Origin of the sequence: Stenotrophomonas sp. G106K1 (assembly GCF_037969685.1) — a bacterium.
In the GTDB taxonomy this organism is placed as follows: domain Bacteria; phylum Pseudomonadota; class Gammaproteobacteria; order Xanthomonadales; family Xanthomonadaceae; genus Stenotrophomonas; species Stenotrophomonas lactitubi.
Map to the genome: position 1 here is coordinate 1 of NZ_JBBPFR010000013.1, position 115,343 is coordinate 115,343.

General features: G+C 67.3%; 97 protein-coding genes, 2 pseudogenes and 1 riboswitch (1 of these 100 running past the window's edge). Of the genes and pseudogenes, 69 read left to right on the forward strand and 30 right to left on the reverse strand.

Features of this window, described 5'->3' with window-relative positions; all coding sequences use genetic code 11:
• Positions 1-274: 274 nt before the first annotated feature.
• From WKB25_RS12630 to hemH, 4 genes are all read right to left on the reverse strand, one after another.
• Positions 275-2,371 carry a methyl-accepting chemotaxis protein gene (locus WKB25_RS12630; RefSeq protein ID WP_340571044.1) on the reverse strand — a complete coding sequence of 699 codons (2,097 nt, stop codon included), beginning with the start codon at positions 2,369-2,371 and terminating at the stop codon, positions 275-277.
• Between the two features lie 14 nt (positions 2,372-2,385).
• Complete coding sequence (locus WKB25_RS12635; protein ID WP_340571045.1) at positions 2,386-2,535, reverse strand: hypothetical protein; 150 nt, start codon at positions 2,533-2,535, stop codon at positions 2,386-2,388.
• Positions 2,536-2,662: 127 nt separating this feature from the next.
• On the reverse strand, positions 2,663-3,520 hold the full coding sequence (locus tag WKB25_RS12640; RefSeq protein ID WP_340571046.1) for an alpha/beta hydrolase: 858 nt from the start codon (positions 3,518-3,520) through the stop codon (positions 2,663-2,665).
• Complete coding sequence (gene hemH / locus WKB25_RS12645; protein WP_340571140.1) at positions 3,517-4,479, reverse strand: ferrochelatase; 963 nt, start codon at positions 4,477-4,479, stop codon at positions 3,517-3,519. Before hemH ends, WKB25_RS12640 begins: the two co-directional genes overlap by 4 nt.
• A gap of 166 nt (positions 4,480-4,645) precedes the next feature.
• Between hemH and WKB25_RS12650 the strand changes: the two genes are divergently transcribed.
• From WKB25_RS12650 to tatC, 4 genes are all read left to right on the forward strand, one after another.
• Positions 4,646-5,536 (forward strand): YSC84-related protein, encoded by an 891-nt coding sequence (locus WKB25_RS12650; protein WP_340571047.1) that lies wholly within the window; start codon positions 4,646-4,648, stop codon positions 5,534-5,536.
• Between the two features lie 74 nt (positions 5,537-5,610).
• Positions 5,611-5,838, forward strand: coding sequence for a Sec-independent protein translocase subunit TatA (gene tatA / locus WKB25_RS12655; RefSeq protein WP_099819944.1), 228 nt, complete (start codon positions 5,611-5,613; stop codon positions 5,836-5,838).
• A gap of 15 nt (positions 5,839-5,853) precedes the next feature.
• A complete protein-coding gene (tatB, locus tag WKB25_RS12660) occupies positions 5,854-6,327 on the forward strand; it encodes a Sec-independent protein translocase protein TatB (protein ID WP_340571048.1) in 474 nt (157 codons plus the stop codon).
• Entirely contained in the window at positions 6,324-7,073 is a 750-nt protein-coding gene (gene tatC, locus WKB25_RS12665; RefSeq protein ID WP_340571049.1) for a twin-arginine translocase subunit TatC, read from the forward strand. Before tatB ends, tatC begins: the two co-directional genes overlap by 4 nt.
• 90 nt (positions 7,074-7,163) lie before the next feature.
• Here tatC and WKB25_RS12670 read toward each other — a convergent pair whose 3' ends face one another.
• The 3 genes from WKB25_RS12670 to WKB25_RS12680 are packed head-to-tail and all read right to left on the reverse strand — an operon-like array spanning position 7,164 to position 10,680.
• On the reverse strand, positions 7,164-8,075 hold the full coding sequence (locus tag WKB25_RS12670; RefSeq protein ID WP_340571050.1) for a BPSS1780 family membrane protein: 912 nt from the start codon (positions 8,073-8,075) through the stop codon (positions 7,164-7,166).
• A 51-nt stretch (positions 8,076-8,126) separates the two neighbouring features.
• Positions 8,127-8,873, reverse strand: a complete 747-nt coding sequence (locus WKB25_RS12675) for a glutamine amidotransferase (protein WP_100461962.1) — start codon at positions 8,871-8,873, stop codon at positions 8,127-8,129.
• Positions 8,845-10,680 (reverse strand): GspE/PulE family protein, encoded by a 1,836-nt coding sequence (locus WKB25_RS12680; RefSeq protein ID WP_340571051.1) that lies wholly within the window; start codon positions 10,678-10,680, stop codon positions 8,845-8,847. Before WKB25_RS12680 ends, WKB25_RS12675 begins: the two co-directional genes overlap by 29 nt.
• Before the next feature lie 83 nt (positions 10,681-10,763).
• On the opposite strand from WKB25_RS12680, the gene glyQ reads away from it, so the two are divergent.
• The 8 genes from glyQ (at position 10,764) to WKB25_RS12720 (ending at position 27,075) form a co-directional block, all read left to right on the forward strand.
• A complete protein-coding gene (gene glyQ, locus WKB25_RS12685) occupies positions 10,764-11,675 on the forward strand; it encodes a glycine--tRNA ligase subunit alpha (protein WP_025878768.1) in 912 nt (303 codons plus the stop codon).
• Positions 11,676-11,779: 104 nt separating this feature from the next.
• Complete coding sequence (gene glyS, locus WKB25_RS12690) at positions 11,780-13,858, forward strand: glycine--tRNA ligase subunit beta (RefSeq protein WP_340571052.1); 2,079 nt, start codon at positions 11,780-11,782, stop codon at positions 13,856-13,858.
• 185 nt (positions 13,859-14,043) lie between these two features.
• Positions 14,044-15,840 carry an autotransporter assembly complex family protein gene (locus WKB25_RS12695; RefSeq protein ID WP_340571141.1) on the forward strand — a complete coding sequence of 599 codons (1,797 nt, stop codon included), beginning with the start codon at positions 14,044-14,046 and terminating at the stop codon, positions 15,838-15,840.
• Positions 15,837-19,703 carry a translocation/assembly module TamB domain-containing protein gene (locus WKB25_RS12700; RefSeq protein ID WP_340571053.1) on the forward strand — a complete coding sequence of 1,289 codons (3,867 nt, stop codon included), beginning with the start codon at positions 15,837-15,839 and terminating at the stop codon, positions 19,701-19,703. Before WKB25_RS12695 ends, WKB25_RS12700 begins: the two co-directional genes overlap by 4 nt.
• 136 nt (positions 19,704-19,839) lie before the next feature.
• Positions 19,840-21,987 (forward strand): S46 family peptidase, encoded by a 2,148-nt coding sequence (locus WKB25_RS12705; RefSeq protein WP_340571054.1) that lies wholly within the window; start codon positions 19,840-19,842, stop codon positions 21,985-21,987.
• Between the two features lie 135 nt (positions 21,988-22,122).
• Positions 22,123-25,578, forward strand: coding sequence for a PAS domain-containing hybrid sensor histidine kinase/response regulator (locus tag WKB25_RS12710; protein WP_340571055.1), 3,456 nt, complete (start codon positions 22,123-22,125; stop codon positions 25,576-25,578).
• A gap of 140 nt (positions 25,579-25,718) precedes the next feature.
• A riboswitch (yybP-ykoY riboswitch) is annotated at positions 25,719-25,808 on the forward strand.
• 88 nt (positions 25,809-25,896) lie between these two features.
• Positions 25,897-26,472, forward strand: coding sequence for a manganese efflux pump MntP family protein (locus WKB25_RS12715; RefSeq protein ID WP_340571056.1), 576 nt, complete (start codon positions 25,897-25,899; stop codon positions 26,470-26,472).
• A 147-nt stretch (positions 26,473-26,619) separates the two neighbouring features.
• A complete protein-coding gene (locus tag WKB25_RS12720; protein ID WP_340571057.1) occupies positions 26,620-27,075 on the forward strand; it encodes a transposase in 456 nt (151 codons plus the stop codon).
• Positions 27,076-27,178: 103 nt separating this feature from the next.
• Here the strand turns inward: WKB25_RS12720 and WKB25_RS12725 are convergent, their stop codons facing one another.
• Positions 27,179-27,844 (reverse strand): response regulator transcription factor, encoded by a 666-nt coding sequence (locus tag WKB25_RS12725; protein WP_006477308.1) that lies wholly within the window; start codon positions 27,842-27,844, stop codon positions 27,179-27,181.
• Positions 27,845-27,965: 121 nt separating this feature from the next.
• Positions 27,966-29,909: an acetate--CoA ligase gene (gene acs, locus WKB25_RS12730; protein ID WP_340571058.1), complete on the reverse strand. Its 1,944-nt coding sequence runs from the start codon at positions 29,907-29,909 to the stop codon at positions 27,966-27,968.
• A 245-nt stretch (positions 29,910-30,154) separates the two neighbouring features.
• On the opposite strand from acs, the gene WKB25_RS12735 reads away from it, so the two are divergent.
• From WKB25_RS12735 to xth, 4 genes are all read left to right on the forward strand, one after another.
• Positions 30,155-31,576, forward strand: a complete 1,422-nt coding sequence (locus WKB25_RS12735) for a DcaP family trimeric outer membrane transporter (protein ID WP_340571059.1) — start codon at positions 30,155-30,157, stop codon at positions 31,574-31,576.
• Between the two features lie 111 nt (positions 31,577-31,687).
• Entirely contained in the window at positions 31,688-33,349 is a 1,662-nt protein-coding gene (locus tag WKB25_RS12740; RefSeq protein ID WP_340571060.1) for an MFS transporter, read from the forward strand.
• Positions 33,350-33,645: 296 nt separating this feature from the next.
• A complete protein-coding gene (locus tag WKB25_RS12745; RefSeq protein WP_340571061.1) occupies positions 33,646-35,052 on the forward strand; it encodes a coniferyl aldehyde dehydrogenase in 1,407 nt (468 codons plus the stop codon).
• A 129-nt stretch (positions 35,053-35,181) separates the two neighbouring features.
• Positions 35,182-35,949, forward strand: coding sequence for an exodeoxyribonuclease III (gene xth / locus WKB25_RS12750; protein ID WP_340571063.1), 768 nt, complete (start codon positions 35,182-35,184; stop codon positions 35,947-35,949).
• A 72-nt stretch (positions 35,950-36,021) separates the two neighbouring features.
• Here xth and WKB25_RS12755 read toward each other — a convergent pair whose 3' ends face one another.
• Complete coding sequence (locus tag WKB25_RS12755) at positions 36,022-36,273, reverse strand: GlsB/YeaQ/YmgE family stress response membrane protein (RefSeq protein WP_025878785.1); 252 nt, start codon at positions 36,271-36,273, stop codon at positions 36,022-36,024.
• Positions 36,274-36,357: 84 nt separating this feature from the next.
• Here WKB25_RS12755 and WKB25_RS12760 point away from each other — a divergent pair, with 84 nt between their 5' ends.
• The 9 genes from WKB25_RS12760 to WKB25_RS12800 all read left to right on the forward strand — a co-directional run bounded on the left by WKB25_RS12760 (position 36,358) and on the right by WKB25_RS12800 (position 44,570).
• Positions 36,358-36,957: a 4'-phosphopantetheinyl transferase superfamily protein gene (locus WKB25_RS12760; RefSeq protein ID WP_340571064.1), complete on the forward strand. Its 600-nt coding sequence runs from the start codon at positions 36,358-36,360 to the stop codon at positions 36,955-36,957.
• Positions 36,958-36,996: 39 nt separating this feature from the next.
• Positions 36,997-37,635: a 16S rRNA (guanine(527)-N(7))-methyltransferase RsmG gene (gene rsmG, locus WKB25_RS12765; protein ID WP_340571065.1), complete on the forward strand. Its 639-nt coding sequence runs from the start codon at positions 36,997-36,999 to the stop codon at positions 37,633-37,635.
• A 112-nt stretch (positions 37,636-37,747) separates the two neighbouring features.
• The gene (locus WKB25_RS12770) at positions 37,748-38,545 is read left to right on the forward strand and encodes a ParA family protein (protein ID WP_032976776.1); all 798 of its coding nucleotides are present in this window, start codon (positions 37,748-37,750) and stop codon (positions 38,543-38,545) included.
• Positions 38,545-39,468, forward strand: a complete 924-nt coding sequence (locus tag WKB25_RS12775; RefSeq protein WP_025878789.1) for a ParB/RepB/Spo0J family partition protein — start codon at positions 38,545-38,547, stop codon at positions 39,466-39,468. Before WKB25_RS12770 ends, WKB25_RS12775 begins: the two co-directional genes overlap by 1 nt.
• Before the next feature lie 144 nt (positions 39,469-39,612).
• Positions 39,613-40,338: a suppressor of fused domain protein gene (locus WKB25_RS12780; RefSeq protein WP_340571066.1), complete on the forward strand. Its 726-nt coding sequence runs from the start codon at positions 39,613-39,615 to the stop codon at positions 40,336-40,338.
• 64 nt (positions 40,339-40,402) lie between these two features.
• Positions 40,403-41,368 carry an NAD-dependent epimerase/dehydratase family protein gene (locus tag WKB25_RS12785; RefSeq protein ID WP_340571067.1) on the forward strand — a complete coding sequence of 322 codons (966 nt, stop codon included), beginning with the start codon at positions 40,403-40,405 and terminating at the stop codon, positions 41,366-41,368.
• A gap of 90 nt (positions 41,369-41,458) precedes the next feature.
• A complete protein-coding gene (locus WKB25_RS12790; RefSeq protein ID WP_340571068.1) occupies positions 41,459-42,181 on the forward strand; it encodes a glycosyltransferase family 2 protein in 723 nt (240 codons plus the stop codon).
• Positions 42,181-42,528 (forward strand): lipid-A-disaccharide synthase N-terminal domain-containing protein, encoded by a 348-nt coding sequence (locus WKB25_RS12795; protein ID WP_025878793.1) that lies wholly within the window; start codon positions 42,181-42,183, stop codon positions 42,526-42,528. The genes WKB25_RS12790 and WKB25_RS12795 overlap by 1 nt, the downstream gene beginning before the upstream one ends.
• A gap of 269 nt (positions 42,529-42,797) precedes the next feature.
• On the forward strand, positions 42,798-44,570 hold the full coding sequence (locus tag WKB25_RS12800) for a DUF885 family protein (protein ID WP_340571070.1): 1,773 nt from the start codon (positions 42,798-42,800) through the stop codon (positions 44,568-44,570).
• Positions 44,571-44,626: 56 nt separating this feature from the next.
• On the opposite strand, the gene WKB25_RS12805 is transcribed toward WKB25_RS12800, so the two are convergent.
• The 5 genes from WKB25_RS12805 to WKB25_RS12825 all read right to left on the reverse strand — a co-directional run bounded on the left by WKB25_RS12805 (position 44,627) and on the right by WKB25_RS12825 (position 51,328).
• On the reverse strand, positions 44,627-47,836 hold the full coding sequence (locus WKB25_RS12805; protein ID WP_340571072.1) for a CusA/CzcA family heavy metal efflux RND transporter: 3,210 nt from the start codon (positions 47,834-47,836) through the stop codon (positions 44,627-44,629).
• Between the two features lie 9 nt (positions 47,837-47,845).
• Complete coding sequence (locus tag WKB25_RS12810; RefSeq protein ID WP_340571073.1) at positions 47,846-49,045, reverse strand: efflux RND transporter periplasmic adaptor subunit; 1,200 nt, start codon at positions 49,043-49,045, stop codon at positions 47,846-47,848.
• Positions 49,042-50,295, reverse strand: coding sequence for a TolC family protein (locus WKB25_RS12815; protein ID WP_340571074.1), 1,254 nt, complete (start codon positions 50,293-50,295; stop codon positions 49,042-49,044). The genes WKB25_RS12810 and WKB25_RS12815 overlap by 4 nt, the downstream gene beginning before the upstream one ends.
• Positions 50,296-50,351: 56 nt before the next feature.
• Positions 50,352-50,696 carry a hypothetical protein gene (locus WKB25_RS12820; RefSeq protein ID WP_265951007.1) on the reverse strand — a complete coding sequence of 115 codons (345 nt, stop codon included), beginning with the start codon at positions 50,694-50,696 and terminating at the stop codon, positions 50,352-50,354.
• Positions 50,697-50,938: 242 nt separating this feature from the next.
• Entirely contained in the window at positions 50,939-51,328 is a 390-nt protein-coding gene (locus WKB25_RS12825) for a RidA family protein (protein WP_340571076.1), read from the reverse strand.
• A gap of 110 nt (positions 51,329-51,438) precedes the next feature.
• On the opposite strand from WKB25_RS12825, the gene WKB25_RS12830 reads away from it, so the two are divergent.
• Positions 51,439-52,332 carry a LysR family transcriptional regulator gene (locus WKB25_RS12830; protein ID WP_340571077.1) on the forward strand — a complete coding sequence of 298 codons (894 nt, stop codon included), beginning with the start codon at positions 51,439-51,441 and terminating at the stop codon, positions 52,330-52,332.
• Here the strand turns inward: WKB25_RS12830 and WKB25_RS12835 are convergent.
• Positions 52,301-53,533, reverse strand: a complete 1,233-nt coding sequence (locus WKB25_RS12835; protein ID WP_340571078.1) for a glycosyltransferase — start codon at positions 53,531-53,533, stop codon at positions 52,301-52,303. The genes WKB25_RS12830 and WKB25_RS12835 overlap by 32 nt on opposite strands.
• Before the next feature lie 203 nt (positions 53,534-53,736).
• On the opposite strand from WKB25_RS12835, the gene dnaQ reads away from it, so the two are divergent.
• The 8 genes from dnaQ to WKB25_RS12875 all read left to right on the forward strand — a co-directional run bounded on the left by dnaQ (position 53,737) and on the right by WKB25_RS12875 (position 61,413).
• Entirely contained in the window at positions 53,737-54,246 is a 510-nt protein-coding gene (dnaQ, locus tag WKB25_RS12840) for a DNA polymerase III subunit epsilon (RefSeq protein ID WP_340571079.1), read from the forward strand.
• A 395-nt stretch (positions 54,247-54,641) separates the two neighbouring features.
• Complete coding sequence (gene rpmB, locus WKB25_RS12845; RefSeq protein WP_005411638.1) at positions 54,642-54,878, forward strand: 50S ribosomal protein L28; 237 nt, start codon at positions 54,642-54,644, stop codon at positions 54,876-54,878.
• Between the two features lie 10 nt (positions 54,879-54,888).
• Positions 54,889-55,056 carry a 50S ribosomal protein L33 gene (rpmG, locus tag WKB25_RS12850; protein WP_170272460.1) on the forward strand — a complete coding sequence of 56 codons (168 nt, stop codon included), beginning with the start codon at positions 54,889-54,891 and terminating at the stop codon, positions 55,054-55,056.
• Between the two features lie 205 nt (positions 55,057-55,261).
• Entirely contained in the window at positions 55,262-56,680 is a 1,419-nt protein-coding gene (gene cls / locus WKB25_RS12855) for a cardiolipin synthase (RefSeq protein ID WP_340571080.1), read from the forward strand.
• 24 nt (positions 56,681-56,704) lie between these two features.
• On the forward strand, positions 56,705-58,126 hold the full coding sequence (locus WKB25_RS12860) for an FAD/NAD(P)-binding protein (protein ID WP_340571081.1): 1,422 nt from the start codon (positions 56,705-56,707) through the stop codon (positions 58,124-58,126).
• Positions 58,127-58,135: 9 nt separating this feature from the next.
• Entirely contained in the window at positions 58,136-60,328 is a 2,193-nt protein-coding gene (uvrD, locus tag WKB25_RS12865; protein ID WP_099819910.1) for a DNA helicase II, read from the forward strand.
• 98 nt (positions 60,329-60,426) lie between these two features.
• A complete protein-coding gene (locus tag WKB25_RS12870; RefSeq protein WP_340571082.1) occupies positions 60,427-60,753 on the forward strand; it encodes a low molecular weight protein tyrosine phosphatase family protein in 327 nt (108 codons plus the stop codon).
• 105 nt (positions 60,754-60,858) lie between these two features.
• Positions 60,859-61,413, forward strand: a complete 555-nt coding sequence (locus WKB25_RS12875) for a hypothetical protein (RefSeq protein WP_165378453.1) — start codon at positions 60,859-60,861, stop codon at positions 61,411-61,413.
• Positions 61,414-61,507: 94 nt separating this feature from the next.
• On the opposite strand, the gene WKB25_RS12880 is transcribed toward WKB25_RS12875, so the two are convergent.
• Both WKB25_RS12880 and rtcR read right to left on the reverse strand, forming a co-directional pair.
• The gene (locus tag WKB25_RS12880) at positions 61,508-61,654 is read right to left on the reverse strand and encodes a hypothetical protein (RefSeq protein WP_340571085.1); all 147 of its coding nucleotides are present in this window, start codon (positions 61,652-61,654) and stop codon (positions 61,508-61,510) included.
• Positions 61,655-61,729: 75 nt separating this feature from the next.
• Positions 61,730-63,325 carry an RNA repair transcriptional activator RtcR gene (gene rtcR, locus WKB25_RS12885; protein WP_340571086.1) on the reverse strand — a complete coding sequence of 532 codons (1,596 nt, stop codon included), beginning with the start codon at positions 63,323-63,325 and terminating at the stop codon, positions 61,730-61,732.
• Between the two features lie 187 nt (positions 63,326-63,512).
• Between rtcR and WKB25_RS12890 the strand changes: the two genes are divergently transcribed.
• The 4 genes from WKB25_RS12890 to WKB25_RS12905 all read left to right on the forward strand — a co-directional run bounded on the left by WKB25_RS12890 (position 63,513) and on the right by WKB25_RS12905 (position 68,583).
• Positions 63,513-65,060 carry a VWA domain-containing protein gene (locus tag WKB25_RS12890; RefSeq protein ID WP_340571088.1) on the forward strand — a complete coding sequence of 516 codons (1,548 nt, stop codon included), beginning with the start codon at positions 63,513-63,515 and terminating at the stop codon, positions 65,058-65,060.
• 531 nt (positions 65,061-65,591) lie between these two features.
• Complete coding sequence (locus WKB25_RS12895) at positions 65,592-66,818, forward strand: RtcB family protein (protein WP_340571089.1); 1,227 nt, start codon at positions 65,592-65,594, stop codon at positions 66,816-66,818.
• Positions 66,819-66,900: 82 nt separating this feature from the next.
• Positions 66,901-67,917: an RNA 3'-terminal phosphate cyclase gene (gene rtcA / locus WKB25_RS12900; protein ID WP_340571090.1), complete on the forward strand. Its 1,017-nt coding sequence runs from the start codon at positions 66,901-66,903 to the stop codon at positions 67,915-67,917.
• Between the two features lie 219 nt (positions 67,918-68,136).
• A complete protein-coding gene (locus tag WKB25_RS12905; RefSeq protein WP_025878044.1) occupies positions 68,137-68,583 on the forward strand; it encodes a universal stress protein in 447 nt (148 codons plus the stop codon).
• Positions 68,584-68,881: 298 nt separating this feature from the next.
• Here WKB25_RS12905 and WKB25_RS12910 read toward each other — a convergent pair whose 3' ends face one another.
• Entirely contained in the window at positions 68,882-69,166 is a 285-nt protein-coding gene (locus WKB25_RS12910) for a DUF2782 domain-containing protein (protein ID WP_099819903.1), read from the reverse strand.
• A gap of 97 nt (positions 69,167-69,263) precedes the next feature.
• On the opposite strand from WKB25_RS12910, the gene polA reads away from it, so the two are divergent.
• Positions 69,264-72,038, forward strand: a complete 2,775-nt coding sequence (gene polA, locus WKB25_RS12915) for a DNA polymerase I (RefSeq protein ID WP_340571092.1) — start codon at positions 69,264-69,266, stop codon at positions 72,036-72,038.
• A 316-nt stretch (positions 72,039-72,354) separates the two neighbouring features.
• Positions 72,355-72,815: pseudogene (locus WKB25_RS12920) on the forward strand (YetF domain-containing protein); the annotation flags it as partial.
• A 49-nt stretch (positions 72,816-72,864) separates the two neighbouring features.
• Here the strand turns inward: WKB25_RS12920 and WKB25_RS12925 are convergent.
• From WKB25_RS12925 to WKB25_RS12955, 7 genes are all read right to left on the reverse strand, one after another.
• Positions 72,865-74,385 (reverse strand): hypothetical protein, encoded by a 1,521-nt coding sequence (locus WKB25_RS12925; RefSeq protein ID WP_340571093.1) that lies wholly within the window; start codon positions 74,383-74,385, stop codon positions 72,865-72,867.
• Positions 74,386-74,526: 141 nt separating this feature from the next.
• On the reverse strand, positions 74,527-75,423 hold the full coding sequence (gene hemF / locus WKB25_RS12930) for an oxygen-dependent coproporphyrinogen oxidase (RefSeq protein ID WP_340571094.1): 897 nt from the start codon (positions 75,421-75,423) through the stop codon (positions 74,527-74,529).
• A gap of 54 nt (positions 75,424-75,477) precedes the next feature.
• Positions 75,478-77,094 (reverse strand): hypothetical protein, encoded by a 1,617-nt coding sequence (locus WKB25_RS12935; protein ID WP_340571095.1) that lies wholly within the window; start codon positions 77,092-77,094, stop codon positions 75,478-75,480.
• Between the two features lie 37 nt (positions 77,095-77,131).
• Positions 77,132-78,253 (reverse strand): hypothetical protein, encoded by a 1,122-nt coding sequence (locus WKB25_RS12940; protein WP_340571096.1) that lies wholly within the window; start codon positions 78,251-78,253, stop codon positions 77,132-77,134.
• A gap of 34 nt (positions 78,254-78,287) precedes the next feature.
• Positions 78,288-78,851 (reverse strand): hypothetical protein, encoded by a 564-nt coding sequence (locus WKB25_RS12945; protein ID WP_340571097.1) that lies wholly within the window; start codon positions 78,849-78,851, stop codon positions 78,288-78,290.
• Positions 78,852-78,881: 30 nt separating this feature from the next.
• Positions 78,882-79,301, reverse strand: coding sequence for an NUDIX domain-containing protein (locus WKB25_RS12950; protein WP_340571098.1), 420 nt, complete (start codon positions 79,299-79,301; stop codon positions 78,882-78,884).
• The gene (locus WKB25_RS12955; RefSeq protein ID WP_340571099.1) at positions 79,298-81,670 is read right to left on the reverse strand and encodes a S9 family peptidase; all 2,373 of its coding nucleotides are present in this window, start codon (positions 81,668-81,670) and stop codon (positions 79,298-79,300) included. The genes WKB25_RS12950 and WKB25_RS12955 overlap by 4 nt, the downstream gene beginning before the upstream one ends.
• 167 nt (positions 81,671-81,837) lie before the next feature.
• Between WKB25_RS12955 and WKB25_RS12960 the strand changes: the two genes are divergently transcribed.
• From WKB25_RS12960 to WKB25_RS13085, 26 genes are all read left to right on the forward strand, one after another.
• The gene (locus WKB25_RS12960) at positions 81,838-82,167 is read left to right on the forward strand and encodes a hypothetical protein (protein WP_089237767.1); all 330 of its coding nucleotides are present in this window, start codon (positions 81,838-81,840) and stop codon (positions 82,165-82,167) included.
• 37 nt (positions 82,168-82,204) lie between these two features.
• Positions 82,205-82,858, forward strand: coding sequence for a sigma-70 family RNA polymerase sigma factor (locus tag WKB25_RS12965; RefSeq protein WP_340571100.1), 654 nt, complete (start codon positions 82,205-82,207; stop codon positions 82,856-82,858).
• The gene (locus tag WKB25_RS12970) at positions 82,855-83,070 is read left to right on the forward strand and encodes a hypothetical protein (RefSeq protein WP_340571101.1); all 216 of its coding nucleotides are present in this window, start codon (positions 82,855-82,857) and stop codon (positions 83,068-83,070) included. Before WKB25_RS12965 ends, WKB25_RS12970 begins: the two co-directional genes overlap by 4 nt.
• A gap of 246 nt (positions 83,071-83,316) precedes the next feature.
• Complete coding sequence (locus tag WKB25_RS12975) at positions 83,317-84,714, forward strand: cytochrome ubiquinol oxidase subunit I (RefSeq protein ID WP_340571102.1); 1,398 nt, start codon at positions 83,317-83,319, stop codon at positions 84,712-84,714.
• Position 84,715: 1 nt separating this feature from the next.
• Entirely contained in the window at positions 84,716-85,729 is a 1,014-nt protein-coding gene (gene cydB / locus WKB25_RS12980; protein ID WP_340571103.1) for a cytochrome d ubiquinol oxidase subunit II, read from the forward strand.
• Between the two features lie 229 nt (positions 85,730-85,958).
• Complete coding sequence (locus tag WKB25_RS12985; RefSeq protein WP_340571104.1) at positions 85,959-86,705, forward strand: beta-ketoacyl synthase chain length factor; 747 nt, start codon at positions 85,959-85,961, stop codon at positions 86,703-86,705.
• Positions 86,698-87,495 carry a lysophospholipid acyltransferase family protein gene (locus WKB25_RS12990; protein WP_089237756.1) on the forward strand — a complete coding sequence of 266 codons (798 nt, stop codon included), beginning with the start codon at positions 86,698-86,700 and terminating at the stop codon, positions 87,493-87,495. The genes WKB25_RS12985 and WKB25_RS12990 overlap by 8 nt, the downstream gene beginning before the upstream one ends.
• On the forward strand, positions 87,482-87,739 hold the full coding sequence (locus WKB25_RS12995; RefSeq protein ID WP_005411610.1) for a phosphopantetheine-binding protein: 258 nt from the start codon (positions 87,482-87,484) through the stop codon (positions 87,737-87,739). The genes WKB25_RS12990 and WKB25_RS12995 overlap by 14 nt, the downstream gene beginning before the upstream one ends.
• A gap of 16 nt (positions 87,740-87,755) precedes the next feature.
• Positions 87,756-88,013 (forward strand): acyl carrier protein, encoded by a 258-nt coding sequence (locus tag WKB25_RS13000; protein WP_025878014.1) that lies wholly within the window; start codon positions 87,756-87,758, stop codon positions 88,011-88,013.
• A 22-nt stretch (positions 88,014-88,035) separates the two neighbouring features.
• Positions 88,036-88,587, forward strand: a complete 552-nt coding sequence (locus WKB25_RS13005) for a hypothetical protein (protein WP_340571105.1) — start codon at positions 88,036-88,038, stop codon at positions 88,585-88,587.
• Complete coding sequence (locus WKB25_RS13010; protein ID WP_340571106.1) at positions 88,580-90,265, forward strand: AMP-binding protein; 1,686 nt, start codon at positions 88,580-88,582, stop codon at positions 90,263-90,265. Before WKB25_RS13005 ends, WKB25_RS13010 begins: the two co-directional genes overlap by 8 nt.
• Positions 90,255-91,025: a glycosyltransferase family 2 protein gene (locus tag WKB25_RS13015; RefSeq protein WP_340571107.1), complete on the forward strand. Its 771-nt coding sequence runs from the start codon at positions 90,255-90,257 to the stop codon at positions 91,023-91,025. The genes WKB25_RS13010 and WKB25_RS13015 overlap by 11 nt, the downstream gene beginning before the upstream one ends.
• A gap of 1 nt (position 91,026) precedes the next feature.
• Positions 91,027-91,968 carry an acyltransferase gene (locus WKB25_RS13020; protein ID WP_340571108.1) on the forward strand — a complete coding sequence of 314 codons (942 nt, stop codon included), beginning with the start codon at positions 91,027-91,029 and terminating at the stop codon, positions 91,966-91,968.
• Positions 91,958-93,508: an aromatic amino acid ammonia-lyase gene (locus tag WKB25_RS13025; RefSeq protein ID WP_340571109.1), complete on the forward strand. Its 1,551-nt coding sequence runs from the start codon at positions 91,958-91,960 to the stop codon at positions 93,506-93,508. Before WKB25_RS13020 ends, WKB25_RS13025 begins: the two co-directional genes overlap by 11 nt.
• On the forward strand, positions 93,495-93,926 hold the full coding sequence (locus tag WKB25_RS13030) for an acyl-CoA thioesterase (RefSeq protein WP_033832524.1): 432 nt from the start codon (positions 93,495-93,497) through the stop codon (positions 93,924-93,926). Before WKB25_RS13025 ends, WKB25_RS13030 begins: the two co-directional genes overlap by 14 nt.
• Positions 93,923-94,552, forward strand: a complete 630-nt coding sequence (locus tag WKB25_RS13035; RefSeq protein ID WP_340571110.1) for an outer membrane lipoprotein carrier protein LolA — start codon at positions 93,923-93,925, stop codon at positions 94,550-94,552. The genes WKB25_RS13030 and WKB25_RS13035 overlap by 4 nt, the downstream gene beginning before the upstream one ends.
• The gene (locus WKB25_RS13040) at positions 94,545-96,890 is read left to right on the forward strand and encodes an MMPL family transporter (protein ID WP_340571111.1); all 2,346 of its coding nucleotides are present in this window, start codon (positions 94,545-94,547) and stop codon (positions 96,888-96,890) included. Before WKB25_RS13035 ends, WKB25_RS13040 begins: the two co-directional genes overlap by 8 nt.
• A 62-nt stretch (positions 96,891-96,952) precedes the next feature.
• Positions 96,953-98,227 (forward strand): NAD(P)/FAD-dependent oxidoreductase, encoded by a 1,275-nt coding sequence (locus WKB25_RS13045; protein WP_340571112.1) that lies wholly within the window; start codon positions 96,953-96,955, stop codon positions 98,225-98,227.
• Positions 98,215-98,769 carry a DUF3261 domain-containing protein gene (locus WKB25_RS13050; protein ID WP_340571113.1) on the forward strand — a complete coding sequence of 185 codons (555 nt, stop codon included), beginning with the start codon at positions 98,215-98,217 and terminating at the stop codon, positions 98,767-98,769. Before WKB25_RS13045 ends, WKB25_RS13050 begins: the two co-directional genes overlap by 13 nt.
• Positions 98,766-99,953, forward strand: coding sequence for a beta-ketoacyl-[acyl-carrier-protein] synthase family protein (locus WKB25_RS13055; RefSeq protein ID WP_340571114.1), 1,188 nt, complete (start codon positions 98,766-98,768; stop codon positions 99,951-99,953). Before WKB25_RS13050 ends, WKB25_RS13055 begins: the two co-directional genes overlap by 4 nt.
• On the forward strand, positions 99,950-100,408 hold the full coding sequence (locus tag WKB25_RS13060) for a hypothetical protein (RefSeq protein WP_340571116.1): 459 nt from the start codon (positions 99,950-99,952) through the stop codon (positions 100,406-100,408). Before WKB25_RS13055 ends, WKB25_RS13060 begins: the two co-directional genes overlap by 4 nt.
• Positions 100,405-101,136 (forward strand): 3-ketoacyl-ACP reductase FabG2, encoded by a 732-nt coding sequence (locus tag WKB25_RS13065; RefSeq protein WP_340571117.1) that lies wholly within the window; start codon positions 100,405-100,407, stop codon positions 101,134-101,136. The genes WKB25_RS13060 and WKB25_RS13065 overlap by 4 nt, the downstream gene beginning before the upstream one ends.
• Entirely contained in the window at positions 101,136-102,374 is a 1,239-nt protein-coding gene (locus WKB25_RS13070; protein ID WP_340571118.1) for a beta-ketoacyl-ACP synthase, read from the forward strand. Before WKB25_RS13065 ends, WKB25_RS13070 begins: the two co-directional genes overlap by 1 nt.
• 37 nt (positions 102,375-102,411) lie before the next feature.
• A complete protein-coding gene (locus WKB25_RS13075; RefSeq protein WP_025877987.1) occupies positions 102,412-102,852 on the forward strand; it encodes a hypothetical protein in 441 nt (146 codons plus the stop codon).
• A 159-nt stretch (positions 102,853-103,011) separates the two neighbouring features.
• The gene (locus tag WKB25_RS13080; protein ID WP_340571143.1) at positions 103,012-103,272 is read left to right on the forward strand and encodes a YcgL domain-containing protein; all 261 of its coding nucleotides are present in this window, start codon (positions 103,012-103,014) and stop codon (positions 103,270-103,272) included.
• Positions 103,265-106,603 (forward strand): ankyrin repeat domain-containing protein, encoded by a 3,339-nt coding sequence (locus WKB25_RS13085; protein ID WP_340571120.1) that lies wholly within the window; start codon positions 103,265-103,267, stop codon positions 106,601-106,603. Before WKB25_RS13080 ends, WKB25_RS13085 begins: the two co-directional genes overlap by 8 nt.
• A gap of 119 nt (positions 106,604-106,722) precedes the next feature.
• Here the strand turns inward: WKB25_RS13085 and WKB25_RS13090 are convergent, their stop codons facing one another.
• Positions 106,723-108,501 (reverse strand): monovalent cation:proton antiporter-2 (CPA2) family protein, encoded by a 1,779-nt coding sequence (locus WKB25_RS13090; RefSeq protein ID WP_340571121.1) that lies wholly within the window; start codon positions 108,499-108,501, stop codon positions 106,723-106,725.
• A 342-nt stretch (positions 108,502-108,843) separates the two neighbouring features.
• On the opposite strand from WKB25_RS13090, the gene mgtE reads away from it, so the two are divergent.
• Both mgtE and WKB25_RS13100 read left to right on the forward strand, forming a co-directional pair.
• Positions 108,844-110,214, forward strand: coding sequence for a magnesium transporter (gene mgtE / locus WKB25_RS13095; protein WP_340571122.1), 1,371 nt, complete (start codon positions 108,844-108,846; stop codon positions 110,212-110,214).
• Positions 110,215-110,387: 173 nt separating this feature from the next.
• A complete protein-coding gene (locus WKB25_RS13100) occupies positions 110,388-113,114 on the forward strand; it encodes a bifunctional acetate--CoA ligase family protein/GNAT family N-acetyltransferase (protein ID WP_340571123.1) in 2,727 nt (908 codons plus the stop codon).
• 42 nt (positions 113,115-113,156) lie between these two features.
• Here the strand turns inward: WKB25_RS13100 and WKB25_RS13105 are convergent, their stop codons facing one another.
• Positions 113,157-113,537: a YbjQ family protein gene (locus tag WKB25_RS13105; protein WP_025877607.1), complete on the reverse strand. Its 381-nt coding sequence runs from the start codon at positions 113,535-113,537 to the stop codon at positions 113,157-113,159.
• Positions 113,538-113,596: 59 nt separating this feature from the next.
• Positions 113,597-113,962, reverse strand: coding sequence for a hypothetical protein (locus WKB25_RS13110; protein ID WP_033832515.1), 366 nt, complete (start codon positions 113,960-113,962; stop codon positions 113,597-113,599).
• 94 nt (positions 113,963-114,056) lie between these two features.
• Between WKB25_RS13110 and WKB25_RS13115 the strand changes: the two genes are divergently transcribed.
• Positions 114,057-114,758: an alpha/beta hydrolase gene (locus tag WKB25_RS13115; RefSeq protein WP_134833256.1), complete on the forward strand. Its 702-nt coding sequence runs from the start codon at positions 114,057-114,059 to the stop codon at positions 114,756-114,758.
• 76 nt (positions 114,759-114,834) lie between these two features.
• On the opposite strand, the pseudogene WKB25_RS13120 reads toward WKB25_RS13115, so the two are convergent.
• Positions 114,835-115,343 (reverse strand): annotated as a pseudogene (locus tag WKB25_RS13120) (YdcF family protein) (its annotated part continues 154 nt past the right edge of the window); the annotation flags it as partial.

Here is a 115,343-nt window from a genome sequence, read left to right on the forward strand (position 1 = left end):
GGGCGCCGGCCACTACCGGGGACCAGCAGATGGCTGGCACCAAGCATAAGGAAAGCGGCGCCCAAGGGGCGTCTCTGTCTGTAGAGTTCAACGGCAGGCGGAGTTACTTCGCCGCAACGGCAGGTGCCCTCGGCCTTCATCATCGTGTCGCGGGCAGCCTTGAGCGGATTGCCTTCGTACCCGTTGTGCCAACGCCCCCCGCCGGAAACCGTGCCCAACAAAAAGGCGGCGCCCTGCGGGCGCCGCCTTCCATGGAGCCTGGTGCAGGACCGGCTCAGTCGATCAACGCAGCCTCGCGCTGCCGGAACACCGATACCGCCTGGTTCAGTGCGCCTGCCTGCGACTGTAGTTCACGTGCCGCTGCGGTGGCCTCTTCCACCAGGGCCGCGTTCTGCTGCGTGGCCTGGTCCATCTGCACCACCGTCTGGTTGATCTGCTCGATACCGGAGGACTGCTCCTGCGATGCCGCCGAGATCTCGCGCATCAAGTGGCTTACGTTCTCCACGCCGCCGACGATGCCCTGCATGCGCTGTCCGGCATCGGCCACCAACTGTGCGCCCTCGCCGACCTGACGACCTGCCTCGTCGATGAGGACCTTGATCTCCTGGGCGGCCGCCGCTGATCGCTGCGCCAGCACACGGACCTCGCTGGCGACGACCGCGAACCCGCGCCCCTGCTCGCCGGCACGTGCCGCTTCAACGGCGGCGTTGAGCGCGAGGATGTTGGTCTGGAAGGCAATGCCGTCGATCACGCCGGTAATGTCGCCGATCCGCTTGGACGTGCCCTCGATGGCCTGCATGGTGTCGACCACCCGCTGCATAGCGTGGTTGCCATCACTTGCCGCGCCCTGGGTGGAGGCGGCCAGCTCACTGGCCTGTCGCGCGTGCGCTGCATTCTGGCGCACGGTGGCGGTCAGTTCTTCCATGGAAGCGGCCGTTTCCTGCAGATGCGCAGCCTGTCGTTCGCTGCGCTCGGACAGGGCACCGTTGCCTGCGGCGATCTCGCTGGCGGCCGTGCTGATGGTGGTGGCGCAGTGCTGGATGTGCCCGACCATGCGCGCCAGCTGGCCGGCAGTGGCGTTGGCGTCGCGCTGGATGGCGGCGAATGCGCCGTGGTACTCGCCCTGCATGCGGCGGTCGAGATCGCCATTGGCCATCGCCGAGAGCATCTGCCGCACTTCGTCGACCGTGCTGCCCAGGGTATCCAGCAACTGGTTGATACCACCGGTCAGGCCGTCGAGGAAACTGGCGCCTTCGCTGGCCTGCAGGCGCTGTTCGAGATCACCGTGTGCGGCGGCATCGACAATGCCGGCAACGGCATTCTCCAGCGTCAGCTCATGGGTGCGGTCATGCCATTCCACCGCAAAGCCCAACCGCGCGCCCTGTGCATCGAACACCGGGGTGACCACCTGCGCGAAATGCACCGGCCCGATCCGCACCTTGCCGTGATGCGTCACCTGCAGCCCGTTGAGGACGCCGCGGATGCGGTCCGGGTTGGCATGGAAGCGATGGATGCTGCTGCCGACCAGCTGCTCGGCGTCGAAATCGGGGAACGCCTGGCGCAGTGTGGCCTGCTGGTTGCGCAGCAGCGCCACCACCGAACGGTTGACGTAGCGGATGACGTGATCGTTGTCGGCAATCATCATCGCCGTGCGCGAGGCGTCCAGTGCCTGGCGGATCTGCGCGTTCTCGGCGTGCGCCTCGGCCTCGCGGCTGCGCTGCGCCTGCACATGGCGTGCGGTATCGGCCAACGCGTGGGCCAGTGAACCGGGTGCGTAGCTGCGTGCATCGCTGTGTGCGCCGAGGTCGGCGCCGGTGGCGATGTCGCGTGCCAATGCGGCCAGGCGGTGCGGTCCGTGACCCAGCGCTTCACTCTGCTGGCGCAGGCGTGCGGCGGTCTGACCCAGCACCAGCGTCAGCACTGCCAGGGCAGTGGCATTCAACAGTGGCGGCAGGGCGGCCGCTCCGTCCAGCAACGGCGCCAATACTGCAATGACCCCGATGGCGCCGGCCAGCCACAACGGCAGGCGGTCACGCTGGGTGAGCAGCACGCCCAGCAGCAGTGCGATCGGCAATGCGGCATTCAATCCGCCGATATGGCAGAGCAGGCTCAACTGCAGGGACAGCACTACCGACAGGCCGTTACGGGCGATGGCATGGCCGGCCTGGCGCCAGCCCAGCCAGGCGGCTGGCAGTACTGCGGCGGCAACAGCGCTCGCGGCGGGTAGCGACGTACCGCGCACGGCCAGCACAAGGCCGATCGCTGCGAATACCACGCTGCCCAGCAGCAGGCGACGATCGCCCCGCTGTGCCAGCTGTTGCAGATAAGGGGGGCGGCCCTGGTCGGGGGGGCGGGAGGACGCAATGGACATCGGCAACTCCTGGATCAACGGACGGCAGCGACCATGCAATGCGCTGCGCGGACGAGCGCAACGACGGCAAGGTCGGGAAATTCGGGGAATGCGGCGCAGGTTGCGACGCGGAGGACAGACACCGTGACCACATCCTGTGGATGACGGTGCAGCAGACGGGACATGCGGTCTTCCTTGCAGAACCGGGAACGAGCCGCAGGCACAAAGGGCCTGCGTGCTGTGGGCGCAGGGGCCCACTACCGTTCTATCGGCCGCACTGGCGCAGAGTGAAGTGCGCGCAGCCGACGATGGTCAGCGCGCGTTGCTGTTTCCGCTCAGGAACGCATCGATGACCGCGGCAACCTGTGCTGGGTGTTCCATGTGCAGATGATGGTTGCCGGGGAATACCGCCAGGCGGCCATCACGCAGGTGCTGCAGGCGCTCGCTGCGCATCGGCTCGGGATAGTACGACTGCGCAGGCGTGGCATAGATCACCTGAGTCGGGCAGCTGATGGCCTGCAGCAGGTTGTCGATCTGGCCTTCGCTGAGGCGGATCGCAGTGGGCAGCATCAGGCGTGGATCGCTGCACCAGCGATAGCCGCCTTCGACCGGCTCGACACCGCGTTCGACCAGCAGGCGTGCGCTGCCTTCGCTGAGCTGGTTGGTCATCATCCGCGCGCGGATCGGTGCGGCCAGATCCGGGAACACGCGCAGCTGCTTGCGTGCGAGCGCTCGGGTGGCATCGACGTGTTCGCGCAGACGGCTGGCGGTGTCCTCTTCCGGCCCGCGCAGGCCGCCGAGCGCCTCGATGGCGACCAGGCGTTCGACGCGATCACTGACCGCCGCGGTGAGGCTGGCGATGCCGGCACCCATCGAATGGCCCATCAGGGTGAACCGGTCCCAGCCCAGCGCGTCGGCGACATCGAGTACGTGGGTGATCGCCGCCGGGGTGGTGTACACCGCTCCGTTGGGCAGGTGCGCGCTGTGGCCGTGTCCGGGCAGGTCGATCGCCACCAGGTCCAGTTGCGGCAGATGCGGCGCCAGCGGCACGAAGCTGGCCGCATTGTCGAGCCAGCCATGCAGGGCCAGCACGCGCGGTCCGTCGCCCGCACGGCGCAGGCCGGCAACGCGGAAGCCCGCGACCTGCAGTTCAAACGGCTGCAGGGTCATGCCAGCGAGGCCACGGCGAGCCGTGCCAGTGCACGGGCGTGTTCCGGTTCGGCGTTGAGGCAGGGGATGTAGCGCATCTGTGCGCCGCGTTCGGCCAGCGTTTCGGTGAAGCCCATCGCGACTTCTTCCAGCGTTTCCAGGCAGTCGGTGGCAAAGCCGGGGCAGACCACGTCGATCTGTTTCACCCCTGCCTCTGCCAGCTCCCACAGGCTGGGTTCGGCGTAGGGCTGCAGCCAGCGTTCGCGGCCGAAGCGCGACTGGTAACCCATCTGCCAGTCATCCGCGCCCAGGCCGAGCGCCGCGGCGATCGCGCGTGCACTGGCCTCGCAGCGCTGCGGATAGGGATCACCGGCATCGGCAAGGCGCTGCGGAATGCCATGGAAGGAGAACATCAGCTTCTGGCCGCGACCGTGCTGCTGCCAATAGCGCTGGATCGAGCTGGCGACGGCGGCAACCCAGTCGGGATCGATCGAATAGTCCTGCACCAGGCTGACCATCACCTGCGGGTTCCTGCGCTGCCACGCATCCACGCGGTCTTCGACCGAGGCGGTGGTGGTGGTCGAATACTGCGGATACAGCGGCAAGACCACGATGCGGCGCACACCCTCGCTGGCCAGCCGATCCAGTTCGGTGGTCAGCGCCGGTTCGCCGTAACGCATCGCGTGGCGCACACGCAGCGTCGGCAGCAATGCCTGCATCGCCTGCGCCAACTGGCGGGTGTGGACCATCAGCGGCGAGCCTTCCGGCAGCCACACCTGGGCGTACTTGGCGGCCGAACGGCCACTGCGCAGCGGCAGGATCAGGCCGCGCAGCAAAGGCTGCCACAGCAGTGCCGGTATCGCGACCACGCGCGGGTCGGACAGGAATTCGGCCAGGTAACGACGAACAGCGGGAGCCGTCGGCGTCTCGGGCGTGCCTAGGTTGACCGCCAGTACGGCGGTATCGGGTGCGTCGAGCATGGGCGGTATTGTCGCCGATTCCATCGTCACGTCGGCATGCAGGGTTCGCATCGGTGTCATTGATGAGCCCAATATGAGCAGGCAACGCTCATTGGGGATTCATCACAACACTACTAATTTCAGTCACTTGCTATATCTTCCTATGGACTGACTTCTGGAGCCTGCCATGCGTCGCCCGATCCAAGCCCTGCTGATCGCCGCCAGCCTGCTGTCCAGCCAGGCCATGGCCGGACCGCAGGAAGACCAGCGCGCCCGCAACGCGGTGCGTGTACTGGCTGAAATCCAGGAAATCCCTGAACAGGGCATTCCGGACAAATTGCTCGACGAAGGCCGCGCGGTCATCGTCATTCCCGACACGATCAAGGCCGGTCTGGTGATCGGCGGCCGTCGAGGCCACGGTCTGATGTCGGTGCGCATGCCCAACGGTGCGTGGTCAAACCCCGTATTCATCAAGCTCACCGGTGGCAGCATCGGCTTCCAGGCCGGCGTGCAGTCCTCCGACGTGGTGCTGGTGTTCCGCAACGACCGCAGCCTGGACAACCTCGTCAACGGCAAGTTCACCCTCGGTGCCGATGCCGGTGTGGCCGCCGGTCCGGTCGGCCGCAATGCCGCCGCTGCCACCGATGGCCAGTTGAAGGCCGAGATCTGGTCGTGGTCGCGCGCCCGCGGCCTGTTCGCAGGCGTGGCCCTGGATGGTGCGATCCTGCAGATCGACGATTCGGCCAATCTCGACGCCTACGGCAGCAACACCACGCCACGGATGATCTTCGAGGGCCGCGCGGCTGGCTCGCCGTCGATGGATGTGGTCGCCTTCCGTGATCGCCTGGAAGAGGCTACCTACGCGGCCCGCAACAACCGTAACGGTGGCCATGACGCACCACGTCCGGCCGCCGCCGCCGCGCCCGCCCCGGCGCCTGTTCAGGCAGCACCTGCGGCACCGGTTGAAGCGACCACGGCGCCGTTGCAGGCCGTGCCGCAGACCCCGCCGCCGGCCCAGCAGGGTTTCCAGCCGGTCAATGACGGTGAAATCCGCACTGAAACACTGGGCAACAACTGACTTTCGTCACGCGCGCCGGCTAACAGCCGGTGCGCTATGCTCGGCAATCTGATCACTAACGTAACGAGCGACTTATGGGCAGTTTCAGCATCTGGCATTGGTTGGTCGTGCTCGCCATCGTCCTGCTGGTGTTCGGCACCAAGCGCCTGACCAGTGGTGCCAAGGATCTCGGCTCGGCGGTCAAGGAATTCAAGAAGGGCATGCACGACGAAGACAAGCCGAACGCACAGTTGGGCGATGAGTCGCGCAGCCAGGACGCCGCGCGCGCCGCGCAGGACGAGCACGACCGCAACGCGCGTTGATCCGGAGCGGTTGCGGTGTTTGATATCGGCTTCAGCGAACTGCTGGTGATCGCGGTGGTTGCCCTGGTGGTGCTCGGACCTGAGCGCCTGCCCAAGGCGGCCCGCTTCGCCGGCCTGTGGGTACGTCGCGCGCGCAATCAATGGGATTCGGTCAAGCAGGAACTGGAACGCGAACTGCAGGCCGAAGACATCAAGCGGCAGATGCAGGACGTGCGCCAGGGCATGCAGGACACCGAGAACCAGCTGCGTGCCAGCGGCGAAGCCGTGCGCCGCGAAGCCGAGCAGATGCAACAGCACAGCGGCACGCTGGCGCAGCAGGTGCGTGCACCCGCCCCGGCCGAACAGCCCCCGCATCTGGTGGACGCAACCGGGACGGTGGTGGCTTCGCCTGAAGGTGCTGCCATCGCGCCCACCCCTGCCGAACCTGCGGGCGATACCGTTGCTGATACCGCGGCCGAAACGCCTGCCCGCACCGAGCGCCCGTCATGAGCGAACACGATTCCGGCGAAAGTTCGCTGGTGGAACACCTGGTTGAACTGCGCACGCGCCTGGTGCGGGCGCTGCTGGGGCTGGGCGTGGTTCTGCTGGGCCTGCTGCCGTTCACCCAGAAGCTCTACAACGCATTGGCCGAGCCGCTGATCTCGCAGTTGCCCAACGGGCAGACGATGATCGCGACCAATCCGGCCGGCGCCTTCTTCGCGCCGTTGAAGCTGACGTTCTTCGTGGCCTTGTTCGTGGCCGTGCCGTGGCTGCTGTACCAGCTGTGGGCCTTCGTTGCGCCGGGCCTGTATGCACGAGAGAAGCGCCTGGCGATGCCGCTGCTGGTCTCGTCGGTGCTGCTGTTCTATACCGGCTGCGCCTTCGCCTATTTCCTGGTGCTGCCGGCGGTCTTCCACTTCCTCACCACCTTCAGCCCGGAAGTGATCGCGATCACGCCGGATGCGAACGCCTACCTGGATTTCGTGCTGGCGATCTTCTTCGCCTTCGGCGGCAGTTTCGAACTGCCGGTGGCGATGGTGATCCTGGTGCTGCTGGGCTGGATCACGCCGCAGCAGTTCAAGGAAGGGCGCGGCTACGCGATCGTCGGCATCTTCGTGCTCGCTGCGATCCTGACCCCGCCGGATGTGGTCTCGCAGCTGATGCTGGCGATCCCGATGTGCCTGCTGTACGAGTTGGGCATCCACGCCGCGCGCTGGCTGGTGCCGTCTTCGGTGGTCAAGAAGCCCGCTGCCTGATTCCTGGTAACGCCGGGCCATGCCCGGCGTTCGTGGGGCGGGGTGATATCCATCCGCCGGGCATGGCCCGGCGCTACCGTTGAGCCCCGCTCAGGCGTGGAAGATGTCGTTGGCAGGCGGCGACTGCGGCACCGGCGGTGCGCCGCGGCTGCCGCGATGCACGAACATCTGCTTCCAGGCCGAATAGACCGCGCCGACATATAGCGGCATCAGCACCGTGGTGAACACCAGCTGCGCAATGAATGCCGCCGCCAGCGGGCCACCCAGCAGCATGCCGAGCTGGACCACGATCACGAACAGCACGTAGACGCAGAACGCGGCGATCAGGCCGAGCACGGTGAACACGGCAGTGGCGCCGATGTTCTCGATGCAGCCCTGCAGGCTCAGGCGCAGCGCGTGCATGCCGCTCTGGCGGTCGAACACCACCAGTGCCGGCTGGGTGAACATCGCCAGGGTCAGCGCCACGGCGGTGCAGAACACCAGCAGCATCCACAGCGCGATGCGCTGCGCCGGCAGGTTGGCGACCAGCTCGGCGGCGGTTTCAGGGCTGATCTGCTGCCCGCTGCGGCCGAGTTCCTGCATCTTGGTCATGGTGTCGCTGAAGGCGGTGAAGCCCTCGCGGCCGATCATCAGGTACAGCAGCGCGCCGAGCAGCAGCACGGCCAGCACCTGGATCGCCAGCGGCACCAGCAGGTGGCTGACACGGCGGTCGCGGATCGGCTGCAGCAGATGGGTGGCCAGGCCGGGACGGCCCTGGTCGATCTCACCCATGGCGTACAGCATGCCGCCGAACATCACCGGTGAAATCACCAGCGTCATCATCTGCAGGGCGAGGCCGGCGGTGCCGGGCAGCATCGTCCCCAGCAGGGTGACCACCCAGTTCACCAGCAGCCAGGTCAGGCCGATCCGGGCCAGCTGCAGCGGCGCACGCCGATACAGCGAGAACGTATCCAGCAACCACTGGGCGCCCGCCGAGGCTGGCAGCTTGCGAATCTCTTTCATGGACATCCGGGGAGGGACAGGAGGGGCCGGGCGGTGTGCCCGTGCCGCCGATTATCCCTGTTTTGCCACCGGCTGGGCTGAAGACAGCCGGGCCTGGCGGACAAAGCGCCGCAACAGCTGGCGGGCCAGCGGGGCGGCGCTGACCGCGCGCTCGATGCTGCGCGCACAACCACCATGTCGGCCGATGCAGTCGGCGCGCGCGCGCACGTAGCCACGCATGTGGTGGGTGGCGAATTCCGGATGGAACTGCACGCCCCAGGCCTGGCGGCCCCAGCGGAAGGCGTGGCAGCCATCCAGCGGCGAGCGCGCCAGCACGGCGGCGCCTTCGGGTACGCGCAGCACGGTCTGCAGGTGGGTGGCGTGGGCCGCGAAGTGGCTCGGCAGGCCCTGGAACAAGGGGTCCTGCGCGGCCTGCGGGTCCAGTGCCAGTTCAATGGTTCCCGATTCGCGCCCGGCGGGGTTGTAGGCCACTTCGCCGCCCAGCGCGTGGGCCAGCAGCTGGTGGCCGTAGCAGATGCCGAACACCGGCACGTCGTCGTGCGCGGTCTGCCGCAGCCAGGCGGCACTGCGCTCGCTCCATTCTGCGTGGTCGGTGACGAAGGCGGCCGAGCCGGTCACCAGCACGCCGGCGAAGTCGCGCGGATCGGGCAGGTCGGCGCCATGCTCCACGTCCACCACGACGGTCTCGTGTTCTTCCAGGCCGGCGGCCACCCGGATCCAGTGCGGAAAGCGGCCGTAACGGCGCAGCGACGGCACGGGGCGGCCGGTTTCAAGGATCAGGAAGGGCGCTGGATTCATCCGGGGGAGGCAGTACGGACAGGACTTCCTCGATTGTAGTCAGCCCCTGTGCCACCTTTTCAAGCCCGGCCTGGCGCAGGGTTCGCACTCCTTCAGCACGCGCGGCACGGTTGAAACCGGCCAGATCCATGTCCGCACGGATCAGCCCGCGCAGGCGCGAGCCCAATGGCAGCAACTCATACAGGCCGATGCGGCCGAGGAATCCGGTGCGCCGGCACTCCAGGCAACCGACCGGCCGACAGGGCGTGGCGGCATCTGGATATGCAGCTTCGCTATCAGCCAGCACCGCCCAATCGGCCCTGCCGAGGGTGTGCGGCTGCTTGCAGTGCGGGCACAGGGTGCGCACCAGGCGCTGGGCGAGGATGCCGTTGACGGTGGATGACAGCAGGTAATGCGGTACGCCCAGGTCGAGCAGGCGGGTGATGGCCGAGGGCGCATCGTTGGTGTGCAGGGTGGACAGCACCAGGTGGCCGGTCAGCGAGGCCTGCACCGCCATCTGTGCGGTTTCCAGGTCGCGGATCTCGCCGATCATGATGATGTCCGGGTCCTGCCGCAGCAGGGTGCGCACACCGCTGGCGAAATCCAGGTCGATGTTGGTCTGCACCTGCATCTGGTTGAATTCCGGCGCGATCATCTCGATCGGGTCTTCCACCGTGCACACGTTGACGTCCGGCGTGGCCAGCCGCTTCAGGGTGGAATACAGGGTGGTGGTCTTGCCCGAACCGGTCGGGCCGGTGACCAGCACGATGCCGTGCGGACGCTCGACCAGGGCGGTCCAGCCAGCGGCTTCCTGCGGGCTGAAGCCGAGCTGGTCGATGCTCTTGAAAGCCGCTTCCGGGTCGAAGATGCGCATCACGCACTTCTCGCCGAAGGCGGTCGGCATGGTCGACAGGCGCATTTCCACTTCCCGGCCGCCGGGCGAGCGGGTCTTGATGCGGCCATCCTGCGGGCGCCGGCGCTCGGCCAGGTCCATGCGTCCCAGCACCTTGATGCGGCTGACCACGGCGGTCATCACCGCAGGCGGCACTTCGAACACCTTGTGCAGCACGCCGTCGATGCGGAAGCGCATGCGGCCCATGTCGCGGCGTGGCTCCAGGTGGATGTCAGACGCGCGCTGTTCGTAGGCGTACTGCAGCAGCCAGTCGACGATGTGCACAATGTGCTGGTCGTCGGCATTGACGTCGCCGGTACGGCCCAGTTCGACCAGCTGCTCGAAGCTGGGCAGGGTGGTGTTGGCCTCGCCACGCACGTCGCCACGGGCACCGCGCACCGAGCGGGTGACGCCGAAGAACTCCATGGTGTAGCGGTGCAGGTCGAGCGGATTGACCACCGCCAGCTCGATGCGCAGGCGGGTCAGGTGCTGCAGGTCGCGCAGCCATTCCTGTGCCAGCGGCTCGCTGGTGGCCACCAGCACGCGTTCGCCATCCACCGCCAGTGGCAGGAAGCGATGCCGGCGCGCATAGGCGTGCGAGGCCACGGCGGTGACCGAGGCGACGTCGACCCGGGTTGGATCGATGCGCAGGTAGCGGCTGCCGGTGCGCTGGGCCAGCCACTCGGTGAGGCGTTCCAGATTGAGGTCGCCGCCGTCGCTTGCGGCCAGCTTGAGGTTGGACAGCAGCACCAGGGGATGTACTTCACTGGCATTGCGGGCGCCCTGCGCGGAAAAACGGATGCGCTCGCGCTCGTGCACAGCCACCACGCCATCGGCCAGCAGGGCCGCCGCAACCTGTTCGAACTGCAGGCGACCGGGCGGCAATGGCACTGCGCCAGGCTCGCCGGGCGTGCCCGTGGGCCGCCGATGTTCCATCCACCTGCTCCTTCCGGGTACGGAATGCCCCGCAGGTCGGCCGTTATACTAGCGCACCCCTTTGCCGGCCAAGACTCGTCCGCATGTCCGCGACCCCGACCGTTCCGATCACCTTCCAGGGCCTGATCCAGACCCTGAACCAGTTCTGGGCCCAGCAGGGCTGCGTGCTCATCCAGCCGCTCGACCTGGAGGTGGGCGCCGGTACGTTCCACCCGGCCACCTTCCTGCGTGCGATCGGTCCGGAAACCTGGAACGCGGCCTACGTGCAGCCTTCGCGGCGCCCGACCGACGGCCGCTACGGCGAGAACCCGAACCGCCTGCAGCGCTACTACCAGTACCAGGTGGCGATGAAGCCGGCGCCGGACAACATCCAGCAGCTTTACCTGGATTCGCTGAAGGCGGTGGGCATCGATCCGCTGGTGCATGACCTGCGTTTCGTCGAGGACAACTGGGAATCGCCGACCCTGGGCGCCTGGGGCCTGGGCTGGGAAGTCTGGCTCAACGGCATGGAGGTGACCCAGTTCACCTACTTCCAGCAGGCCGGTGGCCTGGAATGCCGGCCGGTGCTGGGCGAGATCACCTACGGTCTCGAGCGCCTGTGCATGTACCTGCAGAACTGCGACAACGTCTACGACCTGGTCTGGACCTACGGCCCGGACGGGCAGCCGGTGACCTACGGCGACGTCTACCACCAGAATGAGGTGGAGCAGAGCACCTACAACTTCGAATACGCCGACGTGGAAGAAATGTTCCACCGCTTCGATGCCTGCGAGCGTGAAGCGCAGAAGCTGGTGGAAGTGAACCTGCCGCTGCCGGCCTACGAGCAGGTGATGAAGGCCAGCCACACCTTCAACCTGCTGGATGCGCGCCGTGCGATCAGCGTGACCGAACGCCAGCGCTACATCCTGCGCGTGCGCGCGCTGGCGCAGGCGGTGGCCAAGGCCTACTACGAGCAGCGCGAGAAGCTGGGCTTCCCGGGCGCGAAGAAGGCCTGACGGCCCGTTCTCCCATCACGCGTTTCACCTACTACCCCAGTCACCTACTACCCCAGGGGCGCCGGCCGCGTCGCGCGCTGCGCCCCCACAACAGGATCGAACCGATGAGCCACTTGTTGTCTCCCTTGCTGATTGAACTGGGCACCGAAGAGTTGCCGGTCAAGGCGCTGCCGGGCCTGGCCCAGGCCTTCTTCGACGGTGTTGTCGATGGCCTGCGCAAGCGTGGCGTCGAACTGGAGCTGGGCGATGCTCGCCCGCTGTCGACTCCGCGCCGCCTGGCCGTGCTGCTGCCGGGCGTTGGCCTGGAACAGCCGGAACAGCACAGCGAAGTGCTGGGCCCGTACCTGAACATCGCGCTGGACGCCGAAGGCCAGCCGACCAAGGCGCTGCAGGGTTTCGCGGCCAAGGCCGGAATTGACTGGACCGCGCTGGAGAAGACCAGCGACAACAAGGGTGAGCGCTTCGTGCACCGCGCGGTGACCCCGGGCGCGCGTACCGCTGCGCTGCTGCCGGAGATCCTGCGCGAGGCCATCGCCGGCATGCCGATTCCCAAGCCGATGCGCTGGGGCGACCACAGCTGGGGCTTCGCCCGCCCGGTGCACTGGCTGGTGCTGCTGCACGGCGGTGACGTGGTCGAGGCCGAACTGTTCGGCCTGAAGGCCGACCGCATGAGCCGCGGCCACCGCTTCCTGCACGACAAGACCGTGTGGCTGACCCAGCCGCAGGACTATGTCGAATCGCTGCGCGCCGCCTTCGTGCTGGTCGACCCGGCCGAGCGTCGCCAGCGCATCGTTGCCGAAGTGGAAGCCGCTGCCGCCACCGCCGGTGGCAGCGCACGCATCACCGAGGACAACCTGGAGCAGGTGGTGAACCTGGTCGAGTGGCCATCGGCAGTGCTGTGCAGCTTCGAGCGCGCGTTCCTGGCGGTACCGCAGGAAGCGCTGATCGAGACGATGGAGATCAACCAGAAGTTCTTCCCGGTGCTGGATGACGGCGGCAAGCTGACGGAGAAGTTCATCGGCATCGCCAACATCGAGTCCAAGGATGTGGCCGAAGTGGCCAAGGGCTACGAGCGCGTGATCCGCCCGCGCTTCGCCGATGCCAAGTTCTTCTTCGACGAAGACCTGAAGCAGGGCCTGCAGGCGATGGGCGAGGGCCTGAAGACGGTGACCTACCAGGCCAAGCTGGGCAGCGTGGCCGACAAGGTCGCGCGCGTGGCGGCGCTGGCCGAGGTGATCGCCGCGCAGGTGGGGGCTGACCCGGTGCTGGCCAAGCGTGCCGCGCAGCTGGCCAAGAACGACCTGCAGTCGCGCATGGTCAATGAGTTCCCGGAGCTGCAGGGCATCGCCGGCCGCCACTACGCGGTGGTCGGTGGCGAGTCGCCGGAGGTGGCGCTGGCCATCGACGAGGCCTACCAGCCGCGCTTCGGTGGTGATGACATCGCGTTGTCGCCGCTGGGCAAGGTGCTGGCGATCGCCGAGCGTGTGGACACCCTGGCCGGCGGTTTTGCCGCGGGCCTGAAGCCGACCGGCAACAAGGACCCGTTCGCCCTGCGCCGCAACGCGCTGGGCCTGGCCCGCACGATCATCGAGAGCGGTTTCGAGCTGGACCTGCGCGCGCTGCTGGCCAGCGCCAATGCCGGGTTGGCCGCGCGCAACGTGCAGGCCGACGTGGCTGAGCTGTACGACTTCATCCTCGACCGCCTGAAGGGCTATTACAGCGACAAGGACGTGCCGGCCAGCCACTTCAATGCGGTGGCCGAGCTGAAGCCGGCCTCGCTGTATGACTTCGACCGCCGCCTGGATGCGATCGGGATCTTCGCAGCGCTGCCGGAAGCCGAGGCGCTGGCAGCGGCCAACAAGCGCATCCGCAACATCCTGCGCAAGGCCGAAGGCGATATTCCGGGCCAGATCGATACTGCCCTGCTGCAGGAAGATGCCGAGCGCGCGCTGGCGGAAGCCGTGACTGCAGCTATCGACGACACCGGCGCCAGCCTGCACCAGAAGGACTACGTGGCCGTGCTGGCGCGCTTGGCGCGCCTGCGTCCGCAGGTCGATGCGTTCTTCGACGGGGTGATGGTAAATGCCGAGGATCCGGCATTGCGCGGCAACCGCCTGGCGTTGCTGACGATGCTGGGCGAGCGCCTGGGCAAGGTCGCGGCGATCGAGCATCTGTCGAGTTGATGGGTAGCCCATCCACGCATGGCGTGGATCTACTGGATGGTGCCGGCCGCTGGCCGGCACCGACGACGATGTCGATATTGCCGCATGCGGGCGCGATGATCGCCACAAAGGCGCGTATTTTGACCGCCACTTAACAACCGATCCTGATTGACGTGATGCATTTCGCATCGTCACCTCCGGTCGGTATGCTGTGCCGCATGCAGCCAACGAAATACGCCCTGCCGCTGATGGTCCTCTCGCTTTGCGCCACTTCCGTGGCCCATGCGCGCGGCACCATCGACAAGGTGGACATCAAGGGATTGGACAAGGGCGACGACGCCGCGATCATCGAGAACATCCAGGAATCGCTGTCGTTGTTCGACACGATCGGCAAGGAGCAGGGCGAGTCGCGCCTGGAATACCTGCTGTCGCAGGCCGAGCGGCAGACCCGCCAGGCACTGGAGCCGTTCGGGTACTACAACCCGGTGATCAAGGTCGAGGCGCCGCGCCAGGACGAGCACGTCACCGTGCTGATCCATGTCGACAAGGGCCCGCCGGTGCTGGTGCGCCGCGAGCATATCGACATCACCGGTCCGGCGATGTACGACCAGTACCTGCAGGACGACCTGACCGCATTCAAGCCCCGCAAGGGCCAGCGCTTCGAGCATACCCAGTACGAAGCCAGCAAGATCACCGTGACCCGGCGCCTGGCCGAGCGTGGCTACTTCGACGCCGACTACACCCAGCGCCAGGTGCAGATCACCCGCGCGGAAAATGCTGCCGACATCGACCTGACCTGGGACAGCGGCCGCCGCTACAACATGGGCCCGGTGACCTTCGAGCAGAACTACTTCGACGACAAGCTGTTCGACCCGCTGGTCTACTGGGACCAGGGCAGCTATTTCCATGAAGGCAAGCTGGACCGCCTGCGCGAGTCGCTGACCAAGCTCGATTACTTCAGCGTGATCGACATCCAGCCGCGCCCGGACCAGGCCGACGAAAACGGCGAGGTGCCGGTCGATGTGAAGCTGACGCGTGCCAAGCGCAGCATCTATTCCTACGGTCTTAGCTACGGCAGCGAAAGTGGCGCCGGTGTGCGCGGTGGCCTTGAACGGCGTTTCCTGAACAGCCGTGGCCACAAGATGAACACCCAGCTGGACTATGCGCAGAAGCGCAAGAGCCTGATCACCAGCTACCGCATCCCGGCGTTCAACTGGCTGGATGGCTGGTACACCTTCGCGGCCAGTGCCTACGACGAGCAGACCGACTACATCGATCTGCGCAACTTCAAGCTGATCGCCAGCCGCAGCGGCGAGATCAACGAGAACTGGACCGCCATCGCCTCGATCAACGCGCTGCGCGAGCGCTGGCGCTATGCCTCGGGCACCGAATTCACCGATGCGGTCTACAACACGTCCACGCTGGTCTACCCGCAGATCGTGGCCGACTACGTGAAGGTGGACGACGAGCTGTTCCCGCGCAGCGGCATCAGTGGCACGGCGACGGTGCGTGCCGGCGTCGAAGGCGTTGGTTCGGACACCAGCTTCGTGCAGGCCAATGCGGTGCTGCGCTGGTACATCCCGGTGGGGCCGACCAACCGCCTGATCCTGCGCGGCGAAGGCGGCACCACCTGGACCAGTGATCTGGTGGCGATGCCGCCCAGCCTGCGCTACTTCGCCGGTGGCGACCGCAGCATCCGCGGTTATGCCTACCGTGAGGTCGGCCCGCGTACGCCGAAACCCGACAAGTACGCGCTCGGTGCCAAGCACCTGGTGGTCGGTTCGGCCGAGTACGAGCATTACTTCAATGGCGGTCCATGGGGTGCGGCGGTATTCGTTGATACCGGCAGCGCCTTCGATACCAACATCGACCTGCATACCGGCGTCGGCTTCGGTGTGCGCTGGAAATCGCCGGTGGGCCCGGTGCGGGTGGATATCGCGCACGGCCTGAACAACCCGGATTCGCAGTTCCAGCTGTACCTCAATATCGGAGCGGACCTGTGAGCACGCCCGCACCGACCCCGTCGCCGAACACGCCGCCGCGGCGCGTGCGCTTCTACCGCCGTCGCCGTTTCTGGGCATGGTCCGGCGCGGGCGTGGTCGGCTTGGTGCTGGTTGCCCTGCTGGCCGTGTACTGGCTGCTGCAGACGGTGGCCGGCCGCGATGTACTGCTGGCGCAGGTGGTGGCACGCTTGCCGGTGGGTGCCAGCTTCACCTGGGACAAGTTCGAGGGCCCGGTGGCCGGGCCGCTGACCCTCTACAACGTCGACTTCCGCTACGGCGACATCCATTTCCACGCCGAGCGCGCGCACCTGGAGCCGGACCTGCGCCCGTTGCTGGGCCGCAAGCTGCTGCTGGACAAGCTGGAACTGACCAACGCCACGCTCAACCTGGCCAAGAGCGATGAGCCGTTCAAGCTGCCGTCGTGGCCCGATTCGCTGCCGCAGATCGAAATGCCGCTGGCGATCCAGGCCGATGTGATCGCCATCGACAGTTTCCGCATCAGCCAGGCCAACGAGCCGGTGATCGACATCAGCCGCGTGCGCGGTGGCATCGAAATCGCCAATGGCGAGTTCCAGGCACGCAAGCTGGTGGTGGACAGCGACATGGGCAATTTCACTGCCCAGGGCCGCTACATCCCGGCCAAGGACTACGACACCGACGTCACCGTCACCGCGGTGCTGCCGGCACCGCGCGGCCGTACCGCGGCCACGGTCGGCCTGGTCGCGCGCGGTGATCTGGCGCATATGGAAGTGGCGCTGGCCGGCCGCGCGCCGAAGCCGCTGCACGCGATGCTGGTGTTCGATGGCCGCACCGATCCGACCTGGAACGCGACCGTACGCAGCGACGAGCTGGACGTGGCGCTGTTGTCGCCGGCGCTGGCCAGCTCGGCCATCGCGCCGCTGGCATTGGATTTCACGGCCTCCGGCAAGGGTGGCAACGCCAACCTGCAGGGCCGGGTGAAGCAGGGTGAGCAGGAACTGGAGCTGGCGCCGTCGGTGGTGTCGCTGCAGGACCAGGTGCTGAAGGTCTCACCGCTGGTGGTCAAGGGCCTGGGCGGCGAAGCACGCCTGGAAGGTACTGCCGATTTCAGCGAAGAAGAGCAGCAGAAGCTGAATTTCTCGGTGATCGCGCAGGACCTGACCTGGGTGCCGGCGCCGGACCCGAACACCGCAGGCAGTTCACCGGTGCCGGTGACGCTGAAGGAAGCACGCTTCGGTCTGGCCGGTACGTTGAAGGCGTGGGCGGCGATCGGCCGTGCCGATGTCGAGCGCGAAAAGCAGAAGGCGCAGCTGCGCTTCGATGTGCGTGGCAACGATCAGGCCGCTGAGATCCGCGAACTGCAGGCGCAGACGCCGGGTGGCCAGCTGCAGGTGGAAGGCAAGGTGGCCTGGGCGCCGCAGCTGGACTGGGATGCCAAGGCCACGCTGAAGGATTTCGATCCGGGCTACTTCGCGCCGGGCTGGGATGGCCGCCTGTCCGGCAATCTCGCGTCCAAGGGACGTCAGTTGCCGCCGCCGGCCAACGCGCCGCCGGGCACTGCGGGCACGCTGGAGGCCACGGTGGACCTGCCGTCGCTGAAGGGCACCCTGCGCCAGCGCAACGTGGATGCACAAGGCAAGTTCGCCCTGCAGGGTGAGCAGGGCCAGGGTGAACTGAAACTGGCCGTCGGCAGCAGCCGGGTGACCGCCTCGGGCAAGGTCGGCGACCGCCTCGACATCGATGCGCGCTTCGAACCGCTGCAGCTGAGCGATCTGCTGCCCGGCGCCGACGGTGGCCTGCGTGGCCAGGTGCAGGTGAAAGGCCCGCGCGATGCGCCGGACATCACCGCCGATCTGGTCGGCAACAATCTCAACTGGGACGGTTACGGCGCTGAAAGCCTGAGCATCAAGGGCCGTCTGCCGTGGCGTGGCGACAGTGGCACGCTGGCGATTCAGGGCCAGCAGGTCAACGCCGGCATGCAGCTGGAACGCTTGAACATCGATGCGCAGGGCAGTGTCTCCAACCTGCGCCTGGCCGCGCAGACCCGCAACGAACTGGGCGCGATCGAGCTGCAGGGCAGCGTGCGCCAGCAGGGAGAGCAATGGCGTGGCGAACTGGCCACGCTGCGCATCGCACCGGTGAAGGGCGATGCGTGGGCACTGCGTGCGCCTGCGGCATTCGCCATCAACGGCAGCACCTACACGCTGGGCGAAACCTGCCTGGGCGCTGCGACCGGGGGCGCCCTGTGTGCGCACGCCAACTGGCCGCGCGAAGGGCTGGTGGTGCGCGGCGATGCGTTGCCGTTGGCGCTGGTGCAGCCGTGGTTGCCACCGCAGTCCGGCCGGCGCATCTACCTGCGTGGCGAACTCAACCTGGACGCGCAGATCCGTCCGCGCGGCAACGCGTGGGAAGGGCACGTGGAAGTGCGCTCGGCCGAAGGCGGCGTACGCCTGGGCGAGAACCGCAACACCAGCGTGGCCGATGCCAATCGTGGAGAGCTGGTGCGCTATGACCAGTTCTCGCTGAAGCTGGACATGACCCCGGCCAGCATCAAGGGCTACCTGGGCATGGGCTTCCAGGGCAACGGCTTCGTTGATGCGAAGATGCAGACCGGTTGGGAACCGAGTGCGCCGCTCAACGGCGAACTCTACCTCAACATGTCGCGCCTGTACTGGCTGGAACTGTTCTCGCCGGACGTGGTGCGCCCGACCGGCCTGATCGAAGGCCACGTGAGCCTGCGTGGCACGCGCGGCCAACCGTCGCTGGGCGGTGATGCACAGCTGAGCAACTTCAAGGGCGAGTTCCCGGCGCTGGGCCTGGCCTTCGACCAAGGCAAGGGCAGCTTCGTTGCTCAGCCTGATGGCTCGGCCAAGATCACCGCGCAGGCCAATTCGGGCAAGGGCACGCTGTATGTCGACGGCGGCCTGTCCTGGTTCGGCGATGCACAGCCGCTGCAGTTGAAGATCCACGGCGAGAATGTGCTGCTGTCCAACACCAGCGAGCTGCGCATCATCGCCAACCCCAACCTGGACTTCACTCTGGCCAAGGCCGCGATGGAGCTGCGCGGAACGGTGCACGTGCCCGAGGCCGACATCGATCTGGAGCGCCTGGACCGTGGCACCTCGGTGTCCGAAGACGTGGTGGTGCTGGACCCGGCCGATCCGGAAGAGTCGCGCACTTCGCCGCTGGACATGGAGCTGACCGTCAGCCTGGGTGACAAGGTCAAGATGACCGGCTTCGGCCTGAAGGGCGCGCTGACCGGCAAGATGCAGGTCTGGGCCAAGCCCGGCCGCGAGATGACCGCCAACGGCGGCCTGGAAGTCAGTGGCCGCTACAAGGCCTATGGCCAGGACCTGACCATCACCCGCGGCAACCTCAACTGGAACTACAACGCGGTGTCCGACCCGCGCATCAACATCCGCGCCGAGCGCCGCATCGGTGATGTCACCGCCGGCATCGACGTGACCGGGCGCGCACAGCAGCCACGTGCCGATGTCTGGTCCGATCCGGCGATGTCGCAGTCCGAAGCGCTGGGTTACCTGGTGCTGGGGCGCAGCCTGACCGGTGCCAGCAGCGACCAGACCCAGCAGGTGAACGCCGCATCCGCTGCGCTGTCGGCCGGCAGCGGCCTGCTGGCTTCGCAGCTGGGTGCCAAGCTCGGCCTGGACGACGCCGGCGTCAGCCAGTCGCGCGCGCTGGGTGGCTCGGTGATTGGTGTGGGCAAGTACATTTCGCCCAAGCTCTACGTGGGCTACGGCGTGTCGCTGGTTGGTGCCGGTTCGGTGATCACGCTGAAGTACCTGCTGCGCCGTGGTTTCGACATCGAAGTGGAATCGAGCACGGTGGAAAACCGCGGTTCGTTGAACTGGCGGCGGGAAAAGTAGAGCCACGCCATGCGTGGCTGCGGTCATGCCGGCCACTGGCCGGCACGATCGCGCACGCAGACCCAACCATCGGCCGTTGCCCCGTCCGCCCCCAGCGGCTATGGTCCCGGGCTGTTCTGTCGTACCGGATTGCCTCATGTCGCCACGCAAAGCCCTCCCCACCGCCCTGGCCCTGGGCCTGACCCTCGCCGCCGGCGCCCATGCCGATGAAGGCATGTGGATGCCGACCCAGCTGCCGGAGCTGGCCAAGCCGCTGCAGGCGGCCGGGTTCAAGGGCAACCCGGCCGATCTGGCCAACGTGACTGCGCCGCCGCTGAGCGCGGTGGTGCGTGCCGGTGGTGGCACCGGCTCGTTCGTCTCGGCCGATGGCCTGCTGCTGACCAACCACCACGTGGCGATGGGCGTGATCCAGTACAACAGCTCGCCCGAGCACAACTTCATCAACGACGGCTTCATCGCCAAGGGCCGCGCCGACGAGCGCCCGGCCAACCCGGACTTCCGCGTGCTGGTCACCGTTGGCTTCGACAAGGTGACCGACCAGGTGCTGGCACAGGCCCGGGGCAAGACCGGCCGCGCGTACTTCGACGCGGTGGATGCGGCCAGCAAGCAGATCGTGGCCGAGTGCGAGAAGGACGGCAACGTGCGCTGCTCGGTGGCCAACATGTATTACGGCACCGACTTCTACCGCATCGCCCAGCTGGAACTGAGCGACGTGCGCCTGGTCTACGCGCCGCCGCGCGCGATCGGCAACTACGGCGATGAGATCGACAACTTCATGTGGCCGCGCCACACCGGCGACTTCACCCTGCTGCGCGCCTACGTGGGCAAGGACGGCAAGCCGGCCGCCTACAGCAAGGACAACGTGCCCTACCAGGCACCGGCGCACCTGCAGATGTCGGTGGAAGGCCCGAAGGAGGGCGATTACGCGATGCTGGCCGGTTATCCGGGCATCACCTACCGCCATCGCACCGCTGCCGAATTCGCGGGCCAGATCGATACCGTGCTGCCGCGCCGGGTGTCGGTGTTCCAGCAGATGATCGACACCATCGAGGCGGCCAGTGCCAAGGACGCGCAGGCGCGTACCCGCTATGCCTCGCAGTTGCAGTCGCTGAAGAACAACCGCAAGCGTGCCGCCGGTGAGCTGGAAGGCCTGCTGCGCAGCGACGCCAAGGCGCAGCGTGCAGCCGACGAGCAGGCGATGCTGGCCGCCACCGACCGCAAGTACCAGGGCGACATCAAGGCGCTGCTGGCCAACCTGTCGCAGGGCGCGGCGGTGGGCGAGCGCGACCTGCTGCTGGAGCAGATGGCCGGCCAGAGCCAGCTGCTGCGCTCGGCGCTGCTGCTGGAACGCCTGCGCATCGAATCGGCCAAGCCGGACGCGCAGCGCGAGACCGGCTACCAGCAGCGCGACCAGGCGATGATCGAGGGCGTGCTGAAGCAGGTGCAGCGCCGCTATGCACCCGAGGTCGAGAAGGCGCTGCTGACCACCCTGCTGAGCCGCTACCAGCAGCTGCCGGATGCGCAGCGCGTGGCCGAGTTCGATGCTGCGTTCGGCCGTACTCCGGCGCAGCTGGCGCAGGCACTGGACACGCTGTACGCAGGCACCCAGCTGGGTGACGAAGCGCAGCGTCTGTCCCGCTTCGCCGCCGCCCGCGAAGGCAAGGCCCTGGCCGCCGATCCGCTGATCGCCGTGGCCGGCCCGCTGGTGGCCGCGCAGCTGCGCATCGAGAACGAGAGCAAGACCCGCGAAGGTGAACAGTTGCGCCTGCGCCCGGCCTACATGCAGGCGCTGTTCGCCTGGCGTGCCAAGCAGGGCCGTGCGGTGTACCCGGATGCCAACCGCACGCTGCGCATCAGCTACGGCAAGGTGGAAGCGCTGCACCCGCGCGATGGCGTGACCTACTCGCCGGTGACCACCGTGGCCGGCATCGTCGAGAAGAACACCAACGCCTATCCGTTCGATGCACCCACGCCGTTGCTGGCCGCGATTGCCAAGGGCGACTTCGGCAGCACTGCCGATCCCGCGCTGAAGACGCAGACGGTCAACTTCCTGACCAACCTGGACACCACCGGCGGCAACTCCGGCTCGCCGGTGCTCAATGCCAAGGGCGAGCTGATCGGCCTGAACTTCGACAGCAACTGGGAGTCGGTCAGTGCCAGCTGGTGGTTCGACCCGCGCTACAAGCGCGCCGTGCACGTGGACATGCGCTACCTGCGCTGGCTGCTGGCCAAGGTCTACCCGGCGCCCGAGCTGCTGAAGGAAATGGGCGTTCCGGCCCAGTAAGAAGCCGGCCACGACCAGCGGTCGTGGCCCGCACCGCGTAAGCCCCCACCTTGGTGGGGGTGGTTGCCCCCAACGAGCCCGTACACCCGGCCACGCCTGGCCTACACTGCGGGTTCCTTCGACGGAAACACGCGCGTGGTCTCCAGCTGGATCCTGTTGCTGGTCTCGGTTGCCTATGCCGCGCTGCTGTTCGGCGTGGCGTGGTGGGGCGACCGTCGGCCCATGTACCCGGACCGGCCGTGGCTGCGGCCGGTCGTCTACAGCCTGGCACTGGCCGTGTACTGCTCGTCGTGGACCTTCTACGGCGCAGTCGGTACCGCCGTGCGCAACGGCGTGGGTTACCTGCCGATCTACATCGGCCCGCTGCTGCTGCTGCTGTTCGGCTGGCGCATCATCGAGCGCCTGGCGCTGATCGCGCGCAGCCAGAACGTGGTGTCCATCGCCGACTTCATTTCCTCCCGCTTCGGCCGCTCGCGGCGGCTGGCGGCGCTGGTGGCGATCATCGCGCTGATCGGCATCATTCCCTACCTCGCCCTGCAGTACAAAGCGGTGGCGATGAGCCTGCAGGTACTGACCGGCAACACCGGGCCGACTGGATTCTTCAGCGACCCGGCCCTGTATGTGGCATTGCTGATGGCGCTGTTCGCTACCCTGTTCGGCACCCGCCAGGTGGATGCCACCGAACACCACCACGGCATGATGCTGGCGATCGCGCTGGAATCGGTGATCAAGCTGGTGGCGATGGTGGCGGTGGGCGTGTTCGCCTATGTCTGGCTCAGCGACCGCAACGAAGCAGTGGTGGAGTCGGTGCATACGTTGTTCACCGGGCTGCCACCGGTGGGCTTCCTCTCGCAGACACTGCTCAGTTTCCTGGCCATCATCTGCCTGCCGCGCCAGTTCCACGTGGCGGTGGTCGAGTGCGGCGACGTGCGCGACGTGCGCCGCGCGCGCTGGATGTTCGGCGGCTACCTGGTGCTGATCTCGGCGATGGTGCTGCCGATCGCCACCGCCGGCATCAGCCTGTTCGGTACCGGAAGCGGCGTGGCCGATGACTCGATGGTACTGGCCCTGCCGCTGGCAGAGGGCCGCAACGCGCTGGCATTGATCGCCTACATCGGCGGCTTTTCCGCCGCCACCGGCATGGTCATCGTGTCTTCCATCGCACTGGCGACGATGGTCAGCAACGACCTGGTGATGCCGGTGCTGCTGCGTCGCAGTGGCGATCACCAGGAAGCGGCCGACGTCGCCTCGCGCGTGCTGTGGATACGCCGACTGGCGATCCTGCTGCTGGCGCTGATGGCCTACAGCTACTACCGCAGCAGCAGCAACGACAGCACGCTGGCCTCGTACGGACTGATGGCGTTCGCCGCGGTGGCACAGTTCGCTCCGGGCCTGATCGGTGGCCTGTACTGGCGCGGCGCCAGCCGTCGTGGCGTCGAGACCGGCATGCTGCTCGGCTTCGCCACCTGGCTGTACACGCTGCTGCTGCCGGCGATGACCATAGCCGGTTGGATGGATGCCGGCTGGGTGCAGCATGGTCCCTTCGGCATCGATTGGCTGCGCCCGCAGCAGCTGTTCGGCATGACCGGCTGGGATCCGCTGACCCATGGCACGTTCTGGTCGCTGCTGGTCAACGCGGCGACGATGATGCTGGTATCGGCGCGTTGGCGCCCGGGCGTGGATGAGCGCCTGCGCGCTGCGCCCTTCCTCGATCCCTATGCCGAGCGGCCTTCCGTGGCGGGTGGTTGGCCGGGTCACGTGCATGTGGGTGACCTGCTGGCACTGGCCTCGCGCGTGGTCGGCGAACGCCATGCGCGGCGCTCGTTCTTCGAGCAGGCGCAGTCGCTGGGGCGCGAGCTGCAGTCCTCGGCACCGGCTGACCGGCCCTGGGTACAGTTCACCGAACGCCTGCTGGCGGCGTCGATCGGTGCGGCGTCCGCACGTCTGCTGCTGACCAGCCTGCTGCGTGGCTCGGGCATGGACCTGGGCGAAGTGGTGGCGGTGCTGGACGAAGCGGGCCAGGAGCTGCGCTTCAATCGCGAGATCCTGTCGACCACGCTGGAAAACATCAGCGCCGGGGTCAGCGTGGTCGACCCGGACATGCGCCTGACCGCCTGGAACCGGCGCTACCAGGACATGTTCGGCTACCCCGATGGCATGCTCTACGTGGGGCGCCCGGTGGCCGATCTGATCCGCTACAACGCCGAGCGTGGTGAGCTGGGCGAGGGCGATATCGAAGTGCAGATCAACCGTCGCATCGGCTATATGCGCGCCGGTTCGCCGCATGTGTTCGAGCGCACCCGCAGCGATGGCAAGGTGATCGAAATGCGTGGCCAGGCACTGCCCGGCGGCGGCTACGTCACCAGCTACAACGACATCACCGACTACAAGCACGCCGAACGCGCGCTGCTGGAAGCCAACGAAACACTGGAACAGCGTGTGGCCGAGCGCTCGCATGTTGCGGAAGTCGCGCAGCAGTCAAAGACCCGTTTCCTGGCCGCGATCAGCCATGACGTGCTGCAGCCGTTGAATGCGGCACGACTGTTCGCTTCGGCGCTGCGCGACAGCGACCATGTCAGCGACGAGCAACGGCACCTGGCCGAACGCGTGGATGCGTCGCTGCGCGCGGCCGAGGAGCTGCTGGATGGACTGCTGGACGTATCGCGGCTGGATGCTGGTGGCCTGCATCCGGTGATCGGCGAATTCGATGTCAGTGCGCTGATGCGCGAGCTGGCCGCGCAGTACACGCCGGTCGCGGCCGGACGCGGGCTGCGCCTGGATCTGTTCGCGCGTACCACCTGGGTGCGCAGCGACCGACGCCTGTTGCGCCGGGTTCTGCAGAACTTCCTTGCCAATGCGCTGCGCTACACGCGGCAGGGGCGCATCGTGCTGGCCGTGCGCCAGCGCGGCGACGAAGTGGAACTGCAGGTCTGGGATACCGGCCCCGGCATTCCCGAGCATCACATGCGGCAGATCTTCGACGAGTTCCACCGCTACCAGCAGCCGTTCGACTGGGGCGAGCAGGGCCTGGGCCTGGGATTGTCTATCTGCCAGCGCATTTCGCGCCTGCTCGACCATCGCTTGAACGCGCGCAGCCGGGTTGGCAGTGGCTCGATGTTCTCGATCATCCTGCCGCGGGTGGCGCCGCTGCCGGGCTATACCGAAGCGGTCACTTTGGCGGCGACAGCGCCGCCGGCCCGTAGCGATTCGCTGGCGGGCCTGCGCGTGCTGTGCGTGGACAACGACGAGGAGATCCTCGATGGCATGCGCGCGCTGCTGGGTCGCTGGCAGGTGCAGGTGATCACCGCTTCGACGGTGGACCAGGCGCTGCAGAAGATCGCCGAGCGTCCGCAGGTGATGCTGGTGGACTACCACCTGCACGATCGCATGGATGGCCTGGATGCGCTGGTGGCATTGCGTGAGGCCGCGGGCTATCCGTTGCCCGGTGCGCTGCTGACCGCCGATGGCCGCGATGAACTGAAGCGGATGGCACGCGAGCGTGGCTATCGCCTGTTGACCAAACCGATCAAGCCGGCGTCGCTGCGCGCGTTCCTGGGCGCACTGCGGGATACCCGCAACAACGATGCCTGATGGGAAACTGTAGAGCCGAGCCCATGCTCGGCTCCTGCGCGAAGCGCGGCTCATATATAGCCATCGCTATAAAAACCAGCCCTGCCTGCGCGTTTCGCTGGAAATGCGCCACGCGCGGATCGCGGTGCTAAGCTTCGCGTCCCCTTGGGGAGTAGCCGGATTCCTACGCAGGAATCGTCCACGTCAACATACTCGGCCAGTGCGCCGTGGCGTGGACAACCATGATGGTTGGCGAGACCAGCGGCCCGCGCGCGCAACATCAGGTTGGGCGCGAGCGCAGGCCGTGCGTCCGTCCTTGCCCGACCTCAGCAGCCGCCAATGTCCCCCCTTTCGATCCTCCTGATCGGCTTTGCCATGTCCACCGATGCCTTCGCCGCCGCGATCGGCAAGGGCGCAGCCATGCGCAAGCCGGTGTTCCGTGATGCGCTGCGCGCCGGCATCATCTTCGGCGTCATCGAGGCGATCACGCCCATCATCGGTTGGCTGCTCGGCCGTGCCGCACTGCAGTACGTGGAAGCGTTCGACCATTGGATCGCCTTCGGCCTGCTCGGCGCGCTGGGCATCCACATGATCTACAACGGCCTGCGTCCGGATAACGGCGAGGACGATGAAGATCCGGCGCAGCACCATGGCTTCTGGAAGCTGGCACTGACCGGTTTCGCTACCAGCATCGATGCGATGGCGGTGGGCATCGGCCTGGCCTTCATGGACGTGCATATCGGCGTGATGGCCGCGGTCATCGGCCTGTGCACGCTGACCATGGTCACCGCCGGCATCATGCTCGGCCGCGTGCTCGGCAGCATGGTCGGCAAGCGCGCTGAAATCATCGGTGGCGTGATCCTGGTGATCATCGGTGCGACGATCCTGTACGAACACCTGCACGGTGTCGCGTAAGCAGGGATGCCTGTAGAGCCGAGCCCATGCTCGGCTTGTGCCTGAAGCAGCCGAGCATGGGCTCGGCTCTACATTGGGGCATTGGCCGACATGCAGCGCAGCACTTCGCTGATGTAGAGATCCTCTGCTGCGCCGTAGGGTTCATGCATGTCCAGCCCCGCACTTCGTACTGGTCGGTGGTCGCAGACCGGCAATGTCTATGCGATCACCGCCGTGACATACGCGCGTCGGCGCTGGTTCGACGATGAGGCCAACGTCGATCTGCTGATAGAAGCGCTACGCACAGTGGAGCGGACGGGTCGGACATGCTCCCTGGCCTGGGTGATCATGCCGGATCATCTGCATTGGTTGATCCAATTGCGGAGCGGAACGCTCGCCGGCTGCATGCAGATTCTCAAGTCGCGCAGCGGCCGCTCCATCGGCAGGTACGTCGATGCCGATACTCCCATCTGGCAGCCGGGATACTACGATCACGCGCTCCGTAGCGATGAATGCCTGCGCACGCAGGCGACCTACATTGCGGCCAATCCGGTGCGCGCTGGACTGGCTACGTGCATTGGGGAGTACCCGTATGCCTGGAGTCGATGGCCCTTGCTGGGCTGATTCGGTACTCGGACGAAGAGCAGCCGAGCGCGGGCTCGGCTCTACAAATGCATCATGAAGTCTGTAGAGCCAAGCCCATGCTCGGCTCTGAAGTTCGTCACGATCAATCTTCTTCCGGTGGCAGCACGATGGCGTCGTCGTCGATCGCCAGCTTGCCGGCCATCAGCACCGCCTGGGTGCGGTTGGTCACGCCCAGCTTGCGCAGGATCGCGGTGACGTGCGCCTTGATCGTTGCTTCGGAGACGTTGAGGTCGTAGGCGATCTGCTTGTTCAAGCGGCCCGCGCCGAGCATCTGCAGCACGCGGAACTGCTGCGGGGTCAGCTCGCGCAGGCGCTGGCCGACTTCGCGTTCTTCGCTGCCGGTCGGCGGCACGTTGTGTGCTTCCGGCGGCGCCCAGGTCTCGCCATCGAGGATGGTGCCGAGCGCATGGCCGATGGTGTCCGAGTCGGCCGATTTCGGAATGAAGCCCAGCGCGCCGTGGTCGAGTGCGCGGCGCATCACCGTGGCTTCTTCGCGCGCGGAGACCACCACCACCGGCAGGTGCGGATGCAGCGAGCGCATGTGCACCAGTGCGTTGAAACCCTGTGCGCCCGGCATGTTGAGATCCATCAGGACCAGGTCGGCGTCGTTGTGCTGGTCGGCCAGTGCATACAACGCTTCCACGCTGTCGGCCTCGAACAGTTGAACGCCCGGAATGACCCGCTGCACGGCACCCCGCAGGGCTTCGCGGAACAACGGATGGTCATCGGCAATCAGGAGGGTGGTCATGGGTCGAGCTTATCGATCAGGAAAAAGGGCGGTGTGATGGCTGGCACAGGACGGGTTGAACGTGGCCGGGTCCCTCCTCCCGGCCACGTTCGTGGCGCGTCCTGTGCCCGCGTTCACGTCATCAACGGACCTTGCGTTCGTCCACCAGCGAGGCCACGACCGACGGATCGGCCAGGGTCGAGGTGTCGCCGAGCTGGTCCGGCGCGTTCTCGGCGATCTTGCGCAGGATGCGGCGCATGATCTTGCCCGAACGGGTCTTCGGCAGGCCCGGCGCCCACTGCAGGTGGTCGGGCGTGGCGATAGGTCCGATCTCCTTGCGCACCCAGGCGACCAGCTCCTTCTGCAGTTCGTCACTGGGCGCTTCCTCGGCCACCAGGGTGACGTAGGCATAGATGCCCTGGCCCTTCACGTCGTGCGGGAAGCCGACCACGGCGGCCTCGGCCACCTTCGGATGCGAGACCAGCGCGCTTTCCACTTCGGCGGTGCCGATGCGGTGGCCGGACACGTTGATCACATCGTCCACGCGGCCGGTGATCCAGTAGTAGCCATCTTCGTCGCGGCGGCAGCCGTCACCGGTGAAGTAGCTGCCCGGGTAGGTGCGGAAATAGGTATCGATGAAGCGCTGGTGGTCGCCGTAGACCGTGCGCATCTGGCCTGGCCAGGAATCACGGATGATCAGGTTGCCTTCGGTCGGGCCGTCCTTGATCTCGCCATCGGCGTTGACCAGGGCCGGCTGCACGCCGAAGAACGGCAGGGTGGCCGAACCCGGTTTCAGATCCATCGCGCCGGCCAGCGGCGAGATCAGGATGCCGCCGGTCTCGGTCTGCCACCAGGTATCGACGATCGGGCAGCGGCTGTCGCCGACCACGTCGTAGTACCAGCGCCAGGCTTCCGGATTGATCGGTTCGCCGACGCTGCCGAGCAGGCGCAGCGACGCGCGCGAGGTCTTCTTCACCGGTTCCTCGCCTTCGCGCATCAACGCGCGGATGGCGGTGGGGGCGGTGTAGAAGATCGACACCTTGTGCTTGTCGATCACGTTCCAGAAGCGCGAGGTATCGGGGTAGTTCGGTACGCCCTCGAACATCAGCGAGGTCGCGCCATTGGCCAGCGGGCCGTACACGATGTAGCTGTGGCCGGTGACCCAACCGACGTCGGCGGTGCACCAGTAGATGTCGTCCTCGCGCAGGTCGAACACCGCTTCATGGGTATAGGCCGCGTACAGCAGGTAACCGGCGGTGGTATGCAGTACGCCCTTCGGCTTGCCGGTGGAACCGGAGGTATAGAGGATGAACAGCGGATCCTCGGCGTTCATCGGTTCCGGTTCGCAGTTGGCCGGCTGGCTGTCGACCACGTCATGGAACCAGCGGTCGCGCGGGGCCTGCATGTCCACTGCGCCGCCGGTATGGCGCACCACCAGCACGGTTTCCACGGTGTTGGTGCCGGGCAGCTTCAGCGCCGCATCGACGTTGGCCTTCAGCGGAATCTTCCGGCCACCACGCAGGCCTTCGTCGGCGGTGATGATCAGCTTGCTCTGGCAGTCGCCGACACGGTCGGCGATCGAGTTCGGTGCGAAGCCACCGAACACCACCGAGTGGATCGCGCCGATGCGCGCGCAGGCCAGCATGGCCACGGCAGCGTCGACGATCATCGGCAGGTAGATGGTGACCCGGTCGCCCTTCTTGACGCCGAGGTTGCGCAGCGCGTTGCCGAGACGGCAGGTGCGCTCGTACAGCTCGCGATAGGTCACATGCTGGGCGGGCGCATCCGGGCTGTCCGGTTCGAACAGCAGGGCGGTCTTGTCGCCGCGTTTTTCCAGCTGGCGGTCCAGGCAGTTCACGCTGGCGTTGAGCTCGCCATCTTCGAACCACTTGATGTGGAAGTCGGCCAGGTCGTAGCTGACGTTCTTGATCTTCGTCGGCTTGCGCGACCAGTCCAGCCGCTCGGCGGCCTTGCCCCAGAACGCATCCGGATCGGACACCGAGGCCTGGTACTGCTGTTCATAGGAGTTCTTGTCGATACGCGCCTTGGCGGCGAACTGCGGATCGACGGGGTAGAGATCAGCCATGGCACCCTCACTTGCACGTTGACTTTGTGTGTGCAGCCGCAGCATTGCCGCAGCCGTTCCCCCTCAGTTTGCCCCATCCACCCCCGGCCGCGTCACCACTTCGGTTAGACCTTGGTCGAAAGTCGGGCTCCTGCAGGCCCGGGTTCGACCAATGGCCAATAGCCGGTGCGTGCAAACGCCCCGCAGTCTCGGCTCGACCGTGCCCCACGCGCGGCATCACCTTGCCACTTGGGAGAGAGGGCAACATGAGCCACCGTACGTTGAAAGCCGTGCGCACACCTTTGGCGGCCTGCCTGTTGGTCGCCCTGGTCGCACCGGGCATGGCGTTCGCCGAGACCGCCAAAGAGAAGGCACTGGAAGCACGCGTTGCCGAACTGGAGCGGCAGGTACAGGCGCTGCTGTCGTCACAGCAGCAGCAACAGACCCAGATCGTGCAGACCCAGCAGGCGGTCACCGACGTCCGCACGCTGCAGGCCGAGCAGAAGCCGGCGGTGCCTGCGGGCAAGCAGCCGATCCAGGTCACCACCATCACCCCCGGTGCGGCGCCGGGCACCACGGTCAAGATCGGTGGCTTCATCAAGGCCGATTTCCTGGCCACCCAGACCAGCGATGGCCAGCTGGCCGACGATGCCACCGGCCGCGCGCTGTACCTGCCCGGGCAGACCCCGGTGGAAGGTGCCGGCGGCAGCGGCAAGCGCTCGGACGTGGACTACAACGCCCACGCCAAGTTCTCGCGCTTCAACCTGGGCATCGACAACGTCAGCGAGTCGGGCAACAAGGCCGGCGCGTTCTTCGAGATGGATTTCTTCGGCAATTCGCTGGGCAACCAGACCGCCACCAATACCTATGGCGTGACCCTGCGCCATGCGTACATGTACTGGAACAACTGGATGGCCGGCCAGACCTGGTCGAACTTCATGGATGCGGCATCGCTGCCGGAAGCGGTCGACTTCGTCGGTCCGACCGACGGTGTGATCTTCGTGCGCCAAGCCCAGCTGCGCTACACCCAGGGCGGCTTCAGCGTCGCACTGGAGAATCCGGAGACGACCACCCTCACCGGCACCCGCAATCCGGTCACCGGCGCCTGGACCAACGCCAGCGCCAACTCCGATCGTGGCAGCCTGCCGGACCTGACCCTGCGTTACGGATGGAAGGGTGACTGGGGCACCTTCGGTGTGGGCGGCATCGTCCGTCAGCTGAAGGTCGACAACCAGGCCACCGGCGCCAAGGCCGACAAGGTGGCCGGTGGCCTGACCCTGGGCGGCAAGTGGGTGATGGGTGACAGCGATTCGCTGCACTACCAGTTCACCGGTGGCGAGGGCATCGCCCGCTACATCGGCCTGGGCATCACCGCCGATTCGGCCTACGACGTGGCCCGCGACGAACTCAACCCGACCGGTGTGATCGCCGGTTACGTCGGCTGGCGGCATGCGTTCTCGCCGAAGCTGCGCACCAACCTGATCTACGCGCGCAGCGACTACGACAACGACGGCATCCTCGGCCCGCTGGTGACAAAGAGCGTGCAGAGCATCCGCGGCAACATCTTCTATTCGCCGATGCCCAAGGTCGATGTCGGTGCCGAGCTGATGTACGGCAAGCGTGAGATCGAGAACGGCAACAAGGGCGACATCACCCGTCTGCAGTTCACTACGAAATACAGCTTTTAATTGAGTGCCGACCAAGGTCGGCGCCTACCAGAAGAACGGGCCCGACCACGGTCGGTACCTACCTAGACTGCGTGCCGACCAAGGTCGGCACCTACAGAGGGAAAGCGTCCCATGTCCAGTACATCCAGCACCGTCCACAAAGCGGGCACCCTGACCCAGGGCCACAAGAAGGTCATTTTCGCATCGAGCCTCGGTACGGTCTTCGAGTGGTACGACTTCTTCCTGTACGGCTCGCTTGCGGCGATCATCGCCAAGCAGTTCTTCAGTGGCGTCAATGAAACCACGGGCATGATCTTCGCCCTGCTGGCATTCGCGGCCGGCTTCTTCGTGCGACCGTTCGGCGCGGCCTTCTTCGGCAGCCTCGGCGACCGCATCGGCCGCAAGTACACCTTCCTGGTCACCATCCTGATCATGGGCATCTCGACCTTCCTGGTCGGCGTATTGCCCAACTACGCCTCGATCGGTTTCGCTGCACCGGTGATCCTGATCATCCTGCGCCTGGCCCAGGGCCTGGCCATGGGCGGTGAGTACGGCGGTGCTGCCACCTACGTGGCCGAGCATGCGCCGGACGACAAGCGTGGCCTGTACACCAGCTTCATCCAGTGCACGGCCACGCTCGGCTTGTTCATGTCGCTGCTGATCATCCTGGCCTGCCGCTATTTCCTCGGCAACGAAGCGTTCGAAGCCTGGGGCTGGCGCATTCCGTTCCTGGTCTCGATCGTGCTGCTGGGCGTGTCGGTGTGGATCCGCCTGCAGCTGAGCGAGTCGCCGCTGTTCCAGCAGATGAAGTCGGAGGGCAAGGGCTCCAAGACGCCGTTCCGTGACAGCCTGAAGGGCGGCAACCTGAAGTTGATGCTGCTGGTGCTGCTGGGTGCTGCCGCAGGCCAGGCCGTGGTCTGGTATGGCGGTCAGTTCTACGCGCTGTTCTTCCTCAGCAGCATGCTGAAGGTCGATGCCACCACCTCCTACCTGCTGATCGCCGCCGCGCTTGCACTGGGCGTGCCGTTCTTCATCTTCTTCGGCTGGCTGTCCGACCGTATCGGCCGCAAGAAGATCATCCTCGCCGGCTGCCTGTTGGCCGCCATCACCTACATCCCGATCTTCAAGGGCCTGACCCACTTCGCCAACCCGGCCATCGAAGAGGCCCGCAGCAGCTCGCCGGCGCTGGTCGTGGCCGATCCGAACACCTGCTCGTTCCAGTTTGATCCGGTCGGCCTGCGCAAGTTCACCAGTTCCTGCGACGTGGCTACCGCCGCGCTGACCAAGGCCGGTGTGCCGTATGACGTGCAGCCGGCCGCTGCTGGCTCGCTGGCGATGGTCAACGTGGGCAGTGCCAGCGTCACCTCGTATGAGGCCGCCGGCCTGACCAAGGAAGAAGGCAAGGCCAAGGCCGATGCGTTCGGTGCCGAGCTGAAGGGCGCACTGGTCACTGCGGGTTACCCGGCCAAGGCTGATGGCTCGCGCATCAACATCGCCGGCACGATCTTCATGCTGTGGCTGCTGGTGCTGTACGTGACCATGGTCTACGGCCCGATCGCCGCCTATCTGGTCGAACTGTTCCCGACCCGCATCCGCTACACCTCGATGTCGCTGCCGTACCACATCGGCAACGGCTGGTTCGGTGGCTTCCTGCCGGCGATCTCGTTCGCATTGGTGGCTGGTACCGGCAACCTGTACTACGGCCTGTGGTACCCGATCATCATCGCGCTGATGTCGGTGGTGATTGGCGGCCTGTTCCTGCGCGAGACGAAGAACGTGGATATCACCAAGTAAGAATGATGTTCATTGGATGAAGGAGAGGCCGTGGTGCAGACCACGGCCTTTTCGTTTCCCTGTAGCGCCGAGCCATGCTCGGCGACCGCGCAACGCGCGGCCCAAAACTCCGCAGACGCGAACAGACAGCGCTCAATGCCGTCATCGCGGTTGACAAGCATCCGAAGCCACACGCCCTCTCGCGCCCGGGGTCAGAGCCCTTTCGCACGCGAAAGGGATCTGACCCCATCGAGACCGAAAGGGATCTGACCCCATCGAGACCGCCGCCTCACGTGCGCACGCCGTATAGTCGCGGGATGAGCACCTCAGCCGCCGAACTCCCCGCCATCCTGCACACCCTGCGCAGCGCCTGGCAGTCGCAGCGCCCGTCGCTCGACCAGCGCGAAGCCGACCTGCGCGGCCTGCGCGCAGCATTGAAGGAACGCCTGGACGAAATGGCTGCGGCCATCGCCGAGGACTTCGGCCATCGCGCCCACGTTGAATCGAAACTGGCCGATGGCATGAGCGTGCTGTCGGCCATCGATCACCTGCGCCGCCACCTGCGACGCTGGTCGAAGCCGCGTCATGCGTCTGCTGGCTGGAAGCTGTGGCCGGCGCGCGCGCAGTTGCGGCCGATGCCGCTGGGCGTGGTCGCGGTGATCTCGCCGTGGAACTATCCGGTCACGTTGGCGCTGGTGCCGCTGGTCACCGCGATTGCCGCCGGTAACCATGTGCTGCTGAAGCCTTCGGAGCACACACCGCACACCAGCGCGTTCCTGGCCGATCTGCTGGCCAGCGTGTTTCCGCACGAACGCGTGGCGGTGGTGCAGGGTGGGGCCGATATTGCAGCGGCAGTGTCCGCGCTGCCGCTGGACCATCTCGTGTTCACCGGTTCCACGGCGGTCGGCCGCAAGGTGATGGCGGCGGCGGCGGAACACCTGGTGCCACTCACGCTGGAGCTGGGCGGCAAGTCGCCTGCAATTGTCTGCCGCGATTTTCCATTGGACAAAGCCGCGGCGCGGCTGGCCACCGGCAAGTGGTTCAACGCTGGGCAGACCTGCATCGCACCGGACTACGTGTTGATCGACAGCGTGCGCCAGCGCGAATTCGTGCAGGCGCTGCAGCAGCAGGTGCGCGAGCGTTACGGCGATTTCAGCGATGCGGGTGACTACACGCGGATCATCAACGAAGGCCAGTACCGGCGCCTGCAGGGCTATCTGGCACAGGCCCGCGAACGTGGGGTGCCGGTGATTGCACTGGCGCAGGTGGACGCGGCGCGCGCCGACCGTGAGCGCCTGCTGGTGCCGACCGTAGTGCTGGACCCGCCGGATGACCTGGACCTGATGCGCGATGAGATCTTCGGCCCGATCCTGCCGGTGCGCGCCTATCCGGACCTGGATGCGGCGCTGGCCGGCATCGTGGCCCGCGACCGGCCGCTGGCGCTGTATCCCTTCAGCCATGACACGGCGACGGTGGAGCGCATTCTTGGCCAGGTGGTGGCGGGCGGGGTGACGGTCAACGACACCCTGCTGCACTTCGCCGCCGATGGTCTGCCGTTCGGCGGAGTGGGCGCCAGTGGCATGGGCGCGTACCACGGGCAGGCTGGGTTCGATGCCATGAGCAAGCTGCTGCCGGTGTTGTGGCAGTCGCGCTGGGCGGCCAGTGATCGGCTGCGGCCACCGTATTCGAAGATCGCGGGGTTGTTGAGGTTGCTGTTGCGCTGAAGCCACGCATGGCGTGGCACTACTGACGGGACCGGGTTCCGGTAGGTGCCAGCCTTGGTTGGCGCGCGTGAGCCCAAAGCGCCGACCAAGGTTGGCATCCACCAAAGCACACCCGGGTAGAATGCCCCCATGAAGATCGCCTCGTGGAACGTCAATTCGCTCAATGTCCGCCTGCCGCACCTGGAGCAGTGGCTCAAGGACTTCGGCCCGGACATCGTCGGCATCCAGGAAACCAAGCTGGAGGACCACAAGTTCCCGGATTCGGCGCTGGTCGCCGCCGGTTACCGCAGCGTGTTCGCCGGCCAGAAGACCTACAACGGCGTGGCGCTGGTGTCGCGTGAGCCGGCGCAGGACGTGCAGATCGGCATCCCCGGCTTCGAGGACGAGCAGAAGCGGGTCATCGCGGGCACCTTCGGCGACCTGCGGGTGATCAACCTGTATGTGGTCAACGGCCAGGACATCGGCACCGACAAATACGAGTACAAGCTGCGCTGGCTGGAGGCGGTGCATGCCTGGATCGCCGAAGAACTGCAGCGGTATCCGAAGCTGATCGTGATGGGCGACTTCAACATCGCCCCCGATTCGCGCGACGTGCATGACCCGGAGGTGTGGAACAAGAACCACATCCTGACCTCCACTGCCGAGCGGGGCGCGCTGAACAAGCTGGTGCAGCTGGGCCTGCACGATGGCTTCCGCCTGCACAACGACGAGGCCGGCACGTTCAGCTGGTGGGATTACCGGGCGGCCGGTTTCCGCCGCAACCTCGGCCTGCGCATCGACCTGAATCTGGTCTCCGATGCACTGAAGGGCAGTGTGGTGGCCTCGGGCATCGACCGCGAGCCGCGCACCTGGGAACGTCCCAGCGACCATGCACCGGCGTGGGTGCAGCTGGGCTGAAACAACGAGGCCCGGCAATGGCCGGGCCCGTTGCGATGCATCTGCCGGCCAGCGGCCGGCATTACCGCCGCGTCAGCGTATGCTCTTGCGGGTGAACAGGTTGACGATCGCCAGCAGGATCACCGCGCCGATCAGCGAGAACAGGAACGTGCGGAGGGTGATCGCTTCATTGATGCCGCCGCCGAACAGCCAGCCGGAAATCAGTGCGCCAACGATGCCCACCACGATGTTGAGGATGATGCCCTGCTGGCCATCGCGCTTCATGATGATGCTTGCCAGCCAGCCGACGATGCCGCCGACGATCAGCCAGATGATGATGCCCATGATCGACTCTCCGGTGGATAACCGAGTCCAGTTGACGCGCAGTGCCGTGAACCCGCTGTGCAATCCTGTGATGGCCGCGTGCGGATGAGCCTGCCAGCCACCCTCGACGGTCCCTGGCGGTTTGGTCCGGTCACCGTCTGGCGCTGCCCGCATGTGCCCGGTCAGCGCGGTGAGCCGCAGGCCCGGCAGGTGCTGGCACAGGCCCTGGGCGGCGAGCCGGACGCGCTGCCGCTGCTGCGCGATGACAAGGGCCGCCCCGAGCTGAGCGGCGCGCTGGCCCACTACGGCACCGGCTGGAGCCACAGCGGCGAGGTGCTGCTGGTGGCGCTGGGCGAAGGGGTGCGGTTGGGCGTGGACCTGGAACTGCTGCGGCCGCGCCCACGTATGCTGGAAATCATCCAGCGCTTCTTCCATCCCGACGAAGTGGCTTGGCTGCAGGGCCTGGACGAAGCCGACCGCGAACATTGGTTCTTCCGCGTCTGGTGTGCCAAGGAAGCGATGCTGAAGGCGCACGGGCAGGGGATTTCCTTCGGCCTGCACCGCCTGCAGCTGGCCCCGGCCGCCGATGGCGCCCTGCACCTGCGCTGGTGCGACCCGGAGCTGGGCGAGGCCGCGCGCTGGCACCTGCACGAATGGCAGGCCAGTGGACAATTCCGCGCCGCATTGGCCTGGTATCCGCAGTGAATCGGCGAATCAACGGCGAAAACCGGCGATAATGCCGGCATGAGCGAACACGATCTTCCCGCCGGCGTAGCGTCCACGCTGCAGCAGGGCCTGGCCAGCATGGGCCTGGCCGCCGAGCTGGCCCCGCCGCTGCTGCGCTACCTGGCGTTGCTGCACCGCTGGAACGGCACCTACAACCTCACCGCCATCCGCGATCCGCAGGAAATGGTCACCCGCCATCTGCTTGATTCGCTGGCGATGCAGCCGTTCGTCGCCGATGGCAGCCTGGCCGACCTCGGTACCGGCCCCGGGTTGCCGGGCATCCCGCTGGCGATCGCTTGCCCGGGCCTGCAGGTCACCCTGGTGGAAAGCAACGGCAAGAAGGCCCGCTTCATGCGCGAGGCCGTACGCCAGCTGGGCCTGGGCAATGCCCGCGTGGCCGAGTCGCGCGCCGAAGCACTGGCCGAGCCGGGCAGCTACGACCAGCTGACCGCGCGCGCGATGGACACCCTGGCCGGCATCGTCCGCGTCGGTGGCCACCTGCTGCGCCCCGGTGGCGTGCTGCTGGCCATGAAGGGCGTCTACCCGCATGAAGAGATCGCCGCGCTGCCGACCGGTTGGCAGGTGCGCGAGGTGGTGCCGCTGAGCGTGCCCGGCCTGGCCGGCGAACGCCATCTGGTCACCGTCACAGGCCCCTGAACCCCGCCGCCACCCCCTTGTGGAACAAGCGGTTGGCGATCCACGATTTCCGCACGGGCCCGGTTGTACGCATAATGACCGGTCCCAGCACACGTCGACGAGGCACACCCGCATGGCCCGCATCATCGCCATCGCCAACCAGAAGGGTGGCGTCGGCAAGACCACGACCGCCGTCAACCTGGCCGCTTCCCTGGCCAACGCACCCAAGCGCGTGCTGTTGGTCGACCTGGATTCCCAGGGCAACGCGACCATGGGCAGTGGCGTGGACAAGCGCGAGCTGGTCTCCTCCACCTACGACCTGCTGCTGGGGGAGTCCAGCGCCGCCGACGTGCGCGTGCAGACCGCCGAAGGCTACGACCTGCTGCCGGGCAACATCGACCTGACCGCGGCCGAGATCCAGCTGATGGCGCAGAGCGAGCGCGAGCAGCGCCTGAAGCGCGCACTGGCGCCGATCCGCGACGAGTACGACTACATCCTGATCGACTGCCCGCCGGCGCTCTCGCTGCTGACCCTGAACGCCCTGGCCGCCGCCGATTCGGTGATCGTGCCGATGCAGTGCGAGTACTACGCGCTGGAAGGCCTGAGCGCGCTGGTGGAAACCATCGAAGCGCTGCGCGCCAACCTCAACCCCGCGCTGGAGATCGAAGGCGTGCTGCGCACCATGTTCGATGTGCGCAACAACCTGGCCAATGCCGTGTCGGCCGAGCTCACCGAGCATTTCGGTGACCGCGTGTTCCGCACCATCGTGCCGCGCAACGTGCGCCTGGCCGAGGCGCCCAGCCATGGCCAGAGCATCGTCGGCTACGATCGTGCTTCGCGTGGCGGCGTGGCCTACCTCGGCCTGGCCGGCGAGATCATCCGTCGCAACAACGAACGCAACAAGGCCAGCAAGGCCGTGGAGACCGTCTGATGACCAGCAGCAAGCCTGCAGCCAAGAAGCGAGGCCTCGGCCGCGGCCTGGACGCACTGCTCGGTCCGAAGGGCGCGGTCAGCCAGGTGCAGGCCAGCACGGCGGTGATCGAGCCGCTGCCCGGTGAAGTGCTGCGCAAGCTGCCGGTAGGCCAGCTGCAGCCGGGCAAGTACCAGCCGCGTCGCGAGATGGACCAGGGCAAGCTGTCCGAACTGGCCGACTCGATCAAGTCGCAGGGCGTGATCCAGCCGATCCTGGTGCGCCAGCTGCCGGCAGGCAACTTCGAAATCGTCGCCGGTGAACGTCGCTGGCGCGCCTCGCAGCTGGCCGGCCTGGACGAAGTGCCGGTAGTGGTGCGCGAGCTGGAAGACCGCACCGTCATCGCGATGGCGCTGATCGAGAACATCCAGCGCGAAGACCTCAACCCGCTGGAAGAAGCCGAAGCGCTACAGCGCCTCATCAGCGAATTCACCCTGACCCATGCCGAGGCTGCCGAGGCCGTCGGCCGCTCCCGCGCGGCGGTGTCCAACCTGCTGCGCCTGCTGGAGCTGCCGATCGCCATCCGCCTGCTGCTGGAAACCCGCCGGCTGGAGATGGGGCACGCCCGCGCGCTGCTGACCCTGGCCCCGGAACTGGCCAGCAAGCTGGCCCAGGAAGCGGCCGATGAAGGCTGGTCGGTGCGCGAGGTCGAGCGTCGTGCGCAGGCGTTCGCCGCCGGCAAGGTGCCGAGCAACCGTCCGCAGCCGGTGGCCAAGGTGCAGCAGGCCGATATCGCCTCGCTGGAGACCGAGCTGTCCGAAGTGCTGGGCACCTCGGTTGCCATCAACCATGGCCGCGGTGGCAAGGGCAAGCTGATCATCCATTACGCCAACCTGGACACGCTCGATGGCGTGCTGGAGCGGCTGCGCACGCGCCAGGGCTGACCCCGGCGCAGTTTCATGGGAGTACGGCCTGTTCCTGCCGTGCTCCGTCGATTGCAGGGAACGCACCGCCGCGCGTGCCGGAGGTCGTATCGTCCACCGCAGGGTGGGCCCGCTCCGCCCCGCGGCTCATCCAGGGAGCAGGACATGAGCATTGAAATCGACGACGTCAGCCCGGGCGGCAGCCCGATCCTCGTGCACAGCCGCGAGAAGGACTTCACCCCGGCCCACGGCGAAGAACACATCGAGGCGATCAGCACCCACATCGAGCGCCATCTGGGCCCGATCTCCGGTGTCTTCCACGAAATCATCTCCGATATCGTGCACATCGACGTGCATGTGGTGCCGGCCACCGACGCGTGTCCGTACCTGCGCCTGGTGACCTCGGGCATGAGCGATCTGCCGATGTCCGTGCCCGATGAGGTGGACGCCCCCCGGCATATGGAACTGATGGTGACCCTGCCGGCGGATTGGCCGATCACCCAGGATGCCTTCGAGGACGAACGCAACTACTGGCCGGTGCGCCTGCTGAAGACCCTGGCGCGATTGCCGCATGAGTACGACACCTGGCTGGGCTTCGGCCACACCATCCCCAACGGCCATCCGTCCGAGCCCTATGCGCCGGGCGTGGGATTCGATGGCGCCATCGTGCTGCCGCCGGTCACCACTCCGGACGACTTCGGCACGCTGGCGCTGGAAGACGGCACCACCATCGAATTCATGGCGATCGTGCCGCTGTACCCGGAAGAGATGGACCTGAAGCTGAAGAAGGATTCGGAAACCCTGCTGGATCGCTTCGATGCGAAGAACATCCAGGATGTCATCCAGCCCGGACGCACCAATGTGGCCAAGAAGCGTTTCGGCCTGTTCTAGGCCCTGCGCGTACCATCAGACTCCGTAACCGCTGAATCGACCGCTGAATTCCAGGCCCACCGCAATGACCATCCTGCTTACCGGCGCAGCCGGCTTCATCGGTGCCTACACTGCCCGCGCCCTGCTTGATGCGGGCCAGTCGGTGGTCGGCCTGGACAACTTCAACGATTACTACGACCCGCAGATCAAGCGCGACCGCGTGGCCGCACTGTGTCCGACGCTGGACCTGCGCACGCTGGACCTGACCGACCGCGATGGCCTTGCCGCACTGTTCGATGAGATACAGCCGACGGCGGTGATCCACCTGGCTGCGCAGGCTGGCGTGCGCTATTCGCTGGAAAACCCGCACGCCTACGTCGACAGCAATCTGGTCGGCTTCGTCAACATGCTCGAGCTGTGCCGGCACCGTGGCGTGCAGCATCTGGTGTATGCATCCAGCAGTTCGGTATACGGCGATTCGGCCACGCCGCCGTTCTCCGAAGACCAGCGTGTGGACCAGCCGCGCTCGCTGTACGCCGCAACCAAGGCCGCCAATGAACTGATGGCCTACACCTACGCGCAGCTGTATGGCCTGCACGCCACCGGCCTGCGCTTCTTCACCGTGTACGGCCCGTGGGGCCGGCCGGACATGGCGCCGCTGCTGTTCTCGCGCGCGGTGCTGGCCGGTCGCTCGATCGATGTGTTCAACGAAGGCCGCATGCAGCGCGACTTCACACATGTCTCCGACATCGTTGCCGGTATTCTCGGCGCCCTCGCGCACCCGGCTGATGGTCCGGTGCCGCACCGGGTGTTCAACCTCGGCAACCACACGCCGGTCGAGCTGGAGCGCTTCATCGGCGTGATCGAGCAGGCCGCTGGTCGCCCCGCGCAGAAGGTCTACAAGCCGATGCAGCCGGGCGACATGGTACGCACGATGGCCGATACCCGGCGCGCACATGACGCATTTGGCTACGAACCGGTCATGCCCATCGAACAGGGCCTGCCACCGGTGGTGGAGTGGTGCCGCGAGTATTTTGCTGATCGCGCGTGAGAACGCATCCTCACACTGCCGGATTCATCTTCGGATAACCTCGGCGTCGGAAAATGCGCGGTCTTTGTCCCTCCTTGGCCGAGTCCCCCCATGAGCCAACCCGAGCTGTCCGTCGTCGTCCCAGTATTCAACGAGCGCGACAACGTCGCGCCCCTGGTGGCCGAAATCACCGCTGCGCTGCGCGGCCGGCTGCCGTTCGAGATCGTCTACATCGACGATCATTCGCGCGATGACACTCTGGCCGTGCTGCAGGGCCTGAAGGCCACCACGCCGGAACTGCGGGTGCTGCACCACGTTTCGCAGAGCGGGCAGAGCACCGCGGTACGTACCGGCGTCAAGCACGCGCGCGCACCGTGGATCGCCACCCTCGACGGTGATGGCCAGAACGATCCGGCCGACATCCCCAAGCTGCTGCAGGCCCGCGGTACCGCCGATGCCCAGGTGAAGCTGTTTGCCGGCTGGCGCGTCAACCGCCAGGACAGCGGCAGCAAGCGCTGGGCCAGCAAGTGGGCCAACGCCATCCGCGCGCGCATGCTGCGCGATGACACCCCCGATACCGGCTGCGGCATCAAACTGTTCGAGCGCAACGCCTTCCTCGATCTGCCGTACTTCGACCACATGCATCGCTACCTGCCCGCACTGATGCAGCGTGCCGGCTGGAAAACCATCAGCGTGCCGGTCAACCACCGCCATCGCACTGCCGGTGTGTCCAAGTACAACAACCTGGGCCGCGCGCTGGTTGGCATCCGCGACCTGCGCGGCGTGGCTTGGCTGATCACCCGCAGCAAGCGCACCGCGGTGGAGGAGTGTTGATGGATCTGGAGCTTCACTGGCTGGACCAGCCGCTGACCTGGTTGTACTGGACCGGCCTGCATGTAACCGGCTGGAAGCTGATCGGCTACACCGGTGCGTTGATGTTCGGTGGCCGCTGGCTGGTCCAGTTCGTCGCCTCCAAGCGCGCCGGCAAGCCGGTGATCCCGCGCCTGTTCTGGTACATGAGCGTCGTCGGCAGCCTGATGACGCTGAGCTACTTCCTGTTCTCGGCCAAGCAGGACTCGGTGGGCGTGCTGCAGAACCTGTTCCCGGCATTCACCGCGTTGTACAGCCTGCAGCTGGACATCAAGCATCGCGGGTGGAAGCGGGACAAGGCCAGCCACTAGGTCTCCGGTAGATGCCGACCTTGGTCGGCGCTGGGTTTTGGGGGCCAACCAAGGTGGGCCACTACCGCTGTGCATCGGTAGCGCCGGGCCATGCCCGGCGGCTGTGGGATGGCCGCCAACGTCGGCCGCGCTACTTCGCGCCTTTGGCGCTGGAGTCCCGGCCTGCGGCCGGTTCCCGGTCCTGCCAGCGTTGCAGGCAGGACCTTCGTCCCATGCCATGTGCGATGCGGGGTGCCATGATCGGGTCTGCCTTCCAGGAACCTGTGCTCGTGAAAACCCGTCTTGCCGTAGCCCTGCTGATCGCCCTGTCTGCCCCTGCCGTGGCCCTGGCCGCACCGCCCACCGCCACCGCGCCGGCCAGCGTGGCCACCGAATCGCCCGCCGACGCCACCTTCCGCGCGCTGTACGAGAAGGAATGGAAGTGGCGCCAGGAAGGCGGCGGCGAGGCCAGCGAGGACGAAGACGCCCCGGCCAACGCCACCCGCATGCCCGACGTCGGCCCGGCCGCGCAGCAGGCACGCCTGAAGGTATGGGACGAAACCCTGGCCGCGCTGAAGAGGATCGACCCGAAGACCCTGTCGCCTGACAACCAGGTCAACTACGCGATCTACCGCGACCAGGTGTTCAACCTGGCCGAAGAAGTGCGCCTGCGCGGCTACGAGATGCCGTTCAACGCCGACTCCTCGTTCTGGTCCAACCTGTCCTTCATGGCCCGGCGCGAGATGAAGACCGTGCAGGACTACCAGAACTACATCGCGCGCCTGAATGATGTGCCGCGCTACTTCGACCAGCAGACTGAAAACATGCGTGCCGGCCTGAAGCGCGGCTTCAGCGTGCCGCGTGCGGTGCTCGATGGCCGCGAGGTGTCCATCGCCACCGTGGCCGAACTGAAGGATCCGACCGAGTCGCCGCTGTACGCGCCGTTCAAGAAGCTGCCCAGCACCGTCCCGGCTGCCGAGCAGGCCAAGCTGCAGGCACAGGCCCGCGCGGCGATCAGTGGCAAGGTGGTGCCGGCGTTCCAGCAGCTGCGCACCTTCTTCGTCAACGAATACGTGCCGCAGGCGCGTACCACCCTGGCCGCCGAAGCGATGCCCGACGGCAAGGCGTACTACAAGCAGCAGATCCACGAATACACCACGCTGGACCTGTCGCCGGACGAGATCCACCGCATCGGCCTGGATGAAGTGGCACGCATCCAGAAGGAAATGAACGACATCATCAAGCAGGTGAAGTTCAAGGGCAGCTTTGCCGAGTTCTTGACCTTCCTGCGTACCGACCCGCAGTTCTATGCCAAGACGCCGGAAGAACTGCTGTCGCGTGCCGCATGGATCTCCAAGCGCGCCGATGGCCAGCTCGGCAAGTACATGACATTGCCGCGCGCGCGCTTCACCATCGTGCCGGTGCCGCCGGACATCGCGCCGTTCTGGACCGCCGGCCGTGGTGGCATGGGCACCTATTGGCTCAATACCTACAACCTGCCGTCGCGCCCGCTGTACAACCTGCCGGCGCTGACCCTGCACGAATCCGATCCGGGCCATGCACTGCAGGGTGCCATCGCCGCCGAGCAGAAGAACCTGCCCGAGTTCCGCCGCAATGCCTACATTTCCGCCTACGGCGAAGGTTGGGCGCTGTACTGCGAGAAGCTGGGCGTGGAAATGGGCATCTACGAAACCCCGTACGAGGATTTCGGTCGCCTGACCTACGAGATGTGGCGCGCCACGCGCCTGGTGATCGACACTGGCGTGCACAGCAAGGGCTGGAGCCGCGAGCAGGCGCTGGCCTACCTGCGTGACCACACGGCGCTGAGCGAACACGAAGTGACCACCGAAGTGGATCGCTACATTTCCTGGCCGGGCCAGGCGTTGAGCTACAAGCTCGGCGAGATCGCCATCGTGCGCCTGCGCGCGCAGGCGGAGAAGGAACTGGGCGACAAGTTCAACATCAAAGGCTTCCACGATACGCTGCTGAAGCAGGGCTCGGTGCCGTTGCCGGTGCTGGAGCAGCAGATCCAGGCGTACATCGCCGAGCGCAAGAAGGCCTGACCGCCGTGTGGTCGGGTCAGAGCCCCGCGGTGGCGGGGATCCGCCCCCCTCTCACCTCACCCCACCGCCCGCACCTTCGCCACGCGCGCAGCGAAGGTCGGCAGCACCAGCAGAGTCAGCACCGTGGCGGTGATCAGGCCACCGATCACCACCGTCGCCAGCGGCTTCTGCACTTCCGCACCGGAGCCACTGGCGATGGCCATCGGAATGAAGCCGACGATGGCCACCAGTGCGGTGGTCAGCACCGCGCGGATACGGCTGGATGCACCATTGATCGCGGCCATCATCGGCACGTCACCGGCGTCCAGGCGCTCGCGGATCGCCTGCATCAAAACCAGGCCATTGAGCGTGGCCACGCCGGATACCGCGATGAAGCCCACCGCTGCCGACACCGAGAACGGCATTCCGCGCAGCAGCAGGGCGAGGATGCCGCCGACCAGCGCCAGCGGTACGCAGCTGAACACCAGGATCGCTTCCTTGCCGCTGCGCAGGGCCATGAACAGCAGGCTGCCGATCAGCAGGAACACCACCGGTACCACCGTGGCCAGGCGCTTCTCCGCACGCTGCAGGTTCTCGAACTGGCCACCCCAGGTCAGGTACGCACCGGGTGGCAGCGCCACCTCGGCCACGGCGGTCTGCGCTTCGCCAACGAAGCCGCCGAGGTCGCGGCCGCGCACGTTGGCCTGCACCACCACCCGGCGGCTGCCGTTGTTGCGGCTGATCTGGTTCGGCCCTTCGCTGACGCTGATGCGCGCGACCGAGGACAGCGGGATCACCACGCCGGCCGGCGTAGCGATCGGCAGCGAGGCCAGCTGATCCGGGTCGTTGCGTGCGCTGTCATCCAGCCGCACCACCACATCGAAGCGGCGGTCGCCCTCGAAGATCTTGCCGGCTGCCGTGCCGCCGATGCCAGTGGACAGCGCATCGCTGACGTCCGCGGCGGTCAATCCGTACTGCGCCGCTGCCACATGGTCGATCTTGACGTTGAGCGTGGGCAGGCCGGAAATCTGCTCCACGCGCACATCGGCCGCGCCTTCCACCGCACGCAGTTTCAGCGCCACCTGGTCGGCCACCTTCTGCAGCTGGCTGAAGTCATCGCCGAAGATCATCACCGCCAGATCGGTCCGCACGCCGGAAATCAGCTCGTTGAAGCGCAGCTCGATCGGCTGGCTGAACTCGAAGCTGTTGCCCAGCTGCTGCCCGGCCAGTTTCTCGAAACGGGCCACCAGTGCTTCCTTGCCCAGCTTCGGATCGGGCCAGTCCGCACGTGGCTTGAGCACGATAACGCTGTCGGAAATGTTGGTCGGCATCGGGTCGATCGCCGCCTCGGCGGTACCGGTACGCGAGAACACCGTCTCCACCTCCGGTTGCTGGGCGATGGCCTTCTCCAGTGCCAGCTGCATCGCCAGCGATTGCTCCAGTGAAGTGGACGGCACGCGCAGTGCCTGCATCGCCACGTTGCCTTCATCCAGGGTAGGCATGAACTCGCGGCCGAGCAGGCCGAACGAACCAATACCCGCCAGCAGCATCAGGCCCGCACCGGCCACCACCGACCGCGGACGCGCGACGGCCTGGCGGATGATCGGCTCGATGCGCCCACGCAGCACGCGGATCAGCTTCGTTTCGTGCTCGCCATCATCGCTGTGTGCCTCGCCTTCCTTCAGCTTCGGCTCGCGCACCATCAGCGCGGCCATCGCCGGTACGAAGGTGAAGGAGAAGAGGAAGGCACCCACCAGGGCCAGCATGAACGTGGCCGCCATCGGGTGGAACGTCTTGCCCTCCACGCCTTCCAGAGTGAGGATCGGCGCGAACACCAGCAGGATGATCAGCTGGCCGAACGCTGCCGGCCGCGCCATCCTGCGCGCCGAATCGGCCGCTACGCGCAGGCGTTCCATCGCGGTCAATGCACGGCCCAGTTCGGCACGACGCTTGCCCAGCATCAGCAGCGTCGACTCGATCACGATCACCGCACCGTCCACCAGGATGCCGAAGTCCAGTGCACCCAGGCTCATCAGGTTGCCGCTGATGCCGAAGCGGTTCATGCCGATCACTGCGAACAGGAACGACAGCGGAATCACCAGTGCGGTGATCGTCGCCGCGCGCAGGTTGCCCAGCAGCAGGAACAGCACTACCACCACCAGCAGCGCGCCCTCGGTGAGGTTCCTGGCCACGGTCTTGATGGTGGAATTGACCAGCACGCTGCGGTCCAGCACCGGTGCTGCCACGATGTCGGCCGGCAGCGACGTGTTCACTTGTTCCAGGCGTGCGGCGGCGGCCTGGGCCACGGTGCGGCTGTTGCCGCCGGCGATCATCAGCGCGGTACCGAGCACGGCTTCATGGCCGTTGCGGCTGGCCGCACCCAGGCGCGGTGCGCGGCTCAGTTCGACCTCGGCCACATCGGACACACTTACCACCACGCCGTTGCGGGTGGCCACCGGCGCCTGTGCCAGATCGTCGGTGGTCAGCGCCAGGCCATCGGCACGCACCACCAGGCCTTCGCCGGCGCGCTGCACGAAGCCGGCACCGGCCTGCACGTTGGAGCGCTGCAGGGCCGTCACCAGATCGGCCAGGCCCAGGCCATGCGCGGCCAACCGTGCGCTGTCCGGATGCACGCCGTATTCCTTCACGTAGCCACCGACGGTGTCCACGCCCGCCAGTCCGGGGCTGGAACGCATCTGCGGCGCGATGATCCAGTCCTGCACGGTGCGCAGGTAGGTGGCACGTTCTTCCGGCGTGCGCAGCAGGTTGCCTTCCGGCGTGCGGTAGACCTCACCTGCCTGCCAGCCTGCTTCGCCCGGCTTGGCCAGCTTCGCAGGGTCGAACGCGGTGAAATCCACCGTCCACATCAACACCTCGCCGAGGCCGGTGGTGACCGGCGACAGCATGGGCGAGGCACCCTCGGGCAGCGCCTCGGCGGCCTCGCGCATGCGTTCGGCCACCTGTTGGCGGGCGAAGTAGATGTCGGTGGCATCGGTGAAGATCGCGGTGACCTGCGAGAAGCCATTGCGCGACAGCGAACGGGTAGTGGTCAGGCCGGGGATGCCGGCCAGCGCGGTTTCCAGCGGATAGGTCACCTGCCGCTCGATCTGCTCGGGCGTCAGTGCCGGTGCCACGGTGTTGATCTGCACCTGGCGGTTGGTGATGTCCGGTACCGCATCGATCGGCAGCTTGCCGAGCTGGAACAGGCCCACGGCAGCAACGAGTGCAGCCAGGGCCACGACCAGCCAGCGGTGGCGTACCGCGGTTTCAATGATGAGCTTGAACATGGAAGGTCCTCAGTGCCCGTGCTCGGCTTCGCCCTTGGCCAGTTCGGCCTTGAGCAGGAACGCGTTGGCGCCGACGATGCGTTCGCTGCCGCTCAGGCCATCGAGGATCTCGATGCGGTCGCCGGCGCGTCGGCCGGCCAGCACCGGTTGCACCTTGAAGCCGCCCTCGACCGCGACGAATACCGCGCTGCTGCCATCCACGTTCTGCACGGCATCGGCCGGTACGCTCAGCGCGCCATCCTTGCCGTCGGTGACCACCACCGCGGACACCGGCGAACCGGCTGGCGGCAATGCGGCATTGACCGGCGTGGCACGTATCACCGCCACGCCACCCTGCTGGCGCACATCGGCGGCAGAACCGGTGACGGTGGCACTGAAGCTGCCGCCCGGCACGGTCACTTCCAGCGTCATGCCCGGGCTGACCTGTGCGGCCAGCGCTGGCGGTGCGGTGAATACCAGCTCGTTCATCGACGGATCGGCGACGTCGGCCACCGGGCTGCCGGCCGCCACCACGCCACCGGGCGTGACCTGCACGTTGCCGACGATGCCGGCCACCGGGCTGGTGATGCGCACGCGGCCGCTGCTGTCGGGTGAACCGTTGGCGGCCGCCTGTGCCTGTGCGGCGGCGGCCTGCGCCTGTGCCGCGAGTGAGCGCGCGCGTGAGGTTTCCAGTTCCTGGCGGGCGACCACGCCCTGCTCGACCAGCGCCTTGTCGCGGCCATGGGCCAGGCGCGCCGCCTCGGCTTCCGCTGCGGCGGCAACCGCATTGGCGCGGAACACCGCCGCCTCGCCGCTGACCACGATCGCCAGCGCCTGGTTCTGCTTCACCGCCGTGCCCGGTGCGACCAGCACGCGCTCCACGCGCCCGGTCACGGTGGAGGCGACCGATGCACGCGCACCGATCGATGGCTCCACCCGGCCGGACAGCCGCGTCGAACCGCCGCCGCCGCGGCCGACGGCAACCACGTCGATGCCGGAGGCCTTGATCTGCTCGGGCGTCAGTTGCACCACGCCTTCATCGGCGTCGGGCACCTTGCTTGTTTCGGCCTTGGCGTCGGTGCTGTCAGCGGCATGACCATGGCCGTCGTCGGCAGCTGCCTTGCTGGCGATATCCGATGCGTCCGGGGTCTGTGCGTTGCCGGAGCAGCCGGCCAGCACTACGGTCAGCAGCAGGCCACCCACCAGGGGGAAAGAGCGGGACAGGTTCATCGGGCCTCCACAAAAGGTGCGCGCCCTTCGAGGCGGGCGAGATCGATTTCCGCGCCGACGCGCGACAGACGCGCGTCCACAGCGGTGCCGCGGGCGGCGATGAGGGCACTGCGGGTACTGCGCAGTTCCAGCTGCGAGATGCGTCCGGCGTCGAAGCCGATGCGGGCCAGCCGATACGCTTCCTCGGCGGCGACCACACTTTCGTCGGCCGCGCGGGTACGGCTGCCGGCCGCCTTCAGGCCCGCCACCGCCGACAACCGTTCCGCTTCGCTGTCACGGCGCTGCTGGTCCAGCCGCGCCTCGGCCGCGCGCTGTTCGGCACTGGCGGCGCGGATGCCACCACGGTTGCGGTCGAACAACGGGATCGAGAGGCTGACGCCGAGCGTGTAGGCCTGCTCGCGGTCCTCGCGGAAACGCGTCTGCGCGGCCGTGACGCTGAGGTCGGGCAGGGCACGCTTGCGCTCCACATCGACCAGGCGACCGGCCGCATCAACTTCGGCTTCGGCGACACGCACGGCCAGTGCCACATCGATGGCGCCACGCGGTGCCGGCGGTGCGCGGTCGAGCAGGCTGTCGTCGATGGTCTGCACCGGTGCATCCAGCAGGGCCGCACCGGCCAGGCGGGCCAGTGCAGCATCGCGGAAGGCCTGCGCCTCATCCAGCGCGGCGCTGGCATTGGCCACTTCGCTTTGTGCCTGCACCGCGCGCAACTGCGGCTCGCGGCCATGCTTGACCATGGCGGTGACCGCCGCCGCATCGTCGCGGGTGAGGGTCAGCGCTTCGTCGGCCAGGGTGTAACGACGCAGGGCACTTTCCGCCTGTGCGTAGATCGCCGCCAGCTGGCTGGCGACATCACTGCGGCTCTGCGAACCACGCAGGGCAGCGGCCTGTGCCTCGGCGCGGGCGGCGCGGACGCGCGCGCCACGCTGGCCCCAGACCTCCAAGGGCTGGGACAGGGTAAGCACGGTGTCGGCCCTGCCCATGCCGCCGTAGGAGCCCGTGCCCCAGGCGTTTTCGGCGGACCAGGACAGGGAGGGATTGGGCAGCGCCCGGGCCTGCTCGGCGCGGGCGTCGGCCGCCTCGGCCAATGCCGCGCCGACGCGGGCGCCGGGCAGCTGGTCGAGACGTTCAAGCAGGGTGTCGTACGAAGGTGCGGCTTGTGCGGCGACCTGTGCGGCGGGGATCAGGCCCAGCAGCACGGCGACGACCAGCCCGGCCGCGCGCGGCGACCGACGTGTCAGGATCGACATAGGGGGATTCCGGTTGTGAGTGAAACGGGAGCCCGCGATTGCGGGACGCGCTCAACTCACGCCCGGGGGGGACGTGCCAGTTCGTCCTGGGCGACCGCATAGGTCGCCGCGTCGCCTGCATTCATCCAGCGCGCCGGTTGCGGCGTGCCAAAGGCGGCGAAGGTGCTCGCCGGCAGGCTCAGGTTGGAGTGGTGGCAGTGGTTATGACTGCAGGCACCGGTGTGCTTGCCGTCGTTGTCACTGTCACCGTCGGGCTCTTCGGCCGCCGACTCCACATGCACCACGGTGCTGTCGTGCGGTTCCACCGCACACGCCAGAACATCGGCCACCGGCACGACCACGAACGCCGCCATCAGCAGCATCAGCAGGGTCGAACGAAGGTGGCGGGCGATCCGGCGCATGGAGGGGAGGCTAGCAAGCGGTTTTCGGTGGATACAATATCAATGGCCACCTCGGGAATTCGTCGGAACCTGCCGTTCAGGTGCGCCGCGCACGGGACTGCTGCTCTGGTAGGTGCCGACCTTGGTCGGCAGGCCTTTCGGTCCGAGGGGTGGGACACCGGGATGCGCTTCTGTAGAGCCGAGCCCATGCTCGGCTGCTTTCGCGTGGTCAGTCGAGCATGGGCTCGGCTCTACAGTGACGGTCACGGCAGCTTCGCGATCACCTTGATCTCGAACTGGAAGCCATACAGCCAGGTCACGCCGATACCGGTCAGGGTCGGGTGCGGCGCTTCGCCCCAGTATTCCGGCACGATCGCCCAGGCCTTCTCGAAGTTGGTTTGCGGGTCGACCAGGAACACGGTCACGTCGATCACGTCGTCGAACGTGCAGCCGGCCGCGGCCAGCACCGCGTTGAGATTGTCGAAGGCGCGACGCACCTGGGTCTCGAAGTCCGGCTCGGGCGAGCCGTCCTCGCGGCTGCCGACCTGGCCGGAGACGAACAGGAAGCCATTGGACCGGATCGCCGGCGAGTAACGATTGCGCTCGTACAGCGCCTGCCGGCCGGCGGGAAAGACGACATCACGGTGGGACATAAGACGGATTCCAGAGGAGAGGGCACCATCCTCCCCGCAGCCGCTGTCTGGATAAACCGCGATGATGCGCCTAGATTGATTGGTAATCTCAAACAATCAGGGCCGCTGACATGGACCGCTTCGAGGCGATGCGGGCGTTCGCCCGGGTGGTGGAGACCGGCAGCTTCACCCGCGCCGCGTACACCCTGCAGCTCAGCCGCACCACGGTCACCCAGTTGGTGCAGCAGCTGGAGGCACATCTGCGCCTGCGGCTGCTCAATCGCACCACCCGGCGGGTCAGCGTCACCGCCGATGGCGCGGCGTATTACCCGCGCATCGTGCGGTTGCTGGCCGAACTGGAGGAGGTCGAGGGTGGGCTGGGCGATGCCGCCGCACAACCGCGTGGGCGCCTGCGCATCGATGTGCCCGGACCGTACGCGCGGCTGCTGCTGGTGCCGGCGCTGCCCGGTTTCCAGGCGCGCTATCCGGAGGTTCAGCTGGACGTCGGCGTCAGCGACCGCGAGGTCGATGTCATCGCCGACAACGTCGACTGCGTGATCCGTGGCGGCATCCCGGTCGACCCGGCGTTGGTGGCGCGGCCGCTGGGTGCGCTGCCGATCGGTTTCCATGCCAGCCCAGGCTATGTGCAGCAGTTCGGTATGCCGGAACACCCGCGCGCGCTGGAAGGGGCGGACCACCACACGGTCGGCTTCCTTAGTCCGCGCAGTGGCCGCGCCCGCGTGTTCACCACGCAGCGCGGCGCCGAGCGCATCGAGGTGCAGGGGCGCTATTCCATCGGCTTCGATGATGGCAATGCCTATCTGGCGGCGGGTCTGGCCGGCCTCGGCGTGGTCGCGCTGCCCAGCTACATGGCCGAACCGCACGTGGCGCGCGGCGAACTGCTGCCGGTGCTGCACGACTGGCAGCTGCCGCCGATGCCGATGCACGTGATGTTTCCACCGAACCGGCACATGAGCCAGCGGCTGCGGGTATTCATTGATTGGGTGGTGGAGACGTTGGGCTGAGCCACCGCTCGATCGCCGCCACGCCGCATGCCACTCCGTCCTCGTTCGCCATTGCAGCGCCCAGCGTGGCTGCGCGCGCGCGCGTATCCGCATGCTCGGCGAACGCCAGTGCATCGGCCAACGCCTGCGGCTGCAACCGTTTGGGTGACAGTGGCGCAGGCGCTACGCCCAGCCGCTGCAGGCGATCGGCCCAGAAGAACTGGTCGGCGGCGAACGGCATCACCATCGACGGTATGCCGGCGCGACAGGCCGAATGCGTGGTGCCGCTGCCACCATGATGGATCGCCAGCGCGCAGCGCGGCAGCAAGGCTTCATGCGGGGTGGGTCCGATCACAAATACCGTGTCGGGCAACGCCATGTCGGGCACGCCGACCCAACCGGGGAACAGCAGCACGCGGCGCGGTGCCAGCGCCGACAACAGTGCCGGCAGCACGCGTTCGCGGTCGAAGCCGGTCATGCTGCCAAAGCCCAGGTAGACCGGCGGTGGCCCGGCATCGAGGAAGGTCTGCAGTTCCGCCGACGGTTGCCACCGCGCAGCCGGTGCCGACCATTGGCCACACACGAGGTGGTCGGTCGGCCAGTCCGAAGGCGGTGCCAGCAGCTGCGGCGAGATGCCGTACAGCATCGGCAGGCCGGTCCACAGCGAGCGTCGTGGCCGCTGCCCGGCGTGCTGGCGGGCAGCGTTGATCGGGCCACGGAACTGCCGCCAGATCAGGCTGTTGACCAGTCCGTAACTGGCACGGTTGAACCATCCCGGTGAGCGCCCGGGTGGCAGGAAGGGCGAACGGAATGCGCGCGTCGGCGTCAGCGGAATCATGCCGGCGCCGATTACCGGAAGACCACGACGTTCACCGACGCTCATGCCGACGAACGCCGCCAGGCCGCCGGTCAGGATCGCATCGCAGCCGTCGGCTGCAGCATCGGCCTGGCGCATCCAGCCGGCGACGTGCTGCCGCGCCATCCGTGCCAGCCCGGTGCTGGCGGCGGCCACGCCGTTGCCGCGTGAGACCAGCGCCACCACTTCATCATGGATGTCGCCTTCCAGCGCGGCGTGCGGGACGCCCTGTGTTTTCGCGCTGCCCAGGGTGCCGCCGTCGGCAAGCAGCATGACCTCGTGGCCCGCCGCCATCAGCCCGTGGCAGAGCATGACCAGCGGGCGCGTATCGCCTTCGGTGCCGTAGGTGAGGGCCAGCAATCGCATTGGAGCCTCCGCAGTGAAACGGCAGCATGCCGGTATCGCAGTGTTCGTCCCGCCTACACGCTGGCGCGCCGCATGGGACAATCCCGCATCACCTGCCCACGCTGCACGGGCGCGCGCATCAGGATCCAGCACCGCATGACCGCACTACCTTCACCACCGTCCCTTGTCGCCTGCCTGCTCGTTGCTGCCCACAGGTGTGCGGCATGAGCCGCGTCGTTGCGCTGGATACCGAAACCACCGGCATTTCGCATCGTCTTGGCCACCGGGTGATTGAAATCGGAGCGGTGGAACTGATCGATGGGCAGCTCAGCGGCCGCCAGTTTCACACGTATCTGCAGCCGCAGCGCAAAGTGGACTGGGGCGCGCAGCGCGTGCACGGCATCAGCGATGCGATGCTGGTGGGCAAGCCGCTGTTTGCGAGCAAGGCCGCCGAGCTGCTGGAGTTCCTGGGTGGCAGCGAGATGGTCGCGCACAACGCCACTTTCGACGTTGGTTTCCTCGACAACGAGCTGCGCCTGGCTGGCATCGCCGATGGGCTGGCCCAGCACTGCCGCGTGACCTGCAGCCTGAAGCTGGCCCGTAACCGTTGGCCGGGCATGCCCAACAAGCTCGACGATGTGCTGCAGCGCCTGCGTATTCCCGGCACCCGCGGCCTGCATGGCGCACTGAAGGATGCGCACCTGCTGGCCCAGGTGGTGCCACACCTGCGTTGAGCTGGCCCTGTCGCTGTTGTAGAGCCGAGCCGACGCTCGGCTGCTTCTCCCCGTATGATCCAGCCGAGCGTGGGCTATGCCGGTCGTCCTGACCGTCACCCTACGGGCCGTCGCAAGCGACGTTGGCAGCGGCTCCTGCCGCTACCTTCGGCTCTACAAGGGCCCCCGTCGCCGTGTTCAGGCATGGCCTGTGGGTAAGTTGCGCAAGGCCTTGATTGCGTGCATAATGCGCGGCTCGCTGTGTCCGGTTTCGTGCCGGGCGGCGCCCCCGGGAGCACGTCCCCGGCCGCCCAACGCCAGCGTAACCCTTTGATTCTCTTGACGTGTGGTGGGCAACCATCGAGGCCGCCGTCTCCCGGGCTACGGGCTGACACAACTTACTATCGAGGTGCGCCATGTCCCGCGTATGCCAGGTTTCCGGCAAGCGAGTGCAGACGGGTAACAACGTCTCGCACGCCAACAACAAGACCCGTCGTCGTTTCCTGCCGAATCTGCACGAGCGCCGCTTCTGGGTTGCCAGCGAGAACCGCTGGGTGAAGCTTCGTGTTTCCGCGCATGCACTGCGCACCATCGACAAGAACGGTATCGATTCCGTTCTGGCTGAGCTGCGTGCGCGCGGCGAAAAGGTCTGAGGAGTAGACGATCATGGCAGGCAAGCGCGATAAGGTCCGTATGATTTCGACCGCTGGTACCGGTCACTTCTACACGACCGACAAGAACAAGAAGAACACCCCGGGGAAGATGGAATTCTCCAAGTACGATCCGGTCGTGCGCAAGCACGTCCCGTACAAGGAAGGCAAGATCAAGTAATCCGCAAGGATTGCTGATTGCCTCCGAAGAAACCCGCCCTCGTGGCGGGTTTTTTTGTGGCCCCACGCCCCCGGTAGGTGTCGACCTTGGTCGGCACGTTCCGACCCCGGTGGGTGCCGACCGTTGGTTGGCACGCTTGGCGCGGCTCGACTCTACCCAACCCGCTGGGCAGAATGGCCCATCACCCTCCCGACGGGCGCGCCTGATGCTGTTCGAGTGGTTGCTGGGTTCGTATCTGCTGCTGATCGACTGGCTGATCCGGCTGGTGGCGCTGTGCTGGATCCCCACCCGCACCACGCCGGGCGCGGCGCGCAGCTGGCTGCTGCTGGTTGGCTTCGTGCCGCTGCTGGGCCTTCCGCTCTACCTGCTGTTTGGCCACCCGTGGCTGTCGCGCGAGCGTATCCGTCGGCAGGCCGAGGCCTCGCAGGTGATCCGCGAGGAGCAGGCGCTGCAGCGCCGCCTGCGCTGGACGCCGCAGCCCGATTCGGCCAGCGCCGAAGTGGTGCCGCTGGTGCAGCGCCAGGGCGATTTCATGCCGGTGCACGGCAACGCGATCGACCTGCTGACCGACTACGACGAATCGCTGCACAACCTGATCGCCGACATCGACCAGGCCCAGGACCGGGTGCACCTGCTGTATTACCTGATGTTCGATGACACGGTGGGCGAGGCCATCGTCGAAGCCCTGCAGCGTGCCGCAGCGCGTGGCGTGCAGTGCCGCGTGCTGCTGGATGCGGTGGGCGCCAAGCGCGGCCTGCGTGCGTACAGCAAGCGGCTGCGGTCACGTGATGTTGAAGTGCGCGCGATGCTGCCCGGTGGCCTGCGCTGGCGCCGCAGCGGACGCATGGACCTGCGCAATCACCGCAAGATCGCGGTGATCGACAACGAAGTGGGCTATGTCGGTTCGCAGAACCTGGCTCGGCCTGAATTCGTTGCCGGCCACCCCAACCGCGAGCTGGTGGCGCGCGTGCGCGGGCCGGCGGTGGCGCACCTTGAAGCGGTGTTCGCCAGCGACTGGTACATCGAAACCGGACAGCGCCTGGACGTCATCGCCGACGTGCCGGTGTGCAGCGAAGACATCGCCACCCAGCTGCTGCCCAGCGGCCCGGCGTACCCCTACAGCAACGCGCGCGATGCGGTGGCCGCGCTGATCCATCTTGCCCGACGGCGGCTGGTGATGGTGACGCCGTACTTCGTGCCCGACGAAGCAACGCTGAGTGCACTGCGCATCGCCGCACTGTCCGGCGTGCAGGTGCAGCTGATCCTGTCGGCCAGCAACAACCAGCGGCTGACCTCGTGGGCGCAGGAGGCCTACTACGACGAGCTGCTGCGCTGCGGGGTGCAGATCGCGCTGTACGAGCCGCAGTTCCTGCATGCCAAGCACATGAGCGTGGACGAGGACATCGCCGTGCTCGGGTCGATCAACATGGATATCCGCTCGTTCGCGCTGAATGCCGAAATCGGCCTGATCTGCTACGACCGTCAGCTGGTCACGCAGTTGTGCGCCATCGAGGACGACTACCTGCGCCAGTCGCGCCTGCTGGACCTGGAACAGTGGCGCAAGCGCCCCGCGTGGCTGCGCAGCCGCGAAGGCATCGCGCGCCTGGCCGATGCGCTGATGTAAGCCGGCGCCAGCCGCGCAGGGTCGATGGCCTACAATCGGCGCATGACTGATTCACCGCGTAATGGCGAACTGGACCTGGCGATCATCGGCGGTGGTGCGGCCGGGGTGCTGGTGGCGATCCAGGTGTTGCGCCAGGCCCGGGCGCCGCTGGCGCTGGCCATCTTCGAACCTGCCTCGCAGCTGGCACAGGGCATTGCCTATGCCACGCCGTGGCCGGAGCACCTGCTGAACGTGCCGGCGGCGAAGATGAGCGCCTTCCCCGACCAGCCCGGCGACTTCCTCGATTACCTGCAGACGGCCAACGCCTACCCGGGTGAGGCGCGCGAGGTGCTGGGCGAACGTTACGTGTGTCGCCATTACTTCGCCGCTTACCTGCAGCAGCGTCTGCGCGAGGCCGAAGCGACCAGCGCAGCCCGATTGCAGTTCATCGCCCAACCGGTGCTGGCGCTGCATGCCGATGACCACGGTTACCAGCTGCAGCTGGGCGATGGCCCAACGCTGCATGCAGCGCAGGCGGTGATCGCTACCGGCAACAGCATGCGACCGCTGCCGGTGGACGGCGCCGATGCGCTGCCCGCCGATGACGTGGTCGAAGCCTGGGATTACGACGGCGTGCGCACGCTGGCTGGTGGTCGTGCACTGGCCATCGTCGGCTCCGGGCTGAGCATGGCGGACACCGTGTTGGTGCTCGTGGCCGCCGGTCACCGCGGGCCGCTGCACGTGATCTCGCGCCATGGCCTGCTGCCGTTGCCTCACGCACACGGTGGCCTTCCGACGTTCGACCCGCAGGCGCTGCTGCCGATGACCCTTCGCCAGCGTCTGCGCGCACTGCGCCAGCACGCACGGCAGGCACAGGCCGACGGCATCCCCTGGCAGGGCGTGATGGACCGCATCCGCCCGCACGGCCAGGCGCTGTGGCAGAGCATGGACGAGGCTGACCAGCGTCGCTTCCTGCGCCACGTGGTGCGCTACTGGGACGTACACCGCCACCGCATCGCTGAACCGGTGGCCGAGCAGTTGCAGGCGTTGCAGGCCAGCGGCCAGTTGCGCGTCCACCGCGCCCGCCTGCAACGCGTGTGGCGCGACGGGGATGCCCTGCAGCTGTCGGGTCGCGAGGCGGGTGGCGGCAACGTGCAGTGGACGATCGGTGCGGTGGTCAATGCCACGGGCGTGGAAACCCGCGCCGCAGCGCTGCGTAACCCCTTGCTGCAGCAGCTGCAGGCGGATGGCCTGGCCCGCCCCGGCCCGCATGGGCTGGGCCTGGACAGCAGTGTGCCGGGCGACCGGCTGTGCGCAGCGGGCGGCCACTCGCAGGCGCGCCTGGGCGTACTCGGCAGCCTGCGCATCGGCAGCCTGTGGGAGAGCCTGGCGGTGCCTGAACTGCGTCAGCAGGCGCAGGCACTGGCCGCGCACGTGGTCGCAGGAGCTGCGACGTCGATGCCGTAAAATGGAGGCATGGATGTCTCCCACTTGCTTGATGGCCTGAACCCGGCCCAGCGCGAAGCCGTCTCCGCTCCCCTCGGTCACCACCTGGTGCTGGCCGGTGCCGGGTCGGGCAAGACGCGCGTACTCACCCACCGCATTGCCTGGCTGCATGAAGTCGAAGGCGTGCCGACGCACGGCATTTTCGCGGTGACCTTCACCAACAAGGCCGCCGGCGAGATGCGCCATCGCATCGACGCGCAGCTGCCGCATGGCAGTCGCGGCATGTGGATCGGTACCTTCCACGGCCTGGCCAACCGCCTGCTGCGCCTGCACTGGCAGGACGCCAAGCTGCCCGAAAGCTTCCAGGTGATGGATTCGGACGATCAGCTGCGGCTGGTCAAGCGCGTGGTACAGGCGCTGGAGCTGGATGACGGCAAGTACCCGCCCAAGCAGATTGCCTGGTGGATCAACGCGCAGAAGGATGAGGGCCGCCGCCCGCAGCACATCCAGCCCGAGCCGAACGACGCGTGGCTGGAAACCATGCGCCAGGCCTATGCCGAGTACCAGGCGCGCTGTGACCGTGCCGGCCTGGTCGATTTCGCCGAGCTGCTGCTGCGCGCGCACGAACTGCTGCGCGACAATCCGCCGTTGCTGTCGCATTACCGCGCGCGGTTCCGCGAGATCCTGGTGGACGAATTCCAGGATACCAACGCCATCCAGTACGCCTTCGTGCGCGTGCTGGCCGGGCATGAGGGCCACGTGTTCGTGGTCGGCGACGATGACCAGGCCATCTATGGCTGGCGCGGCGCCAAGGTCGAGAACGTGCAGGGCTTCCTGCGCGATTTTCCGGGCGCGCAGACCATTCGCCTGGAACAGAACTACCGCTCCACCGCCAACATCCTCAACGCCGCCAACGCGGTGATCGCGCACAACCCGGACCGCATCGGCAAGCAGCTGTGGACCGACAGCGGCGACGGCGATCCGATCGACCTGTATGCGGCGTACAACGAGATGGACGAGGCGCGCTACATCGTCGAGCGCGCGCGGCAGTGGGTGCGCGACGGTGGCAGCTATACCGAAGTGGCCGTGCTCTACCGCAGCAACGCGCAGTCGCGCGCGCTGGAAGAAGCGCTGCTGAGCGAACAGGTGCCGTACCGCGTGTACGGTGGCATGCGCTTCTTCGAGCGCGCCGAAGTGAAGGATGCGCTGGCGTACCTGCGCCTGCTGTCCAACCGCAACGACGACGCTGCATTCGAGCGCGCGGTGAACACGCCCACGCGTGGCATCGGTGACCGCACGCTGGACGAAGTGCGCCGCGAAGCGCGCGCCCAGGGCATCTCGCTGTGGGAGGCCACCATGCTGGTGACACAGGGCAGTGCACTGGCGGCGCGTGCCCGCAATGCGCTGGCCGGCTTCCTGGTGCTGGTCAATGAACTGCAGGCGCAGACCCTGCAGATGACCCTTGCCGAGCGCGTGGACCATGTCCTGGTGCGCTCGCAGCTGCGCGAGCACTGGAGCAAGGAAAGCCGCAACGCGCTGGATTCGGAATCGCGCACCGACAACCTCGACGAACTGGTGTCGGTGGCCTCGCGCTTCGTGCGCCGTGCCGACGACATCGAGGAAGTGGGCGAGGACATGGACGAGCTGGTCGCGTTCCTGGCCTATGCCGCGCTGGAAGCTGGTGAAGGCCAGGCGCAGGCGGGCGAGGAGGGCGTGCAGCTGATGACGCTGCACTCGGCCAAGGGCCTGGAATTCCCGCTGGTGTTCCTGGCCGGCGTGGAAGAGGGCCTGTTCCCCAGCGCACGGTCGCTGGAAGAAAGCGGGCGGCTGGAGGAAGAGCGTCGGCTGGCCTACGTCGGCATCACCCGCGCGCGACAGAAGCTGGTGCTGAGCTACGCCGAATCGCGGCGCATCCACGGCCAGGACAACTACAGCCTGCCGTCGCGTTTCCTGCGCGAGATCCCGCGTGAGCTGCTGCATGAAGTGCGGCCGAAGGTGCAGGTCTCGCGACCGGCCTCGATGGGGGCAAGCCGGGTGATGGGTCACGCCGCCATCGAAGCGCCGCCGATCAAGCTGGGCGCGCTGGTCAACCATCCCAAGTTCGGCGAAGGCATGGTGACCGACTACGAAGGCAACGGCGCCCACGCACGCGTGCAGATCGAGTTCGCCGACGCCGGCAGCAAATGGCTGGTGATGGCGTATGCCAACCTGACGGTGATCTGATTACCGCCGGGGTCGGATCCCTCCCGAAGGGAGGGCCCTGACCCCAACGCGGTAGGAAGTAGCCGAGCATGGGCTCGGCTCTACAAAGGCGAGGGCTCATGACCCGCAACGTGCTCTTCCTCTGCAGCCAGAACCGCCTGCGCAGCCCGACGGCCGAGCAGGTGTTCGCCGATTGGCCGGGCATCGAGACCGCCTCGGCCGGGTTGCTCGCCGAGGCCGAAGAGATCCTCAGCCCCGAGCTGCTGCAGTGGGCGGACCTGGTGTTCGTGATGGAGCGGATGCACCGCAACCGCCTCTCCAGCCGTTACAAGCCGTGGCTGAAGGACAAGCGGGTGATCTGCCTGGATATTCCGGATGACTACGAGTACATGGACCCGGTGCTGGTGGAGCTGCTGAAACGGAAAGTGCCGCCCTTCCTGCGCTGAGCGCGGTCTTGTAGAGCCGAGCCCATGCTCGGCTGCTTTCCGCAGCAAAGCCAGTCGAGCAGGCGCGGCTCTACAATAGCGGCCACATCTCCCAGGAACGCCCTCATGACCGAGCCCACGCTGCATGTCACCGTGAAGTTGAACGCCAGGCTGCAGCCCGAGCATCGCCATGAGCTCTTCGAGGATCCACTCGATGCGCTGCTGCAGGCGGCCGAACTGGGTGGGATCACCGGTGGCGGTACCGCCATGTCCGACGAAGGCGAAGTCGAATACGGCGATATTGAAGTGGCGCTGGTTGATGCCGCGGGCGTGCCGAAGCTGGTCGACCTGCTGGAGCAGTTGGGTGCGCCGAAGGGTTCGCAGATACAGGGCGCAGGCGAGGCCGATCGCAGCTTCGGCGTGACCGAGGGCCTGGGCATCTACCTCGACGGCCTGACCCTTCCGGATGAGGTGTACGAGCAATGCGATTCGAACCATGTGTTCGAACAGCTGTCCGAGCGCATCGATGGCCTGGGCGAGATCTGCAGCTGGTGGCAGGGCCCGAGCGAGACCGCGTTGTACATGTACGGCCAGTCGTTCGAGGCGATGCGTGATGCGATCGCTGAATTCGTCGGCAGCTACCCGCTGTGCCAGAACGCACGCGTGGTGCAGATCGCCTGAGCGTAGGCCTCTACCGGTAGGTGCCAACCTTGGTTGGCACGATGTCGTCGGTCGCGGAGAGCAGCCGAGCATGGCTCGGCTCTACAGAAGGGCGTTACCGACTTGCGGCCTGCTGCGCGTTCTCGCGCAGGGCCAGGTGCTTGCCCAGCTGGTAGCCGCCATAGAACAGCACGAATGCGGCGGCCACGGCCAGAAGAATGGCCCGTGGGGTGATCCGTGATGCCGGCTTGCGGTCCTGCATGCGCGTGCTCCCCGACGGCGGCAGCGTGCCGCGCAGCCAGCATGCGCCGTGCGTGGCAGCCGGGCAAGCCCGGCGCTACGGTGTGCCCGGACCCCGCACCTGCTCCCAGTCCAGCCCGAACCTGGCCAGGTATTTGCGCAGGCGGTCGGCGTCGTTGGTGCTGGCGCGCTGCGTGCGCGAGACCGCGAAAAGCTCGCGACCCGCAGCGGACAGTGACTTCGCGCGCGCACAGACCCGCACCACCTCTTCCAGCTGCACGCGATCGAAACGGTCCAGCGCGTCCACGGCCTCGCCCAGTAGTGCATCCAGCGGGGACGGTGCATCGCCGCCGTGCCACTGTGCCCGCAGGCGCGCGATCTCGTCCTCCACGCCCTCGATCTGGATGCGCCCGGCACTCGCCAAGGTGGCCAGGCGCATGATCGACGCGCCCAGGTCGCGGAAGTTGCCGCGCCACGCCGCTTCCGGGCTGGTGGCAAATGCGAGATAGCGCGTGCGTGCCTCGACGTTGAAGCGAACCCGCGCGTGCTGGTCCTGCGACCAGCGTTCCAGTTCGAACTCGATGTTCGGCTCGATGTCTTCCATGCGCTGCGCCAGACCCGGCAGGCGGTAGGTCCACAGGTTGAGGCGCGCCAGCAGGTCTTCGCGGAAGCGGCCTTCCAGCACCGACTGCTGCAGATCGCGGTTGGTGCCGGCGATCAGCTGGAAGTCGCTCTCCACTTCGCGGTCGCTGCCTACCGGCAGGAACCGCTTCTCTTCCAGCGCCCGCAGCAGCATCGCCTGTTCGTCCTGGCCGAGTTCGCCGATCTCGTCCAGGAACAGCAGGCCCTGGTGGGCTGAGCGCAGCAGGCCGGCACGGTCGCTGGAAGCACCGGTGTAGGCGCCCTTGGTGTGGCCGAACAAGGTGCTCATCGCACCGTCGCCACGCAGCGTCGCGCAGTTCACCTCGACGAAGCGACCCGGCAACTGGTGCTTCAGCTTCTTCAGCTCGAACACACGCTTGGCCAGCTGGCTCTTGCCTGCACCGGTCGGCCCCATCAGCAGCATCGGTGCGCGCGAGCGCGTGGCCACTGTTTCGATCTGTTCGATCATGCGGTTGAAGGCGGCGTTGCGGGTGGCGATGCCGCCCTTCAGCAGGTCGCGGTCCTGCAGCTGCTGCTGGGCAAAACGCTGGGCGATGTGGTCGTAACGCGATAGATCGAGGTCGATGACCGCGTACGTGCCGGCGGCGCCGTCCTGCTTGCGCGGCGGCGAGGTCTGCAGCAGGCGCCCGGGGAAGTGCCGGCTCTCGGTCAGCAGGAACCAGCAGATCTGCGCGACGTGCGTGCCGGTGGTGATGTGGACGTAGTAGTCCTCCTCCTCCGGCTGGAACGGATAGCTGGCGAGGAAGTCATGCAGGGTGGCGTAGACCCCCTCGAATTCCCACGGATCTGCCAGGTAGGTGTCGTGTCGCTGCACGCTGATGCCCGGCGCCGCCTGTACCAGATCCTCGCAGACCACCCGCGCCAGCTTGCTGTAGCGGCGCTCATCCAGCAGCAGCTCGATGCGGTCGGGCAGGAAATCCTCATGCATGCCCAGCGACACCGTCGGGCGCCACTTCTGCCAGCGGCCCGGCCCTTCGCCCGCGTCGAGCTGGGTGCCGAGCATGCCAAAGACCACCTGCCGACGCGCCATATCCATTCCTATAAAAGATGCGCAGAAAATATATATCTTTTCGCAACGGTTCGCTGGGCTGAAGGGCTCGATACTGAAGAAAATTAATGAAAATCAATAACATGGTTTCCAGTTAGAAAAGTTGGCACGGCCATTGCTCTATATCCAGCAAGACACGACGCGGGCTGTTCCCGCCGAGGACATCAGCATGGCCAACCTTTCGCTCTTCTCCTGGATGCGCACGCCGCAGCCGCCGCAGGCAGACACCGTCAATGAAGCCGGTGGCCTGGCTTACCGCCGCGACCCGCGTGCAGCGCTGGCGCTGTATGCGGCCACCGGGTGCCTGAACAACACTTTCTACAGCGACGCCGAAGCGCAGCTGCAGCAGGTGCTGGCGCTGACCGCGCAGGTCGAGCCGCGCTTCATCGCCCGCACCGCGCTGTACGCCCGCCAGGTCGCACACATGAAGGACATGCCGGCACTGCTGCTGGCGGTGCTCAGCCTGCGTGACCCGGAGGCGTTCGCTCTGGCGTTTCCGCGGGTGATCGACAACGGCCGCCAGCTGCGCACCTTCGTGCAGATCATGCGCAGCGGCCAGGTGGGGCGCCGTTCGCTGGGCTCGCTGCCCAAGCGCAGGGTGCGTGAGTGGATCCAGCAGGCGTCGGCGGAAACGCTGGTGCGTGCGGCGATCGGCCAGCAGCCGTCGCTGGCCGATGTGATCCGCATGGTGCACCCGAAGCCGGCCAACGCCGAGCGCAAGGCGCTGTATGCCTGGATCATCGGTCGTGCGTACGACGAGGCGCAGCTGCCGGTGGTGGTGCAGGCCTACGAAGCGTTCAAGCGTGATCCGCGCGGGCTGCCGCCGGACCTGCCGTTCCAGTACTACAGCACGCTGCCGCTGGATGCGGCGCAGTGGTCGGCACTGGCCCGCAATGCATCGTGGCAGTCGATGCGGATGAACCTCAACACGTTCGCCCGCAACGGCGTGTTCGATGATCCGGCGATGGTGCAGGTGATCGCAGATCGCCTGCGTGATCCGCAGCAGGTGCGTCGTGCCCGTGTACTGCCGTACCAGCTGCTGATGGCCTTCCACGCGGGCGCTGGCCTGCCGCCACCGATCCTGGAAGCGCTGCAGGATGCGATGGAGATCGCCACGGCGTCGGCACCGGCATTGCCGGGGCGGGTGGTGGTGGCGGTGGACGTATCCGGTTCCATGCAGTCGCCGGTGACCGGCTACCGCAAGGGCGCCAGCACCGCAGCACGCTGTGTGGACGTGGCGGCGCTGGTTGCAGCCTGCGTGCTGCGCGGTCAGCCGCAGGCCAAGGTATTGCCGTTCGATACCGAGGTGCGCCACGTGCGGTTGAACCCGCGCGACAGCGTGATGACGTTGGCCCGCCAGCTGGCGATCAACGGCGGCGGTACGTCGGTCAGCGCGCCGTTGCACTACCTCAACCTGCGGCGCGAGCCGGTGGACCTGGTGGTGATGGTGTCGGACAACGAGAGTTGGCGCGACACCCGCACCGGCGGCCAGACCGCCACGATGCTGCAGTGGGATGCACTGAAGCGTCGCTGCCCGCAGGCGCGGCTGGTGTGCATCGACCTGCAGCCGGTGGCCAGCAGCCAGACCGTGCAGCGCGGTGACGTGCTGCACATCGGAGGCTTCAGCGATGCGGTGTTCGACCTGATCGCGCAGTACGCCGCTGCGGCCGAGGACGGCAGCAGCTGGGTCCAGCGCATCCAGGACATGGCGTTGTAAGGCGGCAGGGAGGCCGCAACGGACCGCCTGGCTGGCAATGGGGCCAGCCGGGCAGGGCCAGGAATTCGCTTTTTTGCGGTGAATGCTGGTGGAACTACATTGGTTGTCCCTTCGGGGTCGGGTTCGAGTCCCGCGTTTCCTGCCTGTCGTGAGGAAGCAGACGTTCCACTTCCCTTGTCACCGCACCTTCTCAAACGGCACCGGCAACGGTGCCACCGATTCACCGCCGGCAGCGCGAATGCCGGAGGAACTACAGCCTCTTAAGCTCCAGGTCGCGGGTTCGACTCCCGCCTGCCGCAGCAACGCGGCGGTAGCTCAGTGGTAGAGCAGGATGTTCCTCCAGATTCTTGTCGTGCTGCCGGCACCTTCGCTTTCGTTGCGCGGGGAATGCAGGTGGAACTACATCGGAAGCCCTTCGGGGTCGGGTTCAAGTCCCGGCCGTCCTTCACGGCAACGTGGGCGACGGAATGTTCCACCACCTTTGTCACCGCACCTTCTTTGTTTTTGCTTTGGATGAAAGGAAACATCACCATGACCACCCTCAATTACGACGTGATCCAGCAGCCGGGTGCTGTCCCGATCAAGCTGTGGACCCGCGGCGTGCCGCTGGAAGACCAGGCGCGCGAGCAGCTGCAGAACATCGCCAGGCTGCCCTTCATCCACAAGTGGATCTCGGTGATGCCCGACGTGCACCTGGGCAAGGGCGCGACCGTGGGTTCGGTGGTGCCGACCATCGGCGCGATCATTCCTGCGGCGGTCGGCGTGGACATCGGCTGCGGCATGATCGCGGTGCGCACCACGCTGGTTGCCAGCGACCTGCCGGACAACCTGTCGGCCGTGCGCAGCGCGATCGAGCGGGCGGTGCCGCATGGCCGCAGCGTCACCCGCGGTGGCCGCGACAAGGGCAGCTGGGACACGCCGCCCGAACTGGCCGTGGAAGGCTGGGCGCAGCTGGTGGATGACTTCGCATTGATCTGCGAGCGTCATCCGCGCCTGAAGAACACCAACAACCTCAAGCACCTGGGAACGCTGGGTACCGGCAACCACTTCGTCGAGGTCTGCCTGGACCAGGAGCAGCGCGTGTGGTTCATGCTGCACTCCGGTTCGCGTGGCGTGGGCAATGCCATCGGCACCTACTTCATCGAGCTGGCCAAGCAGGAAATGCGCCGCTGGATGATCAACCTGCCCGACCAGGACCTGGCCTACCTGCCCGAGGGCAGCCAGCACTACGGCGACTACGTGTTCGCAGTGGACTGGGCGCAGCGTTTCGCACGCATGAACCGCGAGGTGATGATGCGCAACGTGGTGGCTGCGGTGCGCACGGTGATCAGCAAGCCGTTCGAGGCCGAGGCCGAGGCGGTGAACTGCCACCACAACTACGTGAACCGCGAGACCCACTTCGGCAAGGACGTGATGCTGACCCGCAAGGGCGCGGTGAGTGCGCGCAGGGGCGAACTGGGCATCATTCCGGGCAGCATGGGAGCCAAGAGCTTCATCGTGCGTGGCCTCGGCAACGAGGACAGCTTCCACAGCTGCAGCCACGGTGCCGGCCGCGTGATGAGCCGTACCCAGGCACGCAAGCTGATCACCGTGGATGACCACGCTAAGGCCACCGCGCACGTGGAATGCCGCAAGGATGCGGAGGTGGTGGATGAATCGCCGGCGGCCTACAAGCCGATCGAGGCGGTAATGGAGGCCCAGCGCGATCTGGTCGAGATCGTGCACACGCTGCGCCAGGTGGTGTGCGTGAAGGGATGAAGCAACCCGTGCGCGGCGTACACTGCGCCGCGCACGGCAGCAGGGCCCGGCATCGAAACAACGGGCATGGAGGAACAGACAGATGGACATGATTGAACTGGATGGCGGGCAGGGTGGCGGACAGCTGCTGCGCTCGGCACTGACATTGAGCCTGTGCACCGGCACCGGCTTCACGCTGCACAACATCCGCGCGATCCGGCGCAAGCCGGGATTGATGCGCCAGCACCTGACCGCGGTGAACGCCGCGGCGCGGGTCGGCAACGCGTGTGTGCACGGTGCGGAACTGGGCGCTACCTCGCTGCGCTTCGAGCCGGGTGCGGTGAGCGCTGGCGACTATCATTTCGCGACCGGCAGCAGCGGCTCGGCAACGCTGGTGCTGCAGACCGTGCTGCCGGCACTGTGGCGCGCGCAGGGGGCGTCGCAGCTGCTCCTGGAAGGCGGTACCCACAACCCGCTGGCGCCCAGTGCGGACTTCATCGCCGAAAGCTATCTGCCGGCGCTGCAACGGATGGGCGTGCAGGCGTCGATGCAGCTGCTGCAGCACGGCTTCCATCCGGCAGGCGGTGGCGTGATGGAGGTGCAGGTGCAGCCGTGCGCAGCGCTGCAGCCGCCGTCGCTGGAGGTGCGTGCGCCGTTGCAGGGAATCGAGGCACAGGTACTGATGTCCGGACTGTCCAGCGGCATCGGCCTGCGCGAACTGCAGGTGCTGGCCGAGACGCTGGGCGTGGACCCCCATCCGCGCAACGTGCGGTCGATACGGCCGGCGCTGGGACCGGGCAATGTTGCCCTGGTGCGCGTGCGGCATGGCGACCACGTGGAGGTGTTCAGCGGGCATGGCGAGCGCAGTGTCTCCGCCGAGCAGGTCGGCGCGCGCCTGGCCGGGCAGGTGAAGCAGTACCTGGACGGCGCGGGTGCCGTTGGCGAGTACCTGTCTGACCAGTTGCTGCTGCCGATGGCGCTGGCGGGCGGCGGTGCGTTCACCACCCACGTGCTGAGCGATCATCTGGTCAGCAATGCGCGGTTGATCGAGAAGTTCCTGCCGGTGGAATTCGACTGGCAACCGCACGAGGGTGGCTGGCGGATCACGGCGGAGGCTTGAGTGCCCGCCGGGCATGGCCCGGCGCTACCGGAGCATCCCTGCCGCGTGTCGATCCTGGGCATGTTGCGCCGGGCGATGCCCGGCCGCGCATCGGCCGGGCAACCCGCGCTGCGCAGACAGGCGTGCGCGCTGCCGGATTGATCCTGCGCAAGGCACGATCTCCACATCGGGTATGTAATGGTGTCGTTCCCACTGGGTAGATCACCGCGGAGCCCCATCATGTACAAGCGCATCCTGATCGCCACCGACGGTTCGGAGCTGGCCGACAAGGGCCTAGCCAAGGGCCTGGAGCTGGCCAAGGACCTCAACGCCGAGGTCGACATCGTCACCGTCTCCGAGCCATGGGCCGTCGGCATGTACGACGCCATGGGCTGGAGCGTGGGTTACATGAACAGCCCGGAGTACAAGGCCGACCGCGAGGAAGGCGCGCAGAAGGTGCTGCAGCCTGCCCTGGCCAAGGCGGCCGAGCAGGGCATCACCGCCAATCCGGTGCATGTGCTGGACCGCTATGCGGCCGACGGCATCATCGAGACGGCGGGCCAGCGCAACAGCGACCTGATCGTGATGACCTCGCACGGCCGCCGCGGCGTCACCCGCGTGCTGCTGGGCAGCCAGACCGCCGAGGTGCTGGCGCGCAGCACGCTGCCGGTGCTGGTCATCCGCTGATACGAAAGCGTTCCCGGGGAGGGGACCCGACGCCGGCCGCAGGATGCGCGCCGGCGTTGTTTTTTCCGGCGCCCGGTAGAGCATCCACGCATGGCGTGGATCTACTCAATCTCACCGTCAAAGATCCACGCCATGCGTGGATGGGAACCACCCGAAATGCCCAGTAGATCCACGCCATGCGTGGATGGGGGCCACCCGAAATGCCCAGTAGATCCACGCCATGCGTGGATGGGCCTTGCCGATCGCCTCGACGCGGTCAGAGCCCTTTCCTGCAGAAGGGGATCCGACCCTGCCTACATCACCAGCTGTACAGCTTCCAGTACACCGGCGACACACCGTCCTTGTCGTTGTCGAAGCGGCCATCGCCGTTCTTGTCGTACATGTAGAACGGCGCGCCGCGTGCCGGCGTCACCTTGACCATGCGCAGCTGGCCGGACACCCGGTACTCCTCGATGGTGTCACCGTTGTCCATCGTGCGCTTGGAGACATCGGCGCCCTTGACGTCCACCGGGGGCGCGCCGGCGCCGCCCATGCTGGCGCAGCCAGCGAGCAGGAGCACGGAAGCCAGCATCAGGGTTTTCATCGGCGGGGCCTTTGCCTGGAAAGAGCCTTGATTATGCCCCATCGTCGCGTCACTGCCGTGTCGCCTCGGTGCAGGCGTGGGCGCGTAGAATCGTCGCATGAGCAGATTAGTCCTGATCGACGGGTCCAGTTACCTGTACCGCGCGTTCCACGCGCTGCCGCCCCTGTCCAATGCACAGGGTGAGCCCACCGGCGCGCTGTTCGGCGTGGTCAACATGCTGCGCTCGACGCTGAAGGAGCGCCCGGCCTACGTCGCGTTCGTCGTCGATGCCCCCGGCAAGACCTTCCGTGACGACCTGTACGACCAGTACAAGGCCAACCGCCCGCCGATGCCCGATGAACTGCGCAGCCAGGTCGAGCCGATGTGCCGCATCGTCGAAGCGCTGGGCATCAGCATCCTGCGCATCGATGGCGTGGAGGCTGATGATGTGATCGGCACCCTGGCCCTGCAGGGCGTGGCACAGGACCTGAAGGTCACCATCTCGACCGGCGACAAGGATTTCGCCCAGCTGGTCCGGCCGGGCATCGAACTGGTCAACACCATGACCGGCAGCCGCATGGATTCGGACGCGGCGGTGATGGACAAGTTCGGCGTGCGTGCCGACCAGATCGTCGACCTGCTGGCGCTGATGGGCGACACCGTGGACAACGTGCCCGGGGTCGAGAAGTGCGGGCCGAAGACGGCCGCCAAGTGGCTGGCCGAATACCAGCACCTGGACGGGGTGATCGCGGCCGCGCCGACCATGAAGGGCAAGATCGGCGAGAACCTGCGCGCCGCGCTGGAGCGGCTGCCGCTGAACAAGGAGCTGGTGACCATCCGCACCGACGTCGCGCTGGACGCCAGCCCGACCACGCTGGCCCTGCGTGACCCGGATGTGTCCACGCTGGGCGAGCTGTACCTGCGTTACGGCTTCACCCAGGCATTGAAGGAGCTGGGTGGGCCGGTACCAGCGCCTGCGGTGGCCAACGACGCGACGCCCAGCCTGCGTGGCACCGCGGCCGGCTTTGCCCGTGGCAGCGCCGAAGCGCCGCCGGCGGGCGAACTCGATCCGGCGCTGTCGGCGCCCGGCGAGTACGAGACCGTGCTGACCACCGAGCAGCTGCAGGCCTGGGTCGCACGCGTGCAGCAGGCCGATCTGATCAGCTTCGATACCGAGACCGATGCGCTGGATGCGATGCGCGCGCGGTTGGTGGGCATCAGCCTGGCGGTGGAACCGGGCAAGGCTGCCTACATCCCGGTCGGCCATGACTATCCGGGCGCGCCGGCACAGCTGCCGCTGGCGCAGGTGCTCGACGCGCTGCGGCCGGTGCTGCAGGACCCGGCGAAGAAGAAGCTGGGCCAGCATGGCAAGTACGACCTGCACGTGCTGCGCCGCCATGGCGTGGACGTACAGGGCTACCACGACGACACCATGCTCGAGAGTTTCGTGCTCAATTCCACCGCCACCCGCCACGACATGGATTCGCTGGCCCTGCGTTACCTGGGCTACAACACCATCAAGTTCGAGGAGGTGGCCGGCAAGGGCGCCAAGCAGATCTCGTTCTCGCAGGTGGGCATCGACGAGGCCAGCCGCTACGCCGCCGAAGACGCCGACATCACCCTGCGCCTGCACCATGCGCTGCAGCCGCAGCTGCTGGCCGAACCGACCCTGGACAGCGTGTACCGCAGCATCGAGATGCCGCTGGTGCCGGTGCTGACCAGCATCGAAGCCAATGGCGTGCGGATCGACACCGACGAACTGCGCCGGCAGAGCCAGGACCTGTCCTCGCGCATGCTGGCCGCGCAGCAGAAGGCCACCGAACTGGCCGGGCGCAGCTTCAACCTGGATTCGCCCAAGCAGCTGCAGGCGGTGCTGTTCGACGAACTGAAGCTGCCGGCGGTGGTGAAGACCCCCAAGGGCCAGCCCAGCACCAACGAAGAGGCGCTGGAGGCGATTGCAGAGCAGCACGAGCTGCCGCGGGTGATCCTTGAATACCGTGGCCTGGCCAAGCTGCGCAGCACCTATACCGACAAGCTGCCGGAGATGGTCAACCCGGACACCGGCCGGGTGCACACCAGCTACCACCAGTCCGGCGCGGCCACCGGCCGCTTGTCCTCGTCCGATCCGAACCTGCAGAACATTCCGATCCGCACCGAGGATGGCCGCCGCATCCGCCGCGCGTTCATCGCCCCGGAAGGCTTCCAGCTGCTGGCGGCCGACTATTCGCAGATCGAGCTGCGGATCATGGCCCACCTGTCCGGAGATCCGGGCCTGGTGCGCGCCTTCGAGCAAGGCGCCGACGTGCACCGCGCTACCGCCGCCGAAGTGTTCGGCCGCACCCTGGAAGAAGTGACCAGCAACGAGCGTCGCGCGGCCAAGGCGATCAACTTTGGCCTGATGTACGGCATGAGCGCGTTCGGGCTGGCCCGCAACCTCGGCATCGACCGAGGCCAGGCGCAGGACTACGTGGCGCTGTACTTCAGCCGCTATCCGGGCGTGCGTGACTTCATGGAGCGCATGCGCGAGCAGGCCCGGGAGCAGGGCTACGTGGAGACCCTGTTCGGTCGCCGCCTGTACCTGAACGACATTCATGCACGTAACCAGGGCCTGCGTGCCGGCGCTGAACGCGCGGCGATCAATGCCCCGATGCAGGGCACGGCCGCCGACATCATCAAGCGCGCCATGGTCGCGGTGGATCAGTGGCTGCGTGACAGCGGTGCTCCGGCGCGGATGATCCTGCAGGTGCACGATGAACTGGTATTCGAAGCCGAGACCGGGTTCATTGAAGCGCTGCGCAGCAATGTCGTGCACCACATGTCGCAAGCAGCACAATTGCGAGTGCCGCTCGTGGTCGATACCGGCATCGGCAGTAACTGGGATGAGGCGCACTGAGTCGCATTCAGGCCGGAAATGCCGTGAATTCGTTCATTTGTGCGATGTTTCTGACTCAAACATGAATGTTCCCCTGAGGGGTGCTTATTAAATTGGGCCCCTTCACGAACCGTTAGTGTTCGGAGTGCTTCTATAACTCCCGACAGGCGCAATGCCTGTTGTGGATCTCTCCCATCCCCTGGAGCAGATCTCGGAACGGGGGCTCCTCCCCAAGCACCCGTTCCCCGGCCCCGTTGACCTCCCCCTGGTCAGCGGGGCTTTTTTATTTGTGTGCTGCTGCGCCACGCTGGGCCATCGCTCAGCAGGGGAACCCGCAATGCCCAACCTGTTCGCCCTGGCGATGCCGTGGTGGAAATTCACCCTGCGCGCGGTGGTGGTCTACGCGGTGGTGCTGGGCATGGCCCGGCTCAGTGGCAAGCGCGCGCTGGGACAGGTCACGCCGTTCGATGTGCTGCTGATCGTGCTGCTCGGCAACGCGGTGCAGAACGCGTTGCTGGGCACCGATACTTCGCTGGCCGCCCGCTGATCCTGCTGAACTACGGCGTGGACTGGATCACCGCCCGCAGCCGCCGCATGGAACGGCTGATCGAAGGCGAACCGGTGGTGATCGCGCGCAACGGCAAGCTCTTCGACAGCGTGCTGCGGCGCGAGCTGGTCAGCCGCGCCGATTTCGAGGTCGCCATGCGCCAGCAGAGCTGCATCGGCGTGGAAGAGGTGGAACTGGCGCTGCTGGAAACCAACGGCCACATCACCATCATTACCATCATTCCCAAGCGCAAGGACGATTGGGCGGGCGCGGTGACTCGCTGTGGCGCTGCGCTTGCTGCTACTGCTCCGCAGCCTGCGCCTTCATGCCCGCCCAGTCACGTGTGGCGTCCACATCGCAGGCTACATGGGTGCCCTTGCCGTCCTTGGCGCAGATCGCCGCCATCGTCTGCAGAACCTCGGGGTCGGCGGTATGCGCATAGCCTGCGGCGAGCCCCAGGCAGCCATCGCGCACGCCGGCGCTGCACAGCTTGATGAAATAGGGCTGGGCCTGCGCCCACTTCTCCGCGCTGTGCAGTTCCTCACCCGCGACCTTGCAGCCGAGCAGCTTGCCGTCGTCGCAGCATGACGCGGCGCCGCCCTTGCGGGCCAGGATCGGGCAGTCCAGCGGCTGCGGGATCTCCACGAATGCCGGCGGCGGCTGGCAGCTCGTCGCGGACTTGTCCATGCGCTGGTAGTAGCCGTAGCGGTTGTCCTTGTCCATCCCGGCCAGGGTTCCGTTGCTCAGTGGCTGCAGTACGAAATCGCTGCCGACGTCACGACTGATCAGGATCCTGCCGTCCTGCACGCGTGCGCGCAGGCGGGTGCCGACACCCTCCACTTCGACCAGGCCGGCATCCAGGAACCGCAGCGACGACAGCAGGCCAAGCTCGGCCTCGAAGCGGCCGCAGGGAAGCGCGGTAGCTGCGACCGGGGTCAGCGCCGACGGCGCCAGCGGGGTCAGCATCGCCAAGCCCTTGGCCGGGCCGCAGGCGTAGCTGCCCTCGCGCTGCGTGCACGAGCGCTGCAGGGCCTGTTGCGCCTGCTGCAGGCGTCCGCCGTTCCACAGCGCTTCGGCCACGTTGCTGCAGAACGACTCGCCCTGCTGCTGCGTGCACAGCGCCGCCAGTTCATCCAGCTGCGCTGCTGGCAGCGGTGCGTCCAGCGTCTGCTCCAGACCCATCACTGCCCTGCCCATCAGTTCGCCGGCCATGGCCTTCATGACGGCCATGCAGGCTTCCCCCTCCTCGGGCGATGCATCATCGCGGCAGTAGGCCGGCATCTGCGGCTCGGCCCGGGCACGCCGCGGCTGCGCCTCCTCGGCCTGGCGCTGGTAGGTCTCCTGCAGTTGGGTGCAGGCTGCCTCCACGCCCTCGCTGCACCAGGCGTGCAACTGCGTGGGCGCGGCCTCAGGCAGCGCCTCCAGGCAGTCGCTGGTGTCGGCCATGCAGCTGCCTTCGACCATCTCCGGTACCGGCTTGCAGGCGGCTGCTGCTTTCAGGTGGAACGTGTGGTACCCGCCCGAGATCGTGCGATCGCTGTCACTGAATTCCCAGTTTTCCAGACGGCCGGTGGACAGGTTGCCGGTGCCCAGCAGGTTGTCCTGGCGTACCAGCCGCAGCCGTTCCGTGGCCTGGTAGGGGCCCGAAAGGAAGCCATGGGCTTCGCTCTCGATGGTCAGGCTGGCGTTGCCATCGTCCTGCAGGTAGGTGCCGCAGGCCATCGACTGCGCGGCCACCGGCAGGCTGGGCGCGGCCAGCGCGAGCAGCAGCATGGCGCGCCAGGTGGCCATCCGGCGGCGTGGGGAAACAACAACGGTCATCACGGTCTTCCTTGATTCAAGACAAGAGGGGGAATGAAGCGGAGCACGCCGCAGTGGAGCAGGCCGCCGTGCGGGCGGCGGTCCGCACAACTGCCGGGATTGCGCAGCGGCAACGCGTGCAGCGCCCGGTAGCCGAAGCGCCTACACCCAGTCGCGTGGCACCAGGTAATCGGCCAGGCGCGCTTCGGCGCTGCCGTCTTCCGGGGTAAAACCGTACTCCCAGCGCACGCGCGGGGGCAGGCTCATCAGGATGCTCTCGCTGCGGCCGCCGCTCTGCAGGCCGAACAGTGTGCCGCGGTCGTAGACCAGGTTGAACTCGACGTAGCGGCCGCGGCGGTACAGCTGGAACTCGCGTTCGCGCTCGCCGTAGGGCGTGTCCTTGCGCTGCTGCACGACCGGCAGATACGCATCGAGGAAGCCATCGCCGACCGCGCGCAGGTAGGCGAAGTCACGCTCGAAATCGCCGTGCAGGTCGTCGAAGAACAGACCGCCCACGCCGCGTGTTTCATTGCGATGGCGCAGGAAGAAATATTCATCGCACCAGCGCTTGTGCGCGGCGTAGCGCTCTTCTCCGAACGGCGCGCAGAGATCGCGTGCGGTTCGATGCCAGTGCTGCACGTCCTCGTCGAACGGGTAGAACGGGGTCAGGTCGAAGCCACCGCCGAACCAGCTGGCCACCACTTCGCCATCGCGCTGCGCCTGGAAGAAGCGTACGTTGGCATGGGTGGTCGGCACGTAGGGATTGAGCGGGTGGAACACCAGCGACACCCCGGTGGCGCGCCATGAGGCGCCGGCCAGTTCCGGCCGGTTGGCCGAGGCAGACGGCGGCAGGCGGCTACCCGCCACATCGGAAAAGCCGATGCCGGCCTGCTCGAACACCGCGCCATCGCGCAGCACGCGGGTGCGGCCACCGCCGCCCTCGGCACGCTGCCACAGGTCTTCCTGGAAGCGTGCCCGGCCATCGGCGGACTCGATCGCTGCACAGATGCGATCCTGCAGGTAGGTGAGGTAGGCGCGAACGCGCTCGAATTCGTTCATGGCGCGTACTTTACCGCAGGGCCTGCCCGAAGCTGCGGGCAGGCCCTGGCGGACTCAGCGCTTGCGGTTGGAATTGCGCGGCGCCGGGGCGTCGTCCACTGCCGCTTCGGCGGCCGCCTTCTGCAGGGCACTGCCCAGCGTGATCAGATCCCAGTTCTGGGTTCCGAGCACGTCGCAGGCCACGTGGAGGCCGTTGCGGTCGGCCTTGCACAGCTGTTCCAGGGTTGCACGTGCGTCCACACCGGCACCGTTGCCCTGCGCGGTGACCAGGTTCTCGCACCCCTCGCGGACACCGGCGCGGCAGACCGTGGTGTAGTGTTCGGCGGCCTGCAGCCAGTTCCCGGACAGCGCAAGGCGGTTGCCCAGGATGTTGCAGCCCTGCAGCTTGCCTTGTGCGCAGCAGGCCTCGGCACCACCGCCATCGGCCCGTGCCAGCGGGCAATCCTGTGGCAGCGGCAGCACCGTGTACTGCTTCGGTGCGCTGCAGCCGGTTGCGCCCTCACCCGTGGGAGCGAACACCTGGAAACGGGTCCAGCTGTCCAGGCCCAGCAATTGGCCGCCAGGCAGCGGACGCAGCACGAAGTCACCGCCCTTGTCATGGCGGATACGGATGTCGCCGCCCTCGACACGCGCACGCAGCTGGCTGCTCCAGCCAACACCGACCAGGCCGGCGTCACCGAAATCCAGCGTGTCCATCAGGCCGCCGTCGGACCGGTAGTTGCCACAGGGCAGGGCCGTTGCGGGCTGCGGTTGCAGCGATGCGCCCACCGCCTGCAGCGCAGGCAGGCGCTCGCAGGCAGAGGTTTCATTGCCAGGTGTGCAGGCCGCAGCCAGTGCCTGCACCGCCTGCAGGGGATCTCCCGCTTCCCAGGAAAGTTCAGCCACGCGGGTACAGAAGCCGCCGTGCGGTACCTTCCGGCACAGCTGCAGCAGCTGTTGGCGGCGCTCAGCCGGCACGATCACCGGCGCGGTGGGCGCCGCCATCGTCACCACTGCTTCGGTCATGGCTGCGGTCATCGCGGCCTTGACCAGCTGCTCCTGCACCGCAGGCGCGGCCTCCAGGGCTGCGGCACAGGCCGGGGTTCCCTGCTCGAAGCCGCCGTCGTGGCAGGCGGCAGGGAGCTCAATGCCGGACAGGGCGGCGTCGAGCGCAGCCTTCTGCACGGCAGGATCGGCGTCGACCGCAGGTTTGGCCTCATCGTGCCAACGATCAGCCAACTGCAGGCACATGCCCGGCACGCCTTCCTGGCAGGCCGATTCAAGAACGGAAAGCGGGGCGATGGTGCGATTGTCCAGGCACGCCGCCGCATCGGCCAGGCAGCTGCCAGCGGCAGGTGTGGCTGCCGCAGCGCATTGTGCCGGCGCCTGCAGGGTGTAGGTCGCGCCATCCACCTCGACGGTGCGGCCACGATCGCGCACCTGCAGCGCGCTGGGCAGGCCGTATTCCAGGCTCACCAGCTGCAGCTTTCCGTCGATCTGCTGGAAGGCGACCGGAGACGGCGCGCTGCCGAAATGCTTCTGCTCGCCGCGATTGGGTGAGCTGACGCGCAGCGTGCTGCTGCCTTCATCGGCCTTGAACAAGCCGCATTGTGGCGATTGTGCAGCAGCCATCGGCGTGGCCAGCAGCAACGCCCAGGCCAGCCAGCGGCGGTGCGGTGCGGGTGAAGGCATGTCGTCTCCTTGACGATTGAACGGGACAGTCCAGGCGCTATGGCGAACCACGGCCCTCGCGCTGGGGCGTGCATTGTGCCGTGCCGGGCACCGGCTGGTAGCGCTGATAACCGGTCCGCGTGTCCATGCCGAGCAGGTCGCCGTTGCCGAGCTGGCGCAGCACAAGGGTTTCACCGTCCTGCTGCAGGTGGATGGCGCCTTCCTGCAAGCGGGCGCGTGTGCCATCTCCAAAGTCGAGCGTCTCGATCGCGCCCCCATCGGCCTGGTAGCGGCCACAGGGCACCTGCTGGGCCGGCACCAGGCGTAGATCGGCACCGAGTTCACGCAATGGTGCGGTACGTTCGCAGGCGCTGACGCGCCCCGTATCGCAGACCACCTGCAGGGCCTGCACCGCCAGCGCAGGTTCCAGTGCATCCAACTGCTCTGCAGCCACTTCCACGCAGAAGCGGCCACTACGCTGCTGCAGGCACAGCTGCTGCAGGCGATCGCGTGCAGCGGCCGGAAGGGGCGAATCCAGCGTGTCTTCGTCTTCCCGTTGCAGGCGTTCACCCACCCGCTGCATGGCGGCAGCCAGCGCATCGTCGGTCAGCGCCTCGCAGGCTGCTGTGTCATGTCCGGGCGTGTGTTCGCGGCAGACGGAGGGGCGCTCGAAGCGCGCGGGGCCGATGTCGTCGCTTCCCACCGCAGTCACTTCATCGCGCAGCTGTCTCAGCACCATCGAGCAGCCCGCGCCAACGCCTTCGTTGCACGCGCGCTGGGCCTGGCCGGGCGAGGCCGTGGGCAGCTGCGCGATGCAGTGGCTGCCGGCGGCGCGGCAGCTGCCGTCCATCGCGCTGGGTTCGATGGCGCAGGCGCGGGGCTGGCGCAGGGTGTAGACCACGACGACGTCGTCCTCGATGCGCTGCCCATCGGCACTGATCCGGATCGGCTGCGCCAGGCCATCGTCGAGCATGATCAGCCGGGTCCGGGCCGCACTGCGATCGACCCACAGCGGCTCCGGCTCACCGATGTCGTTGTGGCGGTAGCCGGTGCTGGGGGTGGTGAACACGAGCGCCATGCCGCCATCGGTACTGCGGTATTCGCCACACCGCAGCGCATCGGCACCGGCAGGCAGTGCGATGAGCAGGAACAGGGTGGGCAGGAAGTTCAACAAGCGCATGCGACGATCCTTGTCGTGCGGGAACGGATGCAACTCAGTGGAAGCGCGCGCGGATGTCCGGTCGCAGCAGGCGCCAGCCCAGCCAGCCCTGCAGGCCCGCGAACAGCACCGATGTGCCGACCAGTGTCAGGGTGAACAGCACGCGCTGCACCTGCAGCTCATGTTGTGCCGACGGGTCGCTGGCGAGCAGCGCGATCAACACCAGCAGCAGGCGGTCCATCCACCAGGCGATCACGAAGTTGGCCAACGCACTCAGGCCCAGCATCCACACATAGGCCCACAGCCCCCACCGGCGCCCGCGCCACAGGCCCCAGCTGGCCAAGGTCGAGACCAGGCAGAGCAGGGCAACAAGCAGCGAGGTGGCCGCCGGATGTTTCAGCATCCACCACAGGCTACCGTCGAGCTGCTGCTCCCACGCCAGGGTCACCAGCGTCGTCCAGAACCCGGTGCGGGCCAGTGCAGCGGCCATCAGCGCCTGCGCGAGGAAGTAGAGGGTGACCAGCAGGCACAACCAGAACGAGCCCTGCGCCACTGCGCCGACCCAGTTGTTGGGTGGGGGTGGGGTGGGTGCGGGGATCGGGGGAATCGCGGCTGACATCCGTTGTCCGTGTGAGCGATGCCCGCCTCGTCAGCGGGCCGTCGCCAGGGCAGCGACCGCCGGCAGGATATGGTGTTCGCTCAAGGGTGCCAAGGGCTGGCCGTGCGGCGGCTGCAGCGGCACCCAGGCCAGTTCGGCGATCTCCGCACGTGCGCACGGTTCACCTTCGATCCAGACCCGCCAGGCCTGTGCCTGCACGCGGTGGCCGGGCTCGTTCACCGCCCAGTCCTCGAACGTGCCCAACGGCAGCGCCGAGGCGGCATCCAACTGCACGCCCAGTTCCTCGTCCAGCTCGCGTGCCAGTGCCTGCAGGGGTGCCTCGCCGGGGTCGGGCTTGCCACCGGGCTGGATGAAGCGGCTGGCGCCGTGCTTGCGCACCACCAGCGCCCGGCCGCGATCATCCAGGATGACCGCAGCCACGATGTGGATCGTGGCCGCGGCAGCACTCACTTCAGGTTCTGCTCGAACAGCTTGAGGATGCGCTTGTACTGGTCCAGCCAGGAATCGGCGCGCACGTAGCCGTGGCGCTCCAGCGGGTACGGCGCGATCGACCAGTTGTCCTTGTGCAGCTCGATCAGGCGCTGGGTCAGGTTCACCGAATCCTGGAAGAACACGTTGTCGTCCATCATGCCGTGGGCGATCAGCAGGTTGTCCTTCAGGTTCTGTGCGTACTCGATCGGCGACGACACGCGGTACGCCTCCGGATCGATGTCCGGGGTGTTGAGGATGTTGCTGGTGTAGCCGTGGTTGTACTGATGCCAGTCGACCACCGGGCGCAGCGCGGCGCCGGCCTTGAACGTGCCCGGCGAGCGGAACAGCGCCATGAAGGTCATGAAGCCGCCGTAGGAGCCGCCGTAGATGCCGGCATGGTCACGGTCGCCCTGCTGGGTGTCGACCAGCCAGTCCAGGCCATCCTTGTAGTCTTCCAGCTCCGGGTGGCCCATGTTGCGGTAGATGGCCGTGCGCCAGTCGCGGCCGTAGCCCTCGCTGCCGCGGTAGTCCATGTCCAGCACGATGTAACCCTTCTGCACCAGCAGGTTGTGGAACATCTGCTCGCGGAAGTAGGCCGGGTAACGCTGGTGCACGTTCTGCAGGTAGCCGGCACCGTGCACGAACATCACGATCGGGTACTTCTTCCCCGGTTCCTTGTTCTCCGGCTCGTAATACTTGGCCCAGACCACGCCGGCGCCGTGCTTGGACGGCACCGCCACCAGCTTCGGCTGGACCCACTGGCGCGCCTTGTACTCGGCCGTGCGGGTATCGGTCAGCACGCGCGCCTGGCCAGCGCCGGTGCTCGGCACCACCGCCAGCTGCGCCGGCAGGTAGGCGCCGGAGTAGCGCACCAGCAGCTGCTGGCCGTCCGGCGACAGCGAGAAGTCTTCCACGCCGTTGAGGCTGGTCAGCTCACGCACTTGGCGCGCAGTGGTATCGACCGCGCAGACTTCGTAGTCATGCGGGGCCTGCTGGTTGCACAGGAAGTAGAAGCCCTTGCCGTCGGCCGACAGCACCGGCGCCGAGGTCTCCCACTTGCCACTGGTCAGCGCCTGCGGCTTGCCGCCGCCGGCCTGGGTGTACAGGTGCGAGAAGCCGGATTCCTCGGACAGCAGCCACAGCGTGCGGCCATCGGCCATCCAGCCGAAATCGTTGAAGCCCCAGTTGATCCAGGCGTTGTCGGTCAGCCGGTGGCGGTGCTGCACGCGGCCGTCGGCAGCGGCAACGCTGACGATCCAGCGGTCCTTGTTGTCGTTGGCGCGCAGCATCACCGCAGCCTGCTGGCCATCGGCGCTCCAGCGGATGCCTCCGCCCATGAAATCGCTCATTACCTGCACGCTGCGGTCGCCCTTCAGCGCGTCCTTGCCGGCCTTGCGGCGCAGCTCGGCCAGCGGATCGGTGCCGATGCCCGGCAGGCTGGAAAGCGACAGCTTCTCGGCCTTGCCGCTGCGTACATCCACGAACCACAGGGTGTGCGGCTCGAAGCCGTTGCGGCCGACGCGGGTACGGGTGTCCTCGGTTTCCTCGTAGCCCGACTCGGTCACGTACAGCGGCATCTTGCCGCCGCGGCCGTCATCGAAGTCCTTCGGCTTGGTGGTCACGATCAGGTGGCCCAGGTCCGGCGACAGCACGCTGTCGACGATCTCCACGTCGGCGCCCAGGAATACCGGGCCCGGTGTGCGGGTCGGGTCGGCCTGGCGCCAGCGCTGGTCCTGGTCCTTCAGCGCCTCGCGCTGTTCGCGGTCGCGGCGCAGGGTTTCCAGCGTGCGCAGCTGCTGGTCGCGCAGCACGTCGGCCTTCGGCGGCGTGCTGGGATCCTTGTCGGCCTTCAGGCTGGCCACCTGCTGCACACCGCTGGCGGCGGTCCAGTGGAACCAGTTCTGGCCGACGCGCCAGATCACGCCGTTGTCGGCGGCGAAGTTCACGCCGGCGGCGCGCTCGTTGCTGCGGGTCAGCTGGGTCAGCGCGCCGCTGCGCAGGTCGCGCACGAACACGTCGCCGTTGCGCACGAAGGCGCTGCGGCTGCGACTGCGGTCGTACACCGGATCGGCGACGTCCAGGCTGCCGCGCTGGTCGTCGGCTACCTGTGCGGCCACGCCACCGGCCACCGGCTGGCGGAAGGTGTCGCGCACCGGGCTGCCGTTGCGCTTGAGCTGGTATTCCACCTGCTGGCTGTTCCACGACCACCAGGCCTTCTCCACCGGCGGACCGATCCAGTCGGGGTCGGCCATGGCCTGTTCGATGGTGATCGGCGTCGGCGCGGCCTGGGCGGCCGGAGCGGCCAGCACGGCAGACAGCAGGAGGGACAGGGGCAGCACTCGGGACATGGGCGGACAGCACCAGAAGAGGAAACCGGGCAAGCGTAGCAGCCGCAAGGGCCGTGGGAGGGGGCCACAGGTCATGGCAGCGGGATTGGCAAAGTGGTGCAACCGGTCGGCAGGGTCGCGCATCCAATCTCCTGAACCCGCATCATCCACCGGACAGGAGCACGACCATGCAGGAACTCATCCCGATCACCCTCTTCATCTGCACTGCCTATGCGATCCATGCCATCGCCGATGCGCGTGCGCGCAGCAAGCTGGTGGCGCCGCACGTGCCGGAAGAGGTGATCCGCTCGCTGGCGCTGCTGGAAGAGGAGCGCCGCCGCCAGGGCGCGCTGCGCTGGGGCATCAGCCTGGTGTGCCTGGCACTGGCCATGGCGCTGCTGGAGGCCATCGGTGCACGCGACCTGACGTTCGGCGCCGCCGCCGCGATGGTCGGCAGCGCCGGCCTGGGTCAGCTGCTGGCCTGGCACTTCACCCGCCCCGCAGTGCGCAAGGGCTGAGCCGGCGCATGCTGCGGGCACAGGGGAAGCGCCACGCATGAGCCTGCTCAGGGGAGCGCTGGCTGCATTGCGGGGACGGCATCGACCGGATGCCGCGGCCGCGACCACCCCTGCCGAGCCGCTGGATGCGGACCAGGCGCTGGTGCGCGCCATCATCGACGGCTCGCAACCGGCCTTCGCGCAGTTGGTGGAAACACACCAGCGCACCTGCGCGCATGTGATCGGCCGCATGGTCGGCGACCGCGACCAGGTGGCCGACCTGCTGCAGGAAACGTTCCTGGCGGTATTCCGCCAGCTGCACCGGTTCCGTTTCGAATCCTCGCTGCGCACCTGGATTTCGCGTGTGGCCTACACCACCGCGTTGCAGTACCTGCGGCGGCGCCGACTGGAGGCGCAGTGGATGGTGGCGGTGCAAGCGCCCGAGGAGCTGGGGGTTGGTGACGACGGGCCGGGTCCGGCGGAAATCAGCGAGACATTGCAGGCCGGCCGCCACCTCGGCGCGGCGCTGGAACGATTGAGTGCGCCGCAGCGCCTGATCGTAGGCCTGCATTATCTGGAGGATTTCGATCTGGCCGAGATCGAACAGGTGACAGGCCTGGCACGCGGTACCATCAAGAGCCACCTGTACCGTGCGCGCCAGGTCCTGAAGCAGGAACTGGTGCGGCACGCCACCGCCGGAGAGCTGCTGTGAACCGACCGACCGATTCCCGTGATGCGGAAGAGCGCGCGCTGGCAGAGGCGTTGCGTGAGCAGGCGCAGCCGGAAGAGACACCGGATGTGAGTGAGGTGCTGCGGAAGCGCATTGTCTCCGAATCGCGCGATAGCGGCGTGGGCTATGTCGTGGTGCAGGTGGTGTTGCTGGGGGCGCTTGTGGCTGGGGGCGTCTGGTACTTTTGGCATTGAGGCGCCCGCCGGGTGATGGGCCGCTTCAATCGCTGTTGGTAGATGCCGACCTTGGTCGGCGCTTGGGCGTGTGCCAACCAAGGTTGGCAGCTAACAGAGCGGTTGAACGGTAGCGCCGCGCCATGTCGGCTGCGCCTTCTCCACCTGCGACAAAGTGAAGCAGCGCGTCACCCGGTCGCATCCCGGCTTAACGATATCCCCCTAAAGTGGTCTGGTATCCCACCGGCACCTGGCAGGAGGCGTCCCTTGGACGCGTTGTTGTTGTCGCGGATCCAGTTCGGATTCGTCATCAGTTTCCACGTACTGTTCCCGGCCTTCACCATCGGCACTGCCAGCTGGCTGGCCTTCATCGAATGGCGCTGGCTGCGAACGAAGCTGCCCGTCTGGCGCGAGCTGTACTTCTTCTGGCAGAAGATCTTCGCGGTGTCGTTCGGCATGGGCGTGGTCAGCGGCATCGTCATGGCCTTCCAGTTCGGCACCAACTGGCCGCGGCTGAGCGAAGTGGCCGGTACGGTCATCGGCCCGCTGCTGACCTACGAAGTGCTGACCGCGTTCTTCCTGGAAGCCAGCTTCCTCGGGGTGATGATGTTCGGCTGGGGCCGGGTGTCGCCGCGCCTGCATTTCCTGTCCACCTGCATGGTGGCGCTGGGCACGTTGTTCTCCACGTTCTGGATTCTGTCGTCCAACAGCTGGCTGCATACGCCGGCCGGTTACGAGATGGTCAACGGCATCGTGCATCCCGTCGACTGGTGGCAGGTGGTGTTCAACCCGTCCTTCCCGTACCGGTTGGCGCACATGGCACTGGGCTCGTTCATCACCACCTGTTTCGTGATCGGTGGCGTGGGTGCCTGGTACCTGCGTCGTGGCCAGCACGTGGAAGCGGGCCGGCGGATGTTGATCGCCGCCGTCGCGTTCGCCGCGCTGACCGTGCCGGTGCAGATCTTCGTCGGCGACATGCATGGCCTGAACACGCTCAAGCACCAGCCGATGAAGATCGCGGCGATGGAAGCGCACTGGCATGAGACCAAGGAGGGCGAGGGCGTGCCGCTGGTGGTGTTCGCGCTGCCGAACGAAAAGGAGGAACGCAACGACTTCGAAGTGGCCATCCCGAAGCTCGGCAGCGTGATCCTCACCCACAGCCTGGACGGCACCTTCGATCCGCTGACGTCGGTTCCGGCCAGCGAGCGGCCGCCGGTGACGCCGGTGTTCTTCGCCTTCCGCATCATGGTCGGGCTGGGCACGCTGATGCTGGTGCTGGCCTGGGTCTCGGCCATCCAGTTGTGGCGCAGGAAACTGCTGGATTCGCCGTGGCTGCTGCGCGGCTGGAACTGGATGCTGCCCAGTGGCTTCATCGCGCTGATATCGGGCTGGTTCGTCACCGAGATGGGACGGCAGCCGTGGGTGGTATACGGCGTGCTGCGCACCGCCGATGCGGTGGGCCCGCAGAGTGCATGGATGACCGCGCTGTCGCTGACGGTGTACGTGGTCGGCTATGCCTTCGTGTTCGGCTGGGGCATCTGGTACCTGGTGAAGATCCTGCGCCATGGCCCGCAGCCGTACGACGCAGGCCCTTCGCTGGACCATGGCAGCCACACCCCGGCGCGGCCGCTGTCGGCCGCCGACGAACCGCTGGAGGAGCGCTGACATGGACCTGATGACCTGGCTGCCGGTTGCATGGTTCGCGGTGATCGGCTTCGGCGTGCTGATGTACGTGGTGCTGGACGGCTTCGTGCTCGGCATCGGCATCCTCGCCCCGTTTTCCGAGGACGAGGAGCAGCTGGACCTGATGATGAACACCGCCGCGCCGATCTGGGATGGCAACGAGACCTGGCTGGTGCTCGGTGGCGCCGGCCTAATGGCGGCGTTCCCGAAGGCCTACGCGGTGCTGCTGTCGGCGCTGTACCTGCCGGTGCTGCTGCTGGTGGTGGCGCTGGTGTTCCGTGGCGTGGCCTTCGAGTTCCGTTTCAAGGCGCACCGTTCGCGGCGGCTGTGGAGCGTGGCTTTCGGCCTCGGTTCGCTGCTGGCCACCTTTGCCCAGGGCGTGATCCTCGGCACGCTGGTGCAGGGCCTGCCGCTGGTCGATGGCGTGTACCAGGGCGGCGCGTTCGGCTGGTTCAGCCCGTTCGCGATGCTGACCGGTGCCGCGCTGGTGGCCGGCTACGCATTGCTGGGCAGCACCTGGCTGATCCTGAAGACCGAAGGGCGCGTGCAGGCGCTGGCCCGGCAGATGACCCGGCCGCTGGTGGTGGCGGTGATCGCGGCGATGGGCCTGGTCAGCAGCTGGCTGCCGTTCCTGCAGTCGCGGCTGATGGACCGTTGGTTCAGCGACGGCAACTTCTGGTGGTTGTCGCCGGTGCCGCTGCTGACCCTGGCGGTGGCCATCGCGCTGTGGCGCAGTGCCACCCATCCGCGTCGCGACCTGCCGCCGTTCCTGCTCAGCCTGGCGTTGTTCGTGCTCGGCTTCGCCGGCCTGGTGCTGGGCATGTGGCCGTACCTGCTGCCGCCGTCGATGACGCTGTGGCAGGCAGCCGCGCCGGCCTCTTCACTCGGCTTCACCCTGGTCGGGCTGGTGCTGCTGCTGCCGGTGATCCTGGGCTACACGGCGTGGTCGTACCGGGTGTTCCGCGGCAAGGTCCGCGCCGACGCCGGCTACCACTGAATCCGTTCGCTGGTGCAGTTCACGCGGGGGGCGGTCGTTGGCCGCTCCCCGTTGTGTTTTGTGAAACATGTCATCCCTGTGTCGGACGTGCTAGCGTGCGCTCCTTTCCGGCAGCCAGGGGGGCGGCCGGCGACGTCCTGGACGGATGCATGGCTGCAGGAATGGGGGGCAGCCGCGTGTCGCCGTAATGGCTCGAGACTCTCGTTCGCCCATCGAAACATCACCGGTAATGATCGAATTTTCCGTTGTCGACTGGGCTGCCTGGGCGCCTGGCCTGACCGAGCGTAGCCAATGGATGGGCTGGGCCGGGTCGCCGTTCCTGCCGCAGGGCGAGGACACGCCGGCCTTGGCCGAGATTCCGGCCATGCAGCGCCGCCGTATCGAGCGCCTGGGCCGCATGGCGATCCAGACCGCGTGCTGGTGCGAGGACGGGCAGGGCGCTGACAGCCAGGTGCCGCTGGTGTTCGCCAGCCGCCATGGCGATGTCGCCCGTTCGATGGACCTGCTGGGCTCGCTGGTGGCCGATCAGCCGCTGTCACCCACCGGCTTCGGCCTGTCGGTACACAATGCCATCGCCGCGCTGTATTCGATCGCCCGCGGCCACCGTGGCAACTACCTGGCGTTGTCCGCCGGCCAGTCGACGGTGGAAGCGGCGTGCCTGGAGGCCGTCGGCCTGCTTGGTGATGGGGCCAGTGAAGTGCGGATCGTGGTCTATGAGTCGCCATTGCCCGACGTTTATGCTGAATTCGCCGACGAACCCGACCCGTTCTTTGCCTGGTGCTGGCGTCTGGCACCCGCCGGCACCACCGGTGGCACCGATCTTTCGCTGTCCTGGCAGGTCGCCGGCGACGTCGATCCGAGCGCGCCGGGCCTGCTGCCGCATGCGCTGGACCTGCACCGCTTCCTGCTGGCCGGGGATCCGCTGCTGCAGCACGTGACCCAAGGCCAGCGCTGGTCCTGGCGCCGCCGTGGCTGAGGCGCTGCGCCGCCTCGATCATGCCTGGCGGGTGTTCGGCACCGGCCTCAGCTTCGCCGCGTTTGGCGTGGGTGGGCTGCTGCTCGGCGTGCTGGTGATGCCGGTGCTGCTGTTGATGCGCGACCCAGTGGCGCGGCGCCGCCGGGCCCGCCGGCTGGTCCAGCGCGCCTTCGCCAGCCACGTGTGGCTGATGTGCCGGCTGGGGGTGATGACCCTGCAGGTGGAAGGGCGCGAACGCCTGCAGCGCGACGGCCTGCTGGTGCTGGCCAACCACCCGACCCTGATCGACGTGGTGTGCCTGATCGCCTTGCTGCCCAACGCCGACTGCGTGGTCAAGCGGGCGGTGGCCTGCAACCCGTTCATGCGCGGGCCGGTGCGCGCGGCGGGCTACATTTCCAATGACGACGGCGCCGGTCTGGTCGATGACTGCGCGGCGGCCGTGCATGCCGGCGGCACCCTGGTCATCTTCCCGGAAGGCACCCGCAGCGTGCCCGGGCAGCCGCTGCGGCTGCAGCGCGGCGCCGCCAACATCGCCGTGCGCGGGCGCCTGGACATCACCCCGGTGCGCATCACCTGCACGCCGCCGACGTTGACCAAGGGCCAGAAGTGGTATCGTGTGCCCTCACGTCGTTTTCACGTTCAGCTGCAGATCGGCGAAGATATCCCGATCGCGCCGTTCCTGGCCGAAGATGACTCGCCAAGGGGGGATGCCCTGGCGGCCCGTCGCGTCACCGACCACCTCACTCGTTATTTCGACCTGTCTGGAGATCCGACCCGTGCAAGCACTTGAGCACGAGATCAAGGAATTGATCATTTCCTCGCTTTCACTGGAGGACATCACCCCGGAGGACATCGATCCGACCGCGCCGCTGTTCGTGGAAGGCCTCGGCCTGGACTCGATCGATGCGCTGGAACTGGGCCTGGCGCTGCAGAAGAAGTACGGTGTCAGCCTCTCGGCCGACTCGGAAGAAACCCGTCGCCATTTCTCCAGCGTGCGCGCGCTCGGCGAGTTCGTCGCCGCCCGCCAGTCGTAAGGCGCCAGGAACTGCCATGACCAAGAATGAATTGTTCGAGCGCATCGTCCGCATCCTGACCGACAGCTTCGAGATCGAGCCGGCGCGGATCAGCCCGGAATCGCGCCTGTACGACGACCTGGACATCGACAGCATCGATGCCGTGGACCTGATCGTGCAGCTCAAGCCGCTGCTCGGCCGCAACCTGCAGCCTGAAGCGTTCAAGGCCGTGCGCACCGTGCAGGACATCGTTGATGTCGTGCATGGCCTGCTGCCCGGTCAGGCCGCTGCCTGACAGCAGCACGGACGCCGCGACCATGGCACGGGCACGCATGGTCGTGGTGGCAGCGATTTCGCTTGCCTATCCGGTGCTGGTCTACGTGGCGATGGGCCGCTTCGAACCGCGCTGGCTGTCGCTGCTGCTGTTCGCGCTGGCCCTGCTGCGCGCGCTGAGCACCCGGCAGCCGTTGTGGTGGGCCGCCGCCGCCGGCGCGGGCCTGCTGGCCGGGCTGGCCACCGTGCTCAACCAGGCGCTGCCGCTGAAGCTTTACCCCGCGCTGGTGAACGTGGTGATGTTGACGGTGTTCGCCACCAGCCTGCGCTTCGGTCCGCCCCTGGTGGAACGCCTGGCGCGCCTGCAGGAGCCGGACCTGCCACCGTTCGCGGTGATCTATACCCGTCGCGTCACCCAGGTGTGGTGCGGCTTTTTCGTTCTCAATGGTGGTCTCGCCCTGCTCACCGCGCTGTATGCGTCGGACCGGGTCTGGATGCTCTACAACGGATTGTTGGCGTACGTGATGATGGGAATGTTGTTCGGGGGCGAATGGCTGGTACGGCGTCGGGTCAAGGCAGCGCACGCGCATGGCTGACTGGATCGCCCTGGATCGGCTGCTGATCACGGCGCAGCCCGGCCGCGACATTGGTGTCTGCGATGGCGTCGCCGTCGACCACGCTGACTTCCGCCTGCGCGTGCTGGCCTGGCGTGACGCTTTCAGCACTGCCAAAGGCCGTGACTGGGCGCTCTACTTCGATGACACCGTAGCCTTCGCTGCGGCGTTGTTCGGTGCCTGGCACGCCGGCAAGCGGGTGTTCCTGGCTGCCGACAACCTGCCCGCGACATTGCTGGCGCTGCAGCCGCAGGTGAGTGGTTTTGCAGGTGACCTGTCGGCCGATTACCAGCCCTTGCAGGCCGCTGACGCTGCCGACGATGCGGCGCTGCTGCCGTTGGACGAGCGCGCCTGCGAACTGTGCGTGTTCACCTCCGGCAGCACCGGCCAGCCCAGCGCCATCAGCAAGCGGCTGGACCAGCTGGCGCGCGAGGTCGATGCGCTGCAGGCTGCCTTCGGCGCCCAGCTGGACGGCGCCCAGGTGCATGGCACCGTGTCCCACCAGCATATCTATGGCCTGCTGTTCCGCGTGCTGTGGCCGCTGGCTGCCGGTCGCGCAATCCAGCCCCGGCGCTTTTTCCATGAAGACCTGGTGGGCGCGCTGGCCGGTACCGATACGGTGCTGGTCGCCACCCCGGCCCATCTCAAGCGCCTGCCGGAGCAGCTCGACTGGGCCAGCCTGCGCGGTCGCCTGCGTGCGGTGTTCTCCTCCGGCGGCCCGCTGCCCGAGGAGGCTGCGCGCCAGGTCCGCCAGTGGTTGGGCGTGGCGCCCACCGAGGTTTACGGCAGCAGCGAAACCGGCGGCATCGCCTGGCGCCGCTGGGACTCCGATGCACCGCCGTGGCGGCCGTTGCCGGGCGTGCAGTGGCGGATCGAGGAGGACTGCCTGGCGGTCGCCTCGCCGCACCTGGAGACGTCGGACTGGTGGCGCACCCAGGATCGCGTGGAAGCACTGGCCGATGGCCGCTTCCGCCTGCTGGGCCGTGCCGACCGCATCGTCAAGATCGAAGAGCGGCGGGTTTCGCTGGATGCGCTGGAGCGTGCGCTGCGCGAGGATCCAGAAGTCGAGGACGTGCGCGTGCTGGTCCTGCAGGGCCAGCGCGAGCAGCTGGCGGCAGTGGTGGTGCCGGCCGATCCGGCATTGGCACGTGCCGGTGACAGCGCACGGCGTGCGCTGGGGCAGCGGCTGGGCGCGCGGCTGGCGCAGGGCCATGATGCGGTCACCCGGCCGCGCCGCTGGCGCCTGGTCGAATCGCTGCCGATCAATGCCCAGGGCAAGGTCCCCCAGGCGGCGCTGGTCGCGCTGTTCCAGCCATTGATGCCGGTGCCGGTCTGGGACTGTCGCGAAGAGGCGGAGGCCACCCTGCGGATGACACTGGATCCCGCGCTGCGCGCGTTCCAGGGCCACTTCCCGCAGGCGGCGATCCTGCCCGGCGTGGCCCAGCTGGACTGGGCGGTGCGCTTCGGTCGGCAGGCCTTCGTGCTGCCGACCGGTTTCCAGCGCATGGATGCAGTGAAGTTCCAGCGCGTGGCCCGGCCTGGGGACGAGCTGACCCTGCAACTGCAGTGGGACGCCGAACGCGGCGTGCTGACGTTCCGCTATACCTCCGAGCATGGCGTGCACGCCAGCGGCAGGGTGGTCTTCGCCGATGCGCATTGAACCGGCCACCGCTGGCGGCGCGTTCGCGCCGCTGGTGGTCATTCCCGTGTACGACCACGAGCACGCCATCGGCGCGGTGGTCGATGGTGTGCAGGCCGCGGGCCTGCCCTGCCTGCTGGTCGACGATGGCTCCCAGCCCTCCTGCGCGGTGGTGCTGCGGGAGCTGGCACAGCGGGCGGGCGTCGACCTGCTGCGGCTGGATGTGAACCAGGGCAAGGGAGGGGCGATGCTGGCCGGTTTCGCTGAAGCGCAGCGTCGCGGGTATACCCATGTGCTGCAGATCGACGCCGACGGCCAGCACGACACCGGCGACCTGTCGCGCTTCATCGATGCCGCCCGCGCGCGCCCGGACGCGGTGATCTGCGGCATTCCCGCCTACGATGCCAGTGTGCCGAAGGCACGCCTGTATGGTCGCTACGCCACCCACATCTGGGTGTGGATCAATACGCTGTCGCTGCATCTGCGCGACACCATGTGTGGATTCCGCGTATACCCGCTGCCGCCGGTGCTGCGCCTGATCGGCGAAGAGACCATCGGTCGGCGCATGGATTTCGATACCGAAGTGATGGTGCGCCTGTACTGGCGGCAGGTACCGGTCGAGCATCTGGCCACGCGCGTGACCTATCCGGCCGACGGCGTTTCGCATTTCGATGTGTGGCGCGACAACGTGCGCATCAGCCGCATGCATACCCGGCTGTTCTTCGGCATGCTCCGGCGTGCGCCGCGCCTGCTGTGGCGCCGGCTGCAGGGGCAGGGCTGAGATGGGCCGCGCGCAGAACGCCCCGCACTGGGCCGATATCGGCGAGTCCACGTCGGTGGCCGGCGTGCTGTTCCTGTGCTGGGTGCACCGCTGGTTCGGGCGCTGGCCGTTCCACCTCTGCGTGTGGCCGGTGGTGGCCTGCCATTGGCTGGGCAACCGCGTCGGCCGCCAGGCCTCGATGCAGTACCTGCAGCGGTTGCAGGCGCATACCGGTGCGCTTGGTCATGCCCCCACCCGGCGCGACAGCCTGCGCCACTTCTTCAGTTTCGCCGACACGATGCTGGACAAGATCCTCGGCCTCGGTGGCCGCTATCCGCCCGAACGCATCCGCCTGCAGCGCGATCTGGTGCTGGGCAAGATCGCGCGCCGCGAAGGCGGCCTGATCCTGACCGCGCACATTGGCTGCCTGGAACTGTGCCAAGTGCTGGCCGAGCAGGTGCCGGGGTTCCGCATCACCGTGCTGGTGCACACCGCGCACGCGCAGCGCTTCAACCGCCTGCTGCAGCGGCTCGACCCGCTGGCTGCGGTGGAGCTGGTGCAGGTCACCGAAATGGGCCCGGCCACGGCGATGCTGCTGGCCGACAAGGTCGCCTCGGGTGGCTTCGTTGCCATCGTCGGCGACCGCGTGCCGGTACAGGGCGGGCGCAGCGTGATGGCCGATTTCCTCGGCCACCGTGCGCCGTTCCCGATCGGCGCTTACGTGCTGGCGGCCGCGCTGGGCTGCCCGGTCTACACGATGTCGTGCCTGCACCAGGGCGACGGCTATCGGGTGGCATTCGAACAGTTCGCCGAGCGCGTGATGCTGCCGCGCGGCTCGCGCGATGCCGCACTGGCCGAACAGGCGCAGCGCTTCGCGCACTGGCTGGAACTCCAGGTCATCCAGTCCCCGCTGGACTGGTTCAATTTCTTCCCCTTCTGGGATCAGGCTCCTCATGACGATTGACGCCGTACCCGTGTGCCGTTTCGGCGAAGCACCGTTGACCATCGAAGACGTGGTCGCCCTGGCCCAGCGCAGATCCGAGGCTGCACTGAGCGACGTGCCGGCATTCCGCGCCCATATCCAGCGTGGTGCCGACTTCCTCGATCGCCTGCTGCGCGAGGATGGCGTCATCTACGGGGTGACCACCGGCTACGGCGATTCGTGCACGGTGAACATTCCGCCGGCACTGGTCGCCGAGCTGCCGCACCACCTGTACACCTACCATGGCTGCGGCCTGGGCCGTTACCTGGACCCGGCCGAGACCCGCGCCGTGCTGGCCGCGCGCCTGGCCTCGCTGGTGCGCGGCATGTCCGGCGTCAGCGTGCCGTTGCTGGAAGGCCTAGCTACGCTGCTGCAGCACGATGTGCTGCCATTGATTCCCGCCGAAGGCTCGGTGGGCGCCAGTGGCGACCTGACCCCGCTGTCGTACGTGGCAGCCGTGCTGTGTGGCGAACGCGAGGTGCTGCACGACGGCCGCGTGCAGCCAGCTGCCGAGGTACTGGCGAAGATCGGCATGACCCCGCTGAAGCTGCGGCCGAAGGAAGGCCTGGCGATCATGAACGGCACGGCGGTGATGACCGGCCTGGCCTGCCTGGCCTGGCAGCGCGCCGATTACCTGGCGCGCATGGCCACGCGCCTGACCGCGTTCAACGTGCTGTCCAGCGACGGCAACGCGCACCACTTCGATGAGACCCTGTTTGCCGCCAAGCCGCACCCGGGGCAGTCGCGCATTGCCGCGCGCCTGCGCAGCGACCTGCACAGCGAGCGCCCGCCGCGCAACGAGCAGCGCCTGCAGGACCGCTACTCGCTGCGCTGCGCGCCGCATGTGATCGGCGTTCTGGAAGATACCCTGCCGTTCCTGCGCCAGCTGATCGAAACCGAGCTGAACAGCGCCAACGACAACCCGCTGATCGATGCCGACGGCGAGCGCATCCTGCACGGTGGCCACTTCTACGGCGGCCATATCGCGCTGGCGATGGACACGCTGAAGAACACCGTGGCCAACATCGCCGACCTGCTCGACCGGCAGCTGGCACTGGTGGTCGATGCCCGCTACAACCATGGGCTGCCGGCCAACCTGTCGGCCGCCACCGGCCCGCGCGCGGCGATCAACCATGGCCTGAAGGCGCTGCAGATCAGCGTTTCCGCATGGACCGCCGAGGCACTGAAGCAGACCATGCCGGCCTCGGTGTTCTCGCGTTCCACCGAATGCCACAACCAGGACAAGGTCAGCATGGGCACCATCGCTGCGCGCGACTGCCTGCGCGTGATCGAACTGACTGAACAGGTGGTGGCCGCGATGCTGATCGCTGCCCGCCAGGGCCTGGCGCTGCGCGAACGGGTTGGCATGAACGCGCAGCTGCATGGCAGTCTGGCCGACATGTACGCCGACCTGGGGCAGCGCATCGCCCTGGTCGAAGAAGACCGCGCGCTGGATCGCGAGCTGCGGGAACTGCTGGTGGAGATCCGCGCGCAACGCTGGGAGCTGTATGTCGGTGAATGAAGGCAACGAACTGGTCGGCGAAATCGAGCTGGCCCCCGCATTCCATGACTGCGACCCGATGAACGTGGTCTGGCATGGCAACTACTTCAAGTACTTCGAGATCGCGCGCTGCGCGTTGCTGAAGCGCTACGACTACGACTATCCGCAGATGCTCGAATCAGGCTACCTGTGGCCGGTGGTCGACGCGCGGGTGAAGTACGTGCGGCCGCTGCTGTTCGGGCAGGCGCTGCGCGTGCGCTCGCGCATCGTCGAGTGGGAGAACCGGCTGAAGATCGAATACGAGATCCTCGATGCGGAAAGCGGCCAGGTGCTGACCCGCGCGATGACCATCCAGGTCGCGGTCGACGCGGCCAGCAAGGAAATGCTGTACCAGTGCCCGCCGGTGCTGTGGCAGCGTCTTGGAGTGCCTGCCCCGTGATCCGATCCCTTCGTCTTCCGCGCATGCTGCTGTGCGCGCTGCTGCTGGTTGCCGCGCCGCTGCTGCAAGCTGCCGATCCCGCCGTCGATGCCATCACCCAGGCCGTCGCCCGACCGGACGTGCTGCGTGGGCAGTTCACCCAGGAAAAGCAGGTCAGCGGCTTCAAGAACCCGCTGCGCTCGCAGGGCCAGTTCGTGGTCGCGCGCAAGCATGGGGTGATCTGGTCCACGCTCAAGCCGTTCCCGTCGGAGGTGGTGGTCACTGCCGACCGCATTCTCAGCCGCCAGCGCGATGGCAGCACCCGCGTCGAACTGGACGCGCGCCAGCAGCCGGCGATGCGCTCGGTCAACGCGATCATGTTCGCGTTGATGAGCGGCGACGTGCAGGCACTGTCCAGCCAGTTCAACGTCGAGGCCACCCGTGAAGGGCAGGGCTGGCGCCTGAAGCTGACGCCGAAGTCGGCGATGCTGGCCAAGGCGTTCCAGTCGCTGACGCTGCAGGGCGACCGTTACGTGCGCCAGGTCGAGATCATCGAAGCCAACCAGGATCACACCCGCATCCAGTTCACTGCGCTGAGCGAGGCGCCGGCCACGCTGAACGCCGACGAGGCACGCCGCTTTGAGTGACAGCGCCGCACCGGATCGCCTGCGCCGCTGGTGGCACTGGCTGGGCATCGCCTGGCTGCTGTTGTTGCTGGTGCTGGGTGCGCAGCAGTGGCGCCTGTGGAGCCAGGAGTCGCGGATCGACACCGACATCCTCGCCCTGCTGCCGCAGGACGCGCACGACCGCCTGCTCAGCGATGTCACCCGGCGCATCGCCGATGGCAGTTCGCGGCAGGTGGTGGTGCTGCTCGGCAGTACCGACGGTGCTGCAGCCAAGCGCGCGCAGGACGCGTTCGCCGCGGCGATGGCCAGTGATGCCGACAGCGCGCTGCTGGTGCCCAGTGGTTCGATCGAAGGCTGGTTCGATGACGCGCGTGCGTTCTACGCACCGTACCGCGACCGCCTGCTGACCCCGGCCCAGCGCGAGCAGCTGCAGCAGGCCGAACCCGCTGCGTTGGCCGAACAGGCGCTGGGCGCGCTGTACGGTCCGATGGGCGCGCCGCGCCTGACCGAGTGGCGGCAGGATCCGCTGTCGCTGTGGCCGCAGTGGTGGCAGCAGCAGGCCCAGGGCTCCGGTCTGCGCCTGGGCGATGACGGCCTGCTCGAGGCCGAAGGCAAGCACTGGGCGGCGCTGCAGTTCGATACGCCGGGCTCGGCCTTCAGGCTCGATGGCGAGCGCCATCTCGATGGCCTGCTCGAACGCGCCGGAGAGGCGGCCAAGGCCGCTGCGCCGGATCTGGAGATCCTGCATGCCGGCGTGCCGTTGCATGCCGAAGCCGCCGCCGTGCAGGCCAACCAGGAGATCAACACCATCGGCTGGGGCTCGCTGGCCGCGGTGTTGCTGCTGGTGTGGCTGGCATTCCGCTCGCTGCGGCCGATCCTGCTGGTTGCCGCCTCGCTGCTGATCGGTTGCGGCGTGGCGCTGGCGGTGACCGTGCTGGTGTTCGACAAGGTGCATGTGCTGACCCTGGTGTTCGGTGCCTCGCTGGTCGGTGTGGCCGAGGACTACGGCATCCACTGGTTCGCTTCGCGCCAGGCCGAGCCGGCCGACCGCCGCTGGAAGCTGCTGCGGCGTCTGCTGCCGGGCCTGTGGCTTGCCCTGCTGACCAGTGCGCTGGCCTACCTGGCACTGGGCCTGGCGCCGTTCCCCGGCCTGCGGCAGATGGCGTTGTTCTCGGTAGTCGGTCTGGCCGCTGCCTTCCTCACGGTGATCTTCTGGTTCCCGTGGCTGGACGGTGGCGAGATCCGTACCACCCGCTTCGCGCGGTGGCTCGGCAATACGCTGGAGCGTTTCCCGCGCCTGCACGGGCGTCGCCCGGTGGCGATCTTCATCGGCGTTGCCGCGCTGGTGTCGGCCGTCGGCATCGCCCGCCTGCAGAGCAACGACGACCTGCGCAGCCTGCAGTCGTCGCCGCCGGCGTTGATGGCCCAGCAGATCCGCCTCAGCCAGCTGCTGGGCATGCCCAGCCCGGCGCAGTTCTACCTGGTGCAGGGCCGCGATGCCGCACAACTGCTGCAGCGCGAAGAAGCGCTGACCACGCGCCTGCGTGAACTGACCAACGACAAGCGCATCGGCGGATACCGTGCGATCAGCGACTGGCTGCCGTCGCCTGCGCGGCAGCAGGCCGATGCGGCGCTGACCGCCCGGGTGGAACCGGGTGTGTTGGCCGCGGTCGGTGAAGCGGTGGGCGAGCCCCTGCAGCGCCCTGCATTCGCAACGGCGCCGCTGAACGCCGAGGCCTTCCTTGCCTCACCGGCCTCGCAGCCGTTCCGCCACCTGTGGGTCGGCAACGTAGGCGGGCAGATGATCAGCGTGGTGATGGTCGATGACCTGTCGCGTGCCGATGCGCTGGCCACCCTGCGTGGCGCTGCCGAAGGCCTGGACGGCGTGCGCTGGATCGACCGCACCGCTGATTTCTCGCAGCTGCTGGGCCATTACCGCAAGCTGATGGGCGGCCTGCTGCTGGTTGGCATCGTGCTGGTGTTCGGCGCCCTGTGGCTGCGCTATCGGCGCCAGGCCTGGCGCGTGTTCGCCCCCACCCTGGTGGCCGGTGCGCTCACCCTGGGCCTGCTGGGCCTGTTCGGTCAGCCGCTGCAGCTGTTCAACGTGCTGGCACTGATGCTGCTGCTGGGCATGGGCATCGACTACGGCATCTTCCTGATCGAGCACCGCGGCGATGCCAGTGCCTGGCTGGCGGTGTGCGTGGGCGCGGCCAGCACCTGGCTGTCGTTCGGCCTGCTGGGTCTTTCGCAGACACCGGCGCTGCGCGCGTTCGGGCTCACCCTGCTGTTCGGCATCGGCCTGGTCTGGCTGATCTCGCCGCTGTTCCGGCCGCCACCGCATGACGCGCAGCCGGCCTGAGCAGACACGCTGCATTCCGATTCCTCCACTTTTCCACCTGATCGAGCAACAAGGACGCACCGATGACTACTGCTGTGGATGCCGCTGATTCTTCCAGCCACGGAGACGTGGAACGTACCGAAATCCTGATCATCGGCGCCGGCCCGGCCGGTTCGGTGGCTGCGGCGATGCTGCGCCAGCAGGGTCGCCAGGTGCTGATGCTGGAGCGCCAGCAGTTCCCGCGCTTCTCCATCGGCGAGAGCCTGCTGCCGCAGAGCATGGAGTACATCGAAGCGGCGGGCCTGCTGCAGGACGTGGTCGAGGCGGGCTTCCAGTACAAGAACGGCGCGGCCTTCGTCCACGGTGAAGCGCGCACCGCCTTCGATTTCCGCAGGAAGTTCTCGCCGGGCTGGGGCACCACCTACCAGGTGCAGCGCGCCGACTTCGACAACGTGCTGGCGCGTGGCGCCGAGCGCATGGGTGCGACCCTGCGCTTCGGCGATGAAGTGCTGGCGGTCGAGCCGGGCGAACAGCCGGTGGTGAGCGTGCGTCGCCCGGATGGCAGCGAGTACCGCATCGAAGCCGATTTCATCCTCGACGCCTCCGGCTTCGCGCGCCTGCTGCCGCGCCTGCTGAACCTGGAATCGCCGTCCAATTTCCCGGTGCGCGGCGCGATTTTCTGCCACGTGCGTGACAACATCCCGGCCGAAGCGGATTTCGACCGCAACAAGATCCTGATCACCACCCATCCCGAGCATATCGACGTCTGGTACTGGACGATCCCGTTCTCCAACGGTTGCTGCTCGCTGGGCGTGGTTGCCGAGCCGTCATTCTTCGAACGCTACGAAGGCGACGACCTGCAGAAGCTGCAGGCCATCGTCGGCGAGGACCCGAACCTGACCTCGCTGCTGGCCAACGCGGAGTGGGCGGTGCTGCCGGTGCGCCGCATCACCGGCTATTCGGCCAATGTCAGCTCGCTGTGGGGCCCTGGCTATGCGCTGCTGGGCAACGCCGGCGAGTTCCTCGATCCGGTGTTCTCCTCCGGCGTCACCATCGCGTTCAAATCCGCGCAGCTGGCCAGCGAATGCCTGAAGCGCCGCTACGCGGGTGAAACGGTCGACTGGGAACGCGACTTCTCGATTCCGCTGCGTGCCGGCGTGAAAACCTTCCGCCGCTTCGTCGAAAGCTGGTACCAGGGCGGCTTCCAGAAGATCATCTACCACCCTGACCAACAACCGCAGGTGCGCGACATGATCTGCTCCATCCTGGCCGGTTACGCCTGGGACACCAACAACCCGTACGTGGCCGACCCCAGCGGCCGCCGCATGCGCGTGCTGGAGGAACTGTGCAGCGCCTGATCGTCCGCTTCGCCGCGGTACTGCTGTGCCTGCTGCTGGCCGCCTGTGCCAGCCGCATGCCGCGCCCGCTGGTTGAACTGCCGCCGCTGCGTCTGTCGCCGGCCAGCCTGCCGGCGCCGCTGGCGCTGCAGCAGCAGCTGCATTTCCGTTTCGGCAGCCATGAGCGCGACCTCGATGCGCTGCTGGAAGCGGATGCACAGCAGGTGCAGCTGGCCGTGCAGGCGATGGGCCAGACCGGCGTGCGCCTGCAGTGGGATGGCCAGCAGCTGACCCAGCAGCGTGCGCCCTGGCTGCCGCCACAGGTGCGTGCCGAGCGCGTGCTGGACGATCTGCAGTTCGCGCTGTGGCCCACCGCCGCGATTGCCGCCGCGCTGCCGACCGGCTGGCAGGTGAGCGATGACGGCCACCAGCGCAGCCTCTCGCGCGATGGCCAGGTGTGGCTGCAGCTGCAGCGCCTGGACGATCGCAGCGTGCAGCTGGACAACCGCGCCGAGGGCTACACGCTGCGCATCGAATCGATCGACATGGCCGGCCAGCAATGAAGAGCGCGCCCATTTTCCTGAACGACCTCGGCGTGGTCTGCGCACTGGGCGAGGGCCGCGCGGCGGTCGCTTCTGCGCTGTTCGCTGATGCGCCCAGCGGGCTGAGCGACAACGCCACCCTGCTGCCAGGTCGCACCCTGGCGCTGGGCGAAGTGCACAGCCCGTTGCCGACGCTGGAAGCACTGCCGGTGTCCCTGCGGGGACGCAACAACGCACTGCTGGACGTGGCCCTGGCGCAGATCGCGCCGGCCGTTGCCGATGCCATCAGCCGTTACGGTGCCGAGCGCGTGGCCGTGGTGCTGGGCACCAGTACCTCGGGCATCGGTGAATCCGAACAGGCGCTGCGTACCCGCGCCGAACACGGCCATTGGCCCGAAGGGTTCGACTACGCACAGCAGGAAATGGGCACCGCCGCGCAGTTCGTGCGAACGCGCAGTGGTGCGCTGGGCCCGGCCTGGACGCTGTCCACGGCCTGTTCGTCCAGCGCCAAGGCGTTGATGTCGGCCGCGCGCATGCTGCGTTCGGGCGTCGTCGATGCGGTCATCGCCGGTGGTGCCGATTCCCTGTGCCGGTTCACCGTGGCTGGATTCAGCGCACTCGAATCGGTCTCCGCCGTACGCTGCAATCCGTTCTCGCAGCATCGCTGCGGGATCAACATCGGCGAGGGCGCTGCGCTGTTCCTGCTGACCCGCGAACCGGGTCCGGTCAGCCTGGCGGGTTGGGGTGAGTCGGCCGACGCGCACCATATGTCCGCACCGGATCCGCAGGGCCTGGGCGCCATCGATGCCCTGCAGCAGGCGTTGCAGCGCGCGGGCTGGGCAGCTTCGGAAGTGGACTATGTGAACCTGCATGGCACTGCGACCGGCCACAACGACGCGATGGAAAGCCTGGCGGTGGCGCAGGTGCTGGGCACCGATGTGCCCGCCAGTTCGACCAAGCCACTGACCGGCCACACGCTGGGTGCGTCCGGTGCGATCGAAGCGGCGCTGTGCTGGATCCTGCTGGCCGAGAATCCGCAGCAGCAACTGCCGCCGCACTGGTGGGACGGCGTGGCCGATCCGGCGCTGCCGGCGTTGCCGCTGGTAGCGCCCGCGACCTTCCTGCCGCAGCTGCCGCGGCGGGTGCTGAGCAATTCGTTCGCCTTCGGCGGCAGCAATGCCGTGCTGGCACTGGAGCGCCGATGAACTTGCCGCTGTATGCCATTGAAGAGGTGGTGCCGCACCGCCAGGACATGAGCCTGCTGGACCGCATCCTGCGCTGGGACCAGGACAGCATCGAGGCGGAACTGGTGGTGCCCGAAGCCGGCCTGTTCATCGAAGACGGTGCCGTCCCGGCCTGGGTCGGCATCGAATACATGGCCCAGGCCATCGCGGCCTGGGCCGGTTGCCGCGCGCGCACGGCCGGCAACCCGCCGCAGCTGGGCTTCCTGCTCGGCAGCCGGCGCTACAGCAGCACGCGCAGCAGTTTCCCCAGCGGCACCCGCCTGCAGGTACAGGCGCGTTGCGAACTGTTGGGCGACAATGGATTAGGGATGTTCGCCTGCCGCATCCTGGCAGGCGAGGAAGAATGGGCGGTTGCCAACGTGTCGGTGTTCGAACCGGCCGACTCGATGGCCTATCTGGAGAGTGGACAGGCATGACAGGAAATCGAAGCGTGCTGGTGACCGGCGCGAGCCGGGGCATCGGCCGGGCCATTGCGCTGCGTATCGCGCGCGATGGCTTCGACGTGGTGGGGCATTGCCGCAGCCGTGTGCAAGAAGCACAGGCAGTGGCCGACGAGATCCAGGCACTGGGGCAGCAGGCCCGCGTGCTGGTCTTCGACGTGGCCGACCGTGTCGCCGCGCGCGCCGCGCTGGAGGCGGACGTGGAGGCACATGGCGCCTATTACGGTGTGGTGTGCAATGCCGGCATCGCCCGTGACGGCGCCTTCCCGGCACTGTCCGAGGACGACTGGGACCAGGTGATCCACACCAACCTGGACGGCTTCTACAACGTGCTGCATCCGCTGATCATGCCGATGGTGCGGCGGCGCAAGCCCGGCCGCATCGTCACCCTGTCCTCGGTGTCCGGCGTGGCCGGCAACCGTGGCCAGGTCAATTACAGTGCAGCCAAGGCCGGCATCATCGGTGCCAGCAAGGCATTGGCGCTGGAACTGGCCAGCCGCCAGATCACCGTCAACTGCGTGGCCCCGGGCCTGATCGAGACCGACATGCTCAACGAAGAAGTGGTCGAACACGCATTGAAGCTGATCCCGGCCGGCCGCGTCGGCCGTCCCGAGGAAGTGGCGGCCACGGTTGCATTCCTGCTGTCCGAGCCGGCCGGCTACATCACCCGCCAGGTGATCTCGGTCAACGGAGGGATGATCTGATGGCCGCCGATCGTCGCGTGGTGGTCACCGGTGCCGCCGCCATCAGTCCGCTCGGCCATGACTGGCCGACCATCCAGGCCCATCTGCGCAGCTGCCGCAACGCGGTGCGTTCGATGCCGGAATGGGATGTATATGCGGGCCTGAACACCAAGCTTGCCGCGCCGGCGCAGGACTATGAGCTGCCGCCGAACTACAACCGCAAGACCACCCGCTCGATGGGCAAGGTCGCGATCATGTCGGTGCGCGCCACCGAGGTCGCCCTGCGTGAGGCAGGCCTGTTCGAGCACCCGGTGCTGCGCAGTGGCCGCACCGGCGTGGCCTACGGCTCATCGTCGGGCAGCCACGAGGCCACCGGCGAATTCGGCCGCATGCTGCATGAGTTCACCACCGACGGCATCAGCGCCACCACCTACCTGAAGATGATGAGCCACACCGCGCCGGTCAACATCGGCGTGTTCTTCGGCTTGTCCGGGCGTGTCTACACCACCTCCAGCGCCTGTACGTCGGGCAGCCAGGGCGTGGGTGCCGGCTACGAAGCGATCCGCAGCGGCAAGCAGACGGTGATGGTGGCCGGTGGCGCCGAACAGCTCGACGCCACTGCTGCGGCAGTGTTCGACACCCTGTTCGCCACCAGCACGCGCAACGACGCGCCGCACACCACCCCGCGTCCGTTCGATGCCGGCCGCGATGGCCTGGTGCTGGGCGAGGGTGCCTGCACGCTGATCCTGGAGGATCTGGAGCACGCGCAGGCACGCGGCGCGGCCATCCTTGCCGAGATCGTGGGCTACGGCACCAACAGCGACGGCCAGCACGTCACCCAGCCCAGCGCCGACACCATGGCCCAGGCCATGCGCCTGGCGCTGGAAGACGCCGGCCTGCAACCTGCGCAGATCGACTACGTGAACGCCCACGGCACGGCCACTGACCACGGCGACATCGCCGAGACCCAGGCCACCGCCCAGGTGTTCGGCAGCCGCGTGCCGATCAGCTCGTTGAAGAGCTACGTCGGCCACATGCTGGGCGGTTGCGGTGCGTTCGAAGCCTGGATGAGCATCGAGATGATGCGCGCCGGCTGGTTCGCGCCCACCCTGAACCTGGTCGAGGTGGACCCGCGTTGCGGCCAGCTCGACTTCATCACCGGGCAAGGCCGCGAGCTGCAGGCCGAGTACGTGATGAGCAACAACTTCGCCTTCGGCGGCATCAACACCTCGCTGGTGTTCCGCCGCTGGAGCGCGTGATCCCGCCGTACCTGCACCTCAACAAGGAGACGTTCCGATGCGCCGCACCCTGCTGATTGCCACTGCCACCGCGCTGCTGGCCCTGACTTCCACCGCTTCGGCGCGCGATACCCGCGTCGAACAGTCCTTGCGCGAACTGATCAGTTCGCAGGCCGCCAAAGATGCCGGCATCGACGGCAGCGTGCGCTTCTACCTGGCCGGCCAGCCGGTCAGCGTGCAGCAGCGCCTGGGCGAAGACGTGACCAACAAGAAGACCAACGCCGCCAACAAGAGCGACGTCGAGGCCTGCAACTGGGTGGCCCTGTCGGCGCTGCTGGCCCTGCAGGACGGTGCCAAGTCGCGCGGCGCCAACGCCGTGGTCGACATCGTCAGCTACTACAAGAAGAACGAGTTCAAGAGCGCGACCAACTACGAGTGCTGGGCTGGCACCTTCGTCGCCGGCGTGGCCTTGAAGGGCACCTACGCCAAGGTCAAGTAAGCGCTGCTGACCGGTGGCGCAGCCTGAACGGCGTCGCCACATTGCTGAACCTCACCGGGGAAACGCCGTCGATCGCGCCGCCATCGTCGCGTGACGGCTTTCCCCGGTGTCGGCTTTCCGACACAATCACGGCTCTTCCCGGGTTATCGTCCCGTGGACATGCACGCCTACGTCTATAAAAGCCAACTCAAGCCGGACACCTACGTCTATCTCGCCCGACGCGATGACTTCAGCGCTTTGCCTGCGCCGCTGTCGGCGTCGTTGGGTCCGCTCGTCTTCGTGCTGGAAGTGACCCTGGACGCGCAGCGCAAGCTGGCCCAGGCGGACCCGGCCAAGGTGCGCAGCGAACTGACCGAGCGCGGGTTCTACCTGCAGGTGCCGCCGTCGGTGAGCAGCATGATGCTGCGCCACTATGACTGAGCTTTCCCGATCCCGCGCCCTGTCGCTGGCCTTCATCCTCGGCGCCCTGCTGGCGCTGGGATCGGCGCTGGGTGGCCTGCCCGGCGCGGTGCTGGCGGCGCTGGCCCAACCGGCGTTCGCGCTGGGAATCTCGTGGTGGCGGCGCAGCCGCGCGCTGCTGCCGCCGAAGGTGATCGCCCGCCAGGACCTGCCGGCTCTGCTGGCGCTGTGGACCGCCGCCCCGTTGCTGCTGGCCCTGCTGTTGGCCTGGCCACTGGCCGCGCTGCGCGACAGCGGCAGCCTGGCCGCGGTGCTGGGCCTGAGCGTGCTGGTCAGTGCGGGCCTGTTGGCGGCCTGGCGCACCTGGCCGCTGTGGAACGATGTCGAGCGTCTCGATGGTGGCCTGGCCCAGCATTGGCAGGCGCTGGCTGGTCGAGACCTCAGTGCTTGGCGTGGCCTTGGCGTGGCGGCACTGGTGATGGCACTGGCGGCACTGGTGGTACTGCCGACCTGGCCGGAGCTGCTGCCGGAAAGCGCGCGTTGGCCGTCGGCACTGGCGGTGCTGCTGCTGTCGCCGCTGCTGCACCTGTTGCTGCAGCGCATTGCACCGGCGCCGCTGGTGTCGCTGCGCAGCACGGTTGGCGCTGAACTGCCGGTCGATCGCGAAACGCTGTTCAGCGCGGTGGTGGACACCACGCCGCTGGAAGCTCTGGCGCCGCAGGAGCTGACCCCGGCCCTGTACGAAGCCGCACGCCACGGCCGCATCGACCGTGCGCTGCAACTGCTGCAGGCCGGCGCCGATCCGTATTCCCTGCCTGACCCGAACTGGCGCGACCAGCGCAGCCTGGCGGTGCTCGCCGCCGTCCTGCCGGACCTGCGCCTGCTGCGTGAGCTGATCGGCCGCGGCGTCGATGTGAACGCGCCGCATCGCGGCATGACCCCGCTGCTGGCCGCCACCCGCGACAGCTGGCATGGGCGTCCGGAAGCGGTGATGACCCTGCTGGCCAACGGTGCCGATTCGCGCGCCACCGACAGCGAGGGCAATACGCCCCTGCACCATGCCGCCCGCAGTTCCGACCCCGGCGTAGCTGCGCTGCTGCGTGACGCGGCCGCTGAAGTCGACGCACTGAACCGTGATGGCTGGTCGCCGCTGGCGGTGGCCTGCCAGGTCGGCAACTGGCGCCTGGCGCGCTTCCTGCTGGAGCGCGGCGCCCGCAGCGAACCGGCCGACGGCACTCCGGTGCTGCTGGCCGCGGCCGCCACCGAGGACGATGATCCGGCCGGCGTGCAGCTGCTGCTCAAGCACAAGGCACGTGCTGACGCGCGTGACCGCCAGCGCCGCAGCGCACTGCATGAAGCGGCACTGGCCGGCCACGTGGACATCATCGGTGTGCTGCTTGCCGCCGGTGCCAACCTGGAAGCGCGCGACGCACTGGGCCGTACCCCGTGGCTGGAAGCAGCCCGCGCCGGCCGCGCCGCCGTGGTCGAACACCTGCTGCCGCACAAACCGGACCTGGTTGCAGTCGACACTGACGGTCGCAACGCGGTGCTGCTGGCAACGATGGCCGAGGACGTTTCGCCGCTGTTGATCAAGCGCCTGCTGGAACTGGGCATCGCGGCCGACGGTAGCGATCCGGCCGGCCGGCGCGCGGTGGACTACGCCGCCGAAGCCGGTCGCTGGGCGATCGTCGCCCTGCTGGACCCGTCCTACCCGTTGCCCGCCGCCGTCAGCGATGGCCTGGCCGAGCGCGGTGAGACGGCCAGTGCCAGCGGCCTGCTGCCCGATCGCCCGCCGTTGACCCTGCTGCGCGAGGCGCTGGGGTTCGGCAATACCGATGGCATGGCCGCGCTGGCCAGGTTGTGCCAGCCGGAAGAACTGGGTGGCCTGCTGCTCGATCCGGAGCTGGCGCTGGAGCCGCGCGCTGTCGACTGGCTGCTCGCCCATGGTGCCGATCCGTACGTGCGTGACGCCTGTGCCGATACACCGATGTTCGCGCTGCTGTCGCGTGGCATCGATGCCGTGCCGGCCCTGCAGGTGATGCTGCAGCATGGCCTGTCGCCGGCCGGCCGTGGTGGCCTGGCGCGTTTCCTGGCCGCCTGTGCGCAGCACGACCAGGCAGCGCGTGGCCTGGAACAGCTGGCACTGGAACTGCTGGAACGCGGCGCCGACCCGTTTGCCGCCTCGCCCGCCGGTGATCCGCCATTGTCACTGGCGGTGCGCCTGGGGTGGCTGCGCCTGCAGCAGGCCCTGCTCACGACCGGCGTGGACCGTGAAGCACGCGACAGCCATGGCATGACCGCGCTGCATCTGGCCACCGCACTGGCGCGCGAAAGTGCTCTGAAGCTGCTGGTGCAGCACGGTGCCTCGCCAGAAGCGCGTGCTGCCGATGGGCAGACGCCGCTGGGCGTGGCGCTGTCGATCGGTCGTCGCGATCTGGCCGACTGGCTGGACTGGCGGGTCTGGCCGCTGCCGCGCAGGACCCTGCGCGAAGGCGATCTGCCGGCCGCCGCGATGGCCGGTGACGTCGATGCCGTGCGTCGTTTGAATGATCTGGGCTTTGCCATCGACGCCGTCGATGCGCAGGGCTGCACCGCGCTGCTGCGTGCTGCAGGTGGTGGCCATCTGGCCGTGGTCGACCTGCTGCTGGCGCGCGGCGCCGATCCGCAGCATGCCGCTGCCAGTGGTGCGACGCCGTTGTCGGCGGCGGTCAGCATGCGCCAGGTCGATATCGTCTCGGCCCTGCTCGATGCCGGGGCGCAGCTCGAACACCGCCTGCCAGGCGGGGTCACCGTGCTGATGCTGGCCTCGGCGCTGGGCCTGCCGGACATCGTGGCGCGCCTGCTCACCGCCGGTGCCGACGTGCATGCCGGCGATGCCCAGCAGCTGGCGCCGCTGCACTGCGCCGCCCTGTATGGCTTCAGTGCGCGCGACCGTTCGCGCCTGCTGGCGCTGCTCGACACCCTGCTGCTGGCCGGTGCGGAGCCGGACCAGGCCGCCGCCGGTGCGGTCACGCCGCTGCTGTTGCTGATGGGCGCGCGCGCCGAACCGGGCACCGCCTGCGACGAGCAGGTGGTGATGGCCGCTGTCGAGCGCCTGCTGGATGAAGACGTGAGCCTGGACGTGCGCGATCCGCGGGGCTTCGGCCCGTTGCACCTGGCCGCCCTGCACGGGTTGCCGCTGCTGGTGCAGCGCCTGCTGCGCGCCGGTGCCGATCCGGAAGCGCGCGATGGCTTGAACCGCAGCCCGCGCGAGATCGCGGTGATGCGCGGTTTCATCGACGTCGCCGCCGAGTTCGAGCCGCGCGTACCGGGCGTATCGTCGATGGCCAGGTTCCTGCGCGACAACGGCTGAAGGTCGCACTCCATAGGGAGGGTGCCGACCGTTGGTCGGCAGGATGCCTTCAGTAGATCCACGCCATGCGTGGATGATCGCCGCGCACGGAAACAAAAACATCCACGCATGGCGTGGATCTACTTGTCGTCGCTTTCCGCGTCCGCTTCGAACAGGTGCATCAGGTCGTTGCGGGCATCGCGCGAGGTCTGGATCACCGCCGCCTCATCGTCGTACACCAGGTACTGGTCGCGCAGCAGCTTCTCGTCGTGTTCGCGGAACTGCTGCACATGGCGCTCGGCCACGTTCGGGGCCACGCCCAGCGCGGTCAGCACGCGGCCGCTCATTTCCAGGCTGGTACCGAACACTTCGCGGAACGGCTCGGCCGACATGTCCATCAACCGCCAGGCATGCTGGCGGTTGCGTGCACGTGCCAGCACTGTCGCGTCCGGGTACAGGCGACGCACCATGCGCACCGCGCGCAGGTTGGTCTCCGGGTCGTCCACGGTGATCACGAACACGTCGATGTGCTCGCCACCGGCGGCGCGCAGCATCTCCGGCCGGGTCGGGTCGCCGTAGTACAGCTGGTTGCCGAAACGGCGCAGGTCGGCCACCGTGTCCGGGTTCGCTTCCAGCGCCACGAATGGCACCTTCTGCGCGGTCAGCAGGCGCGCGATCACCTGGCCGAAGCGGCCCATGCCGGCAATCAGCACCTTCGGGCGATTGTCCGGCGCCACTTTATCGGCCTCCGCGGCCTGCCGTGGCGCGGCCTTCTCTTGGCCGAGCAGGCGCAGCAGGGCGATCATCAGCAAGGGCGTGATGGCCATCGACAGACCGACGATCGCCACCAGCCGGTCATGGTTGGCATTACCCAGCAGGTGCGCGCGCTGCGCTTCGTTGAACACCACGAACGCGAATTCGCCGCCCAGCCACAACACGCTGCCCAGCAGCAGCGACTGCCGGGAACTGAGCTTGGCGATGCGGCCGATGGCGTACAGCAGGCTGAACTTCACCACCAGCAGGATCGCCACACCTGCGGCGATCATCCACGGTTCGGCGGCGATGCGGTCCAGGTCGATGCCCATGCCTACGGCGATGAAGAACAGGCCCAGAAGCAAGCCCTTGAACGGCTCGATCTGCGATTCCAGTTCGTGCCGGAATTCCGAATCGGACAGCAGCACGCCGGCCAGGAACGCTCCCAGGCTGGGGCTCAGGCCGGCTTCCTGCATGAACCAGGCGGTGCCCAGCACGACCAGCAGCGCGGTGGCGGTGAACACCTCCGGGCTTCGGGTGCGGGCGATGATGCCGAACACCCGGCGCAGCACCGGCCGCCCGCACAGGATCACCACGGCCAGCGCGCCCAGCGCGACGGCCGCATCTTCCCAGCGCAGCGTCTCGTTCTTGACCCCGCCCAGCAGCGGAATCGCAGCCAGCAGCGGAATGGCGATCAGGTCCTGGAACAGCAGGATGGCAAACCCCAGCCGACCGTGCTCGCTGTTGATCGCCTTGTGCTCGGACAGCAGTTGCAGGCCGACCGCGGTCGACGACAGCGCCAGCGCCACGCCCACCACCAGCGCGCTCTTCCACTGGAAGTGATCGAGCAGCAGCAGGCCGCCCAGTACCAGCCCGGACAGCGCCACCTGCGCCGCACCCGCACCGAACACCGAGCGCCGCATCACCTTCAGCCGGGCAGGGGACAGCTCCAGCCCGATCACGAACAGCAGCATCACCACGCCGATCTCGGCCGCGCCGAGGATGCGGTCGGCATCCTGCACGAAGCCGAGGCCATCCGGCCCCAGCACCACGCCCGCCGCCAGGTAGCCCAGCACCGCGCCGAAGCCGAACTTCTTGAACACCGGCACCGCGATCACCGCGGCCAGCAGCAGCACCAGTGCCAGTTCCAGACCACCGCTATGCATGGGAATACCTGGTCATCGGAAGGCCGGCTGTGCGTCCGTTCGGCGGGGGGAGGCGCGGCGGATGCCACCTGGCCATTATGCGCGCGCGGCTGTGTACGCACGAGAACGGCAGCGGGTCCCTTGCCCGGTCACCGGCGGCGGGTTGACCTGCACCGGTCGCCGGTCCAGACTGCCCGCCGCTGCCGGCATGTCCGTCAGTACACCCCTCCAGAGTCCCCAACCCATGTCCAGCGACAGTAGAAGTCGACCTCGGTCGACGCCAGCGATGGCCACCGCCTGACATCGGGACGGTTTGCCTGCGTTGGCGTTGCGCGATGTCGCACCCCATGAAGGCGAATCACCATGAACCAGAAGCAATTGCTGCGTCCGGTGGCCGATGCCGCAGCATTGTCGGCACCGCTGGCGAACTACAACACCGCCGACGCGGTGGAATTCCTCAACACGCTCGAACTGGAGCGCGCCGCCGAGACGCTGGCTGCGCTGTCGTTGCCGCGTGCAGTGAAGATGCTGGAGGCGCCGGAGCTGCACCGCAGTGGCGAACTGGTTGCCGCGCTGCCGCCGGCACGCGCCGCCGCGCTGCTGGGGTTGATGGCTGACGACCGTGCCACCGACATCGTCCACGAGCTGGATGAAGAAGAACGCGCGCGGTTGATTCCGCTGCTGGGCAACGAAGCCCGGCAGACCATCCAGAAGCTGCTGAGCTACCCGCCGAACACCGCCGGTGCGCTGATGACCACCGAGTTTGTCGCCGTGCCCGCCACCTGGACCGTGGCCCAGACCCTGCAGCACATCCGCCAGGTCGAGCGCACGCGCGAGACCGTGTATGCGATCTACGTCCTCGACCCGGGCAACCAGCAGCTGCAGCAGGTGGTGACCATGCGCCGGCTGATCACCGGCCTGCCGGAGGAATCGATCCTGGACGTGGCCCAGGTCAATCCGCCGGTGATGGTGGATGCGCAGATGGACCAGGAAGACGTGGCGCGACTGATCCGCCGCCACGATCTGCTGGCGATTCCGGTGGTGGACGCGCAGCAGCACATGCTCGGCATCGTCACCGTCGATGACATCCTCGACGCACTGATCGAAGAGTCCACCGAAGACGCGCACAAGTTCGGCGGCATGGAAGCGCTGGACAAGCCGTACATGCAGATCGGCTTCTTCGAGATGCTGCGCAAGCGCGCCGGCTGGCTGAGCGTGCTGTTCGTTGGCGAGATGCTGACCGCCAGCGCGATGCAGCACTACGAGGACGAACTGGCGCGCGCGGTGGTGCTGACCCTGTTCATTCCATTGATCATGAGCTCGGGTGGCAACTCCGGTTCGCAGGCCACTTCGCTGCTGATCCGCAGCCTGGCCCTGCGCGAGCTGCGCCTGCGCGACTGGTGGAAGGTCGCCCTGCGCGAAGTGCCCACCGGCATGGTGCTGGGCGCCATCCTCGGCTGCCTGGCCATCATCCGCATCGTGATCTGGCAGCTTGGTGGATTCCATGACTACGGCGAGCACTGGATCCTGCTGGCGATCACCATCGGTGCCGCGCTGGTGGGCATCGTCACCTTCGGTTCGCTGTCCGGGTCGATGCTGCCGTTCATCCTCAAGCGGCTGGGCTTCGATCCGGCCAGTGCCTCGGCCCCGTTCGTCGCCACCCTGGTGGATGTGACCGGCCTGGTCATCTACTTCAGCATCGCTGCGATGATCCTGCGCGGCACCCTGCTGTAGCGGGGGCTTCATCCACGCATGGCGTGGATCTACTGTAGGGGGTGCTTCATCCACGTATGGCGTGGATCTACTGGTCCTGGCCGGCGTAGTAGATCCACGCCATGCGTGGATGCGATGCCAGGTTCCTGCGCACGATCATGCCGCCGCAGCACCGGTCCGTGTAACGTAGGCACATGAGTACCTACCACCTGCAGTCCGTGTTCCGTCCGCAGTCGGTCGCGGTGATCGGCGGCAGCCCGCGTGAGCGCTCGGCTGGCCGCGCAGTGATGCGCAACCTGCGTGGCACCGGCTTCCCCGGCAAGGTGGCATGGATCAACCCGCGCCACGCCGAGATCGATGGCATCCGCACGGTAAAGCGGTTGAAGGACCTGGACTGGGTGCCGGAACTGGTGGTGATCACCGCGCCGGCGGCGATCGTGCCGCAGGTGGTACGCACCGCCGCCGAACGTGGCGTGCAGGCCGCGATCATCCTCACCGCGCATCTGGGTGAAGGCCCGGGTTCGCCGTGGGCACAGGTGGAGGCTGCCGCGCGCGCGCATGGCCTGCGCATCCTCGGCCCGCACTGCCTGGGCGTGATCGCTCCCCATGCACGGCTCAATGCCAGCATCGCCGCGCATTTCCCGCAGGCCGGCGACCTCGCGCTGATCTCCGAATCCTCGGCGATCGCCGCCGCCCTGGTGGAATGGGGCGTGGCGCGCTCGGTGGGGTTCTCCGCCGTGGTCTCGCTGGGCGACACCATGGACGTGGACTTCGGCGACCTGCTGGACTATTTCGCCACCGACTACCGCACCCGCGCCATCCTGCTTTACGTCGAACAGATCAAGGACGCCCGCAAGTTCATGTCGGCCGCACGTGCCGCGGCGCGTGCCAAGCCGGTGGTGGTGGTGAAGTCCGGGCGCGCCGAACGGGTGCATCCGGGCAGCGCCGATACCCACGTGCAGGCCCTGGCGCGCGCCGATGATGTCTACGGCGCGGCATTCAACCGTGCCGGCCTGCTGCGGGTGAGCGCGCTGGACGAACTGTTCACCGCGGCCGAATCGCTGGGCCGCCTGGGCACCTTCCCCGGGCGTCGCCTGGCCATCCTCAGCAACGGCGGCGGTGTCGGCCACCTGGCGGTGGACCAGCTGATCGCCCTGCACGGCACGCTGGCGCAACTGTCCGACAGCACCGTGCAGAAGCTCGATGCGGTACTGCCGCAGGGCTGGTCGCGCAGCAACCCGGTCGACATCGTGGTCGATGCCGATGGTGATCGCTATGCCACGGCCATCGAAGCGCTGCTGGCCGACAACGAAAACGATGCGGTACTGGTGGTCAACGTGCCCACGGCGTTCACCTCCTCGGCCGATGCCGCGCAGGCGCTGACCCGCACGCTCGGCCTGCGCCCGCGGCATCACCGTGACAAGCCAGTATTCGCGGTGTGGCTGGGCAACGACGACCAGGCCACCGCCACCCTCAATGCGGCACGCGTGCCGACCTATCCCACCGAAGCCGAGGCCGTGCGCGGTTTCCAGCATCTGGTGCGTTACCGCGAAGCACAGAACGCGTTGATGGAAACGCCACCCAGCCTGCCGCAGGACTTCAGCGTGGACACCGTGCGTGCACGTGCGCTGGTCGAGGCCGCGCTGGCCAACGGTCAAGGCTGGCTGGATCCGCTGGCCACCCATGAACTGCTGAAGGCCTACGGCATTCCCTCTGCACCGGTGATGCACGCACGTGATGCGCACGAGGCGATGGACCTGGCGCAACCGTTGCTGGAGCGAGGCGCAACCGTCGCGCTGAAGATCCTGTCGCCCGATATTCCGCACAAATCCGAAGTGGATGGCGTGCGCCTGAACCTGGCGACGTTGCCGGCAGTGCAGAGCGCGGCCAAGGCGATCCTTGCCCGTGCGCGACAGCTGCGACCGGATGCGCGTATCGACGGCCTGCTGGTGCAGCCGACCATCGTCCGGCCGAAGGCGCGCGAGCTCATCGTCGGCATCGCCGACGACGCCACGTTCGGCCCGGTGATCGTGGTCGGTCGTGGTGGCACGGCGGTGGAAGTGATCAATGACAAGGCGTTGGCGCTGCCGCCGCTGGACCTGCGCTTGGCCCACGAGCTGATTGGCCAGACCCGCGCCTCGCGCATCCTCAAGGCCTACGGCGATGTGCCAGCGGCCGACGAGCGCGCACTGGCGCTGGCGCTGGTAAAGCTGGCACAGCTGGCAGCGGATATTCCCGAAGTACGCACGCTGGACATCAACCCGTTGCTGGTCGACAGCAAGGGCATCCTGGCGCTGGACGCGCGCGTGGCGGTCGCGCCGTCGCGCATCCTGCACAAAGGGCGTGGCCATCCGCGTTTCGCCGTCTTCCCGTATCCGAAGGAATGGGAGCGCACCATCGAACTGTCCGACGGCGGTCGCGCCTTCGTACGCCCGGTGCGGCCGGAGGATGACGCGTTGTTCCGCGCGTTCTTCGCCCGCGTCAGCGATGAGGATCTGCGCCTGCGCTTCTTCCAGTCGGTCAAGCACTTCAGCCACGAGTTCATCGCCCGACTGACGCAGCTGGACTACGCGCGCTCGATCGCATTGGTGGCCATTGAGCCGCGCACCGGCGAGATGCTCGGTGCGGTCCGGCTGCATGCCGATGCGGATTATCACCGCGGCGAGTACGGCATCCTGATCCGCTCGGACCTGAAGGGCCACGGCATCGGCTGGCGCCTGATGGCGATCATGATCGAGTACGCCAAGTGGCTGGGCCTGGACGTGGTGGAAGGCCAGGTGCTGCGCGAGAACAGCACCATGCTGGCGATGTGCCAGAGCCTGGGCTTCAAGACCCGGCTGGACCCGGACGATCCGACGGTGATGATGGTGACGTTGCCGGTGCAGCAGGTCGAGGTCCCCGACGTCCCACCGGTGTCGTGATCATGACGGTAGCGCCGGGCCATGCCCGGCGCAACATCGGATTCACCTTAGCGGCTCGACCACCACCGCCGTGCCATAGCACAGCACTTCGGTCAGCCCGGTCATCACATCGGTGGCGTCGTAGCGCATGCCGATGACCGCGTTGGCACCCAGCTGCCGCGCATGCTTGACCATGTCGCGGTAGGTTTCCTCGCGCGCCTGCTCGCACAGCTCGGTGTAGATGGTGATGTTGCCGCCGAAGATCGTCTGGATACCGCCGAGAAAGTTGCCGACGATCGAGCGCGAGCGCACGGTGATGCCGCGCACCACGCCCAGGTTGCGCGCGATGCGGTAGCCGGGCAGCTCGAAGGCGGTGGTCACCATCGAATCCTCGAAGCGCGCTGCGGACGTGGTCGGGGTACCGCTGTTGTAGGGGTCGGCCATGGGTGTCTGGTCTACTGTCGAAGAGGAGAAGGAAGCGCTGCAAGAAGATTGAGTAAGTGCTATTCCTGATAGACGACCTGCACCCTGCCGCCCTCGGCAAGCCGCATCACATCGGCAAGTTGCTCCACCTCAAATATAGAATAGGTCACTTCGATTCCAGATCCAGGAAGCATCAGAGGAGCAGCGTCATCCTGCGCAACCTCAATCAGCTTGCGGACGCCTGCGAAGCAATACTCGGCGCGCACGCCGCTGATCTCCAGCCGACTGTCATCGCCTCGCTGCTCATACTCACGGGCGAGCGACGCAGACTTCTGCATCGCCGTGGCTGGGTCAGGTGCATTGATCAGATACAGATTCTCGTGGACCGGGAATGATGCTTGGCCCTCGTACAGGTAATAGAAGATGGCGTGTGCGCAGTACAGCATTGTTGTCCTCCCGGCGGAGCAAGTACCTGGTCGCGCAAAACACAGGGTCAGCTCGTGGCTGGCCGCAATCACCGCGCAGCACCACAATACCGCCATGACCGACCGTATTCCCCTGCTCCTCCTCCCGGGCCTGCTCAACGACGCCGAACTCTGGCGCGCGCAGCTGGCCGACCTGGCCGATATCGCCGACTGCACCGTGGGCGACCAGACACACGGTGAGACCCTGCAGGCCGTTGCCGAGGAGGTACTGGCGCAGGCGCCGGAGCGGTTTGCGCTGGCCGGCTTCTCACTGGGCGGCTTCGTCGCCCAGCAGATCCTGCGCACCGCGCCGGAGCGGGTGCTGCAGCTGGCCCTGATCGACACCTCGATCCATGCCGACTCCCCGGAACGTGCCGAACAGCGCCGCAGCCAGCGCGCCAGCGTGCGCCTACCCGGCAAATTCCACGGCTTTGGTGACGCGCTGATGCGCAGCTATATCGACGCCTCGCGGCTGGACGACTACGTGCTGGTGCAGCGCGTGCGTGACATGACCGCACGGCTGGGTGCGGAGGTGTTCCTGCGCCAGAGCGCGCTGGAGCGCAGTGATGGCCACGATGTGCTGGCCGGCTACCGCGATCCGCTGCTGATCGTCTGTGGAGCGAACGACCGCATCACGCCGTTGGCGGTGAGCGAGGAGATGCACGCGCTGGTGCCGCATTCGCAGCTGGTGGTGGTGCCCGATTGCGGGCACCTGGCACCGATGGAGAAGCCGGACGAGGTGAGTGCGGCAATGCGCGGATGGTTGTTGCAGGTGTGACACTGTCCTGCCTGATGGATTCCTCGTTCCACCCCATGCCGTTGTAAACGCGGTAGCGCAGCACGCCGATGTATTCGTGCACCATCACTTCGATCAGCAGCAGGTTGTATGCGGAGGGAAGCCATCCTGCTGCGGCGCGGAGGCGATCACTGGGCAGGCCCTCGGCCACGACACCGAAGTGCCGGAAGTAGATCAGGCTGCGCTTGAGATGCAGGCCTGAAGTCACCAGCACCACCCGGAGACTGTCGTGCTGGATGATTCGGCTGCTGTTCCTGGCGTTCTGCCAGGTGTTCACGCTGGCCTGCTCGCGGACAATGTGGCCCGCAGGCACGCCCAGCGCAATCAGTTCACGCGCGTAGACGTCGGCTTCCGTGGCGTTGTCCGGCGTCGTGGCACCTCCACTGACCAGCACCGCGCAGGTTTCGCCGTTGCGCTCGCAGGCGAGGTAGCGTTGCGCTGCGGCCATCAACCGGCTATTGCCAGCCAGGCTTGGCCTAGAGCTGTGAGCATCCTGATCGATGCCAGCGCCCAGCACGACAATGGCCGTGCGTGGATGCGGCGCCGGTGCAATGCTTGAAGGTGCGT

Excerpts from the sequence above, each read along its gene's own strand:
- WKB25_RS12780 (WP_340571066.1), top strand. The coding sequence starts at position 39,613 with ATGAGCATTGAAATCGACGACGTCAGCCCGGGCGGCAGCCCGATCCTC.
- glyQ (WP_025878768.1), top strand. The coding sequence starts at position 10,764 with ATGTCCGCGACCCCGACCGTTCCGATCACCTTCCAGGGCCTGATCCAG.
- WKB25_RS13025 (WP_340571109.1), top strand. The coding sequence starts at position 91,958 with ATGACGATTGACGCCGTACCCGTGTGCCGTTTCGGCGAAGCACCGTTG.
- WKB25_RS12795 (WP_025878793.1), top strand. The coding sequence starts at position 42,181 with ATGGATCTGGAGCTTCACTGGCTGGACCAGCCGCTGACCTGGTTGTAC.
- tatC (WP_340571049.1), top strand. The coding sequence starts at position 6,324 with ATGAGCGAACACGATTCCGGCGAAAGTTCGCTGGTGGAACACCTGGTT.
- WKB25_RS13020 (WP_340571108.1), top strand. The coding sequence starts at position 91,027 with ATGGGCCGCGCGCAGAACGCCCCGCACTGGGCCGATATCGGCGAGTCC.
- WKB25_RS13085 (WP_340571120.1), top strand. The coding sequence starts at position 103,265 with ATGACTGAGCTTTCCCGATCCCGCGCCCTGTCGCTGGCCTTCATCCTC.
- WKB25_RS12670 (WP_340571050.1), bottom strand. The coding sequence starts at position 8,075 with ATGAAAGAGATTCGCAAGCTGCCAGCCTCGGCGGGCGCCCAGTGGTTG.
- WKB25_RS12635 (WP_340571045.1), bottom strand. The coding sequence starts at position 2,535 with ATGTCCCGTCTGCTGCACCGTCATCCACAGGATGTGGTCACGGTGTCT.
- WKB25_RS13010 (WP_340571106.1), top strand. The coding sequence starts at position 88,580 with ATGGCTGACTGGATCGCCCTGGATCGGCTGCTGATCACGGCGCAGCCC.
- WKB25_RS12955 (WP_340571099.1), bottom strand. The coding sequence starts at position 81,670 with ATGTCCCGAGTGCTGCCCCTGTCCCTCCTGCTGTCTGCCGTGCTGGCC.
- WKB25_RS12810 (WP_340571073.1), bottom strand. The coding sequence starts at position 49,045 with ATGAACCTGTCCCGCTCTTTCCCCCTGGTGGGTGGCCTGCTGCTGACC.
- rpmB (WP_005411638.1), top strand. The coding sequence starts at position 54,642 with ATGTCCCGCGTATGCCAGGTTTCCGGCAAGCGAGTGCAGACGGGTAAC.
- WKB25_RS12785 (WP_340571067.1), top strand. The coding sequence starts at position 40,403 with ATGACCATCCTGCTTACCGGCGCAGCCGGCTTCATCGGTGCCTACACT.
- WKB25_RS13090 (WP_340571121.1), bottom strand. The coding sequence starts at position 108,501 with ATGCATAGCGGTGGTCTGGAACTGGCACTGGTGCTGCTGCTGGCCGCG.
- WKB25_RS12890 (WP_340571088.1), top strand. The coding sequence starts at position 63,513 with ATGGCCAACCTTTCGCTCTTCTCCTGGATGCGCACGCCGCAGCCGCCG.
- WKB25_RS13055 (WP_340571114.1), top strand. The coding sequence starts at position 98,766 with ATGAAGAGCGCGCCCATTTTCCTGAACGACCTCGGCGTGGTCTGCGCA.
- WKB25_RS12755 (WP_025878785.1), bottom strand. The coding sequence starts at position 36,273 with ATGGGCATCATCATCTGGCTGATCGTCGGCGGCATCGTCGGCTGGCTG.
- WKB25_RS12870 (WP_340571082.1), top strand. The coding sequence starts at position 60,427 with ATGACCCGCAACGTGCTCTTCCTCTGCAGCCAGAACCGCCTGCGCAGC.
- WKB25_RS12895 (WP_340571089.1), top strand. The coding sequence starts at position 65,592 with ATGACCACCCTCAATTACGACGTGATCCAGCAGCCGGGTGCTGTCCCG.
- WKB25_RS12705 (WP_340571054.1), top strand. The coding sequence starts at position 19,840 with ATGTCGCCACGCAAAGCCCTCCCCACCGCCCTGGCCCTGGGCCTGACC.
- WKB25_RS12880 (WP_340571085.1), bottom strand. The coding sequence starts at position 61,654 with ATGCAGGACCGCAAGCCGGCATCACGGATCACCCCACGGGCCATTCTT.
- WKB25_RS12940 (WP_340571096.1), bottom strand. The coding sequence starts at position 78,253 with ATGCGCTTGTTGAACTTCCTGCCCACCCTGTTCCTGCTCATCGCACTG.
- WKB25_RS12735 (WP_340571059.1), top strand. The coding sequence starts at position 30,155 with ATGAGCCACCGTACGTTGAAAGCCGTGCGCACACCTTTGGCGGCCTGC.
- acs (WP_340571058.1), bottom strand. The coding sequence starts at position 29,909 with ATGGCTGATCTCTACCCCGTCGATCCGCAGTTCGCCGCCAAGGCGCGT.
- WKB25_RS12875 (WP_165378453.1), top strand. The coding sequence starts at position 60,859 with ATGACCGAGCCCACGCTGCATGTCACCGTGAAGTTGAACGCCAGGCTG.
- WKB25_RS12860 (WP_340571081.1), top strand. The coding sequence starts at position 56,705 with ATGGCCTACAATCGGCGCATGACTGATTCACCGCGTAATGGCGAACTG.
- WKB25_RS12910 (WP_099819903.1), bottom strand. The coding sequence starts at position 69,166 with ATGAAAACCCTGATGCTGGCTTCCGTGCTCCTGCTCGCTGGCTGCGCC.
- WKB25_RS12830 (WP_340571077.1), top strand. The coding sequence starts at position 51,439 with ATGGACCGCTTCGAGGCGATGCGGGCGTTCGCCCGGGTGGTGGAGACC.
- WKB25_RS13080 (WP_340571143.1), top strand. The coding sequence starts at position 103,012 with ATGCACGCCTACGTCTATAAAAGCCAACTCAAGCCGGACACCTACGTC.
- WKB25_RS12680 (WP_340571051.1), bottom strand. The coding sequence starts at position 10,680 with ATGGAACATCGGCGGCCCACGGGCACGCCCGGCGAGCCTGGCGCAGTG.
- WKB25_RS13000 (WP_025878014.1), top strand. The coding sequence starts at position 87,756 with ATGACCAAGAATGAATTGTTCGAGCGCATCGTCCGCATCCTGACCGAC.
- hemF (WP_340571094.1), bottom strand. The coding sequence starts at position 75,423 with ATGAACGAATTCGAGCGCGTTCGCGCCTACCTCACCTACCTGCAGGAT.
- uvrD (WP_099819910.1), top strand. The coding sequence starts at position 58,136 with ATGGATGTCTCCCACTTGCTTGATGGCCTGAACCCGGCCCAGCGCGAA.
- glyS (WP_340571052.1), top strand. The coding sequence starts at position 11,780 with ATGAGCCACTTGTTGTCTCCCTTGCTGATTGAACTGGGCACCGAAGAG.
- WKB25_RS12820 (WP_265951007.1), bottom strand. The coding sequence starts at position 50,696 with ATGCGCCGGATCGCCCGCCACCTTCGTTCGACCCTGCTGATGCTGCTG.
- dnaQ (WP_340571079.1), top strand. The coding sequence starts at position 53,737 with ATGAGCCGCGTCGTTGCGCTGGATACCGAAACCACCGGCATTTCGCAT.
- WKB25_RS12695 (WP_340571141.1), top strand. The coding sequence starts at position 14,044 with ATGCTGTGCCGCATGCAGCCAACGAAATACGCCCTGCCGCTGATGGTC.
- WKB25_RS12790 (WP_340571068.1), top strand. The coding sequence starts at position 41,459 with ATGAGCCAACCCGAGCTGTCCGTCGTCGTCCCAGTATTCAACGAGCGC.
- WKB25_RS13065 (WP_340571117.1), top strand. The coding sequence starts at position 100,405 with ATGACAGGAAATCGAAGCGTGCTGGTGACCGGCGCGAGCCGGGGCATC.
- WKB25_RS13105 (WP_025877607.1), bottom strand. The coding sequence starts at position 113,537 with ATGGCCGACCCCTACAACAGCGGTACCCCGACCACGTCCGCAGCGCGC.
- WKB25_RS12985 (WP_340571104.1), top strand. The coding sequence starts at position 85,959 with ATGATCGAATTTTCCGTTGTCGACTGGGCTGCCTGGGCGCCTGGCCTG.
- WKB25_RS13015 (WP_340571107.1), top strand. The coding sequence starts at position 90,255 with ATGCGCATTGAACCGGCCACCGCTGGCGGCGCGTTCGCGCCGCTGGTG.
- rsmG (WP_340571065.1), top strand. The coding sequence starts at position 36,997 with ATGAGCGAACACGATCTTCCCGCCGGCGTAGCGTCCACGCTGCAGCAG.
- WKB25_RS12935 (WP_340571095.1), bottom strand. The coding sequence starts at position 77,094 with ATGCCTTCACCCGCACCGCACCGCCGCTGGCTGGCCTGGGCGTTGCTG.
- WKB25_RS12675 (WP_100461962.1), bottom strand. The coding sequence starts at position 8,873 with ATGAATCCAGCGCCCTTCCTGATCCTTGAAACCGGCCGCCCCGTGCCG.
- WKB25_RS12805 (WP_340571072.1), bottom strand. The coding sequence starts at position 47,836 with ATGTTCAAGCTCATCATTGAAACCGCGGTACGCCACCGCTGGCTGGTC.
- tatA (WP_099819944.1), top strand. The coding sequence starts at position 5,611 with ATGGGCAGTTTCAGCATCTGGCATTGGTTGGTCGTGCTCGCCATCGTC.
- WKB25_RS13100 (WP_340571123.1), top strand. The coding sequence starts at position 110,388 with ATGAGTACCTACCACCTGCAGTCCGTGTTCCGTCCGCAGTCGGTCGCG.
- polA (WP_340571092.1), top strand. The coding sequence starts at position 69,264 with ATGAGCAGATTAGTCCTGATCGACGGGTCCAGTTACCTGTACCGCGCG.
- WKB25_RS12720 (WP_340571057.1), top strand. The coding sequence starts at position 26,620 with ATGTCCAGCCCCGCACTTCGTACTGGTCGGTGGTCGCAGACCGGCAAT.
- rtcA (WP_340571090.1), top strand. The coding sequence starts at position 66,901 with ATGGACATGATTGAACTGGATGGCGGGCAGGGTGGCGGACAGCTGCTG.
- WKB25_RS12825 (WP_340571076.1), bottom strand. The coding sequence starts at position 51,328 with ATGTCCCACCGTGATGTCGTCTTTCCCGCCGGCCGGCAGGCGCTGTAC.
- WKB25_RS12640 (WP_340571046.1), bottom strand. The coding sequence starts at position 3,520 with ATGACCCTGCAGCCGTTTGAACTGCAGGTCGCGGGCTTCCGCGTTGCC.
- xth (WP_340571063.1), top strand. The coding sequence starts at position 35,182 with ATGAAGATCGCCTCGTGGAACGTCAATTCGCTCAATGTCCGCCTGCCG.
- WKB25_RS13030 (WP_033832524.1), top strand. The coding sequence starts at position 93,495 with ATGTCGGTGAATGAAGGCAACGAACTGGTCGGCGAAATCGAGCTGGCC.
- WKB25_RS12650 (WP_340571047.1), top strand. The coding sequence starts at position 4,646 with ATGCGTCGCCCGATCCAAGCCCTGCTGATCGCCGCCAGCCTGCTGTCC.
- WKB25_RS13060 (WP_340571116.1), top strand. The coding sequence starts at position 99,950 with ATGAACTTGCCGCTGTATGCCATTGAAGAGGTGGTGCCGCACCGCCAG.
- WKB25_RS12945 (WP_340571097.1), bottom strand. The coding sequence starts at position 78,851 with ATGTCAGCCGCGATTCCCCCGATCCCCGCACCCACCCCACCCCCACCC.
- WKB25_RS12905 (WP_025878044.1), top strand. The coding sequence starts at position 68,137 with ATGTACAAGCGCATCCTGATCGCCACCGACGGTTCGGAGCTGGCCGAC.
- WKB25_RS12815 (WP_340571074.1), bottom strand. The coding sequence starts at position 50,295 with ATGTCGATCCTGACACGTCGGTCGCCGCGCGCGGCCGGGCTGGTCGTC.
- WKB25_RS12745 (WP_340571061.1), top strand. The coding sequence starts at position 33,646 with ATGAGCACCTCAGCCGCCGAACTCCCCGCCATCCTGCACACCCTGCGC.
- WKB25_RS13005 (WP_340571105.1), top strand. The coding sequence starts at position 88,036 with ATGGCACGGGCACGCATGGTCGTGGTGGCAGCGATTTCGCTTGCCTAT.
- WKB25_RS12770 (WP_032976776.1), top strand. The coding sequence starts at position 37,748 with ATGGCCCGCATCATCGCCATCGCCAACCAGAAGGGTGGCGTCGGCAAG.
- hemH (WP_340571140.1), bottom strand. The coding sequence starts at position 4,479 with ATGCTCGACGCACCCGATACCGCCGTACTGGCGGTCAACCTAGGCACG.
- rtcR (WP_340571086.1), bottom strand. The coding sequence starts at position 63,325 with ATGGCGCGTCGGCAGGTGGTCTTTGGCATGCTCGGCACCCAGCTCGAC.
- cls (WP_340571080.1), top strand. The coding sequence starts at position 55,262 with ATGCTGTTCGAGTGGTTGCTGGGTTCGTATCTGCTGCTGATCGACTGG.
- WKB25_RS12965 (WP_340571100.1), top strand. The coding sequence starts at position 82,205 with ATGAGCCTGCTCAGGGGAGCGCTGGCTGCATTGCGGGGACGGCATCGA.
- WKB25_RS12760 (WP_340571064.1), top strand. The coding sequence starts at position 36,358 with ATGAGCCTGCCAGCCACCCTCGACGGTCCCTGGCGGTTTGGTCCGGTC.
- WKB25_RS12740 (WP_340571060.1), top strand. The coding sequence starts at position 31,688 with ATGTCCAGTACATCCAGCACCGTCCACAAAGCGGGCACCCTGACCCAG.
- WKB25_RS13070 (WP_340571118.1), top strand. The coding sequence starts at position 101,136 with ATGGCCGCCGATCGTCGCGTGGTGGTCACCGGTGCCGCCGCCATCAGT.
- WKB25_RS12835 (WP_340571078.1), bottom strand. The coding sequence starts at position 53,533 with ATGCGATTGCTGGCCCTCACCTACGGCACCGAAGGCGATACGCGCCCG.
- WKB25_RS12775 (WP_025878789.1), top strand. The coding sequence starts at position 38,545 with ATGACCAGCAGCAAGCCTGCAGCCAAGAAGCGAGGCCTCGGCCGCGGC.
- WKB25_RS12925 (WP_340571093.1), bottom strand. The coding sequence starts at position 74,385 with ATGACCGTTGTTGTTTCCCCACGCCGCCGGATGGCCACCTGGCGCGCC.
- WKB25_RS12960 (WP_089237767.1), top strand. The coding sequence starts at position 81,838 with ATGCAGGAACTCATCCCGATCACCCTCTTCATCTGCACTGCCTATGCG.
- WKB25_RS12715 (WP_340571056.1), top strand. The coding sequence starts at position 25,897 with ATGTCCCCCCTTTCGATCCTCCTGATCGGCTTTGCCATGTCCACCGAT.
- WKB25_RS13075 (WP_025877987.1), top strand. The coding sequence starts at position 102,412 with ATGCGCCGCACCCTGCTGATTGCCACTGCCACCGCGCTGCTGGCCCTG.
- WKB25_RS13110 (WP_033832515.1), bottom strand. The coding sequence starts at position 113,962 with ATGCTGTACTGCGCACACGCCATCTTCTATTACCTGTACGAGGGCCAA.
- WKB25_RS12630 (WP_340571044.1), bottom strand. The coding sequence starts at position 2,371 with ATGTCCATTGCGTCCTCCCGCCCCCCCGACCAGGGCCGCCCCCCTTAT.
- mgtE (WP_340571122.1), top strand. The coding sequence starts at position 108,844 with ATGAACCAGAAGCAATTGCTGCGTCCGGTGGCCGATGCCGCAGCATTG.
- WKB25_RS13045 (WP_340571112.1), top strand. The coding sequence starts at position 96,953 with ATGACTACTGCTGTGGATGCCGCTGATTCTTCCAGCCACGGAGACGTG.
- WKB25_RS13115 (WP_134833256.1), top strand. The coding sequence starts at position 114,057 with ATGACCGACCGTATTCCCCTGCTCCTCCTCCCGGGCCTGCTCAACGAC.
- WKB25_RS12725 (WP_006477308.1), bottom strand. The coding sequence starts at position 27,844 with ATGACCACCCTCCTGATTGCCGATGACCATCCGTTGTTCCGCGAAGCC.
- cydB (WP_340571103.1), top strand. The coding sequence starts at position 84,716 with ATGGACCTGATGACCTGGCTGCCGGTTGCATGGTTCGCGGTGATCGGC.